This is a genomic window from Enterobacter sp. V87_3 (genome assembly GCF_029967835.1).
Classification (GTDB): domain Bacteria; phylum Pseudomonadota; class Gammaproteobacteria; order Enterobacterales; family Enterobacteriaceae; genus Enterobacter; species Enterobacter cancerogenus.
In genome coordinates this window covers 1-115,343 of sequence record NZ_JASCAM010000026.1, presented here as the reverse complement: position 1 = coordinate 115,343, position 115,343 = coordinate 1, and the positions used below count along the sequence as shown (strand labels likewise).

Annotated in this window: 103 protein-coding genes (1 of these 103 running past the window's edge); 64 read left to right on the top strand and 39 right to left on the bottom strand. The window is 57.0% G+C overall.

Features of this window, described 5'->3' with window-relative positions:
- Window positions 1–716: the 3' portion of a 3-phenylpropionate MFS transporter gene (locus tag QLG21_RS16065; RefSeq protein WP_137849510.1), read on the top strand. Its footprint begins 424 nt before the window's first position; the window shows 716 of its 1,140 coding nt (coding positions 425–1,140); its start codon lies beyond the left edge, outside the window; it ends in the stop codon at window positions 714–716.
- Here the strand turns inward: QLG21_RS16065 and csiE are convergent.
- Window positions 713–1,990, bottom strand: coding sequence for a stationary phase inducible protein CsiE (gene csiE, locus QLG21_RS16060; protein ID WP_282484783.1), 1,278 nt, complete (start codon window positions 1,988–1,990; stop codon window positions 713–715). The genes QLG21_RS16065 and csiE overlap by 4 nt on opposite strands.
- A gap of 125 nt (window positions 1,991–2,115) precedes the next feature.
- On the opposite strand from csiE, the gene QLG21_RS16055 reads away from it, so the two are divergent.
- Together QLG21_RS16055 and QLG21_RS16050 are read left to right on the top strand one after the other, a co-directional pair.
- Window positions 2,116–2,754, top strand: coding sequence for a DUF1007 family protein (locus tag QLG21_RS16055; RefSeq protein WP_042320432.1), 639 nt, complete (start codon window positions 2,116–2,118; stop codon window positions 2,752–2,754).
- Window positions 2,745–3,725 (top strand): nickel/cobalt transporter, encoded by a 981-nt coding sequence (locus QLG21_RS16050; RefSeq protein WP_282484782.1) that lies wholly within the window; start codon window positions 2,745–2,747, stop codon window positions 3,723–3,725. Before QLG21_RS16055 ends, QLG21_RS16050 begins: the two co-directional genes overlap by 10 nt.
- A gap of 48 nt (window positions 3,726–3,773) precedes the next feature.
- On the opposite strand, the gene suhB is transcribed toward QLG21_RS16050, so the two are convergent.
- Window positions 3,774–4,577: an inositol-1-monophosphatase gene (gene suhB / locus QLG21_RS16045; protein ID WP_058610314.1), complete on the bottom strand. Its 804-nt coding sequence runs from the start codon at window positions 4,575–4,577 to the stop codon at window positions 3,774–3,776.
- A 132-nt stretch (window positions 4,578–4,709) separates the two neighbouring features.
- Here suhB and trmJ point away from each other — a divergent pair, with 132 nt between their 5' ends.
- The 11 genes from trmJ to sseB all read left to right on the top strand — a co-directional run bounded on the left by trmJ (window position 4,710) and on the right by sseB (window position 13,660).
- Complete coding sequence (gene trmJ, locus QLG21_RS16040; protein WP_202562262.1) at window positions 4,710–5,435, top strand: tRNA (cytosine(32)/uridine(32)-2'-O)-methyltransferase TrmJ; 726 nt, start codon at window positions 4,710–4,712, stop codon at window positions 5,433–5,435.
- Between the two features lie 304 nt (window positions 5,436–5,739).
- The gene (gene iscR, locus QLG21_RS16035) at window positions 5,740–6,231 is read left to right on the top strand and encodes a Fe-S cluster assembly transcriptional regulator IscR (RefSeq protein WP_006176693.1); all 492 of its coding nucleotides are present in this window, start codon (window positions 5,740–5,742) and stop codon (window positions 6,229–6,231) included.
- Between the two features lie 116 nt (window positions 6,232–6,347).
- Entirely contained in the window at window positions 6,348–7,562 is a 1,215-nt protein-coding gene (iscS, locus tag QLG21_RS16030; protein WP_058610313.1) for a cysteine desulfurase, read from the top strand.
- 24 nt (window positions 7,563–7,586) lie between these two features.
- Window positions 7,587–7,973, top strand: a complete 387-nt coding sequence (iscU, locus tag QLG21_RS16025; RefSeq protein WP_003860661.1) for a Fe-S cluster assembly scaffold IscU — start codon at window positions 7,587–7,589, stop codon at window positions 7,971–7,973.
- A 13-nt stretch (window positions 7,974–7,986) separates the two neighbouring features.
- A complete protein-coding gene (gene iscA, locus QLG21_RS16020) occupies window positions 7,987–8,310 on the top strand; it encodes an iron-sulfur cluster assembly protein IscA (RefSeq protein ID WP_003860659.1) in 324 nt (107 codons plus the stop codon).
- A gap of 201 nt (window positions 8,311–8,511) precedes the next feature.
- Window positions 8,512–9,027, top strand: a complete 516-nt coding sequence (gene hscB, locus QLG21_RS16015; protein ID WP_006176689.1) for a co-chaperone HscB — start codon at window positions 8,512–8,514, stop codon at window positions 9,025–9,027.
- A 15-nt stretch (window positions 9,028–9,042) separates the two neighbouring features.
- Window positions 9,043–10,893 carry a Fe-S protein assembly chaperone HscA gene (gene hscA / locus QLG21_RS16010; protein ID WP_006176687.1) on the top strand — a complete coding sequence of 617 codons (1,851 nt, stop codon included), beginning with the start codon at window positions 9,043–9,045 and terminating at the stop codon, window positions 10,891–10,893.
- A gap of 1 nt (window position 10,894) precedes the next feature.
- Complete coding sequence (fdx, locus tag QLG21_RS16005; RefSeq protein WP_006176686.1) at window positions 10,895–11,230, top strand: ISC system 2Fe-2S type ferredoxin; 336 nt, start codon at window positions 10,895–10,897, stop codon at window positions 11,228–11,230.
- Window position 11,231: 1 nt separating this feature from the next.
- Complete coding sequence (gene iscX, locus QLG21_RS16000; RefSeq protein ID WP_006176685.1) at window positions 11,232–11,432, top strand: Fe-S cluster assembly protein IscX; 201 nt, start codon at window positions 11,232–11,234, stop codon at window positions 11,430–11,432.
- Between the two features lie 53 nt (window positions 11,433–11,485).
- Window positions 11,486–12,772, top strand: a complete 1,287-nt coding sequence (pepB, locus tag QLG21_RS15995; RefSeq protein ID WP_006176684.1) for an aminopeptidase PepB — start codon at window positions 11,486–11,488, stop codon at window positions 12,770–12,772.
- Between the two features lie 111 nt (window positions 12,773–12,883).
- Window positions 12,884–13,660: an enhanced serine sensitivity protein SseB gene (gene sseB, locus QLG21_RS15990; RefSeq protein ID WP_058610310.1), complete on the top strand. Its 777-nt coding sequence runs from the start codon at window positions 12,884–12,886 to the stop codon at window positions 13,658–13,660.
- 18 nt (window positions 13,661–13,678) lie between these two features.
- Here the strand turns inward: sseB and QLG21_RS15985 are convergent, their stop codons facing one another.
- The 4 genes from QLG21_RS15985 to QLG21_RS15970 all read right to left on the bottom strand — a co-directional run bounded on the left by QLG21_RS15985 (window position 13,679) and on the right by QLG21_RS15970 (window position 18,312).
- Entirely contained in the window at window positions 13,679–14,449 is a 771-nt protein-coding gene (locus QLG21_RS15985) for a MurR/RpiR family transcriptional regulator (RefSeq protein ID WP_137849506.1), read from the bottom strand.
- Window positions 14,449–15,297 (bottom strand): 3-mercaptopyruvate sulfurtransferase, encoded by an 849-nt coding sequence (gene sseA, locus QLG21_RS15980; RefSeq protein WP_282484781.1) that lies wholly within the window; start codon window positions 15,295–15,297, stop codon window positions 14,449–14,451. The genes QLG21_RS15985 and sseA overlap by 1 nt, the downstream gene beginning before the upstream one ends.
- 90 nt (window positions 15,298–15,387) lie before the next feature.
- Complete coding sequence (locus tag QLG21_RS15975; RefSeq protein WP_236346840.1) at window positions 15,388–16,755, bottom strand: 6-phospho-alpha-glucosidase; 1,368 nt, start codon at window positions 16,753–16,755, stop codon at window positions 15,388–15,390.
- A gap of 12 nt (window positions 16,756–16,767) precedes the next feature.
- The gene (locus QLG21_RS15970; RefSeq protein ID WP_137849503.1) at window positions 16,768–18,312 is read right to left on the bottom strand and encodes a PTS transporter subunit EIIC; all 1,545 of its coding nucleotides are present in this window, start codon (window positions 18,310–18,312) and stop codon (window positions 16,768–16,770) included.
- Window positions 18,313–18,598: 286 nt separating this feature from the next.
- Here QLG21_RS15970 and QLG21_RS15965 point away from each other — a divergent pair, with 286 nt between their 5' ends.
- From QLG21_RS15965 to QLG21_RS15885, 17 genes are all read left to right on the top strand, one after another.
- On the top strand, window positions 18,599–23,551 hold the full coding sequence (locus QLG21_RS15965) for an alpha-2-macroglobulin (protein WP_282484780.1): 4,953 nt from the start codon (window positions 18,599–18,601) through the stop codon (window positions 23,549–23,551).
- Between the two features lies 1 nt (window position 23,552).
- Window positions 23,553–25,880, top strand: a complete 2,328-nt coding sequence (pbpC, locus tag QLG21_RS15960) for a peptidoglycan glycosyltransferase PbpC (protein WP_282484779.1) — start codon at window positions 23,553–23,555, stop codon at window positions 25,878–25,880.
- A 155-nt stretch (window positions 25,881–26,035) separates the two neighbouring features.
- Window positions 26,036–28,414 (top strand): DMSO/selenate family reductase complex A subunit, encoded by a 2,379-nt coding sequence (locus QLG21_RS15955; RefSeq protein WP_348994645.1) that lies wholly within the window; start codon window positions 26,036–26,038, stop codon window positions 28,412–28,414.
- Window positions 28,411–29,040 (top strand): DMSO/selenate family reductase complex B subunit, encoded by a 630-nt coding sequence (locus QLG21_RS15950; RefSeq protein WP_006176673.1) that lies wholly within the window; start codon window positions 28,411–28,413, stop codon window positions 29,038–29,040. Before QLG21_RS15955 ends, QLG21_RS15950 begins: the two co-directional genes overlap by 4 nt.
- Window positions 29,033–29,836 (top strand): DmsC/YnfH family molybdoenzyme membrane anchor subunit, encoded by an 804-nt coding sequence (locus QLG21_RS15945; RefSeq protein WP_282484777.1) that lies wholly within the window; start codon window positions 29,033–29,035, stop codon window positions 29,834–29,836. The genes QLG21_RS15950 and QLG21_RS15945 overlap by 8 nt, the downstream gene beginning before the upstream one ends.
- Complete coding sequence (locus QLG21_RS15940) at window positions 29,833–30,708, top strand: 4Fe-4S dicluster domain-containing protein (protein WP_282484795.1); 876 nt, start codon at window positions 29,833–29,835, stop codon at window positions 30,706–30,708. The genes QLG21_RS15945 and QLG21_RS15940 overlap by 4 nt, the downstream gene beginning before the upstream one ends.
- A gap of 122 nt (window positions 30,709–30,830) precedes the next feature.
- Entirely contained in the window at window positions 30,831–31,262 is a 432-nt protein-coding gene (gene ndk, locus QLG21_RS15935) for a nucleoside-diphosphate kinase (protein ID WP_006176670.1), read from the top strand.
- 147 nt (window positions 31,263–31,409) lie between these two features.
- The gene (locus QLG21_RS15930; RefSeq protein ID WP_006176669.1) at window positions 31,410–32,576 is read left to right on the top strand and encodes a bifunctional tRNA (adenosine(37)-C2)-methyltransferase TrmG/ribosomal RNA large subunit methyltransferase RlmN; all 1,167 of its coding nucleotides are present in this window, start codon (window positions 31,410–31,412) and stop codon (window positions 32,574–32,576) included.
- Window positions 32,577–32,868: 292 nt separating this feature from the next.
- Window positions 32,869–33,882, top strand: coding sequence for a cytoskeleton protein RodZ (gene rodZ, locus QLG21_RS15925; protein ID WP_088207950.1), 1,014 nt, complete (start codon window positions 32,869–32,871; stop codon window positions 33,880–33,882).
- 26 nt (window positions 33,883–33,908) lie between these two features.
- Window positions 33,909–35,027 carry a flavodoxin-dependent (E)-4-hydroxy-3-methylbut-2-enyl-diphosphate synthase gene (gene ispG / locus QLG21_RS15920; protein WP_058610300.1) on the top strand — a complete coding sequence of 373 codons (1,119 nt, stop codon included), beginning with the start codon at window positions 33,909–33,911 and terminating at the stop codon, window positions 35,025–35,027.
- Between the two features lie 81 nt (window positions 35,028–35,108).
- Window positions 35,109–36,383 carry a histidine--tRNA ligase gene (gene hisS, locus QLG21_RS15915; protein ID WP_042320417.1) on the top strand — a complete coding sequence of 425 codons (1,275 nt, stop codon included), beginning with the start codon at window positions 35,109–35,111 and terminating at the stop codon, window positions 36,381–36,383.
- Between the two features lie 13 nt (window positions 36,384–36,396).
- Window positions 36,397–37,017 (top strand): YfgM family protein, encoded by a 621-nt coding sequence (locus tag QLG21_RS15910; protein ID WP_006176665.1) that lies wholly within the window; start codon window positions 36,397–36,399, stop codon window positions 37,015–37,017.
- 10 nt (window positions 37,018–37,027) lie between these two features.
- Window positions 37,028–38,206: an outer membrane protein assembly factor BamB gene (gene bamB / locus QLG21_RS15905; RefSeq protein WP_137849496.1), complete on the top strand. Its 1,179-nt coding sequence runs from the start codon at window positions 37,028–37,030 to the stop codon at window positions 38,204–38,206.
- 112 nt (window positions 38,207–38,318) lie between these two features.
- On the top strand, window positions 38,319–39,794 hold the full coding sequence (der, locus tag QLG21_RS15900; RefSeq protein ID WP_137849495.1) for a ribosome biogenesis GTPase Der: 1,476 nt from the start codon (window positions 38,319–38,321) through the stop codon (window positions 39,792–39,794).
- Between the two features lie 298 nt (window positions 39,795–40,092).
- Window positions 40,093–41,634: a peptide MFS transporter gene (locus tag QLG21_RS15895; RefSeq protein ID WP_137849494.1), complete on the top strand. Its 1,542-nt coding sequence runs from the start codon at window positions 40,093–40,095 to the stop codon at window positions 41,632–41,634.
- 63 nt (window positions 41,635–41,697) lie between these two features.
- Entirely contained in the window at window positions 41,698–42,732 is a 1,035-nt protein-coding gene (locus QLG21_RS15890) for a Gfo/Idh/MocA family oxidoreductase (protein WP_137849493.1), read from the top strand.
- 49 nt (window positions 42,733–42,781) lie between these two features.
- On the top strand, window positions 42,782–43,003 hold the full coding sequence (locus QLG21_RS15885; RefSeq protein ID WP_006176660.1) for a zinc ribbon domain-containing protein: 222 nt from the start codon (window positions 42,782–42,784) through the stop codon (window positions 43,001–43,003).
- On the opposite strand, the gene QLG21_RS15880 is transcribed toward QLG21_RS15885, so the two are convergent.
- The 3 genes from QLG21_RS15880 to xseA are packed head-to-tail and all read right to left on the bottom strand — an operon-like array spanning window position 43,000 to window position 45,802.
- Complete coding sequence (locus QLG21_RS15880; protein WP_058610295.1) at window positions 43,000–43,350, bottom strand: protealysin inhibitor emfourin; 351 nt, start codon at window positions 43,348–43,350, stop codon at window positions 43,000–43,002. The genes QLG21_RS15885 and QLG21_RS15880 overlap by 4 nt on opposite strands.
- Window positions 43,351–44,370 (bottom strand): M4 family metallopeptidase, encoded by a 1,020-nt coding sequence (locus QLG21_RS15875; protein ID WP_137849492.1) that lies wholly within the window; start codon window positions 44,368–44,370, stop codon window positions 43,351–43,353.
- Window positions 44,371–44,428: 58 nt separating this feature from the next.
- Window positions 44,429–45,802: an exodeoxyribonuclease VII large subunit gene (xseA, locus tag QLG21_RS15870; RefSeq protein WP_102890386.1), complete on the bottom strand. Its 1,374-nt coding sequence runs from the start codon at window positions 45,800–45,802 to the stop codon at window positions 44,429–44,431.
- A gap of 159 nt (window positions 45,803–45,961) precedes the next feature.
- On the opposite strand from xseA, the gene guaB reads away from it, so the two are divergent.
- Window positions 45,962–47,428 carry an IMP dehydrogenase gene (guaB, locus tag QLG21_RS15865; protein WP_006176656.1) on the top strand — a complete coding sequence of 489 codons (1,467 nt, stop codon included), beginning with the start codon at window positions 45,962–45,964 and terminating at the stop codon, window positions 47,426–47,428.
- A gap of 63 nt (window positions 47,429–47,491) precedes the next feature.
- Window positions 47,492–49,069 carry a glutamine-hydrolyzing GMP synthase gene (gene guaA / locus QLG21_RS15860; protein WP_282484776.1) on the top strand — a complete coding sequence of 526 codons (1,578 nt, stop codon included), beginning with the start codon at window positions 47,492–47,494 and terminating at the stop codon, window positions 49,067–49,069.
- A gap of 65 nt (window positions 49,070–49,134) precedes the next feature.
- Here guaA and QLG21_RS15855 read toward each other — a convergent pair whose 3' ends face one another.
- From QLG21_RS15855 to QLG21_RS15845, 3 genes are all read right to left on the bottom strand, one after another.
- Window positions 49,135–49,872, bottom strand: coding sequence for an alpha/beta hydrolase (locus tag QLG21_RS15855; RefSeq protein WP_137849490.1), 738 nt, complete (start codon window positions 49,870–49,872; stop codon window positions 49,135–49,137).
- Window positions 49,873–49,883: 11 nt separating this feature from the next.
- The gene (locus QLG21_RS15850) at window positions 49,884–50,348 is read right to left on the bottom strand and encodes a DUF6130 family protein (protein WP_137849489.1); all 465 of its coding nucleotides are present in this window, start codon (window positions 50,346–50,348) and stop codon (window positions 49,884–49,886) included.
- Between the two features lie 146 nt (window positions 50,349–50,494).
- The gene (locus QLG21_RS15845) at window positions 50,495–50,683 is read right to left on the bottom strand and encodes a YfgG family protein (protein ID WP_137849488.1); all 189 of its coding nucleotides are present in this window, start codon (window positions 50,681–50,683) and stop codon (window positions 50,495–50,497) included.
- A 326-nt stretch (window positions 50,684–51,009) separates the two neighbouring features.
- Between QLG21_RS15845 and QLG21_RS15840 the strand changes: the two genes are divergently transcribed.
- A complete protein-coding gene (locus QLG21_RS15840; protein WP_282484775.1) occupies window positions 51,010–53,253 on the top strand; it encodes an EAL domain-containing protein in 2,244 nt (747 codons plus the stop codon).
- 4 nt (window positions 53,254–53,257) lie between these two features.
- Here QLG21_RS15840 and ppx read toward each other — a convergent pair whose 3' ends face one another.
- From ppx to purM, 4 genes are all read right to left on the bottom strand, one after another.
- Window positions 53,258–54,796, bottom strand: a complete 1,539-nt coding sequence (gene ppx, locus QLG21_RS15835) for an exopolyphosphatase (protein ID WP_088207956.1) — start codon at window positions 54,794–54,796, stop codon at window positions 53,258–53,260.
- A 3-nt stretch (window positions 54,797–54,799) separates the two neighbouring features.
- Window positions 54,800–56,860: a polyphosphate kinase 1 gene (gene ppk1 / locus QLG21_RS15830; RefSeq protein ID WP_102890388.1), complete on the bottom strand. Its 2,061-nt coding sequence runs from the start codon at window positions 56,858–56,860 to the stop codon at window positions 54,800–54,802.
- A 204-nt stretch (window positions 56,861–57,064) separates the two neighbouring features.
- Window positions 57,065–57,706: a phosphoribosylglycinamide formyltransferase gene (gene purN / locus QLG21_RS15825; RefSeq protein ID WP_006176647.1), complete on the bottom strand. Its 642-nt coding sequence runs from the start codon at window positions 57,704–57,706 to the stop codon at window positions 57,065–57,067.
- Window positions 57,703–58,740 carry a phosphoribosylformylglycinamidine cyclo-ligase gene (purM, locus tag QLG21_RS15820; RefSeq protein ID WP_006176646.1) on the bottom strand — a complete coding sequence of 346 codons (1,038 nt, stop codon included), beginning with the start codon at window positions 58,738–58,740 and terminating at the stop codon, window positions 57,703–57,705. The genes purN and purM overlap by 4 nt, the downstream gene beginning before the upstream one ends.
- A gap of 266 nt (window positions 58,741–59,006) precedes the next feature.
- Between purM and QLG21_RS15815 the strand changes: the two genes are divergently transcribed.
- The 4 genes from QLG21_RS15815 (at window position 59,007) to QLG21_RS15800 (ending at window position 63,452) form a co-directional block, all read left to right on the top strand.
- Window positions 59,007–60,437: a 6-phospho-beta-glucosidase gene (locus tag QLG21_RS15815; RefSeq protein WP_042320399.1), complete on the top strand. Its 1,431-nt coding sequence runs from the start codon at window positions 59,007–59,009 to the stop codon at window positions 60,435–60,437.
- Window positions 60,438–60,654: 217 nt separating this feature from the next.
- A complete protein-coding gene (upp, locus tag QLG21_RS15810; RefSeq protein WP_006176643.1) occupies window positions 60,655–61,281 on the top strand; it encodes a uracil phosphoribosyltransferase in 627 nt (208 codons plus the stop codon).
- An 84-nt stretch (window positions 61,282–61,365) separates the two neighbouring features.
- On the top strand, window positions 61,366–62,655 hold the full coding sequence (gene uraA / locus QLG21_RS15805; protein ID WP_282484774.1) for a uracil permease: 1,290 nt from the start codon (window positions 61,366–61,368) through the stop codon (window positions 62,653–62,655).
- A gap of 95 nt (window positions 62,656–62,750) precedes the next feature.
- Window positions 62,751–63,452, top strand: coding sequence for a DnaA inactivator Hda (locus QLG21_RS15800; RefSeq protein ID WP_212743972.1), 702 nt, complete (start codon window positions 62,751–62,753; stop codon window positions 63,450–63,452).
- A gap of 37 nt (window positions 63,453–63,489) precedes the next feature.
- Here the strand turns inward: QLG21_RS15800 and QLG21_RS15795 are convergent, their stop codons facing one another.
- Genes QLG21_RS15795 through celB form a run of 3 tightly spaced genes read right to left on the bottom strand, consistent with a single transcriptional unit; the run spans window position 63,490 to window position 67,190 of the window.
- Window positions 63,490–64,911, bottom strand: coding sequence for a leucyl aminopeptidase family protein (locus QLG21_RS15795; RefSeq protein WP_282484773.1), 1,422 nt, complete (start codon window positions 64,909–64,911; stop codon window positions 63,490–63,492).
- A gap of 2 nt (window positions 64,912–64,913) precedes the next feature.
- A complete protein-coding gene (locus QLG21_RS15790; RefSeq protein ID WP_282484772.1) occupies window positions 64,914–65,867 on the bottom strand; it encodes a N(4)-(beta-N-acetylglucosaminyl)-L-asparaginase in 954 nt (317 codons plus the stop codon).
- 3 nt (window positions 65,868–65,870) lie between these two features.
- Window positions 65,871–67,190 carry a PTS cellobiose transporter subunit IIC gene (gene celB, locus QLG21_RS15785; RefSeq protein ID WP_137272254.1) on the bottom strand — a complete coding sequence of 440 codons (1,320 nt, stop codon included), beginning with the start codon at window positions 67,188–67,190 and terminating at the stop codon, window positions 65,871–65,873.
- 147 nt (window positions 67,191–67,337) lie between these two features.
- Between celB and QLG21_RS15780 the strand changes: the two genes are divergently transcribed.
- Window positions 67,338–68,156, top strand: a complete 819-nt coding sequence (locus QLG21_RS15780; protein ID WP_282484771.1) for an XRE family transcriptional regulator — start codon at window positions 67,338–67,340, stop codon at window positions 68,154–68,156.
- On the opposite strand, the gene arsC is transcribed toward QLG21_RS15780, so the two are convergent.
- Together arsC and bepA are read right to left on the bottom strand one after the other, a co-directional pair.
- The gene (gene arsC, locus QLG21_RS15775; RefSeq protein WP_042320392.1) at window positions 68,153–68,509 is read right to left on the bottom strand and encodes an arsenate reductase (glutaredoxin); all 357 of its coding nucleotides are present in this window, start codon (window positions 68,507–68,509) and stop codon (window positions 68,153–68,155) included. The genes QLG21_RS15780 and arsC overlap by 4 nt on opposite strands.
- A gap of 18 nt (window positions 68,510–68,527) precedes the next feature.
- A complete protein-coding gene (bepA, locus tag QLG21_RS15770; RefSeq protein ID WP_282484770.1) occupies window positions 68,528–69,991 on the bottom strand; it encodes a beta-barrel assembly-enhancing protease in 1,464 nt (487 codons plus the stop codon).
- A 220-nt stretch (window positions 69,992–70,211) separates the two neighbouring features.
- Between bepA and QLG21_RS15765 the strand changes: the two genes are divergently transcribed.
- On the top strand, window positions 70,212–71,276 hold the full coding sequence (locus tag QLG21_RS15765) for an AI-2E family transporter (protein WP_006176634.1): 1,065 nt from the start codon (window positions 70,212–70,214) through the stop codon (window positions 71,274–71,276).
- A gap of 84 nt (window positions 71,277–71,360) precedes the next feature.
- On the opposite strand, the gene bcp is transcribed toward QLG21_RS15765, so the two are convergent.
- Both bcp and QLG21_RS15755 read right to left on the bottom strand, forming a co-directional pair.
- A complete protein-coding gene (gene bcp / locus QLG21_RS15760) occupies window positions 71,361–71,831 on the bottom strand; it encodes a thioredoxin-dependent thiol peroxidase (protein ID WP_101737180.1) in 471 nt (156 codons plus the stop codon).
- Entirely contained in the window at window positions 71,831–72,400 is a 570-nt protein-coding gene (locus QLG21_RS15755; protein ID WP_042320389.1) for a glycine cleavage system transcriptional repressor, read from the bottom strand. The genes bcp and QLG21_RS15755 overlap by 1 nt, the downstream gene beginning before the upstream one ends.
- A 145-nt stretch (window positions 72,401–72,545) precedes the next feature.
- Here QLG21_RS15755 and dapA point away from each other — a divergent pair, with 145 nt between their 5' ends.
- The 6 genes from dapA to ypfH all read left to right on the top strand — a co-directional run bounded on the left by dapA (window position 72,546) and on the right by ypfH (window position 79,031).
- A complete protein-coding gene (gene dapA / locus QLG21_RS15750; protein WP_058610283.1) occupies window positions 72,546–73,424 on the top strand; it encodes a 4-hydroxy-tetrahydrodipicolinate synthase in 879 nt (292 codons plus the stop codon).
- A gap of 16 nt (window positions 73,425–73,440) precedes the next feature.
- Window positions 73,441–74,475: an outer membrane protein assembly factor BamC gene (gene bamC / locus QLG21_RS15745; RefSeq protein ID WP_137849480.1), complete on the top strand. Its 1,035-nt coding sequence runs from the start codon at window positions 73,441–73,443 to the stop codon at window positions 74,473–74,475.
- 109 nt (window positions 74,476–74,584) lie between these two features.
- Complete coding sequence (gene purC, locus QLG21_RS15740; RefSeq protein WP_042320387.1) at window positions 74,585–75,298, top strand: phosphoribosylaminoimidazolesuccinocarboxamide synthase; 714 nt, start codon at window positions 74,585–74,587, stop codon at window positions 75,296–75,298.
- A 121-nt stretch (window positions 75,299–75,419) separates the two neighbouring features.
- Window positions 75,420–76,289 (top strand): neutral zinc metallopeptidase, encoded by an 870-nt coding sequence (locus QLG21_RS15735; RefSeq protein WP_042320385.1) that lies wholly within the window; start codon window positions 75,420–75,422, stop codon window positions 76,287–76,289.
- A complete protein-coding gene (locus QLG21_RS15730; RefSeq protein WP_282484769.1) occupies window positions 76,289–78,262 on the top strand; it encodes a GNAT family N-acetyltransferase in 1,974 nt (657 codons plus the stop codon). The genes QLG21_RS15735 and QLG21_RS15730 overlap by 1 nt, the downstream gene beginning before the upstream one ends.
- Before the next feature lie 73 nt (window positions 78,263–78,335).
- A complete protein-coding gene (gene ypfH, locus QLG21_RS15725; RefSeq protein WP_282484768.1) occupies window positions 78,336–79,031 on the top strand; it encodes an esterase in 696 nt (231 codons plus the stop codon).
- 39 nt (window positions 79,032–79,070) lie between these two features.
- Here the strand turns inward: ypfH and QLG21_RS15720 are convergent, their stop codons facing one another.
- The 3 genes from QLG21_RS15720 to QLG21_RS15710 are packed head-to-tail and all read right to left on the bottom strand — an operon-like array spanning window position 79,071 to window position 80,781.
- Window positions 79,071–79,268: a YpfN family protein gene (locus QLG21_RS15720; RefSeq protein WP_000383991.1), complete on the bottom strand. Its 198-nt coding sequence runs from the start codon at window positions 79,266–79,268 to the stop codon at window positions 79,071–79,073.
- Window positions 79,269–79,293: 25 nt separating this feature from the next.
- Window positions 79,294–80,421, bottom strand: coding sequence for a succinyl-diaminopimelate desuccinylase (gene dapE, locus QLG21_RS15715; protein ID WP_042320379.1), 1,128 nt, complete (start codon window positions 80,419–80,421; stop codon window positions 79,294–79,296).
- Between the two features lie 3 nt (window positions 80,422–80,424).
- Window positions 80,425–80,781, bottom strand: coding sequence for an ArsC family reductase (locus QLG21_RS15710; RefSeq protein ID WP_058610280.1), 357 nt, complete (start codon window positions 80,779–80,781; stop codon window positions 80,425–80,427).
- A 387-nt stretch (window positions 80,782–81,168) separates the two neighbouring features.
- Between QLG21_RS15710 and ypfM the strand changes: the two genes are divergently transcribed.
- A complete protein-coding gene (ypfM, locus tag QLG21_RS15705) occupies window positions 81,169–81,228 on the top strand; it encodes a protein YpfM (RefSeq protein WP_100780840.1) in 60 nt (19 codons plus the stop codon).
- A gap of 119 nt (window positions 81,229–81,347) precedes the next feature.
- On the opposite strand, the gene acrD is transcribed toward ypfM, so the two are convergent.
- Both acrD and narQ read right to left on the bottom strand, forming a co-directional pair.
- Window positions 81,348–84,461 carry a multidrug efflux RND transporter permease AcrD gene (gene acrD, locus QLG21_RS15700; RefSeq protein ID WP_282484767.1) on the bottom strand — a complete coding sequence of 1,038 codons (3,114 nt, stop codon included), beginning with the start codon at window positions 84,459–84,461 and terminating at the stop codon, window positions 81,348–81,350.
- Between the two features lie 201 nt (window positions 84,462–84,662).
- Window positions 84,663–86,348 (bottom strand): nitrate/nitrite two-component system sensor histidine kinase NarQ, encoded by a 1,686-nt coding sequence (gene narQ, locus QLG21_RS15695; protein WP_282484766.1) that lies wholly within the window; start codon window positions 86,346–86,348, stop codon window positions 84,663–84,665.
- 280 nt (window positions 86,349–86,628) lie between these two features.
- On the opposite strand from narQ, the gene nudK reads away from it, so the two are divergent.
- Entirely contained in the window at window positions 86,629–87,225 is a 597-nt protein-coding gene (gene nudK, locus QLG21_RS15690) for a GDP-mannose pyrophosphatase NudK (RefSeq protein WP_282484765.1), read from the top strand.
- A 103-nt stretch (window positions 87,226–87,328) separates the two neighbouring features.
- Window positions 87,329–88,366, top strand: coding sequence for a DUF1176 domain-containing protein (locus tag QLG21_RS15685; RefSeq protein ID WP_282484764.1), 1,038 nt, complete (start codon window positions 87,329–87,331; stop codon window positions 88,364–88,366).
- 97 nt (window positions 88,367–88,463) lie between these two features.
- On the opposite strand, the gene tkt is transcribed toward QLG21_RS15685, so the two are convergent.
- Together tkt and tal are read right to left on the bottom strand one after the other, a co-directional pair.
- The gene (gene tkt / locus QLG21_RS15680) at window positions 88,464–90,452 is read right to left on the bottom strand and encodes a transketolase (RefSeq protein ID WP_058610275.1); all 1,989 of its coding nucleotides are present in this window, start codon (window positions 90,450–90,452) and stop codon (window positions 88,464–88,466) included.
- A gap of 19 nt (window positions 90,453–90,471) precedes the next feature.
- Window positions 90,472–91,422: a transaldolase gene (gene tal / locus QLG21_RS15675; RefSeq protein ID WP_006176617.1), complete on the bottom strand. Its 951-nt coding sequence runs from the start codon at window positions 91,420–91,422 to the stop codon at window positions 90,472–90,474.
- Between the two features lie 290 nt (window positions 91,423–91,712).
- On the opposite strand from tal, the gene maeB reads away from it, so the two are divergent.
- Window positions 91,713–93,992, top strand: coding sequence for an NADP-dependent oxaloacetate-decarboxylating malate dehydrogenase (maeB, locus tag QLG21_RS15670; protein WP_282484763.1), 2,280 nt, complete (start codon window positions 91,713–91,715; stop codon window positions 93,990–93,992).
- Between the two features lie 69 nt (window positions 93,993–94,061).
- On the opposite strand, the gene hemF is transcribed toward maeB, so the two are convergent.
- Together hemF and amiA are read right to left on the bottom strand one after the other, a co-directional pair.
- Window positions 94,062–94,961 (bottom strand): oxygen-dependent coproporphyrinogen oxidase, encoded by a 900-nt coding sequence (gene hemF / locus QLG21_RS15665; protein ID WP_006176615.1) that lies wholly within the window; start codon window positions 94,959–94,961, stop codon window positions 94,062–94,064.
- Complete coding sequence (gene amiA / locus QLG21_RS15660; RefSeq protein ID WP_137849471.1) at window positions 94,961–95,836, bottom strand: N-acetylmuramoyl-L-alanine amidase AmiA; 876 nt, start codon at window positions 95,834–95,836, stop codon at window positions 94,961–94,963. The genes hemF and amiA overlap by 1 nt, the downstream gene beginning before the upstream one ends.
- 212 nt (window positions 95,837–96,048) lie before the next feature.
- Between amiA and QLG21_RS15655 the strand changes: the two genes are divergently transcribed.
- The 10 genes from QLG21_RS15655 to pdxK all read left to right on the top strand — a co-directional run bounded on the left by QLG21_RS15655 (window position 96,049) and on the right by pdxK (window position 104,388).
- A complete protein-coding gene (locus QLG21_RS15655) occupies window positions 96,049–96,474 on the top strand; it encodes a GNAT family acetyltransferase (protein ID WP_006176613.1) in 426 nt (141 codons plus the stop codon).
- Window positions 96,461–96,910: a DUF2919 domain-containing protein gene (locus QLG21_RS15650; RefSeq protein WP_006176612.1), complete on the top strand. Its 450-nt coding sequence runs from the start codon at window positions 96,461–96,463 to the stop codon at window positions 96,908–96,910. Before QLG21_RS15655 ends, QLG21_RS15650 begins: the two co-directional genes overlap by 14 nt.
- 62 nt (window positions 96,911–96,972) lie before the next feature.
- Window positions 96,973–97,548 carry an RpoE-regulated lipoprotein gene (locus tag QLG21_RS15645; RefSeq protein WP_006176611.1) on the top strand — a complete coding sequence of 192 codons (576 nt, stop codon included), beginning with the start codon at window positions 96,973–96,975 and terminating at the stop codon, window positions 97,546–97,548.
- Window positions 97,549–97,640: 92 nt separating this feature from the next.
- Window positions 97,641–98,540 (top strand): Dyp-type peroxidase, encoded by a 900-nt coding sequence (locus QLG21_RS15640; protein ID WP_006176610.1) that lies wholly within the window; start codon window positions 97,641–97,643, stop codon window positions 98,538–98,540.
- 175 nt (window positions 98,541–98,715) lie between these two features.
- Window positions 98,716–99,729, top strand: coding sequence for a sulfate ABC transporter substrate-binding protein (locus tag QLG21_RS15635; RefSeq protein ID WP_137272264.1), 1,014 nt, complete (start codon window positions 98,716–98,718; stop codon window positions 99,727–99,729).
- Entirely contained in the window at window positions 99,729–100,562 is an 834-nt protein-coding gene (cysT, locus tag QLG21_RS15630) for a sulfate/thiosulfate ABC transporter permease CysT (RefSeq protein WP_006176608.1), read from the top strand. The genes QLG21_RS15635 and cysT overlap by 1 nt, the downstream gene beginning before the upstream one ends.
- A complete protein-coding gene (gene cysW / locus QLG21_RS15625) occupies window positions 100,562–101,437 on the top strand; it encodes a sulfate/thiosulfate ABC transporter permease CysW (protein WP_006176607.1) in 876 nt (291 codons plus the stop codon). Before cysT ends, cysW begins: the two co-directional genes overlap by 1 nt.
- Window positions 101,427–102,521 carry a sulfate/thiosulfate ABC transporter ATP-binding protein CysA gene (gene cysA / locus QLG21_RS15620; RefSeq protein WP_282484762.1) on the top strand — a complete coding sequence of 365 codons (1,095 nt, stop codon included), beginning with the start codon at window positions 101,427–101,429 and terminating at the stop codon, window positions 102,519–102,521. The genes cysW and cysA overlap by 11 nt, the downstream gene beginning before the upstream one ends.
- Window positions 102,522–102,634: 113 nt before the next feature.
- Window positions 102,635–103,546: a cysteine synthase CysM gene (gene cysM / locus QLG21_RS15615; RefSeq protein WP_282484761.1), complete on the top strand. Its 912-nt coding sequence runs from the start codon at window positions 102,635–102,637 to the stop codon at window positions 103,544–103,546.
- Window positions 103,547–103,551: 5 nt separating this feature from the next.
- Window positions 103,552–104,388 (top strand): pyridoxine/pyridoxal/pyridoxamine kinase, encoded by an 837-nt coding sequence (gene pdxK / locus QLG21_RS15610; protein WP_282484760.1) that lies wholly within the window; start codon window positions 103,552–103,554, stop codon window positions 104,386–104,388.
- A 44-nt stretch (window positions 104,389–104,432) separates the two neighbouring features.
- Here the strand turns inward: pdxK and crr are convergent, their stop codons facing one another.
- From crr to cysZ, 5 genes are all read right to left on the bottom strand, one after another.
- Entirely contained in the window at window positions 104,433–104,942 is a 510-nt protein-coding gene (crr, locus tag QLG21_RS15605; RefSeq protein WP_003861316.1) for a PTS glucose transporter subunit IIA, read from the bottom strand.
- A gap of 39 nt (window positions 104,943–104,981) precedes the next feature.
- On the bottom strand, window positions 104,982–106,709 hold the full coding sequence (ptsI, locus tag QLG21_RS15600; RefSeq protein WP_006176603.1) for a phosphoenolpyruvate-protein phosphotransferase PtsI: 1,728 nt from the start codon (window positions 106,707–106,709) through the stop codon (window positions 104,982–104,984).
- Between the two features lie 44 nt (window positions 106,710–106,753).
- Window positions 106,754–107,011, bottom strand: coding sequence for a phosphocarrier protein Hpr (gene ptsH / locus QLG21_RS15595; protein WP_000487600.1), 258 nt, complete (start codon window positions 107,009–107,011; stop codon window positions 106,754–106,756).
- A gap of 317 nt (window positions 107,012–107,328) precedes the next feature.
- A complete protein-coding gene (cysK, locus tag QLG21_RS15590; RefSeq protein ID WP_006176601.1) occupies window positions 107,329–108,300 on the bottom strand; it encodes a cysteine synthase A in 972 nt (323 codons plus the stop codon).
- Between the two features lie 163 nt (window positions 108,301–108,463).
- On the bottom strand, window positions 108,464–109,225 hold the full coding sequence (cysZ, locus tag QLG21_RS15585; RefSeq protein ID WP_042320621.1) for a sulfate transporter CysZ: 762 nt from the start codon (window positions 109,223–109,225) through the stop codon (window positions 108,464–108,466).
- Between the two features lie 230 nt (window positions 109,226–109,455).
- Here cysZ and zipA point away from each other — a divergent pair, with 230 nt between their 5' ends.
- From zipA to QLG21_RS15570, 3 genes are all read left to right on the top strand, one after another.
- Window positions 109,456–110,451, top strand: a complete 996-nt coding sequence (zipA, locus tag QLG21_RS15580; protein ID WP_282484759.1) for a cell division protein ZipA — start codon at window positions 109,456–109,458, stop codon at window positions 110,449–110,451.
- A 69-nt stretch (window positions 110,452–110,520) separates the two neighbouring features.
- Window positions 110,521–112,536: an NAD-dependent DNA ligase LigA gene (gene ligA / locus QLG21_RS15575; RefSeq protein WP_006176598.1), complete on the top strand. Its 2,016-nt coding sequence runs from the start codon at window positions 110,521–110,523 to the stop codon at window positions 112,534–112,536.
- A gap of 1 nt (window position 112,537) precedes the next feature.
- Window positions 112,538–112,753: a DUF3820 family protein gene (locus tag QLG21_RS15570; RefSeq protein WP_006176597.1), complete on the top strand. Its 216-nt coding sequence runs from the start codon at window positions 112,538–112,540 to the stop codon at window positions 112,751–112,753.
- Here the strand turns inward: QLG21_RS15570 and QLG21_RS15565 are convergent.
- Window positions 112,750–113,745, bottom strand: a complete 996-nt coding sequence (locus QLG21_RS15565) for a bile acid:sodium symporter family protein (RefSeq protein ID WP_058610269.1) — start codon at window positions 113,743–113,745, stop codon at window positions 112,750–112,752. The genes QLG21_RS15570 and QLG21_RS15565 overlap by 4 nt on opposite strands.
- Window positions 113,746–113,834: 89 nt before the next feature.
- On the opposite strand from QLG21_RS15565, the gene QLG21_RS15560 reads away from it, so the two are divergent.
- The gene (locus tag QLG21_RS15560) at window positions 113,835–114,776 is read left to right on the top strand and encodes a LysR family transcriptional regulator (RefSeq protein WP_137849462.1); all 942 of its coding nucleotides are present in this window, start codon (window positions 113,835–113,837) and stop codon (window positions 114,774–114,776) included.
- Here the strand turns inward: QLG21_RS15560 and QLG21_RS15555 are convergent.
- Complete coding sequence (locus QLG21_RS15555) at window positions 114,767–115,111, bottom strand: FlxA-like family protein (RefSeq protein ID WP_137849461.1); 345 nt, start codon at window positions 115,109–115,111, stop codon at window positions 114,767–114,769. The genes QLG21_RS15560 and QLG21_RS15555 overlap by 10 nt on opposite strands.
- Between the last annotated feature and the right edge of the window lie 232 nt (window positions 115,112–115,343).

Below are 115,343 nucleotides of genomic sequence, written 5' to 3'. Positions count from 1 at the left end.
TTGGCTCTGCGCTGGTGGGGAAGCTGGTCAGCCTCTACGATTATCACGCGATCCTGGCGCTGCTGAGCATCGGGATTGCCTCGATGCTGCTGGGGATGCTGCTCCGCCCGTCCGTGATGCCGCAGGGTGAAAGCCGTCACCAGGAGAGCGCAGGCTGGCCCGCATGGCGCAGCCTGGTGGCACAAAGCTGGCGTTTCCTGGCCTGCGTATGCCTGCTTCAGGGGGCACACGCGGCTTATTATGGTTTCAGTGCCATCTACTGGCAGGGGGCGGGATACTCTGCGTCTGCGGTGGGCTACCTGTGGTCGCTGGGGGTGGTCGCCGAGGTCATTATCTTTGCGCTGAGTAAAAAACTGTTCAGCCGCTTTGGCGCGCGTGATTTGCTGTTGCTCTCCGCCATTTGCGGTGTGGCGCGCTGGGGTATCATGGGCTGGACCACCGAACTGCCGTGGCTCATTGTCGCGCAAATCCTGCACTGCGGTACCTTTACCGTCTGTCATCTGGCGGCGATGCGCTATATCGCGGCGCGCGAGGGCGGAGACGTTATTCGCCTGCAGGCGGTCTACTCTGCAGTCGCGATGGGCGGCAGTATTGCGATCATGACCGTCTTTGCGGGCTTTCTGTATCAGCACCTTGGGCACGGCGTGTTCTGGGTGATGGCGCTGGTCGCGCTGCCTGCCATCATCGTGCGTCCTAAGGTAACCGCCCGGGCTTAATGTTCCAGCATGGCGCGGATATGTTCTTGCTGCTGCGCGTTCAGTGTCTCTACGGCATGGATCAGCGGCGGCGAGAACAGCGGCAGAGCGGTAGAATAGGGCGTGATAACCAGCGCCGCTTCGCGCGGTGCGCCCTCTTTCTGAAAGCTCTGTAGCGTCAGGTAACGGATATTGAGCGGCAGCAGCGTGAGCTCGCGCAACTGCTGTTCGATATGCGCCTCGCACGCTTTATCTTCACCCGTCAGTAACACCACCTGTTTTTCGTGCAGGTCGGTCTCCTGCATCAGCCAGGCACCAAAAATCACCGCCACCAGGCTCATCTCTTCATCCGAGAACCGCAGCCCAAACTCGGCTTCCAGCTCATACAGCGCCTCTTTGGTGGTGCGCAACAGGCGTGGATAAAGCCGATGGATCTCCTCCGGCAGGCTATTGTCGATGCCAATCTCAAACAGGGAGCGGTCCAGCGCCTGCGCGAGATGGACATACAGCTGGTCGGTCAGCCCCTGTTCATCGCTGAAGTTCATGCCGGTTTGCGCCCGGAAACGGGCGACCATCCGCACAATCGCCCGGCGTAAACGCTGATCCTGCTGGTGTTTATCGAGCGCCGGGTCGGGGGTGCGCAGCATCATAAACAGCAGCGCGAGAAACAGCTGCTCATCGCCATGGGTGCCCTGCGGGACGCGCCGTTTCCAGTGGCGGACAATCTCCTGCGCCGTAAAATACTCCCCTCTCGACTGCGTCCAGCTGCGCTGAACCGGCGAAAACTGCGGAGTGTTGCCCCGATGGTGTTGAATCAGACAGTATTGCAGGTAGAGCTGTAAAAACTGAACGTCGCGGCACTCAAACTGACGCTGCAGCTTACGTGAGCAAAAGTTAATCAACGCCCGCAGGTTCGCATCATCATAAAGCGGTCGCGCGATACCCTGCTGTTTAAGCGCGGTTTTTAACGCGGGGGTAAACTGGTGCGAGACAAAATGCGGGCAAAGCCGGAGCGAGCGGCGCAGCCAGTGCAGCAAACATAAGCGCTGGTTAAGGGCGGAGCCTTCAAGCCGGTAGCAGCCGTCGTGGTGCGTAACAATATCCAGCCGGTGATAGCGCTGGATTTCATCGCGCGTCTCGGCTATATCTTGCCGTGCGATGGCGTCGTCCACCCCATTGGCAGCAATGATGCTCTGTGCGGTGACGGCAGCATCGGGCAGGTAAAGCATCAAAAGCACCTGGCAGCGGCGCTGCGAACTGGAAAGCACAGATGGAATTTCAAGCGTCGTCATCATCTGTCGGGTATCCAGTGTGAATGTAAGATAAGAATAGCTAAAGGATGGGCGCTGAAAAGCGCGCCGGCGGGCCTTTCACTCAGGATTGCGGGCGAACATCACAGAATTTTTGACGTGAGGAGATGATGCAAATAGTTAAACACAGCGCAATGGCGCTATTTTTGGCGGTTTTCACTTTCGGCGCCAGCGCACATCCTCACAGTTTTATCAGCCTGAAGACCGGGCTGGTGACGGACGGCACTCAGCTTAGCGGGCTGAAAATGCGCTGGACGATGGATGAAATCACCTCGGCAGACCTGCTGTACGATGCGGGCAACGCAAAGCCCGGGGATGAGGTCTGGAAAAAGCTGGCGGCGGAAGTGATGGCCAACGTCCTCGGGCAACACTACTTCACCGAGTTCTGGCACAACGGGCAAAAGGTGACGTTTCTGAACCGCCCGACGGAGTACGGCCTGGCGCGCGAGGGCCATCAGGCGGTGCTGACCTTCGTGCTCCCGCTGGCTCACCCTCAGCCGCTGGCCGGGCAGAAATACACCTTCTCCACCTTTGACCCGACCTATTACGTCGACATGCATTACGCGCAGGACAGCGACGTTGAGCTGCCCGCCGCCCTGCAAAAAAACTGCACGGTTGCGGTTCACACGCCAACGCCCAGCGATGAGATGCTGAACTTTGCGGTATCGCTCGATAAAGCCGATGCGCCGCCAGAGGATATGGAATTGGGCAAACAGTTTGCACAGCAGGTAACGTTACAGTGTCAGTGATCGCTTCTCCCACCCGAAAACCGCGCCGCTGGCTGCACCTCTGGCCGCTGGCGCTCTTTTTGCTGCTGGCCGTGTGCGGCATGTTGTGGCTGTGGCAGGCGTGGCCGCAGGTGATGATTAAAAGCATCGTCTGGCAGCGGGAGGTCAATCAGCAGATGAGCGGGCTGCTCAAGGCGGTGGCGGAAAACCCCACCAAAGCGGGCGGCTCCCTGCTGGCGTTTAGCTTTATCTACGGCGTACTGCATGCGCTGGGGCCGGGGCACGGCAAAATCGTGATCGCCACCTGGCTTGCCACGCATCCTTCTAAGCTCAAGTCGAGCATCGGCCTGACGCTGGCATCGTCGCTGCTGCAGGGCGGCGTGGCAATAGCGCTGGTCGTGGTGGTGCTTGCACTGTTACAGCTTCCTGCTCGCCAGCTGCACATGAGCAGCTTCTGGCTGGAGAAGGGGAGTTATGCGCTGGTGGGCGTGCTGGGGATGATCCTCTGCTGGCGGGCGCTGAAAAAACTGCGCGCGCTGTTACGCAAACCGACCTTCAAAGCCTTTACGCCCCACCATGTCCACGACGCGCACTGCGGCTGCGGGCATCAGCATCTGCCGACGCAGGAACAGTTACAGAACGGCGACGACTGGCGCGCGCGGCTGATGATTATTCTGTCTATGGGGATGCGCCCGTGTTCGGGGGCGATCATGGTGCTGCTGTTCAGCAAGGTAATCGGCGTATTCGGCTGGGGAATTCTCTCGGCCCTGGCGATGGCGGCGGGTACGTCACTGACGATCTCGTCCCTGGCGCTGCTGGTGCACAGCTTCCGCCGTCTGGCGGTAAAACTGAGCGGCAACAACACGCCGGTACTGTGGCGACAGATAGGATGGACAACCCTGGCGCTGGCGGGCGGGGTCATCTTGCTGGTGGCTGCGGTAACGATGTGGGTGAGTGCGGTGCCGGTGGGCAGGGGATTGAGGCCGTTTTAGTCAGGCGCGGTTTGATACCCTCTCCCACAGGGAGAGGGTATTGACCGATTAACGCTTCAGCGCGTCGCTCAGCTCATCGCGCATGTTTGCCAGCATGGCTTTCACGACGCGTGGGTTGCCCGCTACGATGTTGCCGGTAGACATGTAGTTATGGCCGCCGGTGAAATCACAGACAATTGCGCCTGCTTCACGTGCGATCAGCTCGCCCGCAGCAAAGTCCCATGGCTTCAGTGACAGTTCGAAATAGCCGTCAACGCGGCCGGTTGCCACATAGGCCAGATCCAGCGCCGCTGAACCGGTGCGACGGAAGTCAGCACATTCAGTGAACAGTTTGCCCAGGATATTCATATAGGTTGTTGCGTGCTGTTTCGCCTTGAACGGGAAACCGGTCGCCAGAATAGTGCCGTCCAGATCGCGAGCGTTGCTGCAACGCAGACGATAGCCGTTCAGCTGCGCGCCCTGACCGCGGGTAGCGGTGAACAGTTCGTTACGCATTGGATCGTAAACAACGGCGACTTCGGTACGGCCTTTAATGCGTACCGCGATAGACACAGAGAAGTGTGGCAGACGTTTGATGAAGTTGGTGGTGCCATCCAGTGGATCGATAACCCATTGAACATCCTGATCGGTACCTTCATGTTCACCGCTTTCTTCGGTGATGATGGTGTGCTGTGGGTAAGATTTGCGGATCGTTTCGATAATAATCGCTTCTGCGGCTTTATCGACGTTAGTCACGAAATCATTGCTGCCTTTCTGGCTGGTTTCTACGGAGTCGGGTGTTTCGTAGTGTTTGGCAATTACATTACCCGCCTTGCGCGCTGCGCGCACGGCGATGGTCAGCATCGGATGCATCGGTCTCTCTCACTGGATGTTAAAGAACAGGAAAATCGGCGCAGAGTATAGCAGCGGGATCGGATTATGTCTCTCGATTATGCTAATATGCCGGAATATTCTTCAGACACTGAATTCAGACACCTAAAAATTATGCTGCAAAACATTCGAATCGTGCTGGTCGAAACATCGCACACCGGCAATATGGGCTCTGTTGCCCGCGCTATGAAAACCATGGGCTTAACGAACCTGTGGCTGGTTAACCCGCTGGTCAAACCTGACTCTCAGGCCATCGCCCTGGCGGCGGGTGCCAGCGACGTGATCGGCAACGCGCAGATCGTCGATACCCTGGACGAAGCGCTTGCCGGGTGTAGCCTGGTGGTTGGCACCAGCGCGCGCTCCCGTACGCTGCCGTGGCCGATGCTGGACCCGCGTGAGTGCGGCCTGAAAAGCGTTTCAGAAGCCGGGCAGGCGCCGGTGGCGCTGGTATTTGGCCGTGAGCGCGTCGGTTTGACCAACGATGAACTGCAAAAATGCCATTACCACGTGGCGATTGCGGCGAACCCGGAATACAGCTCGCTGAACCTGGCGATGGCGGTACAGGTTATCGCCTATGAAGTCCGTATGGCGTGGCTGGCGACCCAGGAGAAAGCACGTACAGAGCCTCAGGAAGAGAACGCCTATCCGCTGGTGGACGATCTGGAACGTTTCTATGGTCACCTCGAGCAAACCCTGCTCTCCACCGGGTTTATCCGTCAGGACCACCCGGGCCAGGTGATGAACAAACTGCGCCGTCTGTTTACCCGTGCGCGCCCGGAAAGCCAGGAGCTGAACATCCTGCGCGGCATTCTGGCGTCGATTGAGCAGAAGAATAAATAGTGGTCGTCTGTTCGCCGGGTGGCGCTGCGCTTACCCGGCCTACCACGCATTCTCCCTCTCCCCGTGGGAGAGGGCTGGGTGAGGGCATCAGGCTGTACCCTTGTGATACGACACGGTTTTGTAGGTCGGGTAAGCGCAGCGCCACCCGACAAAAAACGGCACAGAAGGTTAAATACCTGACTAAAACAGTCAAGTAAATAGTTGACCAATTTAGTCAGGAATGTCAGACTTGGCCCTGCTATGCAATACCCCCATTTTACAATAAAAAACCCCGGGCAGGGGCGAGTTTGAGGTTAAGTAAGACATGAGACTGACATCTAAAGGGCGTTATGCCGTGACCGCGATGCTGGACGTTGCGCTCAACTCCGAAGCGGGCCCGGTTCCGTTGGCTGATATTTCTGAACGACAAGGGATTTCCCTCTCTTATCTGGAACAGCTGTTCTCCAGACTGCGTAAGAATGGCCTGGTTTCCAGCGTACGCGGCCCGGGCGGCGGTTATCTGCTGGGTAAAGACGCGGGCAGTATTGCGGTTGGCGAAGTGATCAGCGCGGTTGATGAATCCGTTGATGCGACCCGTTGCCAGGGTAAAGGCGGCTGCCAGGGCGGCGATAAGTGCCTGACCCACGCGCTGTGGCGCGATCTGAGCGACCGTCTGACCGGCTTCCTGAACAACATCACCCTCGGTGAACTGGTCAATAACCAGGAAGTTCTGGACGTGTCAGGTCGTCAGCATAGCCATGAATCACAACGCAGCACCCGCGCGCAAGACGCAATCGACGTCAAACTGCGCGCGTAATAAAACGATAAAGATTTCAGAATCAGGCCGGGGCATCGCGCCCCGTGTACTCGGTCGTACATCCAGCCGGTTGCCTGATTCCTTGCATTGAAGCGATGTACGGAGTTTATAGAGCAATGAAATTACCGATTTATCTCGACTACTCCGCAACCACGCCGGTGGACCCGCGTGTTGCCGAGAAAATGATGCAGTGTCTGACCCTGGACGGAAACTTTGGTAACCCAGCGTCCCGTTCACACCGTTTTGGCTGGCATGCTGAAGAGGCGGTTGATATCGCCCGTAATCAGATTGCTGACCTGGTCGGTGCCGATCCGCGTGAAATTGTTTTCACCTCCGGTGCGACCGAATCCGACAACCTGGCGATCAAAGGTGCCGCTAACTTTTATCAGAAAAAAGGCAAGCACATTATCACCAGCAAAACCGAACACAAAGCCGTGCTGGACACCTGTCGCCAGCTCGAGCGTGAAGGGTTTGACGTCACCTATCTTGCGCCGCAGAGCAACGGCATCATCGACCTGAAAGAACTCGAAGCGGCAATGCGCGACGACACCATTCTGGTCTCCATCATGCACGTTAACAACGAAATCGGCGTCGTGCAGGATATCGCCACCATCGGCGAAATGTGCCGTGCGCGCGGTATTATCTATCACGTTGATGCGACCCAGAGCGTGGGCAAACTGCCTATCGACCTGAGCCAGCTGAAAGTTGACCTGATGTCCTTCTCCGGCCACAAAATCTACGGTCCGAAAGGTATCGGTGCACTGTACGTGCGTCGTAAGCCACGTATCCGCATCGAAGCACAGATGCACGGCGGCGGTCACGAGCGCGGCATGCGTTCCGGCACCCTGCCTGTCCACCAGATCGTGGGCATGGGCGAAGCATATCGCATCGCGAAAGAAGAGATGGAAAGTGAGATGGCGCGTCTGCGCACGCTGCGTAACCGTCTGTGGGACGGCGTGAAAGATATGGAAGAAGTGTATCTGAACGGCGATCTCGAGCAGGGCGCACCGAACATCCTCAACGTCAGCTTCAACTATGTTGAAGGTGAATCGCTGATCATGGCGCTGAAGGACCTGGCCGTCTCTTCCGGTTCTGCCTGTACGTCTGCAAGCCTCGAGCCATCCTACGTGCTGCGCGCGCTGGGCATGACTGACGAGCTGGCACACAGCTCTATCCGTTTCTCTTTAGGTCGTTTCACTACCGAAGAAGAGATTGACTACACCATCAAGCTGGTTCGCAACTCCATCGGCCGTCTGCGCGACCTTTCTCCACTGTGGGAAATGTTCAAGCAGGGCGTGGATCTGAACAGCATTGAATGGTCACATCACTAATCGGTACATAAGGAGAATTCAATCATGGCATACAGCGAAAAAGTTATTGATCATTACGAGAACCCGCGCAACGTTGGCTCCTTTGACAACAGCGACGAGTCTGTCGGTAGCGGCATGGTCGGTGCACCGGCGTGTGGCGACGTGATGAAGTTGCAGATTAAAGTCAACAATGAAGGTATCATTGAAGACGCGCGCTTCAAGACCTACGGCTGCGGTTCTGCTATCGCGTCCAGCTCCCTGGTGACCGAATGGGTGAAGGGCAAGTCTCTGGACGAAGCACAGGCAATCAAGAACACGGACATTGCTGAAGAACTCGAACTGCCACCGGTGAAAATTCACTGTTCTATTCTGGCAGAAGACGCGATCAAAGCCGCCATTGCGGATTACAAAAGCAAACGTGAAGCAAAATAATTGAGGTTTGAGTATGTCGATTACCCTTAGCGACAGCGCTGCCGCGCGAGTAAGCTCTTTTCTGGCGAACCGTGGTAAAGGCTTTGGCCTGCGACTGGGCGTACGTACCTCCGGCTGTTCTGGTATGGCTTACGTACTGGAGTTTGTTGATGAACCGGCGTCTGACGACACCGTGTTTGAAGACAAGGGCGTGAAGGTGGTGGTCGATGGCAAAAGCCTGCAGTTCCTCAACGGCACTCAGCTGGACTTTGTAAAAGAAGGCCTGAATGAAGGGTTCAAATTCACGAACCCGAACGTTAAAGACGAGTGTGGTTGCGGCGAAAGCTTCCACGTTTAACCGCGTTCCGCTGTTATACCGATTAATTCGTGTTGCAGAAAGGCGGCAAGCGAGAGAATCCCCGGGAGCTTACTTAAGTAAGTGACCGGGGTGAACGAGTGCAGACAACGCATCTGCAGCGCGAAGTAAGAAGGTATAACCCCACCGTGGCTCTACCGCTACGCGTGGGGTTTGTTCTAACTGGCTACCCATGAGATTGTTATGGATTACTTCACTCTCTTCGGATTACCCGCTCAATACCCGATCGATCTGCAGGCCCTGACGATCCGTTTCCAGGATTTGCAGCGTCAGTACCACCCGGACAAATTTGCCAGCGGTACGCAGGCAGAGCAGCTGGCGGCGGTGTCACACTCTGCAACCATCAACCAGGCCTGGCAGACGCTGCGCCATCCGCTGGCGCGGGCAGAGTATCTGCTGTCGCTTCACGGTTTTGATCTCGCAAGTGAACAGCACACGGTACGCGACACGGCGTTTCTGATGGAACAGCTGGAACTGCGCGAAGAGCTGGATGAGATTGAACAGGCGAAAGACGAAGCGCGCCTGGAACGTTTTATCAAGCGCGTGAAGGGCATGTTTGATACCCGCCATCAGCAAATGGTGGAGCAACTGAACAACGAGACGTGGGATGTGGCGGCAGATACTGTGCGTAAACTCCGTTTTCTCGATAAACTGCGAAGCAGCGCTGAACAACTCGAAGAAAAGCTGCTCGATTTTTAATTTTCGGAAGCAATTATGGCCTTATTACAAATCAGTGAGCCGGGCTTAAGTGCCGCACCGCACCAGCGTCGTCTGGCGGTGGGGATCGACCTTGGCACCACCAATTCCCTCGTGGCGACCGTGCGCAGCGGCCAGGCGGAGACGCTGGCTGACGAGCAGGGCCGCCATCTGCTGCCTTCCGTGGTCCACTACCAGCAGCAGGGCCACGCGGTGGGCTTTGATGCCCGCGCAAACGCCGCGCGCGACCCGGCCAACACGATCAGCTCCGTGAAGCGCATGATGGGCCGTTCGCTGGCCGATATCCAGACCCGCTACCCGCATCTGCCGTATCAGTTACAGGCCAGTGAAAATGGTCTGCCGATGATCGCCACGGCGGCCGGTCTGCTTAACCCGATTCGTGTTTCTGCGGATATCCTCAAAGCGCTGGCGGCCCGTGCCACGGCGACGCTCGGCGGCGATCTGGACGGCGTGGTCATTACCGTGCCGGCCTATTTTGATGATGCACAGCGTCAGGGCACCAAAGACGCCGCGCGTCTGGCGGGCCTGCACGTGCTGCGCCTGCTGAACGAACCGACGGCGGCGGCGATTGCCTACGGCCTCGACTCCGGTCAGGAAGGGGTCATTGCGGTTTACGATCTGGGCGGCGGCACCTTTGATATTTCGATCCTGCGCCTGAGCCGCGGGGTGTTTGAAGTGCTGGCGACCGGCGGCGACTCTGCGCTGGGCGGCGATGACTTTGACCATCTGCTGGCGGACTACATCCGCGAGCAGGCGGGGATTGCCGATCGTAGCGATGCGCGCGTACAGCGTGAACTGCTGGATGCAGCCATCGACGCCAAAATCGCCCTGAGCGATGCGCAGACTGTTACCGTGAACGTGGCGGGCTGGCAGGGTGACATCACCCGGGACCAGTTCAACGATCTGATTGCTCCGCTGGTTAAACGCACGCTGCTGGCCTGCCGCCGCGCCTTGAAAGATGCGGGCGTTGAGGCAGACGAGGTGCTGGAAGTGGTCATGGTCGGCGGCTCTACCCGCGTACCGCTGGTGCGCGAACGCGTAGGCGAATTCTTTGGCCGCACGCCGCTCACCTCCATCGACCCGGACAAAGTGGTTGCCGTGGGTGCCGCTATTCAGGCCGATATTCTGGTTGGCAACAAGCCGGACAGCGAAATGCTGCTGCTGGACGTCATCCCGCTGTCGCTGGGATTAGAAACCATGGGCGGTCTGGTGGAGAAAGTCATTCCACGCAACACCACCATTCCGGTGGCGCGCGCGCAGGAATTTACCACGTTCAAAGACGGCCAGACCGCGATGTCCATCCACGTGATGCAGGGCGAACGCGAGCTGGTGCAGGACTGCCGTTCACTGGCACGCTTTGCGCTGCGCGGCATTCCGGCGCTGCCTGCGGGCGGGGCGCACATTCGCGTCACCTTCCAGGTCGATGCTGACGGTTTGCTTAGCGTCACGGCGATGGAAAAATCGACCGGCGTGGAGTCGTCCATCCAGGTGAAGCCGTCCTACGGCCTGACCGACGGCGAAATCGCCACCATGATTCAGGATTCAATGAGCTACGCCGAGCAGGATGTGAAGGCGCGTATGCTGGCTGAACAGAAAGTTGAAGCCGCACGCGTGCTGGAAAGCCTGAACGGTGCACTCACTGCCGATGCCGCGCTGCTCAGCGCCGCTGAGCGTCAGGTGATTGACGAGGCGGCTGCGCACTTAAGCGCCGTCGCCGAAGGCAATGACGCTGACGCAATAGAAGAAGCCATTAAAAACGTTGATAAACAAACCCAGGACTTCGCCGCACGCCGCATGGACAAATCTGTCCGCGTCGCGCTGAAAGGCCAGTCCGTGGACGAGGTTTAATATGCCAAAGATTGTTATTTTGCCTCATGCGGACCTCTGTCCGGATGGTGCAGTTCTGGAAGCGAAGACCGGTGAAACCATTCTCGATGTTGCCCTGCGTGCAGGTATCGAAGTGGAACACGCCTGTGAAAAATCCTGTGCGTGTACAACCTGTCACTGCGTCGTGCGTGAAGGTTTCGACTCTCTTGCCGAGAGTACCGAAGATGAAGACGACATGCTGGATAAAGCATGGGGCCTTGAGCCGGACAGCCGTTTAAGCTGCCAGGCGCAGGTTACCGATGAAGATCTGGTCGTGGAATTCCCACGTTACACCATCAACCACGCACGCGAGCACTAATATGGGACTGAAGTGGACTGACAGCCGTGAAATCGGCGAAGCGCTCTACGACGCAAACCCGGATCTCGATCCGAAAACCGTCCGATTCACCGACATGCATCAGTGGATCTGCGAGTTAGAGGATTTTGACGACGATCCCAGCGCATCCAATGAAAAAATTCTGGAGGCGATTCTGTTAGTCTGGTTAGATGAAGCAGAGTAAATCACTTAACGGGCTGCCTTCAGGCGGCCCGTTTGCTAATAAGGATAAATAAAATGACCGAAGCGATGAAGATTACGCTCTCCACTCAGCCTGCCGACGCGCGCTGGGGCGAGAAAGCCGCCTGGAGCATCACTCACGACGGCATCACCCTGCACCTTACCGGCAAAGATGACACCGGGCTGATTCAGCGCGCCGCGCGCAAAATCGACGGTCTGGGCATTAAGCACGTGACCCTTGACGGTGAAGGCTGGGATACCGACCGCAGTTGGGCATTCTGGGCGGGATACAAAGGCCCGAAAGGCACCCGCAAAATCGAGTGGGCGAGCCTCGACGAAGCCGGACAGAAAGAGCTGGAAAACCGCCTGAAAATTATCGACTGGGTGCGTGACACCATCAACGCACCGGCGGAAGAGCTCGGCCCTGAGCAGCTGGCGCAGCGCGCGGTTGACCTGCTGTGCGGCGTGGCGGGCGACAACATGTCCTACCGCATCACCAAAGGCGAAGATCTGCGCGAGCAGAATTATATGGGCATCCACACCGTGGGCCGTGGCTCTGAGCGCCCGCCGGTGCTGCTGGCGCTGGACTTCAACCCAACCGGTGATAAAGAAGCCCCGGTCTTCGCCTGCCTGGTGGGTAAAGGTATCACCTTCGATACCGGCGGTTACAGCCTGAAGCAGAGCGCGTTTATGGACTCCATGAAGTCCGACATGGGCGGCGCGGCAACCATTACCGGCGCGCTGGCCTTCGCCATCACCCGTGGTCTGAACAAACGCGTGAAGCTGTACCTGTGCTGCGCGGACAACATGGTCAGCGGCAACGCCTTCAAGCTGGGCGATATCATTCGCTACCGTAATGGCAAAAACGTCGAAGTAATGAACACCGATGCGGAAGGCCGCCTGGTACTGGCCGATGGCCTGATCGACGCCTCTGCCCAGAAGCCGGAGCTGATCATCGATATGGCAACCCTGACCGGTGCGGCGAAAACCGCCCTGGGCAACGATTACCATGCGCTGTTCAGCTTTGATGACAAGCTGGCGGCCCGCGTACTGGCGAGTGCCGCCGAAGAAAACGAGCCGTTCTGGCGTCTGCCGCTGGCCGAGTTCCACCGCAGCCAGCTGCCGTCGAACTTTGCCGAGCTGAACAACACCGCCAGCGCGGCCTACCCGGCCGGAGCAAGCACCGCCGCAGGCTTCCTGTCTCACTTTGTTGAGAACTATCAGGAAGGCTGGCTGCACATCGACTGCTCGGCCACCTACCGTAAAGCGGCGGTTGAACAGTGGTCTGCGGGTGCGACCGGCCTGGGCGTGCGTACCATTGCGAACCTGCTGACGGCAGAGTAAGGCTCTTTGCCCTCACCCTAACCCTCTCCCACGGGGAGAGGGGATGGTTTGCTCCTTCTCCCTTGAGGGCGAGGGCCGGGGTGAGGGGGAAATTCGACATCTGGAATTGTTATGTCCGAAACCAAAAACGAATTAGAAACCCTGCTGGAACAGGCGGCGACCGAGCCAGCCCACCGTCCGGCATTTTTCCGCACGCTGCTGGAGTCCACCGTCTGGGTGCCGGGTACCGCGGCGGAGGGCGAGCAGGTCGTTGAAGACAGCGCGCTGGATCTGCTGCACTGGGAAAAAGACGACGGCACGTCAGTGATCCCGTTCTTCACCTCTCTTGAGGCCCTTCAGCAAGCAGTGGAAGACGAACAGGCGTTTGTGGTTATGCCCGTGCGCACCCTGTTTGAAATGACGCTGGGCGAAACACTGTTCCTCAACGCCAAACTGCCGACCGGCAAAGAGTTCACCCCGCGTGAAATCAGCCATTTGATTGGTGAGGAGGGCAACCCGCTCAGTACGCAAGAGGTGCTGGAAGGGGGCGAAACGCTGCTGCTTTCTGAAGTGGCCGAACCGCCCGCGCAGATGATCGATTCTCTGACCACGCTCTTCAAAACCATCAAGCCAGTGAAACGCGCGTTTCTCTGCTCCATCAAAGAGAGCGCCGATGAACAACCGGTGCTGCTGATTGGTATTGAGGCAGACGGCGACATTGACGAGATCATCCAGGCGGCGGGAAGTGTTGCTACCGACACGCTGCCGGGCGATGAGCCCATTGATATCTGTCAGGTGAAGAAAGGCGAGAAAGGCATTAGCCACTTTATTACCGAACACATCACGCCGTTCTATGAGCGTCGCTGGGGCGGGTTCCTGCGCGATCTCAAAACCAACCGCATTATCTGAATTCCTCGGGGTGAAGCCTCACCCCGTTGCTTCCAGCAGTAGTAAATCCATCAGCAGGACCAGATTCGACTCAAACGACGTCACCCCCGCGGCTTCGGCGGCGTAGTGCACCGCTTCGTCATATAACGCGAAATGTAAATCCGCCATGCCTGCCAGCGTGTTTGCCGAGGCGCGGGTAAAGGCCACCACCGTCATCCCGACGTTTTTTGCGATCCGCGCTTTGTCCAGCACCTGCTCGGTTTCACCGCTGCGGGAAACGGCAATAAAGACCTGATAGCGCGCGGCGTTGCTGAGAAAGATATTCCGGCTATCGCCCGGCCCGGAAATAAACGCCGTTTTGCCCAGCACCTGCAATTTTTTGGTGAGGTACTCGGCGAACAGATAAGAAAACCCGGCACCGTAGAGAAAAAAACTCTCCTTCTGGCGGAGCAGGTCGGCAAAACGCTGGCGTTTGTCCTGCGTCGCCCACTGAAAGGTCTGTTGATAGTTGGCAATAAACTGGTTAAACAGCGCGGGCAACTCTGCGTGCTGCTCAGCCTGCGCGGTAATGTGCGGGGTGTCTGAAAGGAGCTGCTTGCAGTGCCAGATAAACTCGCTAAAGCCGCTGAAACCCAGCTTCTGGCACAGCCGCATGATGGTGGCGGTAGAGGCAAACGTCGCCTGGGCCAGCTCGCGCACCGTGATGTTACCCACCAGCAGCGGATGTTCCGTAAGGTGGGCCAGCACGCGATATTCCGCGCGGGTCAGAGACGTTCCGCGCGTTAACAGCGTGGTCAGGCGGTTATCCATTACTGAGCGGGTTCTACGGGCAGATCGTCACGCGCGCCCCATTCGCTCCAGGCACCGTCATACAGCGTAACGTCGTTTGCGCCGAGGGTGGCAAGCGCCAGAATCACCACGCAGGCCGTCACGCCGGAACCGCAGCTGGCAATGATTGGTCGCTGTAAATCCACGCCCTGACGCTCGAAAATAGCGCGCAGCTCGTCGGTGGTTTTTAGCTCGCCCTCAAACACCAGATCGCCCCACGGCACGTTGATCGCGCCGGGAATATGGCCGCGCTTCAGCCCTGCACGCGGTTCATCGGCTTCGGCGTTGAAACGGGGAGCCGGGCGGGCATCGACAATTTGCGCTGTTTTTTCGTGGCTAATGACCAGCACGTCCGTCAGGCGTTTCACCGCGTTCGCATCAAACTGCGCGTCGAAATCGCCTTCCGGCAGGGTAACGTCACCCTGCTGCAGCGGCAGTTCATCGCGCTTCCAGCCTGCGAGGCCGCCCGCGAGAATAGAGACTTTCTCAACGCCGGCATTTTTCAGCATCCACCACGCGCGCGGTGCAGAGAAGAGGTTACCTTCGTCGTAAATCACCAGATGCTTGTCGCGGCTAACGCCCAGCTCGCGCATGGCTACGGAGAAGGCTTCCGGGCGCGGGAGCATGTGCGGCAGGGGAGAGGTGTGATCGGACAGCGCTTCGATATCAAAGAAAACCGCGCCCGGCAGATGTCCGGCGCGGTATTCCGCGGTCATATCGCGAAGATGCTCCTGCCCGGCAGGGGCCATTCGCGCGTCAATAATCTGAACTTCCGGGTCGTCGCTGTGCTCAATCAGCCAGTCGGCGGCGACAAAATATGAGGTGGACATGGGTTGCCTCCGTTCTTTTCCATAAAAGAAGATTGTCGGTGTTTTTTCTGACACCGACAAGCAAACCACATTCAACTCGCGAGCAAGCCCCTATTTTTTCACCGCTTCGCCGTCCTGCCAGGCTTTTTGCAGCGTCGGCCAGTAGTCACGGTTAGCCTCAATCATCTCATCAAGAATGGCTTTCGCGTGCTCCATCGTCGGTACGGTACGATTCAGGGTAAATGCCTGCAGCGCTTTCTCGTAGCTGCCTTCAAGGGTGGCCTCCACCAGGAGTTGTTCGCAGGCAAGCTGCTGTTGCAGCAGCGTCTGATGGAACAGCGGAACCTGGCCCACACGGACCGGCTCTGGCCCTTCAGAGGTGATATAGGCCGGGACTTCCACCACCGCATCGTACGGCAGGTTGGTAATCGCCCCGCGATTTTCCACCATCACCAGATGGCGCTGGCGCAGGTTGAATGCCAGCGAGCAGGCCACGTCGACAATAAATTCGCCGTGAACGCCGACGTGGAAAGCATCCGGGAGAATGCCAGTACGCTTGTACTCTTCGGCGGCGGCAAACAGCTTTTTCTCACGCCCGTTCATCACTTCGTTGGCGCGGGTATAATCCGGGTCCTGATGTTCCACAATCTGGTTCGGCATCAGGTAATACTGCAGATACGGGTTCGGCAGATACTCCGGGAAGTTATCCATAATCGGCTTGATGTTGCGCCAGGTCTTCACCCACGACGGATCCGAGTGCTGTGGATCGGTTTTGGCCGCATCCTCCGTCAGAAGGCCAAACTTCGCGATATGGCGACGCAGCTCCGGCAGTTTGTCCTCACCGTCGACCCGCACGCGGGTGAACCAGCCGAAGTGATTCAGGCCAAAGTAATCCACGTCGAGCCTGCGGCGATCCACACCGAGAATCGCCCCCATATTACGCATGGCGGCAACGGGCATATCGCAAATGTTCAATACCCGGGCGTTCGGGCGCAGGCGACGCACACCTTCGGCGACGATGGCTGCCGGGTTGGAGTAGTTGACGATCCAGGCTTTCTGATGCGCGTAGCGTTCGACCAGATCGACCAGCTCCACCATCGGCAGGATCGTACGCAGACCGTAGGCCAGCCCGCCCGGTCCGCAGGTCTCCTGCCCAACCACACCGTGTCGCAGGGGGATCTTTTCATCCTGCTCGCGCATCTTGTACTGGCCGACGCGCATCTGCGCGAACACGAAGTGCGCCCCGCTGAAGGCCACTTCCGGATCGGCGGTGACGGTAAATTTGATGCTCTGGCTGTGGTCACGGATAACCTTCTCGACGACCGGCGCAATGGTGTTCTGACGCGCGTCATCAATATCATAGAGGCGTATTTCGGCCAGCGGGAAATCCTGCAGGCGCACCATCAGGCTTTTCACAATACCCGGCGTGTAGGTACTACCGCCGCCGGCAATAGAGAGAATGAACGGGGGTGTAAACATGTTTTGCTCCTGTCAGAGAAACGTCTCAACGGCTTCTCGCATTTTTTTGACGTGTAGCCCGTAGACCACCTGGACGTTGTTACCTTGTTTGATAATGCCTTTCGCGCCGGTCGCTCTGAGTCGCGGCTCGTCGATAATGGCAACATCTTTTACCGTGACGCGCAGACGGGTGTAGCAGTTATCCACGACCTCAATATTTTCCCGACCGCCAAGGCCTGTGACGATGGACTCGCCCAGACCGTCGTTGTTGCCTTTTGCCTGGTACTCTTGCTTGCTGTAGAGACGCGTCTCCTGTTCGTCATCCTCCCGCCCTGGCGTTTTCATGTTGAAGCGCAGGATCAGGAAGCGGAACACCACGAAGTAGAGGGCGAACATAATCAGCCCGACCACGATGTACATCGGCCAGTTGGATTTCTCCGTCCCAAGCGGCAGGTTGTAGAGAATGAAATCGATAATGCCGTTGGCACCGATGGCGTGTACGCCAAACAGCGAAAAGAGCATCATGCCGATGCCGGTCAACACCGCGTGAACCACAAACAGCAGCGGCGCGACAAACAGGAAAGAAAACTCGATGGGTTCAGTCACGCCCACCAGCAGGGAGGTGAGCGCCGCCGGGATCAGAATGGCTTTTGCGATGGCCTTACGCTCGGGTCTGGCGGTCATGTACATCGCCAGTGCCGCCGCGGGCAGGCCGAACATTTTGCTGATGCCGCGCGCATCCCATACCACCGTGCTGCTCAGCTGTTTCACGTCCGGGCAGGCCATTTCAGCAAAATAGATATTACGGGCACCCTGATAGGTTGCCCCGCAGACCTCCTGCGTGCCGCCCAGTTCGGTGTACAGGAAAGGCGTATAGACCAGATGATGCAGCCCGGTCGGCACCAGGATACGTTCCAGAAAACCGTAGATCATCACGCCAAATGGACCCGAACCCTTGATTGCCAGCGCCAGCGCGCTGATGCCGTGCTGAGCGAAAGGCCACAGCTCGCTCATCACCACGCCCAGCAGCATGGAGACCGGGAGCATCACAATGGCGACAAAACAGTGGCCGGAGTAAATCGCCATCGCGCCGTTAAACTGAACGCCGGAGTATTTGTTGTACAGATACCCGGAGAGCGCCCCGGTCAGGATCCCGGCAAACACGCCCATCTCCAGCACCTGCACGCCCAGCACCATGCCTTGCCCGGCGGCTTTCATCTGGTCAGCCGGTGCCAGTTCCCCCTGTAACTGCAGGGTAACGTTCATGGCATTGATAAACACGACAAAGGTGACCAGCCCAATCAGCGCCGCGTAGCCCTTATCGCGCGAGGCCAGGCCAATCGGGATGCCGACCGCAAACACCAGCGCCAGGTTGACCAGCACCGACACGGCGGATTTGGCGATCAGCTGGCCGATACTCTGGATCAGCGGATGGCCGAGAAACGGCAGATACTCCGCCAGATTACCGTTACCGAGCACGTTACCCAGGGCGATAAACAGCCCGACGATCGGTAAGATAAGTACCGGGCCGTATAATGATTTTCCGAAATTTTGTAGGGCGTTCACGGCTCGTTTCATGGCTATCTCTCTTATTGAACCGCGCACTTGGCGTGCGTCTCAGGCTTAAAATTAGCAGGCGATCAGCGACTTAATCCAGCTATCTACTTGTTTTAAAAACAAATGACGTGAAAGGTTACATGTTACGTTTGAGCCTGTGATCGCGGTATCAGGCACCTCCTGCAGCGGGACAGAACTTTGCGAGGCGCTCTCCAGAATCTAAAAATGGACTTCTGGTATTAATGAAACTTGCGGATAATACTTACCCGGAAGACGACCAACAGGCCCGAAAGGCCAGGGACAAAGGATGAAACCGTTTCGCTTAGGCGCGCTCTCACTCGCGCTACTCACCGCGTTCGCGCTTGTCGGCTGTGATAACAGCGACGAAAAACCTCAGGCCGCAGCGCCTGCAGCGACAACGACAGCGGCCCAGAAGGCACCCGAAAAACCAAACGCTGAGACGCTGGCAAAGCTGGCGGCAGCGAGTCAGGGGAAACCGCTGACCCTGCTGGACGCCTCCGAAGTCCAGCTCGATGGCGCGGCCACGCTGGTGTTAACCTTCTCCGTTCCGCTCAATCCCGATCAGGATTTCGCTAAAACGGTGCACGTTGTCGACAAGAAAAGCGGCAAAGTGGATGGCGCATGGGAACTTGCGCCCAATCTGAAAGAGCTGCGCCTGCGCCACCTCGAGCCGAATCGTAATTTGGTCGTCACCATTGAACGCCCTCTGCAGGCGCTCAACAAAGCCACGTTTGGCACCGACTACGAAAAAGCGCTGACCACCCGCGACGTCGAGCCGACGGTCGGTTTTGCCAGCCGTGGCTCGCTGCTGCCGGGTAAAGTGGTCGAAGGGCTGCCGGTGATGGCGCTGAACGTGAACAACGTGGATGTGAATTTCTACCGCGTGAAGCCTGAATCACTGGCCTCGTTTGTCAGCCAGTGGGAATACCGTAATTCCCTCACCAACTGGGAATCTGACAATCTGCTGAAAATGGCGGACCTGGTGTATACCGGACGTTTCGACCTCAACCCGGCCCGTAACACCCGTGAAAAACTGCTGCTGCCGCTGCGCGATATCAAACCGCTACAGCAGTCAGGTGTCTACATCGCCGTGATGAACCAGGCGGGCCACTACAACTACAGCAATGCGGCCACGCTTTTCACCTTAAGCGATATTGGCCTGTCCGCTCACCGTTATCATAACCGTCTGGATATTTTCACCCAGAGCCTGGAAAACGGCGCCGCGCAATCTGGCGTGACCGTCACGCTGCTGAACGATAAAGGCCAAACTCTCGCCGAAGCGAACAGCGACGCCGACGGACATGCAAAGCTCGAAACCGACAAAGAGGCGGCGTTGATTCTGGCCAGCAAAGACGGTCAAACCACGCTGCTCGATCTTAAGCTGCCCGCGCTGGATCTGGCGGAGTTTGATATCGCAGGCGCGCCGGGCTACAGCAAGCAATTCTTTATGTTTGGCCCACGCGATCTCTATCGCCCTGGCGAAACGGTGATCCTGAACGGTCTGTTGCGCGACAGTGACGGGAAACCGCTGCCCGCACAGCCCGTTAAACTCGACGTCCTGCGCCCGGACGGGCAGGTAGCGCGTACCGTCGTCGTTCAACCGGAAAACGGCCTCTATCGCTTTAATTATCCGCTCGACAGCGGGGCGCAGACCGGGATGTGGCACATTCGTGCCAATACGGGCGACAATCAGCAACGCCTGTGGGATTTCCACGTCGAAGATTTTATGCCGGAGCGTATGGCGCTGAATCTGAACGGTCAGAAAACGCCGGTCTCCCCGCAGGAGGACGTGAACTTTGACGTGGTCGGCTACTATCTGTATGGCGCACCGGCCAACGGTAACTCCCTGCAAGGCCAACTCTTCCTGCGCCCGCTGCGTGATGCGGTCGCCGCGCTGCCAGGCTTCCAGTTTGGCGATATCACCGAAGAGAACCTGAGCCGCAGCCTGGATGAAGTGCAGCTCACGCTTGATGAACAAGGGCGCGGGCAGGTCACACTGGAGAGCCAGTGGAAAGAGGCCCATTCTCCGCTGCAGCTGATCCTGCAGGCCAGCCTCCTGGAATCGGGCGGTCGTCCGGTGACGCGTCGTGCCGAGCAGGCGATCTGGCCCGCAGCAGCGCTGCCGGGCATTCGTCCGCAGTTCGCCAGCAAAGCGGTATATGATTACCGTACCGACACCACCGTTAATCAGCCGATTGTCGACGAGAACGGCAACGCCGGCTTTGACATTGTTTATGCTGATGCCACCGGCGCGAAAAAGGCGGTTTCCGGGCTTCAGGTACGTCTGGTTCGCGAACGCCGGGATTACTTCTGGAACTGGTCAGAGAGTGACGGCTGGCAGTCTCAGTTTGATCAAAAAGATCTGATTGAGGGTGAGCAGGAGCTGACCCTTAAGGCTGATGAAACCGGCAAAGTCACCTTCCCGGTGGAGTGGGGTTCTTACCGTCTGGAAGTCAAAGCGCCTGACGATAAGGTCAGTAGCGTGCGCTTCTGGGCGGGTTACAGCTGGCAGGATAACAGCGACGGCACGGGTGCCGCACGCCCTGACCGCGTAACGCTGAAGCTTGATAAACCCGCCTATCAGCCGGGCGACACCATTAAGCTGCATATCGCTGCCCCAGCCGCAGGTAAAGGTTACGCCATGATCGAATCCAGCGAAGGTCCGCTGTGGTGGAAAGAGATCGACGTCCCGGCCAAGGGTCTGGATCTTAGCATTCCGGTCGATAAAGCCTGGAAACGTCACGATCTCTACCTCAGCACGCTGGTGGTGCGTCCCGGTGATAAATCCAAATCGGCCACGCCGAAACGTGCGGTAGGTTTGCTGCATCTGCCGATGGGCGACGAAAATCGCCGTCTGAACATCGCGCTGGATAATCCGCAAAAAATGCGTCCGAATCAGACGCTTTCCGTGAAGGTTAAAGCCAGCGTGAGAGAGGGCGCTGTACCGCAGAAAGTGAACGTGCTGGTGTCAGCCGTCGACAGCGGCGTGTTGAATATCACCGACTACGTCACGCCGGATCCGTGGGAAGCATTCTTTGGCCAGAAACGCTATGGCGCCGATATTTATGACATCTATGGTCAGGTGATTGAAGGGCAGGGCCGGATGGCCGCGTTGCGCTTTGGTGGCGATGGCGATGAGCTTAAGCGTGGCGGTAAGCCGCCGGTAAATCACGTCAACATTATTGCTCAGCAAACACAGCCGGTTGAACTGGATGCCAATGGCGAAGGTACCCTTACGCTGCCGATTGGTGATTTCAACGGGGAGCTGCGTCTGATGGCGCAGGCCTGGACGGAAGAAGACTTTGGCAGCAGCGAAAGCAAAGTGATTGTGGCCGCACCTGTTATTACCGAACTTAATACGCCACGCTTCCTTGCCAGCGGCGACACCTCGCGGTTGACGCTCGACCTGACTAACCTCACCGACCAGCCGCAAACGCTGAATGTTGCCCTGACGGCTAACGGAAAAATCGCCCTGGAAGGCGCGCAGCCGCAGCCGGTAGAGCTTCCTCCGGGAGCACGCTCTACGATGTTTATCCCGGTACGCGCGCTGGATGGCTACGGTGAGGGGAAAGTAGTTGCTCAGGTGACGGGGCTCCAGCTTCCGGGCGAGACGTTTGCGCCGCAGCAGAAGAGCTGGAAAATCGGCGTACGCCCTGCATTCCCTGCTCAGACGGTGAATACCGGCGCTATGCTCAACCCGGGCGAGTCATGGACCGCGCCAGCACAGCACATTGATGGTTTTTCTCCGGCGACGCGGCAAGGACAACTGCTGCTGAGCGGTAAGCCGCCGTTGAACCTGGCGCGCTATATCCGTGAGCTACAGGCCTATCCGTACGGCTGCCTCGAGCAGACCACCAGCGGCCTGTTCCCGTCGCTCTATACCAATGCAGCGCAGTTAACGGCGCTCGGCATTAAAGGAGATACAGACGACAAACGTCGCGCGGCGATTGATGTTGGCATCTCCCGTCTGCTGCAGATGCAGCGTGACGATGGCGGGTTTGCGCTGTGGGATAAAAACGGTCCGGAAGAGTACTGGCTGACGGCCTATGTCACGGACTTCCTCGTTCGCGCAGGTGAGCAGGGCTACAGCGTGCCTGCCGATGCGGTCAACAATGCCAACAACCGACTGCTGCGCTATCTGCAGGACCCGGGCATGATGTCCATTCGCTACAGCGACGACACGCAGGGGAGCAAGTTTGCGGTGCAGGCCTATGCTTCGCTGGTTCTGGCCCGTCAGCAAAAAGCACCGCTGGGGGCGCTGCGTGAAATCTGGGATCGCCATTCACAGGCGGCTTCCGGACTACCGCTTATGCAACTCGGAATGGCGCTGAAATTGATGGGTGACGCCCCGCGCAGCCAGCAGGCGCTGGATCTGGCACTTAAGACGCCGCGTAATGACAGAAAAACCTGGATGGCGGATTACGGAAGCCAACTGCGTGACAATGCGTTAATGCTCTCCCTTCTCGAAGAGTACAAGCTGTTGCCGGATGCGCAGAATACGCTTCTGAATACCTTGTCTGAGCAGGCCTTCAGCCAGCGCTGGCTCTCAACGCAGGAGAGCAATGCGCTGTTCCTGGCAGGGCGTTCGCTGCAAACCCTGAGCGGGACATGGCAGGCGAAAACCTCTCTGTCTGATGCTGCCTCAGGCGCAGACAAAGCGCAGGTACAAAACCTCAACGGTGACCAGCTTGGTTCGCTGCAGGTGACCAATACCGGCACGACGCCTTTGTGGATACGTCTCGACAGCACGGGGTATCCGGAATACATGCCGCAGCCTTCCTCAAACGTTCTGCAGATTGAGCGCCATATTCTGGCGACCGATGGCAGCACTAAATCGCTATCATCCCTGAAGAGCGGTGAGCTGGTGCTGGTGTGGCTGGAAGTGAAAGCCAGCCAGAACGTCCCGGATGCCCTGGTGGTGGATCTGCTGCCTGCGGGGTTAGAGCTGGAAAACCAGAACCTGGCAAGCAGCAGCGCCAGCCTGCAGGACAGCGGCAGTGAAGTTCAGAACCTGCTTAACCAAATGCAGCAGGCAGATATCCAGCATATGGAATTCCGCGACGATCGCTTTGTCGCAGCGGTACCGGTCAACGAAGGCCAGCCGGTGACGCTGGTTTATCTGGCGCGCGCGGTCACGCCGGGAGTCTATAAAGTGCCGGTCCCGATGGTGGAATCGATGTACGTTCCTCAGTGGCGGGCAACGGGGTCGGCCAGTGGCCCACTGATTGTTGTTCCGTAAGATGCTGATGGCACGTCTGATACGCTCCCGCTGGCTGTGGCTGGCGGGAGCGCTTCTTATTTTATGGGGGCTGATTATCGCCGCTGACCGCCTGTGGCCGTTGCCCTTGAAGGAGGTCAACCCTGCACGGGTGGTGGTGGATGAAAAAGGCACGCCGCTGTGGCGTTTTGCCGACAGCGACGGTATCTGGCGTTATCCGGTTACGCTTGAAGACGTTTCTCCTCTGTACCTCGACGCCCTGATCCAGTATGAAGACCGCTGGTTCTGGGATCATCCCGGCGTGAATCCGTTCTCCGTGCTGCGCGCGGCCTGGCAGGATCTGAGCTCCGGTAAGGTCATTTCTGGCGGCAGCACGCTCACCATGCAGGTGGCTCGTCTTTTAGATCCGCATCCGCGCACTTTTGGCGGCAAAATTCGTCAGCTCTGGCGCGCCATGCAGCTGGAGTGGCACCTCTCCAAGCGCGATATTCTCACGCTCTATCTCAATCGCGCCCCGTTTGGCGGCACGCTGCAGGGGATCGGCGCGGCAAGCTGGACGTATCTTGGTAAACCGCCTTCTCACCTGAGCTACTCCGAAGCGGCGCTGCTTGCGGTGTTACCCCAGGCCCCCAGTCGCTTACGACCTGACCGCTGGCCGGAACGCGCGGAAGCGGCCCGCAATAAGGTTCTTGATCGAATGCTGACGCAGGGCGTCTGGTCAGCAAAACAGGTGAGGGAGTCACGCGAGGAGCCGGTCTGGCTGGCACCACGTCAGATGCCGCAGCTGGCACCGCTTTTCTCCCGTATGATGCTGACGAAAAGCCGTGAGACGAAAATTGTCACCACCCTGAATGCGTCGTTACAACGGCAGCTTGAGGAGCTGGCGCTGAACTGGAAATCCCGCCTGCCCGCACGCAGTTCCCTGGCGATGATCGTGGTCGATCACACCAACATGAAGGTTCGCGGCTGGGTCGGTTCGGTGGATATCAATGATGACAGTCGCTTCAGCCATGTGGATATGGTTAACGCCGTACGATCGCCGGGATCGGTTTTAAAGCCCTTTATCTATGGTATGGCGATGGATGAAGGCTTGATTCATCCCGCCTCTCTGCTTCAGGACGTGCCGCGAAAAACGGGTGATTATCGGCCCGGTAATTTCGACAGCGGCTTTCATGGCCCGGTCAGCATGAGCGAGGCGCTGGTGCGTTCGCTCAACCTGCCCGCCGTACAGGTTCTTGAAGCCTACGGGCCAAAACGCTTCGCCGGCATGCTGAGCAACGCGGGGCTTCCGCTGATCCTGCCTGCCGGGGCGCAGCCGAATTTGTCGCTCATTCTGGGCGGGGCGGGGGCGCGTTTGTCCGACATTGCCGCCGCCTACAGCGCCTTCGCTCGTCAGGGAAAGGCGGGGAGGCTTCGTTTGCAGCCGCAAGATCCACTCACCGAGCGGCCTTTGCTGTCGCAAGGTTCAGCGTGGGTCATTCGACGGATCCTGGCTAATGAAGCGCAGCCTCTGCCGGACGGTGCGCTTCCTCAGGTGGCACCGCTGGCATGGAAAACCGGAACCAGCTATGGCTACCGTGATGCCTGGGCCATCGGAATTAACGCCCGCTACGTGATCGGCATCTGGACCGGTCGCCCGGATGGCACGCCGGTGGCCGGGCAGTTTGGCTTTGCCAGCGCCGTCCCGCTGTTAAACCAGGTCAACAATCTGCTTCAGTCTCATTCCACGATCGATGAGGCCCGTCTGCCGCGCGATCCGCGTCCCGCCAGCGTAGGGCGCGGCACCATCTGCTGGCCAGGGGGGCAATCGCTGCCGGAAGGCAGCGAAAACTGTCGACGCCGCCTTTCAACCTGGCTGCTGGAGGGCAGCGAGCCGCCAACCCTGCTGCTGCCTGAGCAGGAAGGCATTCGCGGGATCCGTTTCCCTGTCTGGGTGGATAGCGCCGGAAAACGCGTGGCACAAGACTGCCCGGAGGCGACAGAGAAAGTACTGGATATATGGCCGCTGCCGCTCGACCCCTGGCTGCCGCCGTCAGAAAGGCGGGCTGCCCGCATCCCGGCTGCGTCTAAAACCTGTCCGCCGTTTGATAACCACAATGTTGCACCGCTTATGCTGTCAGGCGTGCGGGAAGGGGCGGTAATTAAGCGACTGCCGGGGCAAGAAAACATGACGCTTGCTGTGACGACCAGCGGCGGGGAAGGTCAGCGCTGGTGGTTTTTAAACGGTGAGCCTCTGGACGGGCGGAATAATTATCAATCTTTATTATTAAATAAACCTGGTGAATATCAACTGGTCGTAATGGATGAGTCCGGGCAGGTCGTTGCGGTTAATTTTTCATTAAATCGTTAGGGATTTATTAAATTTGTTAAGTGATTAACTCTTTTAAAAAATAACGATTCTTATTATCGAAATTTAGTGGTAACCCGAAAGAGTTACCTTGATAATTATCAAATGTGACGGCCTTCAAAACCGCGAGAATGCGCTTTTATTTGAAGGACCGAGCAATGAAAAAAATAGCCAGCCAGGGAGACGGTGTCATTCCTGCCCTGTCTCGACGCCATTTTATCCAGGCCAGTTCGGCGCTGGTTGCCCTGCCGTTTGTCTCAACGTCAGTCAGGGCTGATGCGGCTACCCCTTCTGTGGTGGAAAATACGCCTTCAGAAAAGGTTGTCCAGACATGCAGTACGTTTGACTGCGGCGGAAAATGTGATATTCGTGCGCACGTTAGCGATGGGGTAGTGACGCGTATTTCTACCCGTCCGGATAATGAACTCGATCCTCAGATGCCCGTTATGCGTGCCTGCGTTCGCGGTCGCTCCTATCGTAAATTCGTTTATCATCCTGACCGTCTTAAATATCCAATGAAACGCGTTGGCAAACGCGGAGAAGGAAAATTTGAGCGTATTTCATGGGATGAAGCGACAACGCTGATTGCCAATAATTTAAAAACGATCACCGAAAAATATGGCGTCGCGTCACGCTATGTTCATGTGGGTACGGCGGTTTCCGGCGGAACGTTCTCCGGCGATAAAATGGTACGTCGCCTGCTTAATTTAACCGGCGGCTACCTTGAAAGCTATCACTCGGTCAGCATGGGTAACACGGCGGCGGCCACCCCTTACACCTATGGCACCGCGGCCAGCGGCAGCTCGCTCGACACGCTTATGGATACCAAACTGGTGATCCTGTGGGGACATAACCCAACGGAAACCATTTTTGGCCATACTAACTACTTCTTCCAGAAGATGAAGCAAAACGGTACCCGCTTTATCGTCGTCGACCCGCGTTATTCTGATACGGTTTCTTCGCTGGCAGACCAGTGGATACCGCTGCTGCCGACCACCGATAACGCCCTGATGGACGCCATGATGTACGTCATCTTGACGGAAAATCTGCACGATCGCGATTTTATCACCCGCCATACCATTGGCTTTGATGAAGCATCAATGCCGGAAGGCGTGCCGGCAAATGAGTCGCTGGTTGCCTACCTTACCGGTGCAAAAGATGGCGTTGCGAAAACGCCGGAATGGGCAGAAAAAATTACCCATGTTCCCGCACAGACGATCCGCCAGCTGGCGCGTGACTATGCCAATACCAAACCCGCAGCCCTGATCCAGGGGTGGGGCCCGCAGCGTCATAACTGCGGCGAGCGTACTGCGCGCGGTTCGACGCTGCTCGCGACGCTGACCGGTAACGTTGGCGTGAAAGGCGGCTGGGCGGCAGGCTACGGCGGCTGCGGCAATCGTAAATTTGCCGCCGGGCCAGAAATGCCGGATAACCCGGTGAAGGCCAAAATCTCAGTGATGAACTGGGTGCAGGCCGCAGACGACGCCACAAAGGTGACGCCTGAAGATGGCCTGAAAGATGCCGACAAACTCGACAGCAATATCCGTATTCTGTTTTCGCTGGCCGGGAACTATCTTGCCAACCAGAACCCGGATCTTCATCAGGCGACCCGCGTGCTGGAAGATGAGTCCAAAATTCAGTTCATCGTGGCAAGCGATCTGTACATGACGCCGAGCGCCCGGTATGCGGATCTGCTGCTGCCGGAAACCAGCTTTATGGAACGCTGGAACATCGGCGAAACCTGGGGTACGGCAAGCTACCTGATCCTGTCAGAAAAACTGATCGAGCCGGAATTTGAACGCCGTTCAGACTATGACTGGCTGCGTGAGGTTGCGGCGAAGCTGGGTATTGAGCACGAATTCAGCCAGGGTCGCGACGAAAAGGCCTGGATTGAACACATCTGGGAACAGACGCGCCTGGCGATGCCGGATGAAAACCTGCCTGATTTCGCGACGCTGCAAAAAACGCGTCAGCACCTGTTTAAAAGCGCGCCGTTTGTCGCCTTTGAAGACAACATTCGCGATCCGGAAAATCATCCATTCCCGACCCCGTCCGGGAAAATTGAGATCTTCTCAAAGCGCCTGTACGACATGAATCATCCGGAAATCCCGGCGCTGTCGCACTACGTGCCTGCGCATGAAGGCCCGGAAGACGCACTGGCGAAAAGCTTCCCGCTGCAGTTGATTACCTGGAAAGGTAAAAACCGCGCCAACTCTACCCAGTACGCTAACCCGTGGCTGATTGAAGTGCAGCAGCAGAAACTGTGGATCAACCCGCAGGATGCGCAGCGTCGCGGCATTTCGCAGGGCGATACGGTACGCATTCATAACCAGCGTGGGATCTGCGAAGTTCCGGCGGAGGTTACGCCACGCATTATCCCTGGCGTAGTGGCCATGCAGGCCGGTGCCTGGTGGCAGCCGGACGAGCAGGGCGTCGATAAAGGCGGCTGCGCCAACGTACTGAGTTCTGCACGTATTACTGCGCTCGCGAAAGGGAATTCACATCAAACCATGCTGGTGGAGGTAGCAAAAGCATGAGTAAGTTTAAACACTATGCGCCGGTGAGCGATAAACAGCTGGGTTTCTTTATTGATTCTTCCCGCTGCTCGGGCTGTAAGGCTTGTCAGGTAGCGTGTAAAGATAAAAACAACCTTGAGGTTGGGCGTCGTTTTCGCCGGGTGTATGAAGTGAACGGCGGGAACTTTATTCCTACCGGACAGGGTGGCGTGAGCAACAACGTCTTTGCCTATACGCTCTCGATCTCCTGCAACCACTGTGCAGACCCAATCTGCACCAAAAACTGTCCGACGACCGCCATGCACAAGCGTCCGGGTGACGGCATTGTGCGCGTCGATACGGATAAGTGCGTAGGTTGCGGCTACTGTGCGTGGTCCTGCCCTTACGGCGCGCCGCAGCTTAACGAACAGACCGGGCAGATGTCGAAATGCGATTTCTGTGTGGATCTGCAGGCGAAAGGCGAGCAGCCGGTCTGCGTAGCAACCTGTCCGCTGGAAGCGATCAAGTTTGGTCCGATTGACGAACTGCGCGCCAAATATGGCTCAGTATGTGACGTCAAAGGGCTGCCTGATTCATCCATCACCCATCCTAATCTGGTAGTGAAAGCGCACCAGGGCGCAGAGAAAGAGGGTAAACGTCATGCATGAGTTACCGCTGCTGATTTTTACGCTGTTCCTGCAAGGTTCAGTAGGCGTCACGCTGTGGCTGGGTCTGGGACGCCAGCAGGTTATGGGCGCGCGCGCCTGTGACCGTAGCGTAGCCATCGCCGCTGCCGGTGCGTTCGTGCTGGCGAGCCTGGGTCTGCTGGCCTCAGCGCTCCACATGGGCTATCCGCTGAATGCGCTGAACGCGCTGCGCCACGTAGCCAGCTCCTGGCTTAGCCGTGAGATTGTCTTTGCCAGCCTGTATCTGGCGGCACTCGGTTTTGCGGTGCTGCTGATGTTCTTCAGTAAGCCTGGCGGTAAAGCACTGCTGGCGCTGGCGGGCCTCATTGGGCTGGTGGACGTGTTCTGTATGGCACAGATTTATATCCACGCCTCGGTGGTGACCTGGCAGCATATCAATACGCTGTTCTTGTTTATGGGCTCAGTCGGGATTGTCGGTTCGGCCTGTGTAGCGCTGGGGGCACAAACCCGAAATGCGCTGCGTACGGCGGCAATCGTCGTGACCCTGCTGGTGCTGGCTCGCCTGATCATGCAACCCGTGTGGCTGTCGGACATCATGGCGGTAGATAACACCGTGGTGACCTTCCCGCATACGCCGCTGCAGATGTTTGAGCAACTGCGCAATGTCTATCTGCTGGGCTGGTGCGTATCGGTTGCGGGGATGCTTTGCTTTGCGACAGGCGGCCTCAAACAGACGCGAAGCCTCCTGCTGGCGGGAAGCGCGCTGCTGATCCTGGGTGAGATTGTGCTGCGTTTCGTCTTCTTTAGTATTGGCTGATGAAGATTACGTTTGCCCCGGCGATGGACGTGACGCAAGCCTGCGTCCGTCGCCGATTTCGGCACGCATCCTGCCACGCCTGCGCGGACGTCTGTCCGGCGCAGGCGTTTTCCGTGACGGACGGGCAGTTTACCATCGACCCTACACGCTGCATTGAATGCGGGGATTGCCTCTTCGTTTGCCCCACAGACGCCATCTCCGGTGTCGTTCCTCAGCGGCGTTTCATTTATAGCGATACGCTTACCGGCCCGTTCGCCGTTCACCCCCCGACGGTCAATGAGCTGTTGCTCTGGCACGCTCAGTACGGCATACGCTTTATCAGTATTGATGCCGAATCTTCTTCCGCCTGGATGGTGGCGCTTGCCCGCCTGAACCTGGCGCTTCGACGCCTGGGTGAGCCAGCCTGGTCCTTCAAAGCGGTTCCAGCGAGCGACATTAGCCTGTCGCGACGCGCGCTGATCCACGCTCCCCGAGAAGACGTGAAGGCCTGTACCGTGCAGCCGGGCAAACGTCAGCAGCGGCAGGCATTCCCCCGTTTCAGCGAATTCGACGTGATTCCCGACACGGAAAAATGCATTCTGTGCGGTGCCTGCTGGCGAAGCTGTCCCGAAAAAGCCATACGGTTCGAGGATAATGCGCTGGTGATGGAGAACGCGCGCTGTACCGGATGCGGCGGGTGTGAAGCGGTTTGTCCTTCTCATGCCATAAAGGTGATGCCCGCAGAAGGGGAGGCGCAGCAGCATACGTGGGAGGCGCAGGCCGCTATCTGTACGTCATGCAGTCGGCCGTTCTGGCGATTTAACGCCGATGAAAAGCAGTGCTATCTCTGTGCGGGGCAGACGCAGAGCATGAGAAACTTGACCTGTTGCTAATCTTCGTCTCATTTTAAAAAAATGTTACCTGAATCCATAGGCAATCGCGCTATTGCTCTTTATAATCCGCGCCACACCATACTCAGGTATGCAAAACAACAGAACATTTGACAGAGGTTATCATGGCTATTGAACGTACTTTTTCCATCATCAAGCCAAACGCGGTGGCAAAAAACGTTATTGGCAGCATCTTCTCTCGCTTTGAATCAGCAGGGTTTAAGATCGTTGGCACCAAAATGCTGCACCTGACCGTTGAACAGGCTCGCGGTTTCTACGCTGAGCACGAAGGTCGTCCATTCTTCGATGGCCTGGTCGAGTTCATGACCTCCGGCCCGATCGTGGTTTCCGTGCTGGAAGGTGAAAACGCCGTACAGCGTCACCGCGACCTGCTGGGTGCGACCAACCCGGAAAACGCGCTGGCAGGCACCCTGCGTGCAGATTACGCGGACAGCTTCACCGAAAACGGCACCCACGGTTCCGACTCCGTTGAATCTGCTGCGCGCGAAATCGCGTTCTTCTTCGCAGAAGGCGAAGTGTGCGCTCGCACTCGCTAATAATTTCGTAAATGCCGCGTGCAAACGTGGCATCCCTGCGCCAGACTTTGTACAATGCAACGCCCCGGATGAGCACACTGCCTGCCGGGGCGTTTCTTTTCAACCCTCCATGGGCCATAACGTGTAACAACGAGGCCGGATAAAATTATGTCTGAATTAGTGAACACCTCCGAAGTCGCCATTCCTGCGGTTCCAAATAAAAATGGAAAAATCAACCTGTTGGACCTGAACCGTCAGCAGATGCGCGAGTTCTTTAAAGAGATGGGCGAGAAACCGTTTCGTGCCGACCAGGTCATGAAATGGATGTACCACTATTGCAGCGACAATTTTGATGACATGACTGACATCAATAAAGTCCTGCGCAATAAGCTCAAAGAAGTGGCCGAAATCCGTGCGCCTGAAGTGGTTGAAGAGCAACGCTCTTCAGACGGCACGATCAAATGGGCGATTGCCGTAGGCGATCAGCGCGTTGAAACGGTCTATATCCCGGAAGACGATCGCGCCACGCTGTGCGTCTCCTCACAGGTTGGCTGTGCGCTGGAGTGTAAATTCTGCTCTACGGCTCAGCAGGGCTTTAACCGTAACCTGCGCGTATCTGAAATTATCGGTCAGGTATGGCGTGCGGCGAAAATCGTTGGTGCGGCAAAAGTGACCGGTACCCGTCCTATCACCAACGTGGTGATGATGGGGATGGGCGAGCCGCTGCTGAACCTGACCAACGTGGTTCCGGCGATGGAAATCATGCTCGACGATTTCGGTTTTGGCCTCTCCAAGCGTCGCGTTACGCTCTCCACCTCTGGTGTGGTGCCTGCCCTGGATAAACTGGGCGACATGATTGACGTTGCGCTGGCGATCTCGCTGCATGCCCCGAACGATGCGATTCGTGACGAAATTGTACCTATCAACAAAAAGTATAATATCGAGACCTTCCTGGCCGGCGTGCGTCGTTACCTGGAGAAATCCAATGCCAACCAGGGCCGCGTGACCATTGAGTACGTGATGCTGGATCATGTGAATGACGGCACCGAGCATGCACACGAACTGGCTGAGCTGCTTAAAGATACGCCGTGCAAGATCAACCTGATCCCGTGGAACCCGTTCCCGGGCGCGCCGTATGGCCGTAGCTCCAACAGCCGCATCGATCGCTTCTCGAAAGTGCTCATGGAGTACGGTTTTACCACTATCGTGCGTAAAACCCGTGGCGATGACATCGATGCCGCGTGCGGACAGCTGGCGGGTGACGTCATTGACCGTACCAAACGTACCCTGCGTAAACGCATGCAGGGCGAGACGATTGCGGTCAAAGCTGTTTGATTATTATGCTTTCACGGCGCACTATCTGCGCCGTGAGGCGTAATCTCATTGAATAATCAGTCAGATTCGTGACGTTTTATCAATAATTACGGTGCGTTTCATATGACTTTCGGGCAGTATGTAACGACGTAACAACAGTTTAGCTTCATGGGCAGGGCGGCACTGTCATCTCAAGGTTGACAGTCTTATACTGTCTGTTCAAGGTTAACTGACCAGAAGTTTCGCGGTGCGGGTAGCATTGTGACTCACCGGCACCTGAACCCTTTTTTTCACGTACCAGTAGTTGTAGCGAATGAATACTGAAGCCACTCACGACCAACATGAAGCACTCTCCACTGGCGTTCGTCTTCGCAACGCCCGTGAACAACTCGGACTTAGCCAACAGGCCGTTGCAGAACGCTTATGCCTGAAGGTTTCCACGGTTCGCGATATTGAAGAAGATAAGGCGCCTGCCGATCTGGCTTCAACATTTCTGCGTGGTTATATCCGCTCTTATGCAAAACTGGTGCATATCCCCGAAGAAGAATTACTGCCCATGATGGAGAAGCAGGCACCGGTTCGTGCAGCGAAAGTTGCGCCGATGCAGACTTTCTCTCTGGGTAAGCGTCGTAAGAAACGCGATGGCTGGCTGATGAGCTTCACCTGGCTGGTGCTGTTCGTGGTGGTCGGTCTGACGGGCGCATGGTGGTGGCAAAACCACAAAGCGCAGCAGGAAGAGATCACGACGATGGCCGATCAGTCTTCGGCCGAGCTTAATCAGTCCGGTAATGATAATGCGCAAAGCGTGCCGCTGAACACGGGCGCTGAAACTCCTTCAACCGATCCTCAGACCGCAGCGACAGACGCGCCAGCAACCGATTCTGCACAGACTCCGGCTGCCACGGCTAACACCGCTCCGGCAACTCAGGATCCGAATGCGGTTGTTGCGCCTTCGCAGGCCAATGTCGATACGGCAACGACTACCCCGGCCGCGACCCAGCCAACAGAAACAAACGCTGCACCGTTGCCAACGGACCAGGCGGGTGTCGCGACACCTGCGGCCGATCCTAATGCGCTGGTGATGAACTTTACGGCAGATTGCTGGTTAGAAGTCACTGACGCAACAGGAAAAAAACTGTTTAGCGGCCTGCAGCGTAAAGATGGCACGTTAAACCTAACCGGCCAGGCACCGTATAAACTTAAAATCGGCGCTCCGGCAGCGGTACAGATCCAGTATCAAGGAAAACCTGTTGATCTGAGCCGCTTTATCAGAACTAACCAGGTTGCACGTCTTACCGTTAATGCCGAACAATCAGCAGCACAGTAACAGACGGGCAACGCGGGAGATTTTTCATGCATAACCAGGCTCCAATTCAACGTAGAAAATCAAAACGGATTTACGTTGGGAATGTGCCAGTCGGCGACGGCGCACCTATTGCCGTCCAGTCGATGACCAACACGCGCACCACGGATGTGGACGCGACGGTCAATCAAATTAAAGCGTTAGAACGCGTAGGCGCGGACATTGTTCGCGTCTCCGTGCCAACGATGGATGCCGCCGAGGCGTTCAAACTGATCAAGCAGCAGGTCAGCGTTCCGCTGGTGGCAGACATCCACTTCGATTACCGCATTGCGCTCAAAGTCGCTGAGTATGGCGTAGATTGCCTGCGTATCAACCCGGGTAATATCGGTAGCGAAGAGCGTATTCGCATGGTTGTCGACTGCGCTCGCGATAAAAATATCCCTATCCGTATCGGCGTGAACGCCGGTTCTCTGGAAAAAGATCTCCAGGAAAAATACGGTGAACCTACGCCGCAGGCGCTGCTCGAATCAGCCATGCGCCACGTCGATCACCTGGATCGTCTTAACTTCGATCAGTTCAAAGTCAGCGTTAAAGCATCGGATGTGTTCCTCGCGGTAGAGTCATATCGCCTGCTGGCTAAACAGATCGATCAGCCTCTGCACCTTGGCATCACCGAAGCCGGCGGCCTGCGTAGCGGCTCCGTTAAATCGGCGATCGGCCTGGGGCTGCTGCTGTCAGAAGGGATCGGCGATACCCTGCGCGTCTCTCTGGCGGCCGATCCGGTGGAAGAGATCAAAGTCGGCTTCGATATTCTGAAATCACTGCGTATTCGCGCTCGTGGGATCAACTTTATCGCCTGCCCAACCTGTTCACGCCAGGAATTTGACGTGATCGGTACGGTGAATGCCCTTGAGCAGCGTCTGGAAGATATCATCACCCCGATGGACGTCTCTATTATCGGCTGCGTGGTGAACGGTCCGGGCGAAGCGCTGGTCTCCACGCTGGGCGTGACCGGCGGTAACAAGAAAAGTGGTCTCTATGAAGATGGCGTGCGTAAAGATCGTCTGGATAATAGCGACATGATCGATCAGCTTGAAGCCCGTATTCGTGCCAAAGCCACGATGCTGGACGAAGCGCAGCGCATCAGCGTTCAACAGGTCGAAAAATAACGTGTTGGGAAGCCGCTGGCTTCCCATGTATGATTGAACCCATTCTTTGGGTTCTTTTTTGTATATAGAAAGAGAATAAACGTGGCAAAAAACATTCAAGCCATCCGCGGCATGAACGATTATCTGCCTGGCGAAACCGCCATCTGGCAGCGCATTGAAGGCACACTCAAGCAGGTGCTCGGCAGCTACGGTTACAGCGAAATCCGTTTGCCGATTGTAGAGCAGACCCCGTTATTCAAACGCGCAATCGGTGAAGTGACCGATGTGGTTGAAAAAGAGATGTACACCTTTGAGGACCGCAACGGCGATAGCCTGACGCTGCGTCCAGAAGGGACGGCGGGCTGCGTACGCGCCGGCATCGAACATGGTCTCCTGTACAATCAGGAGCAGCGCCTGTGGTATATCGGCCCGATGTTCCGCCACGAACGTCCTCAGAAAGGTCGTTATCGCCAGTTTAATCAGCTGGGTGTGGAAGTCTTTGGCCTGCAGGGACCGGACATTGATGCTGAGCTTATCATGCTCACTGCCCGCTGGTGGCGCGCGCTGGGCATCGCTGAACACGTCTCTCTGGAACTGAACTCGATTGGTTCTCTTGAAGCGCGTGCGAACTACCGCGATGCGCTGGTGGCGTTCCTGGAACAGCACAAAGATAAGCTGGACGAAGATTGCCAGCGCCGTATGTACAGCAACCCGCTGCGCGTACTGGACTCCAAAAACCCGGATGTGCAGGCCTTGCTGAACGATGCGCCTGCGCTGGGTGATTATCTCGACGCAGAGTCTCGCGAGCACTTCGACGGGCTGTGTAAGCTGCTCGAAGCGGCAGGCATTGCTTATACCGTTAACCAGCGCCTGGTGCGCGGTCTGGACTACTATAACCGTACCGTATTTGAGTGGGTCACCACCAGCCTCGGTTCCCAGGGCACCGTGTGTGCTGGCGGTCGTTATGACGGCCTGGTTGAGCAGCTCGGTGGTCGTGCCGCCCCTGCCGTGGGCTTTGCAATGGGCCTTGAGCGACTTGTTTTGCTGGTTCAGGCAGTTAATCCGGAATTTAAAGCAGATTCCGTTGTCGATATATACCTGGTGGCTTCAGGTGCGGATACGCAGTCTGCGGCAATGCAGCTTGCCGAACGCGTGCGCGATGCGCTGCCGGACGTTAAGCTGATGACCAACCACGGCGGCGGCAACTTTAAAAAACAGTTTGCGCGTGCTGATAAGTGGGGCGCAAGTATCGCACTGGTGCTGGGTGAGTCCGAAGTGGCTAACGGCGACGTTGTGGTTAAAGACCTGCGCTCTGGTGAACAGACAACGGTAACGCAGGACGGCGTTGCGGCGCACTTGCGCACTTTATTGGGCTAAGGAGAAGGACTGCGTGGAAATTTACGAGAACGAAAACGACCAGGTCGATGCGGTTAAGCGCTTCTTTGCTGAAAACGGCAAAGCGCTGGTTGTTGGGGTGATTTTAGGTGTGGGTGCACTGATGGGCTGGCGTTACTGGAACAGCCATCAGGCCGATTCGGCTCGCGGTGCGTCCCTGGCTTATGAGAATACCGTCAGTGACATTCGTGCCGATCAGCCGCAAACGCTGGCGGCTGCTGAGAAGTTTGTCGCCGACAATAAAAACACCTACGGTGCGCTGGCCGCACTGGAAGTGGCGCAGCAGTACGTTGATAAAAACGAACTGGATAAAGCGGCTGCCCAGCTGTCGCAGAGTCTTGCGGCTGCCAGCGATGAAAACCTGAAAGCGGTCATTAACCTGCGTCTGGCACGTATCCAGGTTCAGCAGAAGAAAGCCGATGACGCGCTGAAAACCCTCGACACCATCAAAGGCGAAGGCTTTGCGGCCATCGTGGCTGACCTGCGCGGTGAAGCACTGCTGAGCAAAGGTGACAAAGAGGGCGCGCGTAAAGCGTGGCAAGCCGGCGTAGAGAGTAAAGCTTCACCTGCGCTGAGCGAAATGATGCAGATGAAAATAAATAATTTGTCCGTCTGAGAGGGACCCGATGCAATTGCGTAAATTACTTCTGCCAGGACTGCTTTCCGTTACGTTATTGAGTGGCTGTTCACTGTTCAGTGGCGAAGAAGATGTTGTCAAAATGTCCCCACTGCCGACGGTTGAAAACCAGTTTACCCCGTCTACCGCATGGAGCACCTCCGTCGGGAACGGAATTGGTGATTTCTATTCCAACCTGCATCCAGCCTTTGCTGACAGCGTTGTCTATGCGGCTGACCGCAAAGGCACCGTCAAAGCGCTTAACGCCGACGACGGAAAAGAGGTCTGGTCCGTTAATCTGGCGGAAAAAGACGGCTGGTTCTCGCGTAAACCTGCACTGCTCTCTGGCGGCCTGACCGTTGCCGGTGGTCATGTGTATGTCGGTAGCGAAAAAGCGCAGGTCTATGCGCTGAACGCCAGCGATGGCTCTATTGCATGGCAGACGACGGTTGCCGGTGAATCACTGTCTCGTCCGGTGGTTAGCGACGGCATGGTGTTGATTCATACCAGCAACGGCCAGCTGCAGGCGCTGAACGAAGCTGACGGTCTGGTGAAATGGACCGTTAACCTTGATATGCCTGCGCTCTCTCTGCGCGGTGAATCGGCTCCGGCCACCGCCTTTGGCGCTGCTATTGTTGGCGGTGACAACGGACGCGTGAGCGCGGTGCTGATGCAGGAAGGCCAGATGATTTGGCAGCAGCGTATCTCTCAGGCCACCGGTTCGACTGAAATTGACCGTCTGAGCGACGTTGATACGACTCCGGTCATCGTTGACGGCGTCGTTTACACGCTGGCGTACAACGGTAACCTGACCGCGCTTGATCTGCGCAGCGGCCAGATCATGTGGAAACGCGAACTGGGTTCCGTGAACGATTTCATCGTAGACGGCAACCGTATCTACATGGTTGACCAGAACGATCGTGTGCTGGCACTGAGCACCGAAGGCGGTGTGACCCTGTGGACGCAGAGCGATCTGTTGCACCGTCTGTTAACCGCACCGGCACTGTACAACGGTAGCCTGGTTGTGGGTGACAGTGAAGGTTACCTGCACTGGATTGACCCTGAAAACGGTCGCTTCACCGCACAGCAAAAAGTGGATAGCTCTGGCTTCCTGACTGAGCCGGTTGTCGCTGATGGTAAACTGCTGATTCAGGCAAAAGACGGCACGCTGTACGCGATCACGCGTTAATTACACAGCGGTTGTAGTATACTAAACGGCTCCTGTTAACTCAGGGGCCGTTTTGACATTTTTAAAAACGCCGCCGACGCGACGTTTAGTTGAATTTTATGAGGCTTCAAACATGGTACCTGTGGTCGCGCTTGTCGGGCGCCCTAACGTTGGAAAATCCACTCTTTTTAACCGTTTAACACGCACCCGTGATGCGCTGGTTGCGGATTTCCCGGGGCTGACGCGTGACCGTAAGTACGGTCGTGCAGAAGTGGAAGGACGCGAGTTCATCTGTATTGATACCGGTGGTATTGACGGGACAGAAGACGGCGTTGAAACGCGTATGGCTGAGCAGTCTCTGCTGGCGATTGAAGAGGCGGACGTCGTGCTCTTTATGGTGGATGCTCGTGCAGGGCTGATGCCTGCGGACTCCGCTATCGCGAAACATCTTCGCTCACGCGAAAAGCCTACCTTCCTGGTGGCAAACAAAACTGACGGTATTGATGCCGATCAGGCTGTTGCGGACTTCTGGTCTTTAGGTCTGGGGGATATCTACCCGATCGCGGCGTCTCATGGCCGTGGCGTGACCAGCCTCCTTGAAACCGTGCTGCTGCCGTGGGTTGATGAAGTGAACCCGCCGGAAGAAGTGGACGAAGACGCGGAGTACTGGGCGCAGTTCGAAGCCAATGAAGCGGGCGAGCAAGAAGAACCTGAAGACAACTTCAACCCGCAGGATCTGCCGATTAAGCTGGCAATCGTCGGGCGTCCTAACGTTGGTAAGTCGACACTTACTAACCGTATTTTGGGCGAAGAGCGCGTGGTCGTTTACGACATGCCTGGCACGACTCGTGACAGTATCTACATTCCGATGCAGCGTGACGAGCGTGAGTTCGTGCTCATCGACACCGCAGGCGTGCGTAAGCGCGGGAAAATCACCGATGTGGTGGAAAAATTCTCCGTTATCAAAACCCTGCAGGCCATTGAAGATGCCAACGTAGTGCTGTTGGTTATCGACGCGCGTGAAGGGATCTCCGATCAGGACCTCTCTCTGCTTGGCTTTATCCTCAATAGTGGGCGCTCACTGGTTATCGTCGTCAACAAGTGGGACGGCCTGAGCAATGAAGTGCGTGAGCAGGTGAAAGAGACCCTGGACTTCCGTCTGGGCTTCATCGATTTCGCTCGCGTACACTTTATCTCCGCGCTGCACGGCAGCGGCGTAGGTAACCTGTTCGAATCCGTTCGCGAGGCGTACGACAGTTCCACCCGTCGTCAGAGCACCGCCATGCTGACCCGTATCATGAATATGGCAGCAGAAGATCACCAGCCACCGCTGGTGCGCGGTCGTCGCGTGAAGCTGAAATATGCGCACGCCGGTGGTTATAACCCGCCTATCGTTGTGATCCACGGTAACCAGGTGAAAGACCTGCCGGATTCATACAAACGCTACCTGATGAACTACTTCCGTAAATCACTGGACGTGATGGGTACGCCTATCCGCATTCAGTTCAAGGAAGGGGAAAACCCGTTCGCGAACAAGCGTAACACCCTGACGCCAAACCAGATGCGTAAGCGTAAGCGTTTGATTAAACACATTAAGAAAAGCAAATAACACGCGTTTATCTCGCTAAAACCCGCGCCAGTCGCGGGTTTTTTATCTCTTTCTGCCTCCGTGGTATCCGGTGTGATGTCAATCACTATTCACTTTCAACCACGTATAAATCTAATAAAGTAGACAATCGTCGAATTTTCATCTTAAAGTCCAGGGTTCGGTACTAGACAAAACTAGCGCCTGGTTATCAAATGGTTAACCAACTTTTCGCCGCATGTAAAAAATCGGCCAGATACGTAACTGGCCGGCGTACCTGCTGGCGTTTACAAGCACGACGACATACCTTCTCGGGAGAATTATGCAATCCTCTGTTAATCAAAAAGAAAGCCGAACGTTCTTCGGCCATCCTTATCCGCTCGGTTCGCTGTTCTTCACCGAAATGTGGGAGCGTTTCTCGTTTTACGGCATACGCCCGCTGCTGATCCTCTTTATGGCCGCTACCGTGTACGACGGCGGGATGGGGCTGGCGCGTGAGAACGCCTCGGCGATTGTCGGCATCTTTGCCGGGACGATGTACCTCGCCGCGCTGCCGGGCGGCTGGCTGGCAGATAACTGGCTCGGCCAGCAGAGAGCCGTCTGGTATGGCTCGATCCTGATTGCGCTCGGCCACCTGTCCATTGCGCTTTCTGCTTTCATGGGCGACAACCTGTTCTTTATCGGCCTGATGTTTATCGTGCTCGGCTCCGGTCTGTTCAAGACCTGTATTTCAGTCATGGTCGGCACGCTGTATAAAAAGGGCGATGCGCGTCGTGACGGCGGTTTCTCACTGTTCTACATGGGCATCAACATGGGCTCGTTTATCGCGCCGCTGATCTCCGGCTGGCTGATCAAATCCCATGGCTGGCACTGGGGCTTTGGTATTGGCGGTATCGGGATGCTGGTCGCGCTGATCATCTTCCGCGTTTTTGCTGTTCCGGCAATGAAACGCTACGACAGCGAAGTTGGCCTTGACTCCACCTGGAACAACCCGGTCGTGAAACGAAACGGTGTCGGCGCGTGGCTGCTGGCGCTGGCCGTTGGCGTGGCGGTAATCGTCACCCTGATTGCTCAGGGCGTGATTGTGATTAACCCCGTCGCCGTGGCGAGCGTGCTGGTTTACGTGATTGCGGCGTCCGTTGCCCTCTACTTCATTTACCTGTTCATTTTTGCTGGTCTGAACCGCAAAGAGCGCGCCAGACTGTTGGTCTGCTTCATCCTGCTGGTCTCTGCCGCCTTCTTCTGGTCGGCGTTTGAGCAAAAGCCAACCTCGTTCAACCTGTTTGCCAACGACTACACTAACCGCATGATTGGCGATTTTGAAATCCCGGCGGTGTGGTTCCAGTCGATTAACGCGCTGTTTATCATCCTGCTGGCCCCCGTGTTCAGCTGGGCATGGCCGAAGCTGGCGAGTAAAAACATTCGCCCGAGCAGCATCACAAAGTTTGTGATTGGCATTCTGTGTGCTGCCGCAGGTTTTGGCCTGATGATGCTGGCGGCGCAGAACGTGCTGAGCAACGGTGGGGCAGGCGTTTCACCGTTCTGGCTGGTAGGTAGTATCCTGATGCTGACGCTCGGTGAGCTGTGCCTTAGTCCGATTGGTCTGGCGACCATGACGCTGCTGGCCCCGGAGAGAATGCGCGGTCAGATGATGGGCCTGTGGTTCTGCGCCAGCGCACTGGGTAACCTGGCGGCGGGCCTGATTGGCGGTCACGTGAAGGCCGACCAGCTGGATATGCTGCCGGATCTCTTCGCGCGCTGCTCCATCGCGCTGCTGATTTGTGCCGCGGTGCTGATCGTCCTCATTGTTCCGGTACGCCGTATGCTGGAAAATGCCCAGACGAAACCGGCCGCCAGCGCCTGATAACCCCTCGTTCTTGCCGGGGCAGGCGTTCTGCTCCGGCATGATATTTAACGAGGCGATACTATGCAGTTAGGGTTTGTTGGTCTTGGCGCAGTGGTTGAAACGGCCTATCTGCCGGCGCTGCGTAACCGTTTTGGCAGCTCGCTCCACCTCCTCGGGTTTGACCTTGACCCCACAAAGCAGCCGGAAGGCATCACTCGCTGCGCATCCCTCCCTGAGCTACTCGCTCAGTCTCTTGATACGCTGTTCATCACCACCGCATCCCTGCATCACCTCGAGGTGCTGGAACAGGCTCTCGCCTCGCCGATAACGTGTATTGTGGTCGAAAAACCGATCGTTGCGACGCTTTCCCAGATGGCCAGACTGAAAGCACTGCTGGCTCAGCCAGGCGCAGCGGACCGCGTGCTGGCGCTCGATCACTGGATGGCGCGCCTCGGCGCGGTGCGGTTCGCGCTGGTCAGTCATTTTTCTGAGATTGTCAGCATGGAAGGGTTTCTCCAGGAGCCAAGCGGGTTCAACGCCGCCGGAGAACCGGTAGCGCTCAATTTTGCCACCGGCGAGCCGGATAAGCGTACGCTTCGTCACCCGGACGGCGTCATTCTGGATATTGGGACCCATGTTCTGGCGATGCTGCGTGAAACGGTGCGCTATCTCGGTGGGCAGGGTGACATGGCTCTACAGGTGATGACCGCCCGCGATCGGCTGGGCCGCGACATTACCCAGGGCGACCTGATCACGGCTGAGGGTGAAGCGCATCTACAGGGGAGAATAAGCGGTGTGCCGGTGAACATCTGGCTTAATAAATACGCGGGCCCGGCGGGCGGCCAAAAAGGGTTGCGGCTTTATCTGCGTGACGGGCGCATTATCAGCCACGACCGACGCGGTGCAGAGGACGTCGTGGAGCTGATTGACGGGGATGATATTCAGCGCTGGACCCTGCCCGGCGCGATTTACGAACACTGCCTTGCGGAGCGCGTTCTGGGCGCGCAAAGCCTGTTCAGGTGCGATCCGCAGGAGGTTAGCCGCACGACGCAGCGCAGGCTCGATGAGGTTGAGCTGCTGCTGAACCTGCAACAACGGCTGCGTGGAGCGCATTAAGCGCCCCGTGATACTATCGACGTAATACTGAACTGCTTTAGGAGTCATCATGACGATAACCTGCCCGGATTGCCATGCAGAGCTGGAGCCTCAGCACGGCGCGGCCCACTGCGCGCGCTGCAATAAAGACGTCGCGCTGGAAGCGCGTTGCCCCGAGTGCCACAAGCCGCTCGAGGTATTAAAAGCCTGCGGTGCGGTGGATTATTTCTGCCAGAACGGCCACGGGCTGATCTCTAAAAAACGCGTGGAGTTTGTTCGGGCCGAAGGTTAATCGCACACGCAGCCTTCGCCTTTTCGCCACAGCTCAACCAGCGACTCGGGCGCTTCCTGTTCGGGCACCAGCACAATGATGTCGGCGTAGTGCGCCTGATTTTGTCCGGTCCAGATAATCTGGATGCGGAAATAGCGCTGGTCACCGCTGCCGGGTGAAGAGGCTTGCCCGGGCGGCTGACCGCGCGGGAAAGCCTGCTCCAGGATGCTCACCAGGCGCTGGCGCTGGGCCTCGTTAAGCGACGAAAGCGCGATGGTGCGCTGGCCGCTCAGCTTAGGGATAAACGCGACGCCGCCTTCCCGGGCCAGCTCAACCACGGCGTCATCCGTCAGTTCCGGAACCTGCATTTACAGTACTCCCACCTGTTCCCAGGCTTGTTTAATGGCCACCCCAACGTCGCTTCCCGAACGCTTCTCTCCGTGGGCGATGGTCAGCTGCGCGAAGGCCGCAAAATCGGCATCCTGCGTCAGACTGCGATCGCACACGGTGTCGTACCAGGCGTAGCCGGCTTTTTCCCAGGCATAGCCGCCCAGGGCCGTGGCGGCCAGATAAAAGGCGCGGTTAGGTATACCGGAGTTAAGATGCACGCCGCCGTTATCCTCGCGCGTTTTGATAAAATCTTTCATATGACCGGGCTGCGGATCTTTACCGAGCAGGGGATCGTTATAGGCCGTGCCGGGTTCCGCCATAGAGCGCAATCCTTTACCGTTAATGCCATCAGCCAGCAGACCTTCGCCAATCAACCAGTCCGCCTGGTCGGCGGTTTGCTTAAGGTGATATTGCTTCACCAGCGAGCCGAACACGTCGGACAGCGACTCGTTCAGCGCCCCCGACTGTTCAAAGTAGATTAATCCGGCTTCGGTCTCGGTCACGCCGTGGCTCAGTTCATGCGCCACCACGTCGATGGAAATGGTGAAACGGTTAAAGATCTCCCCGTCGCCATCGCCAAAGACCATCTGCTGACCGTTCCAGAAGGCGTTTTGATATTCCCGGCCATAGTGCACGGTGCCGGTCAGGACCAGCCCTTTATTATCAAGCGAGTCACGCTGATATTCTTTCCAGAAGAAGTCATGGGTAATACCTAAATAATCATAGGCTTCATCCACTGCAACATCACCGTTGGACGGCTGGCCTTCGTAACGCACCTGAGTACCCGGCAGCTCCTGAGTCTGTTTCGCGTCATAGATATCACGCTCAAGCTGACCGGTCTTATTGACGTGCGGCGCGGCGGGTTTGCCAGGCATATGCGCCATCAGCGTTTGCACATGGGTTAACGTCTGGCGGGCGCAGCGCTGCTGTGGCTCCGAACCGCTTTCGATAATGCGGCGAAGAATATACGGGGGGATGACGCTGTGAAGATGGGGCATGCTGCTCTCCTTAGTAAAAAAGGGAATAGCAGCAGTATAGTTTGTAACCGGCGAAGATTTATCCGGTTTTACGCTGACGCGTTTTTTTTACCGGCTTGATCGCCTTCACTTCGCTCTCGACCCAGCCGTCTGAAAGCCGCGTCGTGAGCACATCCCCGGCCTTAATCTGTTTCGTTTGTTTCAGCACTTTGCCATCTGTCGCCGTGGTGACGCTATAGCCACGCGCCAGCGTGGAAAGGGGGCTGACGGCTTCCAGATGGGTCACCGCGTTGCCAAAGCGTTCGCGGGTGGCGCTCAGGCGTGCACGGACATTCTCCGCGAGACGATATTCGAGCTGCTGAATGCGCGTTTGCGCACGGTAGATTTTCGGCTGCGGATTTTGCTGGCTCAGGCGCTGGGCCATGCGCTGCTGGCGCGAGGTCGCACGTTTGAGCTGGCCGTCCAGCGCAACGTTCATGCGCTGGCGCAGGCGTTCCAGCACGGTTTGCTGACGCGCCAGACGCAGCTGCGGGTGCTGCTGCTGCAGACGATGGTAAAGCTGGGTGAAGCGGCGGGTTCGGTTGGCGAGGAAGTAATCCATCGCCATCTCAAGACGCTGCTGGCCGTTCTGGAGCTGACGCAGCAGCTCCAGCTGGTTGCGGCTGACCACTTCCGCCGCCGCGGATGGCGTGGGGGCGCGGAGGTCCGCAACAAAATCTGCAATGGTGACATCGGTTTCGTGGCCGACGGCGCTCACAACGGGAATTACGCTTGCAAAGATTGCCCGCGCCACGCGCTCGTCGTTGAAGCTCCACAGATCTTCCAGCGAGCCGCCGCCGCGCCCGACGATCAGCACATCGCACTCCTGACGGGCGTTCGCCCGCTCAATGGCGCGCACAATTTGCCCGGGCGCATCGTCACCCTGAACGGCGGTCGGATAGATGATGACCGGCAGGGAAGGATCGCGACGCTTCAGGACATGCAAAATATCGTGCAGGGCCGCCCCGGTTTTCGAGGTGATCACCCCCACGCAGTGGGCGGGTGAGGGCAGGGCTTTTTTGAACTGCTGATCGAATAAACCTTCGGCGGAGAGCTTTGCTTTGAGCTGTTCATACTTCTGCTGCAGTAAACCTTCACCCGCAGGCTGCATGCTTTCGACGATGATTTGATAATCACCGCGCGGCTCATACAGGGTGATATTGGCGCGCACCAGAACCTGCTGGCCGTGCTGAGGACGGAACGTCACCCGGCGGTTGCTGTTGCGGAACATCGCGCAGCGTACCTGGGCGGTATCGTCTTTCAGCGTAAAGTACCAGTGGCCGGATGATGGCTGGGTGAAGTTAGAAATTTCACCGCTGATCCAGACCTGCCCCATTTCCTGCTCAAGCAGCAAACGCACCGTCTGATTAAGGCGGCTGACAGTAAAAATTGAGGGAGATTGAGAGGATAACATGTGAGCGGGATCAAATTCTAAATCAGCAAGTTATTCAGTCGATAGTAACCTGCTGAGAAGCGATCGCAAGCATTTTTTTCAAAAAAGTGTAGATGCAATCGGTTACGCTCTGTATAATGCCACGGCAATATTTAACCACCCAGGTCAGAGATATTGCCCATGCTACGTATCGCTAAAGAAGCACTGACGTTTGACGACGTCCTCCTCGTTCCCGCTCACTCCACCGTTCTGCCGAATACTGCCGATCTCAGCACGCAGTTAACGAAGACCATTCGCCTGAACATTCCTATGCTCTCTGCGGCAATGGACACCGTGACTGAAGCGCGCCTGGCGATCGCCCTGGCACAGGAAGGCGGCATTGGCTTTATTCATAAAAACATGTCTATTGAGCGTCAGGCTGAAGAAGTTCGCCGCGTGAAAAAACATGAATCCGGCATTGTGTCTGACCCACAGACCGTTCTGCCAACCACCACCCTGCATGAAGTGAAAGCCCTGACCGAGCGTAACGGCTTTGCTGGCTACCCGGTTGTGACGGAAGATTACGAGCTGGTGGGGATTATCACTGGTCGTGACGTGCGCTTTGTGACTGACCTGAACCAGCCTGTCAGCGTATACATGACGCCAAAAGAGCGTCTGGTTACCGTGCGTGAAGGTGAAACCCGCGACGTCGTGCTGGCAAAAATGCACGAAAAACGCGTTGAGAAAGCGCTGGTTGTTGACAGCAGCTTCCACCTGCGCGGCATGATCACCGTAAAAGATTTCCAGAAAGCAGAACGTAAGCCTAACGCCTGTAAAGACGAGCGTGGCCGTCTGCGCGTTGGCGCTGCGGTTGGCGCGGGTGCGGGCAACGAAGAGCGCGTCGATGCGCTGGTAGAAGCAGGCGTTGATGTGCTGTTGATTGACTCCTCTCACGGCCATTCCGAAGGCGTTTTGCAGCGTATTCGTGAAACCCGTGCGAAATATCCTGACCTGCAAATCATCGGCGGCAACGTCGCCACTGGCGCAGGCGCACGCGCGCTGGCTGAAGCCGGCTGCAGCGCGGTAAAAGTGGGTATCGGCCCTGGCTCTATCTGTACTACCCGTATCGTCACCGGCGTGGGCGTTCCGCAGATCACCGCCGTGTCTGACGCGGTTGAAGCGCTGGAAGGCACCGGTATCCCGGTTATCGCTGACGGCGGCATTCGTTTCTCAGGCGACATCGCTAAAGCTATCGCTGCGGGCGCGGCTGCCGTGATGGTCGGTTCTATGCTGGCCGGTACGGAAGAATCCCCGGGCGAAATCGAACTGTACCAGGGCCGTTCTTACAAATCCTACCGCGGGATGGGCTCCCTGGGCGCGATGTCCAAAGGTTCGTCTGACCGTTACTTCCAGACCGACAACGCGGCAGACAAACTGGTGCCGGAAGGTATCGAAGGTCGCGTAGCCTATAAAGGCCGTCTGAAAGAGATCATTCACCAGCAGATGGGCGGCCTGCGCTCCTGTATGGGCCTGACCGGCTGTGGTACCATCGACCTGCTGCGTACGAAGGCAGAATTCGTGCGTATCAGCGGTGCGGGTATCCAGGAAAGCCACGTTCACGACGTGACGATCACCAAAGAGTCCCCGAACTACCGCCTGGGCTCCTGATAAATTTCCACGCCCGGCTTTATGCCGGGCGATTTTGTTTCTCTTGCCTCGGAATTAGCGTCAATGACGGAAAACATTCATAAACATCGCATTCTCATCCTGGATTTTGGTTCTCAGTACACTCAGTTGGTGGCGCGTCGCGTACGTGAGCTGGGCGTTTACTGTGAACTGTGGGCGTGGGATGTCACGGAAGCACAGATTCGCGAGTTCAACCCAAGCGGCATCATCCTTTCCGGCGGCCCGGAAAGCACCACCGAAGAGAATAGCCCGCGCGCACCGCAGTACGTATTTGAAGCGGGCGTGCCGGTCTTCGGCGTCTGCTACGGCATGCAGACCATGGCGATGCAGCTCGGCGGCCAAGTAGAAGGCTCTAACGAACGTGAGTTCGGCTACGCGCAGGTTGAAGTCGTGACCGACAGTGCGCTGGTGCGCGGTATCGAAGACTCCCTGACCGCCGACGGCAAACCGCTGCTGGACGTGTGGATGAGCCACGGCGACAAAGTTACCGCCATCCCGTCTGACTTCGCGACCGTTGCCAGCACCGAAAGCTGCCCGTTCGCGATCATGGCGAACGAAGAAAAACGCTTCTACGGCGTGCAGTTCCACCCGGAAGTGACCCACACCCGTCAGGGGATGCGTATGCTGGAGCGCTTCGTGCGCGATATCTGCCAGTGTGAAGCCCTGTGGACCCCGGCAAAAATCATCGACGACGCCGTGGAGCGTATCCGCCAGCAGGTTGGTGATGACAAAGTGATCCTCGGTCTTTCCGGCGGCGTGGACTCCTCCGTTACCGCGATGCTGCTGCACCGCGCTATCGGCAAAAACCTGACCTGTGTGTTCGTGGACAACGGTCTGCTGCGCCTCAACGAATCTCAGCAGGTGCTGGATATGTTCGGCGACCACTTTGGTCTGAACATCGTTCACGTGGAAGGCGAGAAACGCTTCCTGGACGCGCTGGCGGGGGAGAACGACCCGGAAGCGAAACGTAAAATCATTGGTCGCGTGTTTGTCGAAGTGTTCGACGAAGAGGCGCTGAAGCTGGAAGACGTGAAATGGCTGGCGCAGGGCACCATCTACCCGGACGTGATCGAATCGGCAGCTTCTGCTACCGGTAAAGCGCACGTCATCAAATCTCACCACAACGTGGGCGGCCTGCCGAAAGAGATGAAGATGGGCCTGGTTGAACCGCTGCGCGAGCTGTTCAAAGACGAAGTGCGTAAGATCGGCCTGGAGCTGGGTCTGCCGTACGACATGCTTTACCGTCACCCGTTCCCGGGGCCAGGTCTCGGCGTGCGAGTGCTGGGCGAAGTGAAGAAAGAGTACTGCGACCTGCTGCGCCGTGCCGATGCGATCTTCATTGAAGAGCTGCACAAAGCCGACCTGTACAACAAAGTGAGCCAGGCATTTACCGTGTTCCTGCCGGTTCGCTCGGTCGGCGTAATGGGCGATGGCCGTAAATACGACTGGGTTGTCTCCCTGCGCGCGGTTGAAACCATCGACTTCATGACCGCACACTGGGCGCACCTGCCGTATGATTTCCTGGGTCGCGTCTCTAACCGCATCATCAACGAAGTGAACGGCATTTCCCGCGTGGTGTATGACATCAGCGGTAAGCCACCGGCGACGATTGAGTGGGAATAATCTCCCCGACAATCTAGACCCTTAGCCACTAAAGCCCGCCTCTCGCGGGCTTTTTTTTATCCCGCTTATTCACTCGCCCGTTCAATCACCCGGGCAATCGCATCCGGCTGGCTCACCATGGAGACATGGCTTGCCGCGACCTCCGTGGTGGTGGCATGAAGGTTTTTCGCCATGGCGCGTTCCAGATCGGGGTTTATCATCCGATCGTTTTTGCTCACCACAAACCAGCTCGGTTTATCATGCCAGGCGGCATGCGTGATTTTTTCGCCAAACGCATCGGCCCGAATCGGACCCTGCGTTGCAGCAATGCGTTCCTGCTCAGCCGTTTTGACATCAGGCGCGAAGTCTTCTTTGACCGCTTTGAGGGGGAGATACAAATACCCGTCAGCCGTTTTAGCAATGCCCGCACTCCCCGGCGGGGCAGGGTAGCTCCCCACCAGATCCGCCGTCGACTGACCGGAGTCCGGAGCAAACGCTGCCACGTATACCAGCGATGTCACCCGGGCATCGTTCCCCGCCTCGCTAATCACCGTGCCAGCCCACGAGTGGCCAACCAGCGTAACCTTACCGTGCGTCCGGGCGATGGCGCGCCGGGTCGCGGCAACGTCATCGTGTAGCGAGGTGAGCGGCAGTTGTACGGCAATGACCTCCCTGTGCTGTTCCTGTAGACGGCTAATCACCTTATTCCAGCTGCTGCCATCCGCAAATGCGCCATGCACCAGCACTACGCTTGAATGGTTCTCCGCTAACGCACTGGCAGAAAGAGCCAACAGGCCAGCCGTTAATACAGACAGTGCTTTCATCTTCAGGCTCCTTAAAAGTGATGAACCGGGGCGTGCGGCGGCACGGTGAATTCAACGGTTTTGTGAACGATGGGTTTGTGCGTAGGGTCGGCCAGAATAAGGGTGACCTTGTGCTTGCCAGCTGGCAGGCCCACGAGGATCACCGGCTCACCGCTGGCATCTGCCCAGTGCCAGGGGGCATCGTCGACGATGACGTGGATATGGCCGATACGTGGCGTGACGTTCAGCGCCTCCGGGCCAAAGACTGGCTCAATGCGCAGGTTTTCGGCGCGGTACTGAATAAACACGGCCCCTTTGCTCAGTGGCCCTGCGAGCGGCGGATCGACAATTAGCCTGGCGGGCGGCTGAGGTTTTTCAAGTGGCGCTACGGCTGCCGGGCCATTAACGTCGGCGGCGCTCAGGCCATCTAACGGAGCGGCTATGGCGCTACTGGCGGTGACCAGCGCAATGAAGGGGATTAAATAGCGACGAATCATCTCTGTCTCTCCTCATAATGACGACAGAGACAGAAGACCATTTTGATGTATCAGGTATATGTGCTGCAGGCGGATTTTTGTACCAGTTTGTCAGCATGGCAAGCCGGATACACTGCGATACAGTGTCTTACCTGTTAAGGCGGGCGTCAGCGTTCGGGCGTTTCGACGGTGAGGCTGGATTGCTGGGTCTGAATTTTGTCCTGATGGTGATACCAGGCGCCAATGGAGGAATAAACAAAGCGGCCAAAGAAAAACAGGAAACTGATAAGCAGTATGATGCGGGTCATGCGGGTGTTAAATCGGTGTCGTTTGTGCATACGCGGGGCCTGACTCACGTTGTTTTTCCTGGGTTTACCCGTTTGGGCGATACGGCTATTAAGGCACAGCGGGAAGCAAGGGTCAATTCCGGAATGTGTAAAAAATAGTCAGTTCAGCATTATTTGTTGCTAATCAACTCATTACCCCGGTAAGCAAGCATAAAAATCGTAAGAAACCTTTCTACAAATAATTTTATTTGATTTACATCAACGGTTTCCTGCCGCTGATCACTAAAATCCTTCCTCCATTGTGATGCACAGGTTTTCACAGTGTGACTGACACGTCAGGTTGGATGCCTGTCTTTATTTACCCTCAGGAGAACACAGGGTTTAACCGGGCATCTATGAAAATTATCTCCTTTCTGAAGCACAATAAAGACCGCTGGTGGGCGCTTCCCCTCGTTTTGCCTCCCGTTTTGCTGCCGCTGCTCAGCATGTTTAACACTTATACGCAGCTGAACGAAAGCGTTGTTGTGCTTTACTATTTTCCCCTCTCGTTCTTTCTGGCGATGATGGTGATTTTTGACCTGGCCGCGCTGCCGGGCATCGTTCTGTCCCTGTTTTATCGCTACTATCCCGCCGTCAGCCTGTTTGAAACCTGGGCGAGCGTGCTCCATTTTTTAGTCCCGGTCGTGCTGAGCTGGGGGGGATACCGCGTGTTTGCGCCGAAACGCAACCGGGTTTCCTATGGCAACGTGTATCTGATGGCCCAGCGCCTGTTCTGGCAGGTGTTCTGCCCCTCCACGCTGTTTCTGCTGTTCTTCCAGTTTGCGGTCTATCTCGGGGTGTATGAAAGCCGCCAGAGCATGGCGGGTCTTAACCCGTTGAATATTCGCACGTTGATCAACTATCAGGCGCTTCTGGTGAGTGGGCTGACTGCGGTTCCGTTCAGCTTTTTGCTGATTCGTATCATACGCAATCCGCACTACCTGAGAGGGTACATATCGCAAAGCCGCGCGCAAATTGACGGTAAAGTGACGGTGGCTGAGTTTGTGCTGTGGGCTGCGCTGCTGGGCGGATTACTTTCGCTGCTGTTGATGCCCATGAATGAGAACAGCACCATTTTCAGCACCAACTACACGCTGTCGCTGCTGATGCCGGTGATGCTCTGGGGCGCAATGCGCTTTGGCTATAAGCTGATGTCGGTGATTTGGACCCCGGTCCTGCTGGTGTCGATCCACTATTTCTATCGCTATATCCCTGTAAACCAAGGATATGACATCCAGCTGGCTATTACCTCGTCCAGCTATCTGGTCTCCTCTTTTGTGGTGATTTACATGTCCATGCTGGCCACCCGCCAGCGGGCCATCAATATTCGTTCCCGCAGGCTGGCGCTTCTCGACCCGGTGGTTAACATGCCAAACCTGCGGGCGCTGTCCCGCGCGCTGAGTAAATCGCCCTGGTCCGCGCTCTGTTTATTGCGCATTCCTGAACTGGAGGTACTCGGGCATAACTACGGGGTGCTGCTGCGGATCCAGTACAAACAGCAGCTGGCCGCGTGGATTAACCACGCTCTGCTGCCGGGGGAGTGTGTCTATACGCTGACCGGCTACGATCTGGCGATTCGTATGGGCACCGAATCTCACCAGGAACGCATCGTCGCGCTGGATGAGCGTATCAAACTGTTCCGCTTTATCTGGGATGGTATGCCACTCCAGCCGCAGGTGGGCATAAGCTACTGCTACGTGCGTTCTCCGGTTAATCATCTTTATCTGCTGCTGGGGGAGCTCAGCATCATCGCCAATCTGTCGCTTTCAAGCCATCATCCTGAAAGCCTTCAGCAGCGCGGGGCTATGCACCTGCAGCGTAACCTGAAAGAGAAGGTCGCGATGATGAATCTGCTTCAGCGGGCGCTGGAAGAGGATAAGTTCACCCTGATGGTGCAGCGGGTCAGGGGCTTACGCGGGGATCACTATGATGAAGTGTTGCTGCGGATGTTGGACGAGCAGGGCGAGCTGATCTCTCCCGATCGCTTCCTGCCGGTTGCCCAGGAGTTTGGTCTGTCGTCTCGCGTGGACTTATGGGTGCTGGAGCGGACGCTGCAATTTTTAGCGGATCATCGCGACAGGCTTCCTGCCCAGCGTTTTGCGATCAATCTTGCGCCGTCTACCGCGTGCCGCACGCAGTTCCCTCAGGAAGTGAAGCAGCTTCTGACGAAGTATGGCGTGGAGGCCTGGCAGCTGATCGTCGAGATCACCGAGTGCGGATGTTTCGGAAACGGATCAGAGCAGGCCACGCAGACGCTCAGCCAGCTGCAGGCCATGGGAGTGCGCATTGCGATCGATGATTTCGGCACCGGATATGCCAGCTATGCCCGCCTGAAAAGCGTGGATGCTGATATCCTCAAAATCGACGGCAGTTTTATTCGCAATATCGTCAGCAACAGTCTGGATTATCAGATTGTGGCCTCGATTTGCCATCTGGCGCGCATGAAGAAAATGCTGGTAGTGGCGGAGTACGTCGAGACAGAAGAGATACGTAGCGCGGTTCACGCGCTAGGTATCGATTATGTGCAGGGTTACCTGATTGGTAAGCCGGTTGAGATGGCGTCTTTACTGGACGCTGAGGCGCTGCCCGCAACCGCGTAGGCCGCTATGCTGCGGCCTCGGCGCTCTCTTCTTCAATCTTCAACAGCCAGCCGGTGACCGCTTCCCAGTATTGCTGCTCTTTTTCCAGATCCAGCAGTACCAGCGCGTTCTGGCTAAACCAGCCGTGCGGGAAGCTCAGCGTCCAGTGATGATCGTCCGTTTTCAGCTTTAACGTCGGCGGGGTCGTGGTGGCCTGACGCTGGTTGTTAAGCAACACGCCAAGTCGCAGGAGCTGAATAAGCGGCAGAAACTGCTTTTTCTTGAACAACGTAAAGCGCGGCAGATCGTCGAGTTTGATCGCTTTGCGGTGATAGCGCACCAGCGTCGCCATCATGCTCTGCTGCTCCTGGTTAAAGCCCGGCAAATCGCTGTTTTGCAGAATGTACGCCGAATGACGGTGCATGCCGCTGTGGTTAATGTTCAGCCCCACCTCATGCAGCATGGCAGCCCATTTCAGCAGCGCTTCCAGCTGCGGATGTGCCAGCTTAGGATTCTGCTCGTGCCACTGCTCGTACATCTGAACCGTGGTTTCCAGCACGCGCTTTGCCTGCTCACGGTCGATGTTGTACTGGTTCGCCAGGCTTTGCGCGGTACGGCTACGAATATCCTGATGACGGAAGCGGCCTTCCATTTCATACAGCACGCCCTCACGCAGCGCGCCGTCCGAGAGACGCAGCTCTTTGATCGCCAGCGCATCAAACACGCCGCACAGAATGGCGAGGCCGGGCACGAACACGGCTTGACGATCGTCGGACAGACCCGGCAGGCTTAAGGCGTCAAAGCTTTTATATTTGAGCACCTCTTCGGTCAGCATCACCAGACGTTCAGGGGTGATAAAACCGTCTTTTTCGCCCAGCGCCAGCAGCACCTCATGTGCGGCCTTGATCGAACCCGAGGCGCCCAGCGCCACGTTCCAGCCCTGAATACGGTACTGCCAGGCCAGATTTTCCAGTTTTTGTACCGCAGCCATGCGCGCGCGCTGGAAATTCTCGCGGGTGATGGTTCCGCCCGGGAAGTACATCTGCGCGAAGCTGACGCAGCCCATGCGGCGGCTCTCCACCAGACGCGGCTCGAAGTCTTCACCAATCACCAGTTCCGTGGAACCCCCGCCGATATCAATCACCAGCTTGCGGCCTTTTTCCGGCTGCGTGTGCTCCACGCCCATGAAAATCAGGCGCGCTTCCTCGTTACCGGAGATGATCTCAATCGGATAGGGGATGACCTTTTCCGCACGTTTAAGAAACTCCGGCGCATTCAGCGCCTGGCGTAGGGTATGTGTGCCCACGATGCAGACGCTGGAGGGCGAGAAGCCCTGCAGACGTTCGGCAAACAGCGACAGGCAGTTTAAGCCACGCTCCATGGCCTCTTCGCTCAGCATGCTGTTCGCATCCAGACCGTCGGCCAGGTGCACGCGCTGCTTCAGACGGCCAATGATCTGCATCGCGCCATCCACCTCACGGGCGATGACCATGTGGAAACTGTTAGAACCAAGATCGACCGCAGCGAACTCCTGCGGGCGTGGTGTCTTATCATTTATCGGCATAGGTTAATCGGGTTGCTCGAGTGATTTGATATAGTCGTAAATCGCCAGTTGGGACCGCACTTTACGGCGGTTGCCGCGCGGAACATAGCGGTTACTCAGTTCTTTATCGATATAGCGTGCTTTCACCGTATCGCTAAACAAAATCTCGATGATGTCGAGGATCTGCTGCTTCAGACGTGGGTCAAGCAGCGGGGCCGCAACTTCAATTCGATAATCAATATTGCGCGTCATCCAGTCCGCAGAGGAGAGATACACCTGCTTATCGCCTGCGTTATCGAAAATATAGACCCGATCGTGTTCCAGATAGCGGTCAACGATGCTGATGACGCGAATATTATCGCTGATACCTTCCAGCTCCGGGATCAGAGAACACATGCCGCGGATCAGCAGGTTCACCGGCACGCCTGAACCGGAGGCGGCGTAAAGACGATCCACCAGGCCTTTATCGACCAGGTTGTTGAGCTTCAGCGTAATGCCGGACGACAGCCCTTTCTGCGCGTTGGCGATCTCTTTATCGATCATATCGTACAGCAGGCGGCGCGAGTTCTGCGGTGAAACCAGCAGATAGTCGAAGTTCACCGGACGGTACGGGTTCTCAATAAAGTTGAACACCCGGCGCACCTCGTTGGTGATGCGCGCATCGGCGGTCAGCAGCGAGTAGTCGGTATAAATTCGCGCGGTTTTCTCGTTAAAGTTTCCGGTACCGATGTGAGCATAACGCACCACGTCGTCTCCCTCTTTACGGGAGATAAGGAACAGCTTGGCGTGAATTTTCAGTCCCGGCGCGGAGAAAATTACGTGCACGCCCGCTTCGGTCAGGCGGCGCGCCCAGTGGATATTTGCTTCTTCGTCGAAACGCGCCTGCAGTTCCACCACCACGGTCACTTTCTTGCCGTTGTGCGCGGCGTGGATCATCGCGTCGATGATGCGGGAATCTTTCGCCACGCGGTAGATGTTGATTTTGATCGCCAGCACGTTCGGGTCGAACGACGCCTGACGCAGCAGCTCCAGCACATGCTCGAAGGTGTGGTACGGATAGTACAGCAGCACGTCGCGCTCGCGAATGGCGTCAAACCCGTTGCGGAACTTATCGAACCAGATGTGGCGCAGGCGGGGCAGCGGTTTATTCACCAGATTGGCCTTGCCGACGTTCGGGAAGCCAATAAAGTCTTTAAAGTTGTGATAACGCCCGCCGGGGATAATGGAGTCGTAGCGGGAGATGGTCAGCTTATCGCGCAGCATTTCGACCATCGCGTCCGGCATATCGCGCTGATAGACAAAGCGCACCGGCTCGGCCGTCAGACGCTGCTTCAGGCTTGAAGACATCAGCTCCATCAGGCTGGCTTCCATCTCGTGCACCAGGTCATATTCGGCGTCACGGGTCATCTTCATCGAGTAGGCGTTTAACGCATCGTAATCGAAGAAGCCTTTGAAGATATCATCCAGACAGTAGCGCAGGATGTTGTCCAGCAGGATCATTGGCTTGCGGCGGCGCGGGGTTTCCGGCGGCAGGTTGACAAAGCGCGGCACTTTGTCGGACGGAATTTCCAGCAGCGCGTAGCTGATGTTGTCGCCACGAATGATCTCCACCGCCAGATAGGTGTAATCGTCTTTCAGGAACTGCACCAGATCCGTTTCGCGGTTGATCAGGATCGGGGTGATGTGCTGGCGTAGATAATGTTTGAAATAGTGACGAAGCCAGCTCTGCTGGTTGACGGAAAGCTGGCGTTCGTTGATCAGGAAAATTTGATTGCGGGCCATTTCCAGCAGCAGCTCGTTGTAAAGGCCATCAAATTCCTGATCGGCTTTCATCACGCGAGACTGTATTTTGCCAAGCAGATGGCGCGAGTGCGAGTTTAAACCCTGTTCTTCACTGATGATGATGCGGCGTTTAAGCTCGGCAAAGCGGACTTTATAAAATTCATCCAGGTTATTGGAATAAATACCCAGGAAACGCATACGCTCAATCAGTGGGTTACTTTTATCCGCCGCTTCCTGAAGCACGCGCTCGTTGAAGGCTAACCAACTCAGCTCTTTCTCAATGTATAACTTTTCCTGACCCATTACAGCTCACACTCCAGTTCATTCACAGGACGTGGTAAATCCGTCTCGTCCTTATTATGGCGAGCATTTCCACGATATGTCCAACAGTGCCAGAAAAGTATGACAGTTATTTTTTTTGTTGGGGATTTTAGAGGGTTGGAGAAGGGAGTATCGGGTAATGCACTCTGTAGGTCGGGTAAGCGTAGCGCCACCCGACATAACAAACTACTCTTCTGCCGCATAGCCCTGCGGGGGCAACTTCACGCCGTCCAGCCAGGCGGCGCCGTCGCGCATCACCAGACGCCCGTCGACAAACCAGCTTACCACCAGCGGGTAGATGGCGTGCTCCTGCGTCTGCACGCGTTCGGTCACATCATCTTCGTTATCGCCCTCAAAGACCGGGACCTTCGCCTGCAGGATCACCGGGCCGCCGTCCAGCTCGTCGGTGACGAAGTGCACGGACGTGCCATGCTCCTCATCGCCGTTCTCCAGCACCTGACGGTGGGTGTGTAAACCGGGATATTTCGGCAGCAGGGAAGGGTGAATATTGAGCAGACGCCCGGCGTAGTGCGAAACAAACGCCGGGCTCAGAATGCGCATGTAACCAGCCAGCACCACGACATCTGGCGCGTAGGCGTCAATTTCCTGCACCAGTTCGCGGTCGAAGGCTTCCCGCCCGGAAAACTGGCTGGCTTCCAGCGCATGCGCGGGAATATTCGCTTCCCGCGCCCGCTCAAGGCCGAATGCGTCGGCCTTGTTGCTGAATACTGCCCGAATGGTGCCATTGATTTTCTTCTGTTTGCAGGCATCAATTATCGCCTGCAAATTGCTTCCGTTACCGGAAATGAGCACCACAATGTTTTTCATTCAATGACCACACGCTGTTCGGAATCGGATGCTTTGATAATACCGATTTTCCACGCGTTTTCACCTTTCTCATTCAGCAGCTTAACCGCGTTATCCGCTTCGCTTGCAGGCAGGGCGATAACCATCCCCACGCCACAGTTAAAGGTGCGGTACATTTCATGAGAACTGACGTTGCCTGCGGTCTGTAGCCAGTTAAACACGGACGGCCACTGCCAGGAGGATTCGTCGATCACCGCCTGGGTATTATCCGGCAATACGCGCGGAATGTTTTCCCAGAAACCGCCGCCGGTCAGGTGGGCGATGGCGTGAACGTCTACGTTCTCAATAAGTTCCAGCACGTTTTTCACGTAGATGCGGGTCGGAGCCAGCAGGTGATCGGCCAGCGGTTTGCCGTCAACCTCGGTGGTCAGCGGGTCACAACCGCTCACTTCGAGGATTTTACGCACCAGGGAGTAGCCGTTAGAGTGCGGGCCGCTGGAGGCCAGCGCTACCAGCACATCGCCGTCAGCCACTTTGCTGCCGTCGATAATTTCTGATTTTTCTACCACGCCGACGCAGAAGCCTGCGACGTCATAATCTTCGCCGTGATACATCCCTGGCATTTCGGCGGTTTCGCCACCCACCAGCGCGCAGCCTGACTGCAGGCAGCCTTCGGCAATCCCGTTAATTACGCTGGCTGCGGTGTCCACGTCCAGCTTGCCGGTGGCATAGTAGTCGAGGAAGAACAGCGGCTCTGCGCCCTGTACCACCAGGTCGTTAACGCACATCGCCACCAGATCGATACCGATCGTGTCGTGACGCTTAAGATCCATCGCCAGGCGCAGTTTTGTGCCCACGCCATCCGTACCCGAGACCAGAACAGGTTCACGATATTTTTGCGGCAGCGCGCACAGTGCGCCGAATCCACCCAGTCCACCCATCACTTCAGGGCGGCGGGTTTTTTTCACCACACCTTTGATTCGGTCAACCAGCGCATTACCTGCGTCAATATCAACACCGGCATCTTTGTAGCTGAGAGAAGTTTTGTTGGTCACGGCTCAAGTCCCCACGCGATTGCATAGCTAGTAAGAAAAATCGGCGCAATTCTAACAGTCCAGGCAAACGTTTGCGAGCCTATTCTCGGCGCGAGGATCTTTTTTTCCCTGCGGCCCGCCAGCAGCGTCAAACTTGACTCTGTTCACGAAAATGAAACCGGTTTCGGTTAACTGCTTGCAACCCGTTACCCCTTTGCACATCATCAGAGTGAAACCGGTTTCTGTAATTGTTTTTGCAGAAGATAACGCAGAATGAGGGAAAGAGAATGCCAGGATTTAAAGAAGGTTTTCTGTGGGGTGGTGCCGTGGCGGCACACCAGCTTGAGGGCGGCTGGAAAGAGGGCGGTAAAGGGGTCAGCGTCGCTGACGTCATGACCGCAGGCGCGCACGGTGTCCCGCGTGAAATCACCAACGGCGTCCTGCAGGGGAAGAACTACCCTAACCATGAAGCCATCGATTTCTACCATCGCTATAAAGAAGACATCAAACTCTTTGCCGAGATGGGATTTAAATGCTTCCGTACCTCTATCGCCTGGACGCGCATCTTCCCGAAAGGGGACGAGCTGGAGCCAAACGAGGCGGGCCTGAAATTCTACGACGACCTGTTCGACGAGTGCCTGAAGTACGGTATCGAACCGGTTATCACCCTTTCTCACTTCGAGATGCCTTTCCACCTGGTCACCGAATACGGCGGCTGGCGCAACCGTAAGCTGATCGACTTCTTTGTCCGCTTCGCGAAGGTCGTTTTCGAGCGTTATCAGCATAAAGTGAAGTACTGGATGACCTTTAACGAGATCAACAACCAGGCAAACTTCCACGAGGATTTTGCGCCGTTTACCAACTCCGGGCTGAAGTATGAGCCGGGCGAAGACCGCGAGCCGGTCATGTTCCAGGCCGCCCACTACGAGCTGGTGGCGAGTGCCCTGGCGGTGAAAGCCGGGCGCGAGATTAACCCGTCGCTGCACATTGGCTGCATGATTGCGATGTGCCCGATCTATCCGCTGACCTGCGCGCCGGACGACATGATGATGGCGATGAACGCCATGCATCGTCGTTACTGGTTCACCGATGTGCATGTGCGCGGCGCGTATCCGCAGCACCTGCTCAACTATTTTGCACGTCGTGGCTTCGCGCTGGATATCACTGAGGAAGACAACATCGCACTCAAACAGGGCTGCGTGGATTACATCGGTTTCAGCTATTACATGTCCTTCGCGACCAAGGCGACGGCAGACAACCCACAGCTGGATTACGACGAGAGCAAAAGCCTGGTCTCCAACCCGTACGTGCAGAAATCCGATTGGGGCTGGCAGATTGACCCGGTGGGCCTGCGCTACTCCCTGAACTGGTTCTGGGATCACTATCAGCTGCCGTTGTTTATTGTTGAGAACGGCTTTGGCGCAATCGACGTGCAGGAGAGCGACGGCACGGTAAACGACCAGTACCGCATCGATTATCTGGCCGCGCACATCAGCGAGATGAAAAAAGCGGTGGTGGAAGATGGCGTTGATCTGATGGGCTATACCCCGTGGGGCTGTATCGACCTGGTTTCTGCCGGTACCGGCGAGATGAAAAAACGCTACGGCTTTATCTTTGTTGATAAAGATAATGAAGGGAACGGCACGCTGAACCGCAGTAAGAAAAAATCGTTCGACTGGTATAAGCAGGTGATTGCCAGCAACGGCGATAACCTGTAACAGCCGGGTGGCGCTAACGCTTACCCGACCTACACTACACGTAGGCCCGCGTAAGCGTAGCGCCACCGGGCAGCACCTCGCACTAGAGCCGGAGCTTGCCTCCGGCTTTTTTGTTTTTGATTGATATATGTCAAGCAAGATGGGTATGGCACAATCCGAAAAAAGCGGTATAATCCCGCGATTTTTTTTGCGGATGCCGCCTCAGAGGAGAAAGAGAATGAAGATTGTGGAAGTGAAACACCCGCTCGTTAAACACAAGTTGGGCCTGATGCGTGAGCATGACATCAGCACGAAGCGTTTTCGCGAACTGGCTTCTGAAGTGGGCAGCCTGCTGACCTACGAAGCGACCTCTGACCTGGAAACGGAAAAAGTGACCATCGAAGGCTGGAACGGTCCGGTACAGGTTGAGCAAATCAAAGGCAAAAAAATTACCGTTGTGCCGATCCTGCGTGCCGGTCTGGGCATGATGGAAGGCGTGCTGGAGCACGTCCCAAGCGCGCGTATCAGCGTAGTGGGTGTCTACCGCGATGAAGAGACGCTGGAGCCGGTTCCGTACTTCCAGAAGCTTGTCTCTAACATTGACGAGCGTATGGCGCTGGTGGTTGACCCTATGCTGGCGACCGGCGGTTCCATGATCGCCACCATCGACCTGCTGAAAAAAGCAGGCTGCAGCAGCATTAAGGTGCTGGTACTGGTTGCCGCGCCGGAAGGTATCGCGGCGCTGGAAAAAGCCCACCCGGACGTTGAGCTGTACACCGCCTCAATCGACCAGGGGCTTAACGAGCACGGGTACATCATCCCGGGGCTTGGCGATGCCGGCGACAAAATCTTTGGTACCAAATAATCGAATAACGATAAAAAAGCCGACTTTGATAGTCGGCTTTTTTTTGAATAAAAACACCCACAACACTGTTCAGAGGAAAACACTATGACGCGCCGTACTATCGGGGTGAGTGAAAGACCGCCGCTTTTACAGACTATCCCGCTTAGTTTGCAGCATCTGTTCGCCATGTTTGGCGCAACCGTGCTGGTGCCTATGATTTTTCATATTAACCCGGCCACCGTGCTGCTTTTCAACGGCGTGGGAACGCTGCTGTATCTCTTCATCTGTAAGGGGAAGATCCCGGCGTATCTGGGGTCGAGCTTTGCCTTTATCTCCCCGGTGCTGCTGCTGTTGCCGTTGGGCTATGAGGTGGCGCTCGGCGGTTTTATCATGTGTGGCGTGCTGTTCTGTCTGGTCTCTTTCATCGTCAAGAAAGCCGGTACGGGCTGGCTGGATGTGATGTTCCCGCCTGCGGCGATGGGCGCAATCGTTGCCGTCATCGGCCTTGAGCTGGCGCGAGTGGCGGCAAACATGGCGGGGCTGCTGCCTGCCGACGGCCAGTCACCGAACTCGAAAGCCATTATCATCTCGCTGGTGACGCTGGGCGTTACGGTGTTTGGCTCCGTGTTGTTCCGCGGTTTTCTGGCGATTATCCCGATCCTGATTGGCGTGCTGGCAGGCTACGCGCTCTCCTTCGCCATGGGTATCGTCAATACCGACCTGATTGCTAACGCGCACTGGTTCGCACTGCCTACCTTCTATACCCCACGCTTCGAATGGTTTGCGATTTTGACGATTCTGCCAGCCGCGCTGGTGGTTATCGCGGAACACGTAGGTCACCTGGTGGTCACGGCGAACATCGTGAAGCGCGACCTGATCCGCGACCCGGGTCTGCACCGGTCGATGTTTGCCAACGGTCTTTCGACCATTATCTCCGGTTTCTTCGGCTCAACGCCGAACACCACCTACGGCGAGAATATCGGCGTAATGGCCATCACGCGCGTCTACAGTACGTGGGTTATTGGCGGTGCCGCAATCATTGCGATTCTGCTCTCCTGCGTGGGCAAACTGGCGGCGTCGATTCAGGCCATCCCGGAGCCGGTGATGGGCGGCGTTTCTCTGCTGCTGTACGGGGTGATCGGTGCGTCCGGTATTCGCGTGCTGATTGAATCCAAAGTGGACTACAACAAAGCGCAAAACCTGATCCTCACCTCCGTGATCCTGATTATTGGCGTGAGCGGCGCGACGGTACACATTGGTGCGGCAGAGCTTAAAGGCATGGCGCTGGCGACCATCGTCGGGATTGCCCTGAGCCTGATCTTCAAGCTGATCTCCATCCTGCGCCCGGAAGAAGAAATCCTGGATGCGGATGAGGGCGAGAAAACGTCTCATTGATCGTTAAACCGGGTGGGCGATCCGCCCGGTTCTCTCCTTGCGGGTTACGTGATAAACTCGTTGCCGATTTTATGTGATATCTGGTTGAGGTATTTCTGAACGGACCGGCACAGCTCTCTCTGCCACTCTATCTCCCTGACGACGAAACTTTCGCGAGTTTCTGGCCGGGTGATAACCCCTCTTTACTGGCTGCACTGCAAAACGTGCTGCGTCAGGATCACAGCGGATACATCTATATCTGGTCACGCGAAGGTGCGGGGCGCAGCCATCTGTTGCACGCCGCCTGTGCGGAGCTTTCTGCGCGAGGTGATGCAGTAGGCTATGTGCCGCTGGATAAACGCACCTGGTTTGTGCCTGAAGTGCTGGAGGGAATGGAACATCTCTCGTTAGTCTGCATCGATAATATCGAGTGCGTGGCGGGGGATGAGCCGTGGGAAATGGCGATCTTCAATCTTTATAACCGCATACTCGAGTCGGGCAAAACCCGGCTGCTGATCACCGGCGACAGGCCGCCGCGCCAGCTTAACCTGGGGCTGCCGGATCTGGCATCCCGCCTGGACTGGGGGCAAATCTACAAGCTGCAGCCGCTGTCTGATGAAGATAAACTTCAGGCGCTACAGCTCCGTTCACGGCTGCGCGGCTTTGAGCTGCCGGAAGACGTCGGTCGCTTCCTCCTGAAGCGACTCGATCGTGAGATGCGCACTCTTTTCGATACCCTGGATCAGCTTGATCGCGCCTCTATTACCGCCCAGCGTAAGCTGACCATTCCGTTTGTGAAAGATATTCTCAAGCTTTGAGTTTTTTGCCGGCCCGGTAAGCGCAGCGCCACCGGGTTTAAAGATCCCCCATCAGGTGCTCTACCAGCAGCGGAATCGGTCTTCCCGACGCCACGCTCCGTCCACCCTCACGCCATAACGCCGTTCCGCTGATATCCAGATGCGCCCACGGAATGGTCGGCGGACAGAAGTGGTGCAGCAGCCAGGCCGCCGAGGCGCTGATCGCCGCGTTGTTGGTCGGCGTATTGCAGAGATCGGCTATCGCGCTGTCGGTCTGCTTTTTCAGCCTCGCGTCCAGCGGCAGCGACCAGACTTCGTCTGCGCACCGTTTTCCCGCCTGAGTCAGCGCTTCGCGCAGCAGTTCATCCTGGGTCATCAGCCCGCTCAGTTCATAGCCGAGCGCCTTCACCACCGCGCCCGTTAAGGTCGCCATATCGATGATGTAGCGCGCCTGCGGATGACGCTGGCTGGCCCAGGCAATGGCGTCCGCCAGTACCAGCCGGCCTTCGGCATCGGTGTTGTTGATTTCAACCGTCATGCCGTTACAGGCGCGAGCCACGCTGCCTGGCTGCATAGCGTTCGGCCCGATGGCGTTTTCTGCCAGCGCCAGCACGCCCATCATGCGTACGGGCAGCGCCAGTTCGGCGGCGGTGAGCATCAGGCCGAGCACGTTTGCCGCCCCGCACATGTCATACTTCATGGTGTACATGCCCGCGCCTTCCTTCAGCCACAGGCCACCCGTATCGAATGTAACGCCTTTGCCCACATAGCAGCGCACCGGGCCTTCCGACGCGCCCTCATAGTGGATGGCAAGCAGGCGCGGCGGGCAGGTCGCGCCTTTGCCGACGGCATGCAGCAGCCCCAGACCCTGCTCAACGATCGCGTTTTCATCAAGCACTTCACAGCGCAGCGCGGGGAAGGCGGCGCACAGCCGCTGCGCCTCTTCGACGACAAATTGCGGTGTACAACGATCGGCTGGCATATCCGCCAGCCGCCGGGCGGCGACCATACCGCGGGCAATCGCCTGCTGCTCGCGGAAAATCACCTCCAGCTTTTCCTGCTGTTGCGCCAGACACAGCGCGGTAATATGGCGAACCCGCACCGCCGTGTCGTCCGTTTTCTTCAGGTGCAGGTCGGCAAGCGTGTGCGCCTGGTTAAAGAGAAAACGCAGCACCTGGGCCAGGACAACCTCATCGATATCCGTGACGTCCAGCACCACATCGGCGCTCGCGGGCGAGGCCAGCAGCGGCCTGAGCGCGGTCAGCAAGCCTTCGGTCAGGCTGTCGTGCCAGAGCGCGTCCGGTAAAAGGGTGATGCGGGCAAACGGGGCGCAGCCAAATCGCGTATCCGCAACAGTCTTTTGCGCCTGCATATCGGCTATCAGCGCGGTATCCGGTAGCCACGTGCTGTCGCTTCGGGCAATCAGATGGCTGCGCGGTGTCGCGCTTTCAGGTGTGGTAATAAGATCCCAGGTAATCATCGTTAGTCCTCAATCGGCGCGCGAATGCGCTCGGCGTAGGCCTGCATCCACGCCTCGTCTACGGCCTGATAATGCGTTTTCTCGCGCAGGCGTTCGGTGCGAAATACGGTCAGCGGCTGATGGGCGGTGGCGACTACAAACGAGAAGGTTTTGATGTTGGTCGCCGCGCCGAATTCCCCTTTGTTGTTCATACACACCACCGAAAGATCTCCCACACGGCCAAAGCGCGACATCAGCTTGTCTTCCAGTTCAAACACCACCGAGTCTGCCGCCTGCTGCGGCGTCATGCCCTGCGCCATGCGGCGAACAATTTCGTAGCTGGTGCAGCCTTTCATCAGGTCTTCGCCCACGCCCGTGGCGGTGGCGGCACCGGTTTCGCTGTCGCAGTAAAAACCCGAGCCGATAATGGGGGAGTCGCCCAGGCGGCCGCGCTTTTTCATAAACAGGCCGCTGGTGGAGGTGGCCACGCTCATCGATCCCTGCTTATCGAGGCCGATAATCCCGACGGTGTCGTGCCCGTCGTACGGGCTGAGACCTTTATCCAGCGTTTCACGGCAGCGCTTGCGGTAATGCTGCATCGCGCGGTCCGTGAGCATGGTTTTGTTGCTAAAGCCCTGGCTCAGCGCCCACTCGCGCGCGCCCTGGCCGACCAGCATGCTGTTATAGCGCTGGCGGCTAAGCGCATGAGCCACGCGCACCGGGTTGGCAATATCCACCAGATTGCCCACGGCACCGAAAGCCAGCGTGTCGCCATCCATGTAGGCCGCGTCGAGTTCCACCTCGCCGTTTTCGGTTGGCAGGCCACCGTAACCCACGGATTTATAAAACGGGAAGTCCTCGACGGTGGCGACGGCATCGACCACCGCGTCGGCGACCGGTTTTCCCGCAGCCAGCGCGGACGCAGACTCCGTTACGCCCTCAAGCGCCATGCGCCAGGTTGCAATAATTCCCCACATGCTTTACTCCTGTTTTGCAAGGGTGGTGTCGGTTTGCGTAGCCGTGGTCAGTTCCGCTGCGCGGTACTGTTTATCCACGATTCGCATGAAAGGCAGGTACAGCATGGCACCAATCAGCAGGTTGATGAGCTGCATCACGCTGCCGCTCAGATGACCGGTAACGATAAAACCGCTGATGACCGGGGGCAGGGTCCAGGGGATAAACACCCCGGTGGTGACGGCCACCGCGCCTATTTTCATCGCGACATACTGCACGGTGACCAGCACCAGCGGCACCAGGTTGAACGGGATGAGCATGATCGGGTTCATGATCACCGGCAGGCCAAACAGGATCGGTTCGTTGATGTTGAACACCGAAGCCCCTGCGCCTAAGCGCGCTACTTCACGCATGTTTTTACTGCGGGCGAAAATCAGCATCGCAATCACCAGCGACAGCGTGGCACCCGCGCCGCCCATCCAGATCATGTCAAAAAACTGTTCGGTAATAATGTGCGGCGGCGTTGTCCCTGCCTGAATGGCGGCGATATTGTCGGTCTGGTTCTCCATCCATAGCGGGCGGATGATGCCGTTGATCATCGAACCGGAGTTAATCCCCACCGACCACAGGATCGTGATGCTGAATACCGTCATCAGCGCGCCGAAATAGGAGGTGCCGTAGTGGCGAACCGGCGTGGCAACCACCTCATAGATGAACTGGTGAATGGTGTTGTAGTGTGTGTTTTCGAAGATGATGCGGATAATCAGCACCAGGATCATCACCAGCAGGGCAGGGATCAGCGCGGCGAAAGACTCCTGCACCGCAGGCGGCACGCCGTCCGGCATTTTGATGACCAGCTTTTTGCGCTTCAGCCAGCAGAACAGCTCCGTCCACAGCAGCGAGCCAATCATCGCCACGAACAGCCCTTTACTGCCAATCCACTCCACCGGCATAACGGTGATCCCGCCGTTTTCCGCCACCTTGATAAACGGCGTGAGGATCAGAAATGCCACCAGCGCCAGGATCCCGCAGGAGATGCGATCTTCGCCGTAATGTTCCGCCAGGCGAAACGCCACAAGGAAGCTGATAAACAGCGACATGGTCGAAAACACCGCGTTAAACGGGATCTCGATAATGGCGCTCCAGCTTTCGCCGAAGGCCCGGGACATAAAGTGCTGATAGGCCTGATTCGGAAAGGATGAGATAACCAGCAGGATGGAGCCGACGATGATAAACGGCATAAACGAAACGTAGGCCCCGCGTATGGCACCGAGATGACGCTGCTGTGCCGTTTTGGCTGCCAGCGGCATCAGTTTTGCTTCAAGAAATCCCAGAACATTGTTCATTGTGAACTCCGTACAAGATTGAGTGGCGTTGTTTATGTTATGTCTGGTGATTATCAGTGAATCGCGGCGAGCGAAAGGTGAAATCGGTCACAAAGCATTCGCTGACGCACTATAAATCTCACAAGATTAGTTTCATGGAATGTTGCGATGGAAATTAAACTGCACGCCAATGCCACGACCACACCACGGGTTCGCCGCTACCTCCAGCAGTCGACGAAAAGCGACAGAGAGCTGGCGCAGGAGCTGGGAATTTCGGTTACCACCGTCAGGCGCTGGCGCAATCGCGAGCAGGTTGCCGATAACCATACAACGCCAAAAGTGGTACACAAAGCATTGAGACAGGAACAGGTTGCGCTGGTGAATGTGCTGCGCGATGCCACCAGTGCACCGCTCGATGAGCTACTGCTGCTGGTGAATGAGGGGCTGGGGATTGCGGTTTCGCGGGCGACGTTAAACCGCTACCTCGGGTCTGCCAGACAAAAGGGCGCGGCGCTGCAGGGCAAAAAGGCCCTGAAGGCAGGCATCTTGCCGGATAAGCTTATGCTTTATCATCAGCCGCTGTCGCTGCATATGGACGATGGCGGTGAGCAGCATCTGCTGTGGGCGCGCGAACCGGTGAGCGGCTGGTGCCATGCCCGGCTCTATGCGGGACTGTCGCCCCAACTGCTCGCTCACTGGACGCAGGCGCTGCTGGCAGCATGTCCGGCCGATATCCAATCTGTTGAGACTTTTGGTTTTGACGTATCGCTGCCCGGGCAGGAGGTTACCGTAAAAGCGCATGCGCAAACACGCAGTGCCGTTCAGGTTACGGTGCCGTTACGTGAGATTATTCCACGCGTGAGCGTCGAGCCAGCCGGAGAGTTACTCATTCAGCTGTGCGCGTTTTACAACCAGGGGAAAGCGCAGAAAAGGCTGGGGGACTGCACGCCGCAGGTGTTTCTTGAAGCGCTGCGGCGTAAGGATTAGAGGATCTCAAGCACCTGTTCCGGCGGGCGTCCGATACGCGCCTTGCCGTTTGCCACGACGATAGGGCGTTCGATCAGCTTCGGATTGTCCACCATCGCCTGGACAAGCTCATCTTCAGAGAGACGGGTGTTATCCAGACCGAGTGATTTATACAGATCGTCTTTCTGACGCATCAGTTCGCGCGCGCTGCCCATATCCAGCATGCGCAGCAGCTGGCGGATCGTCTGCGCGTCCGGCGGTGTATCCAGATACAATACGATCTCCGGGTCAACGCCGTTAGACTTCAGCAGGCTGAGAGTATCGCGGCTCTTGGAGCAGCGGGGATTGTGGTAGATTTTTACCGCGTCTGTCATAACGTGCATTCTCCTTTGTTACATCTTTTCGTACGGCTTGAAGCGCTGCTGCAATCCGCGCAGCTGATCGATACGCGCATCGTAGCGCGCCTGCTGCAGGCTGCCGAGCTTAACCTGCGAACTGGCGCTGCTGAGCATTGATATGGCCTGATCGAGACGGCCCACCAGCGCAAAGCCTTCGGCGCGTGCCGCCAGCTCCTGATCGCGGTTGCCGAGCTGCGCTTCCGCTTGCGCCAGCAGATCCCAGCCGTTTTGATCGTCTTTGTTATTAAAGGTGTAGCGGTTCAGGATCGCCGCCGCTTCGCGGGCCTGCCCACCCTGTAAGTAAGCGTTCGCCAGGTTAAGCTGCAGTACCGGGTTGGTCCCCACCTCTTTCGCCCCTTTCAGACGGTTAATGGCATCGGTCGCTTTTTTCTGCCCCAGATCGATATCGGTCGCAAGGTCGAGGTACCACGAGTTATTGGGGTCGGCGGCCAGCAGTGGCTGGAGGGCTTTACGCGCCTCATCGTATTTACTGGCTTCCATCGCCTGCAGCGCCTGACCGTACCGGGCCGCATTTTTCTCGCGCACGTTGCCTTTTGCCAGGGCATCCAGCAGGTCGCTGGTGAGCTGGTTACGCCCGGAGTTGTACATCCCCAGGGTTCTGACCTTCGCCATGTAGAAATCCTGCGAAGACTGCACAACCACCGGGCGCATCTGGTTGGCGCGGTTGCGCGCATCCGACAGGCGGCTTTCCGGCAGCGGGTGCGTCAGCAAAATTTCGGGTGGACGCGACGAGTAGCGCGCCTGGTCGAGCAGTTTCTCCAGGAAGCTCGGCATCGCCTGCGGGTCAAAGCCCGCGCGCTGCAGCACCTGAATACCGATGCGGTCCGCTTCCTGTTCGTTTTGCTGGGTAAAGCTGATCATGCCCTGACGCGTGCCCGCCAGGGTGCCGGTCAGGGCAGCCATCCCCGCTTGCGGGCTGGCCATCGCCAGCAGGATGGAGCCGAGCGCGCCCACCCAGGTGAGCGGGGCGTTGCGCTTCTGGTCTTCCATCGCGCGGGCCAGGTGGCGCTGGGTGACGTGCGAAATTTCGTGCGCCATGACCGAAGCCAGCTGGCTTTCGTTATCGGAGTAGCGGAATAACGCCGAATGCAGCACCACGTTGCCCCCGAAGAAGGCAAAGGCGTTGATTTCGTCGTTATTGATCAAATAGAAGTGGAAGGGAGTCTTCACCGAGTTGGCGTGCGCGACGAGGCGCATCCCCAGGCCATTAATATATTGCACCAGCAGCGGATCGTTGATCAACGGCGCGCTGCCACGCAGCTGGCGGACATAGTAATCACCCATTTGCATCTCCTGACCGATGGAGAGCGTGCTTCCTGCGGTGGTGCCCATATCCGGCAAGGTATCGGCCGAGTCAGCGAAAGCAGGCACTACCTGACCCACCGTCAGCGCGGCGATAAGTGTCGCAACCAGTGTTTTTCTCAACTGCCTGAACATAACCACTGTCCTGTATGTTGGATGTGCTAATTTGACCGATGAAGCGGTATATCGTTCATCTCCACTGCCATGCGAGTGTAGCCGTGTTAAGGCATGAAGAAAATCCCATTCCTCAGGCTTTTGCGAATGATTACAGTGATACAAAAAGGAAAGTCTTTTTTGTGACAGTTAGATACAATTCACCGTCTCAGTCCCGCCATCCGATTCAGGGAAGGGTTGTATGCTCGAAATGTTAATGCAGTGGTACCGGCGTCGGTTCAGTGACCCGGAGGCCATCGCTTTGCTGGTTATTCTGGTTGCGGGATTCGGCATCCTGTTCTTCTTTAGCGGCCTGCTGGCGCCTTTGCTGGTGGCGATAGTTCTGGCGTATCTGCTGGAGTGGCCGACGGCCCGTCTGGAAAATATCGGTTGTTCCCGCCGCTGGGCGACCAGCATCGTGCTGGTGCTGTTCGTTGGCATTCTGCTGTTAATGGCGTTTGTGGTGATGCCGGTTGCCTGGCAGCAGGGGATCTATCTTATCCGCGATATGCCCGGCATGCTCAACAAGCTCTCTGATTTTGCCGCTACGCTGCCGCGCCGCTATCCCGCGCTGATGGACGCCGGGATTATCGACGCGATGGCAGAAAACATGCGCGCCCGCATCATGACGATGGGCGATTCGGTAGTGAAATACTCTCTGGCTTCGCTGGTGGGGCTGCTGACGCTGGCGGTCTATCTGGTGCTGGTGCCGCTGATGGTCTTCTTCCTGGTGAAAGATAAAGAGCAGATGCTGAACGCCGTGCGCCGGGTTCTGCCGCGCAACCGCGGTCTGGCCGGGCAGGTCTGGGAGGAGATGAACCAGCAGATCACCAACTATATTCGCGGCAAAGTACTGGAGATGATTGTGGTCGGCGTCGCGACCTGGATTGGCTTCGTGATTTTTGGCCTCAATTATTCATTGCTGCTGGCGGTGCTGGTGGGCTTCTCGGTGCTCATTCCCTATATCGGTGCCTTTGTCGTGACAATCCCGGTGGTGGGCGTGGCGCTGTTCCAGTTTGGTCTGGGGACCGAGTTCTGGAGCTGTTTCGCGGTGTATCTGATTATTCAGGGGCTGGACGGCAACCTGCTGGTGCCGGTGCTGTTCTCTGAAGCGGTGAATCTGCACCCGCTGGTCATCATTCTTTCGGTGGTGATCTTCGGTGGGCTGTGGGGATTCTGGGGCGTGTTCTTTGCGATTCCGCTGGCGACGCTGATTAAAGCAGTGGTTCACGCATGGCCGGATGTACCGGCGGTGGAAGAGAAGTAGATTTTGCCGGGTGGCGGCTTCACCTTACCCGACCTGCACGCGAATGTAGGCCGGGTAGGCGCAGTGCCACCCGGCACAAAAGTATCACGCGCTCGCTTTCAGCCAGTTCAACACCACGTCATGGTGGTTGCTGGTTTTGAAATCATCGAACACATGCTCAACTTTCCCGTCAGCATCAATCAGGAAGCTGATGCGGTGAATACCGTCGTAGGTTTTGCCCATAAAAGACTTCTCGCCCCAGACGCCAAACTGTTCGCAGACCTGGTGGTCCTCGTCGGAAAGCAGCGTAAAGTTCAGCAGCTCTTTTTCCGCAAACCGTGACAGCTTTTCGGGCTTATCGGTGCTGATACCCAGCACTTCTACACCGGCTTTTTTCAGGTCATCCATGTTGTCGCGCAAACCACAGGCCTGTACGGTACAGCCCGGGGTCATGGCTTTCGGGTAGAAATAGACCAGAACACGCTGTCCCTGGAAGTCGGTTAAATTTACTTGCTCGCCGTCTTGATCCGGCAAGCTAAATTTCGGTGCGATATCACCGGCTTTCAGTGGGTTCATTACTCGACTCCGTCTTGTTCATGCTGAGAATAATTAACGACGCTTATACTGCCCTGCGCGCGTAATTCTGTACAGAGGGCTTTGAAGGCTTGCTCAATATTTGAGGCATCCTGCGAGGCAGGACTGTGCGCCGTGATTTGAATAAACAGTGTGGGGGTCTCGCTATTGTCTCCCGGCTGTATGCGGGAAACCAGCTCGGCAATATTCATCTGATGGCTGTCAAACAGCGCGGTGAAACGCTCAATCAAATGCGGAGAATCAGGAACTTCAACCTGTACCCAGACGGTGGAAGGCAGCGCCGGGCGTGGGCGCGCGGTGGTACGCTTCATGACGATCAGCAGATCCAGCTCCGCGCCTTTCAGGGGCAGGGTGGATTCAATAAGCGTAATGGCGTTCCATGTCCCGGACAGCAGCATAATAAACGTGAACTCTTCGCCAAGCATAGCCAGGCGGCTGTCTTCGATATTACAGCCGCAGCTGCTTACGTGGCGGGTGATGGTGTTCACAATACCCGGCCTGTCAGCACCCAGCGCAGTGATAACCAGGTAATGTTGTGATGAGGTTGTCAAACCTGTTCTTCCTTTGCTTGGTTAAGTCTTCCTAAGGAAAGCATAAAAAAAACATGCATACAACCGCCTGAGAGCCTCAGGTCGCTTGCTTTTATTACAGTTCCAAACGTAACATTGAGGCTCTTGTTCGCACAGAGGATGGCCCATGTTCACGGGAAGTATTGTCGCGCTTGTTACACCGATGGATGAAAAAGGTAATGTCTGCCGGTCAAGCATGAAGAAGCTGATTGATTACCATGTCGCCAACGGAACCTCGGCGATCGTTTCGGTAGGGACTACCGGTGAATCTGCCACGTTGAGCCACGAAGAGCACGGCGATGTGGTGATGCTGACCCTTGAGCTGGCTGACGGACGCATTCCCGTCATCGCGGGAACGGGTGCGAATGCCACCGCAGAAGCTATCAGCCTGACTCAACGTTTCAACGACAGCGGCATTGTCGGCTGTCTGACGGTTACCCCTTACTACAACCGTCCTACCCAGGAAGGTTTGTTCCAGCATTTCAAAGCCATCGCTGAACATACTGACTTGCCACAAATTCTGTATAATGTGCCGTCCCGCACCGGTTGCGATATGCTGCCGGAAACCGTTGGTCGCCTCTCGAAAGTAAAAAATATTATCGGGATTAAAGAGGCAACGGGGAACTTAAGCCGCGTTCATCAGATCAAAGAGCTGGTTTCAGACGACTTTATCCTGTTGAGTGGTGATGACGCGAGCGCGCTGGACTTTATGCAGCTCGGAGGCCATGGCGTGATTTCCGTAACGGCAAACGTTGCGGCGCGCGATATGGCGGAAATGTGCAAGCTGGCGGCGGCCGGTCATTTTGATGACGCTCGCGTGATTAATCAGCGTCTGATGCCGTTGCACAATAAATTATTTGTCGAACCCAATCCGATCCCAGTGAAATGGGCCTGTAAGGAGTTGGGACTTGTAGCAACCGACACGCTGCGTCTGCCAATGACACCGATTACCGACCACGGTCGCGATATCGTCGCTGGCGCGCTCAAGCATGCTGGTTTGCTGTAAAGTTTAGGGAGATTTGATGGCTTATTCAGTACAGAAGTCGCGCCTGGCGAAGGTTGCGAGTGTTTCGCTTGTGATGCTGCTCGCTGCCTGTAGTTCAGACTCGCGCTACAAGCGCCAGGTGAGCGGTGATGAATCCTATCTGGATGCGACACCGCTTGCTGAACTTCACGCACCTGCTGGCATGATCCTGCCGATTCAAAACGGTGATTACAATATTCCCGTGACCAACGGTAGCGGTCAGGTGGGTAAAGCGCTTGATATTCGTCCACCGGCACAGCCTCTGGCGCTGGTGAGCGGCGCGCGTACCCAGTTTACCGGTGATACCGCATCGCTGTTGGTTGAAAGCGGTCGTAACAGCACCCTGTGGCCGCAGGTGGTGAGCGTCATTCAGGCGAAGAATTACACCATCGACAAACGTGACGACGCCAGCCAGACGTTAACCACCGACTGGATTAACTGGAACCGTCTGGATGAAGATCAGCAGTACCGTGGTCGTTATCAAGTCTCCGTTAAGCCTCAGGGTTATCAGCAGGCGGTCACCGTTAAGCTGCTGAACCTGGAGCAGGCGGGTAAAGCGGTGGCCGATCCGGCTTCCATGCAGCGCTACAGCACCGAAATGCTGAACGTGATTGCCGCCGGGCTGGATAAAAACGCGACGGATGCGGCTAACGCAGCGCGGAGCAGTAACGGGATCACCTTCGACGTGCAGAGCGCCGCTGATGAGACCGGTCTGCCAATGCTGGTCGTTCGTGCGCCATTTAACCAGACCTGGCAGCGCCTGCCAGCGACGCTGGAAAAAATGGGCATGAAGGTTTCTGACAGCACGCGTTCAACGGGTAGCATGACGGCAACCTATAAGCCGCTGTCCGATAGCGCATGGCAGGAGCTGGGCGCACGCGATCCACAGCTGGCCTCCGGCGATTATAAAATTCAGGTCGGTGACCTCGATAACCGCAGTAGCCTGCAGTTTATCGATCCGAAAGGGCACACGCTGACCCAGTCGCAGAACGATGCGCTGGTCGCGGTCTTCCAGGCTGCATTCAGCAAATAAAAATGAGGGCTGGTTAATCCAGCCCTTTTTATTTTCGTGCTACGCAAACGTGTGCGTGGCATAATATTCCCAGTTTTGAACTCAAATTATCACACCAGGAGTAATGAAGATGCAGAAGCAAGCTGAGTTGTATCGTGGCAAAGCGAAGACCGTATACAGCACGGAAAACCCCGATCTGTTGGTGCTCGAGTTCCGCAATGATACGTCAGCAGGGGATGGCGCGCGCATTGAGCAGTTCGATCGTAAAGGCATGGTGAACAACAAGTTCAACCACTTCATTATGACCAAACTGGCCGAAGCGGGTATTCCGACCCAGATGGAAGCGTTGTTGTCCGATACGGAATGTCTGGTGAAGAAACTTGATATGGTCCCGGTGGAATGCGTAGTGCGTAACCGCGCCGCTGGCTCTCTGGTGAAGCGTCTTGGCATTGAAGAAGGTATCGAGCTGAATCCTCCGCTGTTCGATCTGTTCCTGAAAAACGACGCCATGCACGATCCGATGGTTAACGAATCCTACTGCGAAACCTTTGGCTGGGTCAGTAAAGAGAACCTGGCGCGCATGCAGGAGTTGACCTACAAAGCCAACGACGTGCTTAAAAAGCTGTTCGACGACGCGGGCCTGATCCTTGTTGATTTCAAGCTGGAGTTCGGTCTGTTCAAAGGCGAAGTGGTGCTGGGCGATGAGTTCTCCCCGGACGGCAGCCGCCTGTGGGACAAAGAGACGCTGGATAAAATGGATAAAGACCGTTTCCGTCAGAGCCTGGGCGGTCTGATTGAAGCCTACGAAGCGGTTGCTCACCGTTTAGGCGTTAAGCTCGACTGATCCTCTCTGTTGCCAAAGGATGTTTGCATCCTTTGGCGTCTTACCTTTGTTTCCTATGGTAATCTTGCCATTAACCGCCTACGATCATAGCTATGAATAATAGGATATTTTCGAGGTGTTTATGCGCTGGCAAGGGCGTCGTGAAAGTGACAATGTAGAAGACAGGCGCAGCAGTAGCGGCGGCGGCCCGTCTATGGGCGGTCCTGGCTTCCGGTTACCCAGTGGAAAGGGCGGGATTATTCTGCTGATCGTGGTGCTGGTTGCGGGCTATTACGGTGTCGATTTAACCGGGATGCTGACCGGAGAACCTCTTCAGCAGCAGCAACAATCGTCGCGCTCCATCAGCCCGAATGAAGATGAAGCGGCGAAATTTACCTCCGTGATCCTCGCCACGACCGAAGACACCTGGAGTCAGCAGTTCGAGAAGATGGGGAAAACCTATCAGCCGCCGAAACTGGTGATGTACCGCGGTGCGACGCGTACCGGCTGCGGTACCGGGCAGTCGGTGATGGGCCCGTTCTACTGTCCGGCTGACAGTACCGTCTATATCGATCTCTCTTTTTACGACGACATGAAACGCAAGCTCGGCGCTGACGGCGATTTTGCCCAGGGCTATGTAATTGCGCATGAAGTCGGACACCACGTACAGAAGCTGCTCGGTATCGAACCTAAAGTGCGCCAGATGCAGCAGAATGCCTCTCAGACGGAAGTGAATCACCTGTCGGTGCGCATGGAGCTGCAGGCGGACTGCTTTGCCGGCGTGTGGGGCAACAGCATGCAGAAGCAGGGCGTGCTTGAAGCGGGGGACCTGGAAGAGGCGCTGAACGCGGCAGAAGCCATTGGCGACGATCGTCTGCAACAGCAGAGCCAGGGCCGCGTGGTGCCGGACAGCTTTACGCACGGAACCTCTGAACAGCGCTACACCTGGTTCAAACGGGGTTTCGACAGTGGCGACCCGGCGCAGTGCGATACCTTCGGTAAAGCCATGTAATGCTGGCGTTTGAAAATCTGATAACCCTGCTCGGGCGCACAGGCCATCGTCGGCTGGTGGTGCTCAGCGGGGAGCCGCAGTGGGCGCTTGCGCAGGCAGTCGCCCTGCGCGATACCCTGCCCGGCGACTGGCCGTGGCTTGGTGAACATCCCTCAAAGGCCATGAGCGGGCTGCTGGGGCGCGAGTTTCTGCATGCCGTCTTTGATGCCCGCGTTGGGTTTGACGTCTCCGCTTTTGCCGCGCTTGCCGGAACGCTGCGTGCCGGAAGCCTGCTGGTGCTGCTGGTTCCGCCCCTGTCCCGGTGGGCTGATACGCCGGACGCGGATTCCGTACGCTGGAGTGACCGACCCGACCCGATCGCCACGCCGCACTTCGTTCACCATTTTTGCCGGATAATCGCCGCCGATCCCGACGCGATTATCTGGCAGCAAGAAAAGGCGTTATCCCTTCCATCCTTCCCTGACGTGCCTGACTGGCAGCCCGCCCGCGGCGAGCCGCAGCGCGAGCAGGCCGCTATTCTGGCGGCGCTGCTGGCGATGGAGCCTGGCGTTGCGGCCATCACCGCCCCGCGCGGGCGCGGGAAATCGGCCCTCGCGGGGATGTTGCTTACGCGTGTGGCGGGCTGCGCTATCGTCACCGCGCCGGCAAAAGGCGCGACCGACGTGATCGCGCGCTTCGCCGGAGAGCGCTTTCACTTCATGGCTCCGGACGCCATCCTGGCAAGCGACGTGCAGGCGGACTGGCTGATCGTTGACGAGGCGGCTGCCATCCCCGGCCCGCTGCTTGAACAGCTGGTCAACCGTTTCCCACGGGTTGTGCTAACCACGACGGTGCAGGGCTATGAAGGCACCGGCAGGGGCTTTTTGCTTAAATTCTGCGCACGGTTTAGCGCGTTGCAGCGTTACACGCTTTCCAGCCCGATCCGCTGGGCGGCCGGGTGTCCGCTTGAGCGGGTTGTTGATAGCGCCCTGCTGTTTGACGATGCGCTTATTGACCAGCGTCCCGCAGGCGACGTGACCTTAGGCTCGCTTGAACCGCAGGACTGGGAGCGTCATCCGGCGCGCGTGGCGGGCGTTTACGAGCTGCTGTGCGCCGCACACTACCGTACGTCGCCGCTCGATTTACGCCGAATGATGGATGCCCCCGGTCAGCATTTTGCCGTCGCGCAAGCGGGCAGGGCTATTGTCGGGGCGCTCTGGCTGGTGGAGGAGGGCGGGTTATCCCCTGAATTGAGCCGCGCGGTGTGGGCGGGATATCGCCGTCCACGCGGAAATCTTGTGGCCCAGTCTCTGGCGGCGCACGGCGGGTCACCGCTAGCCGCAACGCTTAGCGGGCGACGCGTGACCCGCATAGCCGTGCATCCCCATCGTCAGCGGGAGGGGATCGGCCAGGCGCTGATCCGCACTGCCGGCGGGCAGGATTACCTCTCCGTCAGTTTCGGCTATACCGACGAGCTGTGGCGCTTCTGGCAGCAGTGTGGCTTTGTGCTGGTGCGCATGGGCAGCCACCGGGAGGCCAGCAGCGGCTGCTACACGGCGATGGCGATGCGACCGCTAACTGATCCAGGGCACCGGCTGTGCGAGCAGGAACACCAACGACTGTGCCGCGATGCGCGCGTTCTTTCGGCGTGGAATGAAGAAAAGATCCCCGTGCCCGATCGCTGGGAGGCTACCCTTAACAGTGATGACTGGCTGGAGCTGGCAGGGTTTGCCTTTGCTCATCGCCCGTTTTCGACCTCGGTGGCGGCCTTAACGCGTCTGCTGCTCGCGGTGGATGCGCCGCTGGCGGCGCTGCGCGGAAAAATTGAGGCACGAAAAGAGGAGGCCGCGCTCAGTGCCGAACTCTCTCTTTCCGGGCGTAAAGCATTGCTGGCGCGCCTGCGTAGTGACGCCGCCCTGGCGCTGGAAACGCTCGATCGCGCGCGCTGTCAGCAACTGAGAGAGCGCGTTTTGCAATGGCAATTTTTTCAATGACTTCTTCAGTAAAGTGGCATAGTCATTACCCCCGAGAGGCGTAAAATCCTGCTTATCAATTAAGGAGCTCGCCATGAAACATGACCATTTTGTTGTTCAAAGCCCGGACAAACCGGCTAAACAGTTACTGCTGCTGTTTCATGGCGTTGGCGATAATGCCGTCAACATGGGGCAGATTGGCAGCTGGTTCGCACCGATATTCCCGGACGCGCTGATTATCAGCATTGGTGGCGTGGAGCCATGCGGCCCGGATGGCCGGCAGTGGTTCTCCGTGCAAGAAGTGACCGAAGAGAACCGTCAGGCGCGCATTGATGCCGTCATGCCTGCTTTTATCGAAATCGTGCGCTACTGGCAGCAGCAGAGCGGCGTGGGGGCTAACGCCACCGCGCTGATAGGCTTCTCACAGGGGTCGATTATGTCGCTTGAGAGCGTGAAGGCGCAGCCGGGTCTGGTTTCGCGCGTCATTGCTTTTAACGGACGCTTTGCGACCTTGCCGCAGCGGGCCACTACGCACACTACCATTCACCTGATCCACGGTGGTGAAGACCGGGTAATCGATCTGGCTCACGCGGTGGCTGCCCAGGAGGCGCTCATTCGTGAAGGCGGGGATGTCACGCTGGATATCGTCGAGGATCTGGGGCATGCGATTGACGATCGTAGCATGCAGTTTGCGCTCGACCATTTGCGTTACACCGTGCCGAAGCACTACTTCGATGAAGCGCTCAGCGGCGCTAAGCCGAATGATGATGATATTGTCGAGTTTATGTAATTGTTTCCCCTCTACCTTACAGGGTGAGGGGAATGACAATTACTTCTTCTGGTCTTTCTTCGGCCAGTCGTCTTCATCGTCCCACTTGTCGTTAAAGTCACGATGCGGCGGGAGATCCGGTTTGTTGGCGAGGAATTTTTTGTGATCAACGCGCTTCAGATCTTTAATTACGTTAAGCAGCACGCCCACTAAAAACACCAGCACCAGGATCCACCAGTACTTTGAAAGCCAATCCATTCGCTATTCCTTCTCAGAGCAACCGTCAGGCGACGAGCTGCTCCATAATACGTTGATACATACGGGCCAGCAGTTGTAAATCTGCCGCGTTGACGCACTCATTGATTTTATGAATGGTCGCGTTAACTGGACCCAGTTCGACTACCTGTGCCCCCATGCGGGCAATAAAGCGTCCGTCGGAGGTGCCGCCCGTTGTCAGCAGCTGTGGCTTAATTTCATTATAGTGCGCGATGGCATTCACCACCGCATCCACCAGTTTACCGCGCTGCGTCAGGAACGGCTGGCCGGACAGCCACCAGTCCACGGTATAGCGCAATTCATACTTCTCCAGCAGCGCCATCACGCGCGCTTTGATCATTTCGTCGGTCAGTTCAGTGCTGAAGCGGAAGTTGAACTGAACGAAACAATCGCCCGGGATGACGTTGTTACTGCCCGTCCCGGCCTTGATGTTTGCTATCTGCATACTGGTCGGTGGGAAGTATTCGTTGCCTTTGTCCCACTCAATACCCACCAGCTCATTGAGCATCGGGGCCGCACGGTGAACCGGGTTATCGGCGAGATGCGGATAGGCCACGTGTCCCTGCACGCCGTGGATCGTCAGGTTACAGGTCAGCGACCCGCGACGCCCGTTTTTTACCACATCGCCGACGACCTCGGTGCTGGACGGTTCGCCCACCAGGCAGTAGTCCAGACGTTCGTTGCGCGCCATCAGCGCCTCAACCACTTTAACCGTGCCATTGTGCGCGCTGGCTTCTTCATCGGAGGTGATCAGAAACGCGAGACGGTTTTTATGGTCTGGATGCTGCGCCACGAAGCGCTCGGCCGCCACGACCATGGCCGCCAACGAACCTTTCATGTCCGCCGCACCGCGGCCAAACAGCATGCCGTCGCGGATAGTCGGCTCGAACGGCGGGTTGATCCAGCGGTCTGCGTCGCCCGCAGGAACCACATCGGTATGCCCGGCAAACGCCAGCGTTTCGCCTTCGCCGCGCCATGCCCAGAAGTTCTGCGTGTCGCCGAAGTCCATCGTTTCAACGGTAAACCCGATGGCCCGGAGGCGTTCAATCATTAATGCCTGACAACCTGCATCGTCCGGGCTCAGGGAAGGACGGCGAATAAGCTGCTGAGTCAGCTCAATGACCGGGCATGACATAGACTACACCTCAACAAAAAAGTCTGAATATAAGGTTTCACTGAAACCCAGCAGCATAGGCTGACCTGGCTTGCAGAGCAATGGGCGTTTGATAATTGCTGGCATTTCAAGCATCAGCCTGGCCGCGCTGTCGGCGTCGGTGATGCTGGCTCGCAGCGATTCATCAAGTTTTCGCCAGGTGGTACCGCGGGTGTTCAGCAGCGCTTCCCACCCCAGCTCGTTGATGGCGGTATGCAGAAATTCTGCATCAAGGCCATCGGCGCGGTAGTCATGGAAGCGGTACTCAATGTTCCTGGCCTCCAGCCAGCGGCGGGCTTTTTTGATGGTGTCGCAGTTTTTAATGCCGTACATCACAACCATGTTGAATCCTTTTGCTCTAATGATGATGAAATGTTCAATTATTTCGAAGATATATCCTTAAGTGAAATATAGCACGCTCAGTAAATCGCTTAATTCATTATTCTTCATAATTCAACGTACATCTGTATGCTGAATATTATTTCATCATTTAAGCATAGTTGTCCATTAACTCTAAATAGTGAACAGCGTGAGTAAGTTAATAGAATCTCACCCGCTTACAGGGTTATTTCTAAATATTGCTGTACGTCACATAAAATTTACTCACCCCGGCGCATAGTTACCCTGAACACCGGGTAGGCGCGGTGTGCAATCGCAGCGATTGGCTAAATTATCTTCACAATGATGATGGTTTTCCGTAGAATACGCATAATAATAAGAGAGGTTGTTATGATTGAACGTGAACTGGGGAACTGGAAAGACTTTATCGAAGACATGCTTCGTAAATGATATTCAGTAAGAATTGCAAGAGCACTTAAATAAGTAAAATAACCATAGTGTGAATCTATCACACAGTAAAAAGGCGGCTAACTAAGCCGCCTTTTTTATACCCGTCACGCGTTGCCCGCTTATTCAGGGCGTTCCTTCAGCGGGAAACGGCGACGAACCAGCACAAAGAACAGCGGGACGAAATAGATAGCCAGGATCGTCGCCGAAATCATACCGCCCATGACGCCAGTCCCTACCGCGTGCTGGCTGCTGGAGCCAGCCCCTGAACTGGTCGCCATTGGCAGCACGCCAAAGACAAACGCCAGCGAGGTCATCAGGATCGGTCGCAGGCGCTGGCGGCAGGCGTGGAGCGTGGCGGCCATCAGGTCGTGCCCCTTAGCGTTCATCTCGTTGGCAAACTCGACGATCAGAATGGCGTTTTTCGCCGACAGGCCAATCACGGTGAGCAGCCCGACCTGGAAGTAAACGTCATTCTCCAGGCCGCGCATCCAGGTGGCGAGCAGGGCGCCAATCACCCCTAGCGGCACCACCAGCATGACCGAGAACGGCACCGACCAGCTTTCATACAGGGCGGCAAGACAGAGGAACACCACCAGCAGCGACAGCGCGTACAGGGCAGGCGCCTGCGCACCGGAGAGGCGCTCCTGGTAAGACATGGCCGTCCACTCAAGGCCAAAACCGGCCGGCAGTTGCTGCACCAGTTTTTCCATAATGTCCATCGCCGTACCGGTACTCACCCCCGGTGCCGCTTCGCCGACAATTTCCAGTGCCGAGTAGCCGTTGTAACGCTCCAGACGAGGCGAACCGGTTTCCCAGCGGGAGGTAGCAAACGCCGAGAACGGCACCATACCGCCCGCGTTACTTAGCACGTACCAGCGGTTGATATCATCCGGCAGCATGCGGTATTTGGCGGCTGACTGGACGTAGACCTTTTTCACACGGCCGCGATCCATAAAGTCGTTCACATAGCTCGAGCCCCAGGCGGTTTGCAGCGTATCGTTGATATCGTCAATAGAGACGCCAAGCGCCTGCGCTTTACGCTGATCGATATCCACCTGCAGCTGCGGGCTGTCATCCAGGCCATTGTGACGAACGCGCGTGAGCTGCGGATCTTTGCCAGCCAGATCCAGAAGCTTATCGCGGGCAGCCATGAGCGCGTCGTGCCCCGCGCCGGCGTGATCCTGCAGCTCCATATCAAACCCTGCCGAACTACCCATTCCGCTGATGGCGGGAGGGCTGCTGGCGAAGACGCGCGCCTCTTTGATGTGGCTAAACGCCTTCGTGGCTCGCTCAATAATGGCAAAGGAGGAGCCGGTTTTGCTGTCGCGCTGTTCCCAGTCTTTCAGACGTATGAACATACGCGCCACGTTCTGCCCGTTACCGCCTGGGCCGGAACCCACGGTGGAGAAGACGGAAACCACGTTATCCTTCTCCTGGGTGTGGAAATAATTCTCCACCTTCTGCACCACTTTCAGCGTCTGCTGCTGGGTTGAGCCGCTCGGGAGCTGGACCGAGGTGATAAACATCCCTCTGTCTTCCAGCGGCAGGAAGGAGGTGGGCAAACGCAGGAACAGGAAAACCATGCCGCCCAGCAGCAGGACATACACCACCATCCAGCGCACGCTGCGGTGGAGGACCTTCCCCACGCCCGCTTCGTAGCGCGCTGCGTTGCGGTTAAACATGCGGTTAAACCAGCCGAAAAAGCCTTTCTGGCCGTGTTGTTCACCTTTATGCAGCGGCTTAAGAAGGGTACAGCAGAGGGCAGGGGTGAGGATCATCGCCACCAGCACCGACAGCACCATGGCAGAGACGATGGTGATAGAGAACTGGCGGTAAATTGCGCCGGTAGTGCCGCCAAAGAAGGCCATCGGGATAAACACCGCCGACAGCACCATCGCGATGCCTACCAGCGCGCCCTGAATCTGCCCCATCGATTTGCGCGTTGCCTGGCGCGGCGAAAGTCCTTCTTCGCTCATGATGCGCTCAACGTTCTCCACCACCACAATAGCATCATCCACCAGCAGGCCGATGGCCAGCACCATGGCGAACATGGTCAGCGTGTTGATACTGTATCCGAAGGCGTAGAGCACCGCGAAGGTGCCGAGCAGGACCACCGGCACGGCAATGGTGGGGATAAGCGTGGCGCGGAAGTTCTGTAAGAACAGGTACATCACCAGGAACACCAGCGCGATGGCTTCGAGGAGGGTTTTCACCACGTCCTCAATGGACGCCTTCACAAATGAGGTGGTCTCGTAGGCGACCTTGTACTCCAGGCCGTGCGGGAAGAAGTGCGACAGTTCGTCCAGGCGGTTGAGTACGAGTTCAGCGGTCGCCATCTCGTTAGCGCCTGAAGCCAGTTTTACCCCCAGACCTGACGCCTGATTACCGTTAAAGCGGCTCAGGTAATCATATTTCTCCGCCCCCATTTCAACCGTGGCAACATCGCCCAGGCGCACTTCAGAACCGTCCTGATTGACCCGCAGGGTGATATTGCGGAACTGCTCCGGCGTTTGCAGCAGCGACTGCGAGTTAATGGTGGCATTCAGCGCCTGATTATCCACCGACGGCGTGCCGCCGAGCTGGCCCACCGCGATTTGCGCATTCTGGGATTCGATGGCGTCGGTGACATCTTTAGCGGTCATCTGGACGCTGGTTAACTTATTCGGGTCAAGCCAGATGCGCATCGAGTACTGCGAACCGTAGGCGTCGATATCCCCCACGCCGTTAATACGGCTCAGCGGATCCTGAATATTACTGGCGACGTAGTCGGAAATATCCTGCTTATCCATCGAGCCATCGGTGGAGACAAAGGCTATGGTCAAAATGTTGGTGTCACCGGTTTTACGCACGGTCACGCCCTGGTTCTGCACGGCCTGAGGCAGCTTGCGCAGGGCCGACTGGAGTTGGTTTTGCACCTGCTGCACCGCTTCGTCCGGGTCGGTACCCGCCGTAAAGCTGAGCGTCACGGTTGCCTGACCGGTGGCGCTACTCTGGGAAGACATATACATCAGGTTGTCGAGGCCGGTCATGTTCTGCTCGATAACCTGCGTCACGGTATTCTCAAGCGTCTGCGCCGAGGCACCGGGATAGTTAGCCGTGATGCGCACGTTAGGCGGCGCCAGTTCGGGATATTGCTCAACGGGAAGCGACGTAATCGCCAGGACACCTGTCAGACACAACAGGATGGCAAGTACCCAGGCAAAAATGGGGCGATCGATGAAAAAATTCGCCATGAAAAAGTGACCTCGTTTTGCTGCACGTCATTATTGTAAATTGCCCGCATCACTGTAGCGGCAAGAGCAGAGCCAAACGTGGAGAAATAAAGGAGATATTGTAAATTATCATGCGCGTTTACGCCGCGCCCCCACGCGGGCGCGACGGAAAGTATCATGCATCTTCAGGACGAGGCGTTGGCATAACGCATGACTTTACCGTTATTTACCCGCAGGTGTACTGAACCTTACGCTGACCTGCGTCCCGCCATTTGGCGGCTGAGAGAAGCTCAGCGTGCCCCCAAGCCGCCCTGCGCGTTCGCGCATGATATTCAGGCCGTAGTGCCCCGGTGGTTCGCTGGCCTCCCCAATACCGATGCCGTTGTCGCGGATCGTCACCGTGTGGGTGCCATCCGCAGCGGTAATACAGCTTACGGTGATCTCGCTCGCTTCGGCGTGCTTGATGGCATTCAGCACCGCCTCGCGCACAATTTGCAGCAGGTGAACCTGCTTCTGGGCATCCAGCGCCAGCGAAGAGAGGCGGCAGTCGAGCGTCAGCTTCGCCTGGGTCTGGCTTTGTAAGCCGTCGAGCGACTCCTGCAGCGCGGCGGGGAGGTTGGCATGGTTCAGCGTCAGGCGGAAGGTGGTGAGCAGCTCACGCAGCTGCTGCCAGGCGTTGTTGAGCTCGCGGGAAAAGTCGGCAATGATGGTCTGCGCGGGCGCGTTCTCCTCCGGGACAGTATGTTTGAGCAGCGTAAGCTGGATCCGCAGGTAAGAAAGCACCTGCGCCAGCGAGTCATGCAGTTCGCGGGCGATGGTCGCGCGCTCTTCCATCAGCAGCAGCTGCTGAAAGTGCTTTTGCCCCTGATTGAAGTAAAGCCCACGCCCCAGCATCGTTGCGACGCTTTTCATCAGGGGCAGGGACACGTTCGCGGTATCGCTCTGCCAGCGGAGTTCGCCATACAGCGTGTCCTGCATCAGCACCGGCAGGCTCTGCATCTGGACGGTGTCAGACTCGGTGCCCTCCGCCAGCCGCCAGTCGTCGCTGGTGCGAAGCTCCAGATAATTCATCTGCGTGTAGTCATGCACAATCTGCAAAATATGCCTGAAGCAGTGGCTGTCTATCTGCCCGGTGTTGAGCGCCTGAGAGCAGGTGAAGAGCATTTCCAGCTGCTGATGCGCTTCATTCAGGTGCCGGGTTTTTTCGGCGACGGAGTGCTCAAGCGAGCGATACAGCGTGTGCAGTTCGCCTGACATATGGTTGAAGGCGCGGGAGAGCTGGCCCAGTTCGTTGGGCAGATGGGTGTCGGGAGCCGGGGTATCAAACGCGCGTTGCTCGATGCGCTCGCTTGCCGCTACGAGGTTTTTGAGCGGCAGAACGACCTGACGCCGGATCCGCCGCAGGGTCGTCATCGCCAGCAGCAAAATGCCGAGGCCGCCTGCCAGTGACATCAGGATAACCAGCTGAATTTTATGCTCGGTATAGTGCTGAAGCGCCAGCACAAAGGCATCAATACGGCCCACAAAATCTTCAATGTGGCTCTGGTACCACGCGGTGTCCCCGCTGGCGATGCGTTTGTCCATCTCCTGCCAGGCGAGATGTAACTGCTGATAACGCTGCTTCACGTCGTCCGGCACGTACCAGCGGCTGAGTTTTTGCAGCGCGGGCGCGCTGAGGGTCTGTTGCCACACCGCCCGGTGTTCAGCCAGCGAAGGGCTGGTGCGCTGCATCTCGTAGCCCAGCCGGTAGCTCTGCATGCGTAGCGACCCGGCGATATTGATCGCCTCGGCGTCGCGCTGGCTGCTGGCAAGCGTCAGCAGCGCAATGGCGCTGGTGAGCACGGACAGCATAATAATCGAAAAGAAAGCCTGAGCCAGGCTTCGGGAGACGGGGCGTTTAACGGTCACAAAACGGCTTCCTGAAAAAATTAATCTGCCACAGGGTCACTGGACATAGCCCGGCTTCCGGAGATGTGAACCCTGTCCGCAAGCCCCGCTGTGGGTAAAACGATTTTTTATATAAAGAGTAGGGGTATTGTTTACACGAAATTAGCGGCTGCGTCTGCTCGCCGACGCGGTGATTTTGCAACGGCGCGGCGTAAAACGCTTAAAACACACGCGTGTCGACGGGCGACAAAGCGGATTTCGCGGCGTAGTATACCCACACTCATTTAGCCGTGGAGCCTGTATGACCCTGAAAATAGACGTTATCAAAGACAAAATCCTCTCTGAAAATTACTTTGTCCTGCGTAACATCACCTACGATTTAACGCGTAAAAACGGCGAGGTGATCCGCCATAAACGCGAGGTCTACGATCGTGGCAACGGCGCAACTATTCTGCTCTATAACCGCGAAAAACAGAGCGTGGTGCTGATCCGCCAGTTTCGCGTCGCGACGTGGGTGAACGGCAACCCGGACGGGCGGCTGATTGAAACCTGTGCAGGCCTGCTGGACGACGATGAGCCGGAAGTCTGTATTCGTAAAGAGGCAATTGAAGAGACAGGCTTCCAGGTGGGCGAGGTTAAAAAGGTCTTTGAGCTGTTTATGTCGCCGGGCGGCGTGACGGAGATCGTTCATTTCTTTATCGCCGAATACCACGACGCGCAGCGGGTCAACCCGGGCGGCGGCGTGGAAGATGAAGATATCGACGTGCTGGAGATCCCCTTTACAGAAGCCCTTAACATGGTGAAAAACGGTGAGGTCAGGGACGGTAAGGCGGTGATATTGTTACAATATTTACAAACATCCGGCCTCATGAATCCCTCTTTCGAACGTCAGGAGTGAGGCTTTCGGATAAATCTATCCGATAAATCTGATTGAGCAAGCCCGGTTGTGCCACGAAGATACCGCCCAGTTTTGCGTTTTCGTTTCCGGGGTTGTGCCATTCATGCGCCTTTTCTTTCTGTTCCTTCTTTGCGTATTGCCCGCGCCGCTGGTGTGGGCTGCGCCTGCTCAGCAGTCCTTCTCCGACTGGCAGGTCACCTGCAATAACCAGAATTTTTGCGTGGCGCGCAATACCGGCGAGCATCATGGACTGGTCATGACGCTGAGCCGCAGCGCCGGGGCCAAAACCGATGCCACGCTGCGCATCGATCTCGGCGGGTTTTCCTCGCCTTCGGTGAAAGAGCCAGACATCGCGCCGCGATTACTGCTCGACAACGCGCCGGTGAAGCTTGACCCGCAGCGCTGGCAGCTTACGCCCTGGCACCTGAAAACCGAAGATGCGGCGACCATCTCTGCCTTTTTAAAGCATATACAGGAAGGGCATACGCTGACGCTGCGCGGCGGCAGGCAGATTGCATCACTGGACGGCCTTAAAGCCGCGCTGCTGTTTATAGACGCTCAGCAAAAGCGTGTCGGCAGCGAAACCGCCTGGATTAAAAAAGGGGACGATCCGCCGCTGAGCGTTCCCCCTGCGCCAGCCCTCAAAAAGGTGGCGACAGTCAATCCGACGCCCACGCCGCTTACTCACGCTGAGCTAAACGATCTGCTGGACTATGGCACTTGGCGGATGAATAACAGCCAGTGCTCGCTGGATCCCAGCCGTCGCGAGGTCCGCGTCACGGCGTTAACGGATGACAAAGCGCTGCTGATCGTCAGCTGTGAGGCGGGGGCGTACAACACTGTCGATCTGGCATGGCTGGTGTCACGCAAAAAGCCGTTCGCGGCCCGTACCGTCAGGCTGCGGCTGCCGTTTACCCCGTCAAGCGAGAGCAGTGAGATGGAGCTGATGAATGCCAGCTTCGATGGGAAAAACCGGGAGTTGACGACCCTCGCGTTAGGACGCGGTATCGGGGATTGCGGCATCCAGACGCGCTGGCGTTTTGACGGCCAGCGCTTTCGCCTGGTGCGCTATGCGGAAGAGCCAAGCTGCGATGGCTGGAATGGGCCAGATGCCTGGCCCACGCTGTGGATCACGCGGTAGTTATTTGGCCGTATGGCGCTGTCGCTTACCCGGCCTGCAAAGCCACCACATCGTAGGCCGGGTAAGGCGTCGCCGCCACCCGGCAACGAAAACCGCACTACATCACGCTTAGCGCCTTCTCCACCACGTTCTCAACCGTAAAGCCAAAATACGGGAACAGCTTGTCGGCTGGGGCCGATTCGCCGTAGCCGCGCATCCCGACAATCGCGCCTTTCAGCCCGACATACTTGTACCAGTAGTCGGCGATCCCCGCTTCCACCGCCACGCGTGCCGCAACGTTTGAAGGCAGGACCGATTCACGGTAAGCCTCATCCTGTGCGTCAAAAATATCGGTAGAGGGCAGGGAGACCACGCGCACCGCGTGACCTTCGGCGGTCAGCTTCTCCGCTGCCTTAACGGTGATTTCAATCTCAGAACCGGTAGCAATCAAAATCACGTCCGGCTTGCCGCCGCTGTCTTTCAGAATGTAGCCGCCGCGGGCGATATTTTTCACCTGCTCCGGTGTACGCTCAATCTGCGCCAGATTCTGACGCGACAGGATCAGCGCCGTCGGCCCGTTGTGGCGTTCAACCGCCAGCTTCCAGCCGACCGCGGCCTCTACCTGATCGCACGGACGCCAGGTGCTGAAGTTCGGCGTCAGGCGCAGGCTCGCCAACTGCTCAACTGCCTGGTGCGTCGGCCCGTCTTCCCCCAGACCGATGGAGTCGTGGGTGTAGACCATGATCTGCCGCGCCTTCATCAGCGCCGCCATACGCGCCGCGTTGCGGGCATATTCAACAAACATCAGGAAGGTGGCGGTATAAGGCACAAAGCCGCCGTGATGGGCGATACCGTTGGCAATGGCCGTCATCCCGAATTCACGCACGCCGTAGTGAATGTAGTTCCCGGCCACGTCCTCCTTCAGGGATTTAGAGCCAGACCAGATGGTCAGGTTACTTGGTGCCAGGTCCGCCGAGCCGCCGAGCAGTTCCGGCAGGATCGGGCCAATGGCATTTAGAGTGTTTTGCGATGCCTTACGGGTGGCAATTTTGGCCGGATTGGACTGCAACTCTTCAATCAGCGCCTGGGTTTTCGCTTCCCAGTCCTCCGGCAGACCCCCGCTCATGCGTCGGGAAAACTCGGCGGCCAGCGCCGGATGCGCCTTTTTGTAGGCGGCGAACTTCTCGTTCCAGGCGTGCTGCGCGTGTTCACCCGCTTCACGCGCGTCCCAGGCTTTGTAGATCTCTTTTGGGATCTCGAACGCCGGGTATTTCCAGCCCAGTTTCTGACGGGTCAGCGCCACCTCTTCTTCGCCCAGCGCCGCGCCGTGCGACTCTTCCTTGCCCGCTTTGTTAGGCGAGCCGAAGCCGATGGTGGTCCGGCAGATAATCAGGGACGGTTTGTCCTTCACGCTCTGCGCTTCCTGAATCGCTTTTTTCACCGCCTCAGGGTCGTGACCGTCGATTTCGTGCACCACGTGCCAGTGGTAGGCCTCGAAGCGTTTGGCCGTGTCGTCGGTAAACCAGCCTTCGGTTTCCCCGTCAATCGAGATGCCGTTGTGATCGTAGAAGCCAATCAGCTTGCCCAGCCCCAGCGTGCCCGCCAGCGAGCAGACCTCGTGCGAGATCCCCTCCATCAGACAGCCGTCGCCCATAAACACATAGGTGTAGTGGTCAACGATGTCATGGCCCGGCTGGTTAAACTGCGCGCCCAGCGTGCGCTCGGCAATGGCCAGACCGACGGCGTTCGCCAGACCCTGACCGAGCGGCCCGGTGGTGGTCTCTACGCCCGGCGTGTAGCCAATCTCCGGGTGGCCCGGCGTTTTCGAATGCAGCTGGCGGAAGTTTTTGATCTCCTCAAGCGGCAGATCGTAGCCGGAGAGGTGCAGCAGGCTATAGAGCAGCATGGAGGCATGGCCGTTTGAGAGAATAAAACGGTCACGATCGTACCAGGTGGGATCGGTCGGGTTGTGCTTCAGGAAGTCGTTCCACAGCACTTCGGCAATATCTGCCATGCCCATCGGGGCGCCAGGGTGGCCGGAATTGGCTTTCTGCACGGCATCCATGCTGAGGGCGCGAATGGCATTAGCGAGCTCTTTACGGGACATAGTTCACTCCATGGCAAGGTTAAAGTTTGGCGGCAAGAAGATCTTCAAGTTTGCGCTGGTCGACGGCGAACAGGCGAATGCCTTCCGCCAGTTTATCGACGGCCATTGCGTCCTGGTTGTGCTCCCAGCGGAACTCCGCCTCCGTCATCGCTTTCGGTTTTGGCAGCACGGTTGAGGTCGGCACCAGTTTACGGATCACCGTCTCGTCGCTCTGCTGCAGCTTTTTCAGCAGGTCAGGGGAGATAGTCAGGCGGTCACAGCCTGCCAGGGCGAGGATCTGCTCGGTGCGGCGGAAGCTGGCCCCCATCACGATGGTCTCGTAGCGGTGCTGTTTGTAATAGTCATAGATATTGCGGACCGACTTCACGCCGGGGTCTTCTTCCACCACGTACGGGTCCATGGGCTGTTTTGCCTGATACCAGTCGTAGATACGCCCGACGAACGGCGAGACGAGGAACACGCCCGCCTCGGCGCAGGCCCGTGCCTGAGCAAAGGAGAACAGCAGCGTCAGGTTGCAGTGGATCCCCTCTTTTTCCAGCACCTCGGCGGCACGAATGCCTTCCCAGGTTGAAGCGAGCTTGATCAGAATGCGCGATTTATCAATTCCCTGCTCCTGATAAAGCTCTACCAGGCGGCGGGCTTTGTTGATGCTTTTTTCCTGGTCGAAGGAGAGGCGGGCGTCCACTTCGGTCGACACGCGTCCCGGTATGCTTTTCAGAATTTCCGCACCGATATTGACCGCCAGCTTGTCGCTGGCTTCGGCGACCTGCTGCTCCTGGGTTTTCCCGCGCTGTTTGCCATAGGCGATGGCGTCATCAATCAGATGACTGAAATGTTCAAGCCCTGCCGCTTTGAGCAGCAGCGAGGGGTTGGTGGTCGCATCTTCCGGCTGATAGCTGCGGATAGACTCGATATCGCCGCTGTCCGCGACTACGGTGGTGAATTGTTTGATGCCGTCTAGCTGGTTCATAAATAATTACTCCTTGGAAATAAAAGAGTTAGTCGAGTGTGTTTGTTCACACTTCTGCGAAAATCATGATCGACTTAACAAAAAAGCATAGCAGACGGGGGAGGCATTGCTTTCTGAGACGGGTAACATCACTGTTATAAATTGATAACAATTTTTGTTCTGCAATGGTGAGAGTTTGGCAGCCTTCAAAGTTTAGTCGGCCACCTGCGGCGATACTATGCGGCACTCCAGGGTGTGCATCAGGATCGTAAACATCACCCTTTTTGATCGATACGTGAAGGAATAACAAGATGGATGATCAGTTAAAACAAAGTGCTCTCGATTTTCATGAATTCCCGGTTCCGGGCAAAATCCAGGTTTCCCCTACCAAGCCGCTGGCGACCCAGCGCGATCTGGCGTTGGCCTACTCGCCGGGCGTTGCCGCGCCGTGTCTGGAAATTGAAAAAGACCCGCTGGCAGCCTACAAATACACCGCGCGCGGTAATCTGGTGGCGGTGATCTCCAACGGCACGGCGGTACTGGGATTAGGCAATATCGGTGCGCTGGCGGGTAAGCCGGTGATGGAAGGGAAGGGCGTACTGTTCAAGAAATTTGCCGGTATCGACGTGTTTGATATCGAAGTGGACGAGCTGAACCCGGACAAATTCATCAACGTGGTGGCAGCCCTGGAGCCCACATTCGGCGGCATCAACCTGGAAGATATCAAAGCGCCGGAATGTTTCTATATCGAGCAAAAGCTGCGCGAGCGCATGAACATTCCCGTGTTCCACGATGACCAGCACGGCACGGCGATTATCAGCACCGCGGCCATTCTGAACGGCCTGCGGGTGGTGGAAAAAAATCTGTCTGACGTGCGCATGGTGGTCTCGGGTGCGGGCGCGGCGGCGATTGCCTGTATGAACCTGCTGGTGGCGCTTGGGATGCAGAAGCACAACATTGTGGTCTGCGACTCCAAAGGCGTGATCTATAAAGACCGCGAGCCAAACATGGCGGAAACCAAAGCGGCGTACGCGGTGGACGATGACGGAAAACGGACCCTGGACGACGTGATCGAGGGCGCGGATATCTTCCTGGGCTGCTCCGGACCGAAAGTCCTGACCCAGGAGATGGTGCAGAAGATGGCGCGCGCGCCGATGATCCTGGCGCTGGCGAACCCGGAGCCGGAAATCCTGCCGCCGCTGGCGAAAGCGGTGCGTGAAGACGCCATTATCTGTACCGGTCGTTCGGACTACCCAAACCAGGTGAACAACGTGCTGTGCTTCCCGTTCATCTTCCGCGGCGCGCTGGACGTGGGTGCGACGGCAATCAACGAAGAGATGAAGCTGGCCGCTGTTCACGCCATCGCCGAGCTGGCCCACGCCGAGCAGAGCGAAGTGGTTGCCTCAGCCTATGGCGATCAGGATCTGAGCTTTGGCCCGGACTACATCATTCCTAAACCGTTCGACCCGCGTTTGATTGTCAAAATCGCGCCAGCGGTAGCCAAAGCGGCGATGGACTCCGGCGTGGCGACGCGTCCGATTCAGGATTTCGATGCCTACGTCGATAAGCTCACCGAGTTTGTTTACAAAACCAACCTGTTCATGAAGCCGATCTTCTCCCAGGCGCGCGCCGACGCGAAGCGCGTGGTGCTGGCGGAAGGGGAGGAGGCGCGCGTGCTGCACGCGACGCAGGAGCTGATCACCTTAGGGCTGGCGAAACCAATCCTGATTGGCCGTCCGAGCGTAATCGAGATGCGTATCCAGAAGCTGGGGCTACAGATTAAGCCGGGCGTGGACTTTGAGATCGTTAACAACGAATCCGATCCGCGTTTCAAAGAGTACTGGAACGAATACTACGCGATCATGAAACGTCGCGGGATCACCCAGGAGCAGGCGCAGAAAGCCGTGATCAGCAACACCACGGTGATCGGCGCGATCATGGTTCAGCGTGGTGAAGCAGATGCGCTGATCTGCGGCACTGTCGGTGATTACCATGAGCATTTCAGCGTGGTGCAGGAGATCTTCGGCTATCGCGACGGGGTGCATACCGCCGGGGCAATGAACGCGCTGCTGCTGCCTAGCGGGAACACCTTTATTGCGGATACCTACGTCAACGACGATCCGACGCCGGAGCAGCTGGCGGAAATCACCGTGATGGCGGCGGAAACCGTGCGCCGGTTTGGTATCGAGCCGAAAGTTGCGCTGCTCTCTCATTCAAACTTTGGTTCCTCGAAATCTGCGGCGGCCTGCAAAATGCGCGAGACGCTGGAGCGGGTGCGCGAGCGTGCGCCGGAGCTGATGATCGACGGTGAGATGCACGGCGATGCCGCGCTGGTGGAGAGCATTCGCAACGAACGGATGCCGGACAGCCCGCTGAAAGGCTCGGCTAACGTGCTGATCATGCCGAACGTCGAAGCGGCGCGGATCAGCTACAACCTGCTGCGCGTGTCCAGCTCTGAAGGGGTCACCGTAGGACCGGTGCTGATGGGCATCTCGAAGCCGGTGCATGTGTTAACACCGATTGCCTCTGTGCGGCGGATTGTGAACATGGTGGCGCTGGCGGTGGTTGAGGCGCAGACGCAGCCGCTGTAAGGGCGTGGTGTCGGGTGGCGCATTCGCTTACCCGACCTACGGATAATGCAGGCCGGGCAAGCGCCGGCATTAAACCCAGTCCCGAACCCGAATAAACGCTTTCAGGGCAGCCTCAGGGCTGCCTTCTTTCGGATCAAAGTTGTACTCCCAGCGCACCAGCGGCGGCATCGACATCAGGATCGACTCCGTGCGCCCGCCGGTTTGCAGGCCAAACAGCGTACCGCGATCCCACACCAGGTTGAACTCCACGTAGCGCCCGCGTCGATAGAGCTGGAACTCCCGTTCGCGCACGCCGTAATCGGTGTTTTTGCGCCGCTCGACGATGGGCAGGTAGGCGTCGGTAAAGCCCTGGCCTACCGCCTGCATAAAGCGAAACGCGGTGTCAAAATCCGGCGTGTTGAGATCGTCAAAGAACAGCCCGCCAATGCCGCGCTGCTCATCGCGGTGCTTGAGATAGAAATAGTCGTCGCACCACTTTTTGTAGGTCGGGTAAACGTCTTCGCCAAACGGCAGGCACAGGTCGCGCGCGGTGGTGTGCCAGTGCACGGCGTCCTCTTCAAAGCCGTAGTAGGGCGTAAGATCGAACCCGCCGCCAAACCACCAGACCGGATCGGCCCCCGGTTTTTCCGCAATGAAAAAACGCACGTTGGCGTGGCTGGTCGGCACAAAGGGATTATGCGGATGCACCACCAGCGATACGCCCATCGCCTCGAAGCTACGGCCCGCCAGCTCCGGGCGGTGCGCGGTTGCGGAGGCGGGCATGGCATCGCCATGAACGTGGGAAAAGTTTACGCCGGCCTGCTCAAAGACGCCGCCGTTACGCAGCACGCGGCTTCGGCCACCGCCGCCCGCGTCGCGCTGCCAGCTATCTTCCTGGAATTCACCGCCGTCTTCGGCGGCCAGTTTCTGGCAAATCTCATCCTGCAGCTGCATCAGGAAGGATTTCACCCGCTGTGCATTGGGTTTCATTAACGTTTCCTGGAGTGCGCTTTTTGATTATCAAACCAGTTGAAATAACTGATGATCCCGGAGGCAATGGCATTGGCGATCTTCTGGCGAAACGCCGTAGTACCGAGCAGTCGCTCCTCTTCCGGGTTGGTGATAAACGAGGTTTCAACCAGCACCGAGGGGATCGACGGCGATTTCAGCACCACAAACGCCGCCTGCTCGGTGCCTTTACTGTGCAACCGATGCACGGGCTTGATCTTTTTCAGGATATGCGAGCCGAGCGTCAGGCTGTTTTTAATGGTGTCCGTCTGAACCAGGTCAAACAGCACCTGCTGGAGCAGGTGATCTTTGTCGGTCGCTTTCTTCCCGGCCACTTCGTCCGCCCGGTTTTCACGGTCGGAGAGGTATTTAGCCATGGCGCTACTGGCCCCACGGTTAGAGAGGGCAAACACCGATGCGCCCGCCGCGGATGGATTAGTAAAGCCGTCGGCGTGAATCGACATAAACAGATCGGCGCCGTGCTGATGGGCGATTTCAACGCGGTCGTACAGGGGAATAAAGGTGTCGCCGGTGCGCGTCAGACGCGCGTCAATGCCGTTGTTGCGTAAAATCGATCGCACATTTTTTGCAATCGCCAGCACGACGTGTTTTTCTTTCGAACCGTTTCTTCCAATGGCGCCGGTATCAATGCCCCCATGACCCGGATCCAGCATAACCAGGCGTCGTGCGCCCGCTTTTTTAGCTTTTGGCTTGCTGTGCCCGTTATGGGTTTTTAGCGTGCTCTCGTCTTTTGCCTGAGCCTGCTTTGCGATGCCCGTTAACGTTAAGGCCGCCAGCCCCGCTTTGAGAACCTGACGACGCGATGTGAGTGCTTTTAATGGTTTGAATGTGCTCATGCGGCCTGAATAGTAAAAATTGGGGTCCTGGTGTTATATCGTATCGCGTTTGGCGTTACGACAGTCCTTATTGAGAATTGTTTTACTTTTCATTTCAATACGTGACAAAGTGACATTATGCCAAATTTTGGCGAGATTTTCCCCGCATATTGGCTAAACGGGGCGTTCGGGCGATAATTACTGTTTTTAAACCCAAAAAGGCGGTTAATACCATGGAGATACGCGTTTTTCGCCAGGAAGATTTCGAAGAGGTGATTACCCTTTGGGAGCGCTGCGATTTGCTGCGTCCGTGGAACGATCCGGAAATGGATATCGAACGTAAGGTCAATCACGACGTCAGTCTGTTCCTGATTGCGGAAGTGAATGGCGAGGTGGTCGGTACGGTGATGGGCGGTTACGACGGACATCGCGGCTCGGCCTATTATCTGGGCGTTCATCCGGAATACCGCGCGCGCGGCATAGCTAACGCGCTGCTTAATCGTCTGGAAAAGAAACTGATTGCTCGCGGCTGTCCGAAGATCCAGATCATGGTGCGGGAAGACAACGACGTGGTGCTGGGCATGTATGAGCGTCTGGGCTATGAGCATGCCGACGTGCTGAGTTTAGGTAAGCGTTTGATCGAAGATGAAGAGTATTGAGTTTCACCCTGCCGATTACGACACCCAGGGTCGTCTTCGTTTGCCCTTTCTGTTCTGGTGCGTGCTGCTGTTACAGGCACGCACCTGGGTACTGTTTGTGATGGCCGGCGCGTCGCGCGGGCAGGGCGACACGCTGCTGAATCTGTTCTACCCCGACCACGACGCGTTCTGGCTCGGACTGCTGCCCGGCGTGCCTGCGGTGCTGGCGTTTCTGTGCAGCGGACGGCGGCAGGTTATCCCGCGCGTCTGGAGCGCGCTGCGCGGGCTGTTGATCCTTGCGCAGGTGGTGCTGCTGGGCTGGCAGCCGTGGCTCTGGCTTAACGGCGAGCCGCTGTCGGGCATCGGGGTTGCGCTGGTGGTGGCGGACATCGTCGCGCTGCTGTGGCTGCTGACCAACCCGCGTCTGCGCGCCTGTTTTACCCCCGAGAAAGATTAAGCGGCACTTTTTGCCGATGCCGCACTCCAACAAGCGTTGATTGACTAAGAAAGGACGTTTTAATGAAATCGCTGCGTTTACTTTTATGCGCTCTGCCGCTGGCGTTAACCGGCTGCTCAACGCTCTCCTCCGTTAACTGGTCTGCAGCCTATCCGTGGAACTGGTTTGGCTCTTCAACGGAAGTCACCGAGCAGGGCGTGGGTAACATCACCGCCGCCACCGCGCTGAACCAGGACGCCATTCAGGACGCGCTGGGCAGTGACTACCGCCTGCGCAGCGGTATGAAAACCGAAAACGGCACCATCGTGCGTTATTTTGAAGCCCTGAAGGATGACAAACTGGCGCTGGTGATCAACGGCGATAACGGCACCGTTAATCGCGTGGCGGTGATGGATGAGGACATTCCTACGGCGAGCGGCGTGAAGGTCGGCACGCCGTTTGGCGATCTTTATCAAAAAGCCTTTGGTCACTGCGCCAGCGTGCCGTCGGACGACCGCGTCGCGGTAGAGTGTAAGGCGGAGGGCAGCCTGCACATCAGCTATCTCTTCACCGGCGAGTGGAGCGGCCCGGAAGGGTTAATGCCGTCTGACGACACGCTGAAAACCTGGAAAGTGAGCAAGATTATCTGGAAGCAGTAATTTGCGCCTGAACAAACCGCCTCGCTGAAATCCAGGTATAATAGCCGCCATCAATGCCACGCTACCGTGGCATCTTTTTTTCAGGAGGAACGATGTCTCAGGTTCAGAGTGGCATTTTGCCAGAACATTGCCGCGCGGCGATTTGGATTGAAGCCAACGTCAACGGGGACGTGGATGCCCTGCGTGCGGCCAGCAAAATTTTTATCGATAAACTGGCGACGTTTCAGGCGACATTCCCGGATGCCCACCTTGGCGCGGTTGTCGCGTTTGGCAATAACGTCTGGCGCCAGCTGAGCGGCGGCGAAGGAGCGCAAGAGCTGAAAGATTTCATCCCTTACGGCAAAGGCCTGGCCCCGGCAACCCAGTACGACGTGCTGATCCATATCCTTTCCCTGCGTCATGACCTGAACTTTTCCGTGGCCCAGGCGGCGCTGGAGGCCTTTGGCGACAGCATCAAGGTGCAGGAAGAGGTGCACGGTTTCCGCTGGGTGGAAGAGCGCGATTTGAGCGGCTTCGTTGACGGAACCGAAAACCCGGCGGGTGAAGAGACGCGTCGCGAAGTGGCGGTGATCAAAGACGGCGTGGACGCGGGCGGCAGCTACGTGTTCGTCCAGCGCTGGGAACATAACCTCAAGCAGCTTAACCGCATGAGCGTGCACGATCAGGAGATGATGATCGGCCGCACCAAGGACGCCAACGAAGAGATCGACGGCGACGTCCGTCCTGTGACCTCGCACCTGACTCGCGTAGACCTCAAGGAAGACGGCAAAGGGCTGAAGATTGTGCGCCAGAGCCTGCCGTACGGCACCGCCAGCGGCACGCACGGCCTTTACTTCTGCGCCTACTGCGCGCGCCTGTATAACATTGAACAGCAACTGCTGAGCATGTTCGGCGACACCGACGGCAAGCGCGACGCCATGCTGCGCTTCACCAAACCGGTGACCGGCGGCTACTACTTTGCGCCGTCCGTAGAGCGACTGCTCGCGCTGTAAACCGCTCCCCATACCCAGGCCGGGTAAGCGTTAGCGCCACCCGGCAATTTTCCCCGCAGCCTTATTCTCTTTTCTGCTTCTAAATCACCAAACGGTATATAAAACCGTTACTCCTTTCGTCCTCGTTATAAATATTATGACCATAAGATAGTCATCTCATTTATAAGGGTGCGTAATGGCCGCTTCTGTACTGAAAAAAGGTTCCCTGGCGCTGGCAGGTTTACTGCTGGTGGCACAGGCGCAGGCAACCGAGCTGCTGAACAGCTCGTATGATGTCTCCCGCGAGCTGTTTGCCGCCCTTAACCCGCCGTTTGAACAGCAGTGGGCTAAAGACAACAACGGCGACAAGCTGACCATTAAGCAGTCTCATGCCGGTTCGTCCAAGCAGGCGCTGGCGATCCTGCAGGGGCTGAAAGCGGACGTGGTGACGTATAACCAGGTAACGGATGTACAGATCCTGCACGACAAGGGCAAGCTGATCCCGGCGGACTGGCAGAGCCGCCTGCCGAACAACAGTTCGCCGTTCTACTCCACCATGGGCTTCCTGGTGCGCAAGGGCAACCCGAAAAATATCCACGACTGGAACGATCTCGTGCGTTCCGACGTGAAGCTTGTCTTCCCGAACCCAAAAACCTCCGGTAACGCGCGCTACACCTATCTGGCCGCGTGGGGCGCGGCGGACAAGGCGGACGGCAACGATAAAGCCAAAACCGAGCAGTTCATGACCCAGTTCCTGAAAAACGTCGAGGTGTTTGATACCGGCGGACGCGGAGCCACCACCACCTTCGCCGAGCGCGGCCTGGGTGACGTGCTGATCAGCTTCGAATCGGAAGTGAACAACATCCGCAAACAGTACGAGGCGCAGGGCTTCGAGGTGGTCATCCCGAAAACCAACATCCTGGCCGAGTTCCCGGTGGCGTGGGTGGATAAAAACGTGAAGGCCAACGGCACCGAGAAGGCGGCGAAGGCTTACCTGAACTATCTGTACAGCCCGCAGGCGCAGACCATCATTACTGATTATTACTACCGCGTGAATAACCCGGACGTGATGAACACGCTGAAGGATAAATTCCCGCAGACCGAGTTGTTCCGCGTGGAAGATCATTTTGGCGCGTGGCCTGAGGTGATGAAGACGCACTTTGTCAGTGGCGGAGAGTTAGACAAACTGCTGGCGGCGGGGCGTAAGTAATGTTTGCAGGATCAACAAGACGCGTGCTGCCGGGCTTTACCCTGAGCCTCGGGACCAGCCTGCTGTTCGTCTGCCTGATTTTGCTCTTGCCGCTCAGCGCGCTGGTCATGCAGCTCGCGCAGATGAGCTGGGCGCAGTACTGGGAGGTCATTACCAACCCGCAGGTGGTGGCGGCCTATAAGGTCACGCTGCTGTCGGCGTTTGTGGCCTCCATTTTTAACGGCGTGTTCGGCCTGCTGATGGCGTGGATCTTAACCCGCTACCGTTTTCCGGGCCGTACGCTGCTGGATGCGCTGATGGACCTGCCGTTTGCGCTGCCGACCGCGGTTGCAGGCTTAACGCTGGCGTCACTGTTCTCCGTCAACGGGTTTTACGGCGAGTGGCTGGCGAAGTTTGATATCAAAGTGACCTATACCTGGCTTGGTATCGCAGTGGCGATGGCTTTCACCAGCATCCCGTTCGTGGTGCGTACCGTTCAGCCGGTGCTGGAAGAGTTAGGCCCGGAGTATGAAGAGGCGGCAGAAACGCTGGGGGCCACGCGCTGGCAGAGCTTTCGCAAGGTGGTGCTGCCGGAGCTGTCTCCGGCGCTGCTGGCGGGCGTGGCGCTGTCGTTTACCCGCAGCCTCGGTGAGTTCGGCGCGGTGATTTTCATCGCCGGGAATATCGCATGGAAAACGGAAGTGACCTCGCTGATGATTTTTGTGCGTTTGCAGGAGTTTGATTATCCGGCGGCCAGTGCGATTGCCTCGGTGATCCTCGCCGCGTCGCTGCTGCTGCTGTTCTCGATTAACACTCTGCAAAGTCGCTTTGGTCGACGCGTGGTAGGTCACTGATGGCGGAAGTTACTCAATTGAAGCGCTATGACGCGCCCCGTATCAACTGGGGTAAATGGTTTCTGATTGGCACGGGCGTGCTGGTGTCGGCGTTTATTCTCGTCGTGCCGATGGTCTACATCTTTGTACAGGCGTTCAGCAAAGGGCTGATGCCTGCGCTGGAAAACCTGGCGAACCCGGATATGCTCCACGCCATCTGGCTGACCGTGCTGATTGCGCTGATCACCGTGCCGGTGAACCTGGTGTTCGGTACGCTGCTGGCCTGGCTGGTGACGCGCTTTAACTTCCCAGGCCGCCAGCTTTTACTGACCCTGCTGGATATCCCCTTTGCGGTTTCGCCGGTGGTGGCGGGCCTGGTTTACCTGCTGTTCTACGGCTCCAACGGCCCGCTGGGCGGCTGGCTGGACGAGCATAACCTGCAAATCATGTTTGCCTGGCCCGGCATGGTGCTGGTGACGGTTTTTGTCACCTGTCCGTTTGTGGTGCGTGAACTGGTTCCGGTGATGCTAAGCCAGGGCAGCCATGAAGACGAAGCGGCGGTGCTGCTGGGCGCCTCCGGCTGGCAGATGTTCCGTCGCGTCACGCTGCCGAATATCCGCTGGGCATTGCTCTATGGCGTGGTGCTGACCAACGCCCGCGCAATTGGCGAATTTGGTGCGGTGTCGGTGGTGTCCGGCTCGATCCGCGGCGAAACCCTGTCGCTGCCGTTACAGATTGAATTACTGGAACAGGACTACAACACCGTCGGTTCCTTTACTGCCGCAGCGTTGCTGACGCTGATGGCGATTTTGACCCTGTTTTTGAAGAGTGTGGTGCAGTGGCGTTTAGAGAATCAGGAAAAACGTCAGCATCAGGAGGGAAATCATGAGCATTGAGATTGCCAATATTAAGAAGTCTTTTGGTCGCACCCAGGTGCTGAATGATATCTCGCTGGATATCCCTTCCGGACAAATGGTCGCGCTGCTGGGGCCGTCTGGTTCCGGTAAAACCACGCTGCTGCGCATCATCGCCGGGCTTGAGCACCAGACCAGCGGACACATCCGCTTCCACGGTACCGACGTGAGCCGCCTGCATGCCCGCGACCGTAAGGTGGGCTTTGTGTTCCAGCACTACGCGCTGTTCCGCCACATGACCGTATTCGACAACATCGCCTTTGGCCTGACCGTGTTGCCCCGTCGCGAACGTCCCAATGCGACAGCCATCAAAGCGAAAGTGACCAAACTGCTGGAGATGGTGCAGCTCGCCCATCTGGCAGATCGTTTTCCCGCCCAGCTTTCCGGCGGTCAGAAACAGCGTGTCGCCCTGGCGCGGGCGCTGGCCGTTGAGCCGCAGATCCTGCTGCTGGACGAACCGTTCGGCGCGCTGGACGCGCAGGTGCGAAAAGAGCTACGCCGCTGGCTGCGTCAGCTGCACGAAGAGCTGAAGTTTACCAGCGTCTTCGTGACCCACGATCAGGAAGAGGCGATGGAAGTCGCGGACCGCGTGGTGGTGATGAGCCAGGGGAACATTGAGCAGGTTGACGAGCCGGAACAACTCTGGCGCGAGCCGTCCACCCGCTTCGTGCTCGAATTCATGGGGGAAGTGAACCGCCTGCAGGGCACCATTCGCGGCGGCCAGTTCCACGTCGGTGCGCACCGCTGGCCGCTGGGCTACACTTCCGCCCATCAGGGGCCGGTGGATCTGTTCCTGCGTCCGTGGGAAGTGGACGTCAGCCGTCGTACCAGCCTGGATTCACCGCTGCCGGTGCAGGTTCTTGAGGCTAGCCCTAAAGGGCACTACACCCAACTGGTGGTACAACCGCTGGGCTGGTACACCGAGCCGCTGACCGTGGTGATGCGTGATGACGTGCCGCCGCACCGGGGTGAACGCCTGTTTGTGGGCCTGCAGCATGCCCGTATTTATCATGGCAACGAGCGTATTGAGACGCGCGAGGATATTGCTCTGGCGGAGTCGGCCTGATAGGTTAGGATTACGTAGTTTTGCCGGGTGGCGCTGCGCTTACCCGGCCTACAATATGACGTCTGTAGGCCCGGATCGCTGCGCGCCACCGGGCTTTTTATTGGACAGCGATCATGAATACATTAGAACACACCATCGGCAATACCCCTCTGGTCAAACTACAGCGCCTGGGGCCTGGCAACGGCAGCGAAATCTGGGTCAAACTTGAAGGCAACAACCCCGCTGGATCGGTAAAAGATCGGGCGGCGCTGTCGATGATAGTCGAGGCCGAAAAACGCGGTGAAATTAAGCCCGGCGACGTATTGATTGAGGCAACCAGCGGCAACACGGGCATTGCGCTGGCGATGATAGCCGCGCTCAAAGGCTACCGGATGAAGCTTTTGATGCCGGACAACATGAGCCAGGAGCGCCGTGCGGCAATGCGTGCCTACGGTGCAGAGCTGATTCTGGTCACCAAAGAGCAGGGGATGGAAGGGGCGCGCGACCTGGCGTTAGAGATGGCCGGGCGCGGCGAAGGCAAGCTGCTCGACCAGTTCAACAATCCCGATAACCCGTACGCTCACTACACCACCACCGGGCCAGAAATCTGGCAGCAAACCGGGGGGCGCATCAGCCACTTTGTCTCCAGCATGGGCACAACCGGCACCATTACCGGCGTGTCGCGTTTTCTGCGTGAGCAGGAAAAAGCGGTCACCATCGTCGGCCTGCAGCCGGAAGAGGGAAGCAGCATCCCCGGCATTCGCCGCTGGCCCGCAGAGTACATGCCGGGCATTTTTAATGCGCAACTGGTGGACCTGGTGCTGGATATTCACCAGCGTGAGGCGGAGAATACCATGCGTGAGCTGGCCGTGCGTGAAGGTATCTTCTGCGGCGTCAGTTCGGGCGGCGCGGTAGCCGGTGCGATCCGGGTAGCGCAGGACAATCCGGGCGCGGTGGTGGTGGCGATAATCTGCGATCGCGGGGATCGTTATCTGTCTACCGGCGTCTTTGGTGAAGAGAGTTATTCGCAGGGGGCGGGGATTTAAGCGTCATGGAGATGATTTTATTCCGGGATAAAACCCGGGCGCAGCAAACCGACATTGTTGCCGTGCAGTCGCAGGTGGTTTACGGCAGCGTGGGTAACAGCATTGCGGTGCCGAATATCAGGACCCATCAACTGAACGTTACGGCGGTGCCAACGGTGCTGTTCAGCAACACACCCCATTACGATACGTTTTACGGCGGGGTAATCCCGGACGAGTGGTTTAGCGGCTATCTGAAGGCGCTGGAAGAGCGCGAGATTTTGCGCGAGCTGAAAGCCGTGACCACGGGCTATATGGGTAGCGCCAGCCAGATTGCGCTGCTGTCTCACTGGCTGAAAGCGATCAAAGTTCAGCATCCCGACCTGCTGGTGCTTGTTGACCCGGTTATCGGGGATATCGATAGCGGCATGTACGTGAAGCCCGATATCCCGGAAGCCTACCGCCAGCATCTGCTGCCGCTGGCGCAGGGGATTACGCCTAACGTCTTTGAACTCGAGGTGCTCAGCGGCAAACCGTGCCGCACGCCTGAAAGCGCCATCGCGGCGGCTCAGGGGTTGCTCTCAGACACGCTGAAATGGGTAGCCATCACCAGCGCGCCCGTTGCTGACGCCCCGGAAAACATCCATGTGGTGCTGGTCACCCAGGAAGGCGTTACCGTGAGCGCGCACCCACGCGTGAAGACGGACCTGAAAGGCACCGGCGATCTGTTCTGCTCTGAGCTGGTGAGCGGTATCGTTGAAGGAAAGAGCGTTGCAGAGGCGATTCGCAGGGCGGGGGACCGCGTCACCGAGGTGATGATGTTCACGCATGAAAAAGGCTATGACGAGCTTATTCTTCCTGCATAAACAAAAATGGCGCCCGAAGGCGCCATTTTTCTGTGCGGCAAGAATTACTTCTTGATGCGGATAACCGGGGTTTCACCCACGGTCACGCTGCCAGACAGTTTGATCAGTTCTTTGATTTCATCCATGTTGGAGATAACAACCGGCGTCAGGGTAGACTTGGCTTTTTCTTCCAGCAGTGGCAGATCGAATTCAATCACCGGGTCGCCAACTTTAACGCGCTGGCCTTCTTCTGCGATACGTTTGAAGCCTTCGCCTTTCAGTTCAACGGTGTCGATACCGAAGTGAACGAACAGTTCGATACCGCTATCAGATTCGATAGAGAACGCATGGTTGGTTTCAAAAATTTTACCGATGGTGCCGTCAACTGGAGCAACCATTTTGTTGCCAGTTGGTTTGATAGCAATGCCATCACCAACGATTTTCTCAGCAAACACTACATCCGGCACGTCTTCGATGTTGACGATCTCGCCGGAGAGCGGAGCAACAATCTCAATAGTTCCGGAGTCTTTCTTGTCATCAGAAACCAGAGATTTCAGTTTATCGAACAAACCCATGATCTTCTCCTAAGCAGTAATTGGGCCGCATCTCGTGGATTAGCAGATTGTTTTTTCTTCAATGAACTTGTTAACCAGCGTCATTAACTCGTCCGTTGTCGGTTGAGCAAGAGCCTGCTCTGCTAATACCTTCGCATCTTCGAAGTTCGTGTTACGGATAATCTTCTTAATGCGAGGGATGGAAATGGCGCTCATAGAGAATTCGTCCAGACCCATACCCAGCAACAGAAGTGTAGCACGTTCGTCGCCTGCAAGCTCACCGCACATGCCAGTCCATTTACCTTCTGCATGAGAAGCATCAATAACTTGCTTAATAAGCGTCAGTACGGACGGTGACATTGGCTGGTAGAGATGTGAAATCATATCATTACCACGGTCAACTGCCAGGGTGTACTGCGTTAAATCATTGGTACCGATACTAAAGAAATCAACTTCTTTGGCTAAATGACGCGCAATGGTCGCCGCCGCAGGTGTTTCCACCATTACGCCGATCTCAATTGACTCGTCAAAGGCTTTGCCTTCGTCGCGCAGCTCCTGTTTGTAGATTTCGATCTCTTTTTTCAGTGCACGCACTTCTTCAACAGAGATGATCATCGGGAACATAATGCGCAGCTTACCGAACGCAGAGGCACGCAGGATAGCGCGAACCTGGTCACGCAGGATCTCTTTACGATCCATGGCGATACGAACCGCACGCCAGCCCAGGAACGGGTTCTCTTCTTTCGGGAAGTTCATGTACGGCAACTCTTTGTCGCCACCGATGTCCATCGTACGTACGATAACCGCCTGAGAGCCACAGGCTTCAGCCACCGCTTTGTAAGCAGCGAACTGCTCTTCTTCGGTTGGCAGCGCGTCGCGGTCCATGAACAGGAATTCAGTACGATACAGACCGACACCTTCCGCGCCGTTGCGCTCAGCGCCGTCGACGTCGCGGACGGTACCGATGTTAGCGCAAACTTCAACCTGATGACCGTCCAGCGTAATGGCTGGCAGATCTTTCAGCTTAGCGAGTTCCGCTTTCTCGGTAGCAACCTGCTCCTGAACGGTGCGCAGCTGCTCGATCACGTCGTTAGTTGGGTTGACGTAAACCACATTGTTTACGGCATCCAGAATCAGATAGTCGTCGTTTTTCACCTGAGAGGTGACGCTACCGGTACCCACGATGGCAGGCAGTTCCAGAGAACGCGCCATGATAGAGGTGTGGGAGGTACGTCCACCCGCATCGGTGATGAAACCCAGCACCTTGTTCAGGTTCAGCTGTGCGGTTTCAGACGGGGTCAGATCGGCGGCAACCAGGATAACTTCGTCCTGAATCGCGCTCAGATCGATAATGGCCAGACCCAGGATGTTGCGCAGCAGGCGCTTACCGATGTCACGTACGTCCGCCGCACGCTCTTTCAGGTATTCATCATCCAGTTCTTCCAGGGCAGTTGCCTGACCTTCGATAACTTCATGCGCAGCTGCATCAGCCGTCATGCCTTTATCTTTAATCAGGGCTATGATTTCCTGCTCCAGCTCCTCATCTTCGAGCAGCATGATGTGCCCTTCGAAGATGGCTTCTTTTTCTTCACCGAAAGTTTCACCAGCTTTAGTTTTGATCGCTTCCAGTTGCGCAGATGCCTTGGCACGACCGCTCAGAAAACGTTCAACTTCCTGATCAACCTTGTCGGCAGAAATTTTTTTCCGGTCGATGACGATCTCGTCTTCTTTCAGCAGCAGTGCTTTGCCGAAAGCGATACCCGGGGATGCTAAAATGCCTGAAATCATAACCCTACCTTACTTGTGACTGATATATAAAAGAACCCGTAAACTTACTCGAGCTCAGCCATCAGTTTTACCAGATGCTCAACTGCTTTCTGCTCATCTTCGCCTTCTGCGGAGATGGTCACAACGGTACCCTGAGTCAGGCCCAGAGTTTGCAGTTTGAACAGGCTTTTTGCGCTGGCGCTTTTGCCGTTGGAAGTCACAGTGATTTCAGAAGTGAAGCCTTTCGCTTCTTTAACAAACTGAGCAGCAGGGCGGGTATGCAGACCGTTCGGAGCGGTAATGGTAACTTCTTGCTGGAACATTGTATTTCCCCAACTTATAGGTTTAGTGTTGTGGAACTAAAGTCTAGCCTGGCGACTTAACTTTAGCCTGTATTGTTAGCGCTGACGTTTCTACCGTCATTAAACATTATGCAGTGAAAGCAAGACTTGAACCAAATCATAAAATCGATTCAGCAAGGCGATTTCGTTGAATGATTAATTTCGCGCTTCAAAATAATTGCTGGTTTAAATACCAGACCAGACGGGGTGAATCAATGCCAGGAGGGGTAAAACTTTGAAGCAGACCACAAAAAAGCACCCGAAAAGGTGCTTTTTTACGCGTTTTTAACATGCTGGCATTACTGTTGCAGCTCTTTTTCAGTAAAGAGATCGGCGAACAGGGCAGTACTTAAGTAACGCTCACCCGAGGAGGGCAGGATAACCACAATATTCTTATTGGTAAAGGTTTCATCTTCCTGAAGCTTGAGCGCCGCCGCGACGGCCGCTCCTGAGGAGATACCGGCCAGAATGCCTTCTTCGTCCATCAGACGACGCGCGGTGGAGATCGCCTCTTCGTTAGTAATAGCGACAACCTTGTCGATCAGCTTCAGATCCAGGTTACCCGGAATGAAGCCTGCGCCAATGCCCTGGATTTTATGCGGGCCTGGTTTCAGCTCTTCACCCGCCAGCGCCTGAGCAATTACTGGAGAGTCGGTTGGCTCCACGGCCACGGTGATTAAATCTTTTTTGCCTTTGGTGCCTTTAATATAGCGCGATACGCCCGTCAGGGTGCCGCCGGTACCCACGCCGGAGATGAAAACATCAACCTGGCCGTCGGTATCTTCCCAGATTTCCGGGCCGGTGGTTTTCTCATGAATCTCCGGGTTTGCCGGGTTGCTGAACTGCTGCAGCAACAGGTATTTGGCCGGGTCGCTCGCCACAATCTCTTCGGCTTTCTGGATGGCCCCTTTCATGCCTTTCGCGCCTTCGGTCAGCACCAGGTTTGCACCCAGCGCTTTCAGCAGCTTGCGACGTTCAATACTCATGGTTTCAGGCATGGTCAGCGTCAGCTTATAGCCGCGCGCGGCTGCCACGTAAGCCAGAGCAATACCGGTGTTGCCGCTGGTAGGCTCAACCAGCTCAACGCCAGGCTTCAGCACGCCACGTTTTTCGGCATCCCAAATCATGTTTGCACCGATACGGCATTTCACGCTGAAGCTCGGGTTACGAGATTCGACCTTCGCCAGGATGCGTCCATTACCGATACGGTTCAGTCGAACCAGGGGCGTATGACCGATAGTCAGCGAGTTGTCTTCATAAATCTTACTCATGGCCTGTCCTTAACTGTATGAAATTGGGATACCGACCCAGCATACCTGTAGTACAGGTAGGGGGAAGTAAGGAATTCGCATATCTATATGCTGCAAGGAAATAATGGGGATCAGTATGGAATAAGGGAGAGCATAAGCTACTCCCTCTTTACACATTTTTGCATTATTTCCATAACGCGTGCTTAGCACGGTAGCAGTCCACCCACATTGCGGTGGCACCGCACACAGCGACCGGCATGATGAACAGATTCAGGAACGGGATCATGGTGAACAGGCTGGTCAGCGCGCCGAACTGCATGTTGGCCACCTTCTGCGTTCGCAGGGCGGTGCGCATCTCTTTGAACGGCACCTTATGGTTATCGAAGGGGTAGTCGCAGTACTGGATGGCGAGCATCCACGCGCTGAACAGGAACCACAGCACCGGGGCCACCGTCTGCCCGATGCCCGGCACGAAATAGAGAATGAGCAGCACAATCGCGCGCGGCAGGTACCATGCAAACTTTTGCCACTCGCGCTTCATGATGCGCGGCACATCTTTCATGATGCCCAGTACGCCCGTGTCCGGCGGTGTCGCACCGGTCAGTCGCGCTTCCAGCTGTTCCGCCAGCAGGCCGTTAAACGGCGCGGCGATCCAGTTGGCAATCGTTGAGAAGAAATAGCCAAACACCAGCAGCACGGACACAACCGCAACCGGCCACAGCAGGTAGTTCAGCCACTGTAGCCAATCCGGCACGTAGCTCATCAGCGAGGGGATCCAGCTTTCCAGCTTCGTGAACAGCCACCAGAACGCGCCGCCCATCAGCAGGATGTTGATCAGCAGTGGCAGAATAACAAAGCGGCGAATACCCGGCAGGGAGACCAGTTTCCAGCCCTGAGAGAAATACCACACGCCGCTGCGGGGCGTTGAAGACGATGTTGAAACCATAACCAGGCTGTACTCCTTTTTACACAACCAGTGAAATTGCCCGCCTATATTATCCAGTTGCGGGCCAATGACCAGTTCGGAAATGTTCGAAAAAACAGCAAAAAGCACGTTTTAGCGCATCTTTATGCTGTGAATGCTCTGCATACACTTGCACTTGACGTAAACGGCAAATACTCTTAGTGAGTAAATGTTTGCCGTGGTGGCAAGGTGTTAGAACAACAGAGAATATAATGATGCAGGATTTGCGTCTGATATTAATCATTGTTGGCGCGATCGCCATAATCGCTTTACTGGTCCATGGTTTCTGGACCAGCCGTAAAGAGCGCTCTTCTATGTTTCGCGATCGCCCACTGAAGCGCATGAAGTCCAGTCGTGAAGACGATGACGGTGAAGACGACATCGTAGGAAGCGACGACGACGGCGTGGGTGAAGTTCGTGTTCATCGGGTCAATACTGCGCCCGGCGTAGCGCATGGGGAGCATGACGCCCCTCGTCCTGCGCAGCACCAGTATCAACCGCCGTATGCCTCTGCCCAGCCGCGCCAGCCCGCGCAGCCGCCTGTTCAGGAGCCGGTGCGTCAACCGCAACAGCCTGTTCAGCAGCAGCCTGCCGCGCCACAACCGGTGCAGCAGCAACCTGTGCAGCAACCGGTACAACAACCGCAGCCGCAGCCGCAGCCGCAGCCGATGCAACAGCCGCAGCCGATGCAACAACCGCAGCCTGAACCCGTGCAGCCCGCTCCGGCGCCGCTCGTTGAGCCAGAGCCGGTTGTTGAGCCAGAGCCGGTCGTTGAAAAACCGCAGCGTAAGGAAACGGTCATCATCATGAACGTGGCTGCGCATCACGGTAGCCACCTCAACGGTGACGTGCTGCTTAACAGCATTCAACAGGCTGGCTTCAAGTTTGGCGATATGAACATCTTCCATCGCCACTTAAGCCCGGACGGTAGCGGCCCGGCGCTGTTTAGCCTCGCTAATATGGTGAATCCTGGCACTTTTGATCCGGAAATGACCGGGGATTTCGTGACGCCGGGGATCACCATCTTTATGCAGGTGCCGTCCTACGGTGACGAGCTGCAAAACTTTAAGCTGATGCTGCAGTCTGCCCAGCACATTGCCGACGAAGTCGGCGGTGTGGTGCTTGACGATCAGCGTCGGATGATGACGCCGCAAAAACTGCGCGAGTATCAGGACCGCATCCGCGACGTTAAGGAAGCGAACGCGTAATACACGCGCTCACTTCACCACCTCCTCAACCCCCGCATGTCGGGGGTTTTTTCTCATTGATGGTGCGATATGGACTCAATCGAACAACAACTCACTGAACTGCGAACCACGCTTCGCCATCATGAATATCTCTATCACGTTATGGACGCGCCGGAAGTGCCGGATGCGGAGTATGACCGCCTGATGCGTGAGCTGCGTGAATTAGAAGCGCAGCATCCCGAGCTTATTACCCCGGACTCCCCAACGCAGCGCGTCGGTGCAGAGCCGCTGGGTGCATTCAGTCAGGTGCGTCATGAAGTGCCTATGCTGTCGCTGGATAACGTCTTTGATGAAGAGAGTTTTCTGGCATTCAACAAGCGCGTGCAGGATCGGCTTAAAAGCAGCGATGCGCTGACCTGGTGCTGCGAGCTGAAGCTGGACGGCCTGGCCGTCAGCATTCTGTATGAAAACGGCGTACTGGTGCGCGCGGCGACCCGCGGCGACGGCACCACGGGTGAGGATATCACCACGAACGTTCGCACTATTCGCGCCATCCCGCTGAAGCTGCACGGCGATAACATTCCTGCGCGTCTTGAAGTGCGCGGGGAAGTGTTCCTGCCACAGGCGGGCTTTGAAAAGATTAACGAAGAGGCGCGTCGGACCGGCGGCAAAGTGTTTGCTAACCCGCGTAATGCGGCGGCGGGCTCCTTACGCCAGCTTGATCCGCGTATCACCGCGAAGCGACCGCTGACGTTCTTCTGCTACGGCGTGGGTATTCTGGAGGGCGGTGAACTGCCTGATACTCATCTGGGCCGTTTGCTGCAGTTTAAGGCCTGGGGGCTGCCGGTAAGCAACCGCGTGCAGCTCTGTGATTCCCCTGAGGCCGTGCTGGCGTTCTACCACAAGGTGGAAGAAGATCGTCCGACCCTGGGCTTTGACATCGACGGCGTGGTGATTAAGGTCAACTCGCTGGCGTTACAGGAGCAGTTAGGCTTTGTCGCACGCGCGCCGCGTTGGGCGGTGGCCTTTAAATTCCCGGCGCAGGAGCAGATGACCTTTGTTCGCGACGTGGAGTTTCAGGTCGGGCGCACCGGGGCGATCACGCCGGTGGCGCGTCTTGAGCCGGTGCAGGTGGCTGGCGTGCTCGTCAGCAATGCGACGCTGCACAATGCCGATGAAATTGCGCGCCTGGGGCTGCGCATTGGTGACAAGGTAGTGATTCGCCGTGCGGGGGATGTGATCCCGCAGGTGGTGAACGTCGTGGAGTCAGAACGCCCGGACGATACCCGTGCAATTGAGTTCCCGTCACATTGCCCGGTATGCGGTTCGGACGTTGAACGCGTTGAAGGTGAGGCCGTAACGCGCTGCACCGGTGGCTTGATCTGCGGGGCCCAGCGCAAAGAGTCGCTGAAGCACTTCGTTTCACGTCGCGCCATGGACGTCGACGGCATGGGCGACAAAATCATCGATCAACTGGTGGAAAAAGAGTACGTCCATACGCCAGCCGATCTGTTTAAGCTGACGGCGGGTAAACTGACCGGTCTTGATCGCATGGGGCCAAAGTCGGCGCAAAATGTGGTGAACGCCCTCGAAACCGCCAAAAAGACGACCTTTGCCCGTTTCCTTTATGCGTTGGGTATTCGTGAAGTGGGCGAAGCTACGGCCGCTGGTCTGGCCGCGTATTTTGGTACCCTGGAGGCGCTGGAGAAAGCCAGTATCGACGAACTGCAAAAAGTCCCGGACGTTGGAATTGTGGTCGCGACGCATGTCTTTAACTTCTTTGCTGAAGAGAGCAACCGCGAGGTTATCGGCAAGCTGCTGGCCGAGGGGATCAGCTGGCCTGCGCCGGTTGTGGTGAATGCCGAGGAAATAGACAGCCCGTTCGCCGGTAAAACGGTGGTCCTGACAGGGAGCCTGAGCCAGCTTTCACGTGATGATGCGAAAGCGCGTCTGGTGGCGTTGGGCGCAAAAGTGGCGGGCAGCGTATCGAAGAAAACCGACCTGGTGATCGCCGGAGAAGCCGCCGGTTCGAAGCTTGCTAAAGCGCAGGAACTGGGCATTGAGGTAATCGACGAGGCGGAAATGCTGCGCCTGCTGGGAGAATAACGTGGAGAAAGAGCAGCTTATCGATATCGCCAACACGGAGATGCCGTTCGGCAAGTATAAAGGCCGCAGGCTGATTGATTTGCCGGAAGAGTATTTGCTGTGGTTTGCCCGTAAGGACGAGTTTCCCGCCGGGCGACTGGGTGAACTTATGGCTATCACGTTACTGGTTAAAACCGAGGGGCTGACACAGCTGGTTCAGCCCCTGAAACGCCCTTAAGCTTTCGCGGCGCGGGTCTCTTCCTGCGCCTGCTTTTCTGCCTGACGCTTGTAGCGACGCGCCAGCACCGCGCAGACCATCAGCTGGATCTGATGGAAAATCATCAGTGGCAGCACCATCATCCCTATCATCGAAGTTGGAAAAAGAATGTTGGCCATCGGGATACCGTTCGCCAGGCTCTTTTTCGATCCGCAGAAGACAATGGTAATTTCATCGGCTTTGTTGAAGCCGCATTTGCGTGCCACAAACACGTTCACCGCAATGACTATCGCCAGAAGAACAATGCTTACCACCACGATGAAGAGCAGCGAGCCAGCACCGACTTTATGCCAGATGCCATTGACCACGGCTTCACTGAAGGCGGAGTAGACCACCAGCAGAATTGACGTCTGATCGGTTTTTGAAATCCACTTTTTGTGCTTCGTAACGAAGTTCGCCGTCCACGGACGGGAGAGATGCCCAAGCACAAACGGCAGGAGCAGCTGCAGACAGATCTTCCCGACCTGCTCCAGGTTACCTTCCGCGCCATGCATGTTCATCAGCAGCCCGACCAGCAGCGGCGAGACAAAAATGCCCAACAGGCTGGAGGCGGAAGCCGAACACACCGCCGCCGCAACGTTACCACCTGCCAGCGACGTAAACGCAATTGCGGACTGCACGGTAGCGGGCAAAATGCACAGATACAGGAAGCCGGTATAGAGCGCCGGGTCGACGTTAACCGGTGCCCACCAGGCAAAAAGGACGCCGAGAACGGGGAAGAGAATGAAGGTGCTGCACATCACCCACAGGTGCAATCGCCAGTGGCTGCCGCCTGCGATGATCGCTTCACGCGACAGTTTTGCACCGTGCATAAAGAACAGCAGGGCGATGGCCGCCGTGGTCAGCCCTTCAAAAAAGGGAACGAATCCGCCGCGTGCCGGAAAGAACGAGGCCAGCAGAACGGTGACGATGAGGGTAAGCGTAAAAGGATCAAGGATACGAAAGAGTTTCATAATGACTCCTGAATGCAGATATGGCTATTGTGCTTTTTTTCATTTGAGAAATAAAATTGATTTATTGCATCCATATATGAATAAAACAGATGAATTACTCACTCCGCCAGCTACGCATTTTTGTCACCGTTGCCCATGCCCGAAGTTTTAGCCGGGCAGGGGAGATGATTGGGTTGAGCCAGTCCGCCGTTAGCCACAGCGTTAAAGAGCTGGAAAACCAGACCGGCGTGAAGCTGCTCGACCGCACCACGCGCGAAGTCGTGCTTACCGAGGCCGGGCTACAGCTGGCGACGCGGCTGGAACGGCTACTGGATGAATTGAACAGCACATTGCGGGATGTGGGGCGGCTCGGACAGCAGCTTTCGGGTACCGTGCGGGTGGCGGCGAGCCAGACCATCTCTGCTCACCTCATTCCGCAATGTATTGCCGAGAGCAACCGCCGCTACCCGGACATAGATTTTGTTCTTCACGACCGTCCACAGCAGTGGGTGCTTGAGAGCATACGTCAGGGGGAGGTGGATTTCGGTATCGTTATCGATCCGGGGCAGGTGAGCGATCTGGAGACGGAGATTGTGCTTTCAGAGCCTTTCCTGCTGCTGTGCCGCGACGACGATCCGCTGGCTCTGCTGCCGCACGTTGACTGGATGGCGCTGCAGGGCGCGAACCTGGTTTTGCAGGATTACGCCTCGGGAAGCCGTCCGCTGATTGATGCTGCGCTTATTGCGCAGGGCGTGCAGGCGGAGATTGTGCAGGAGATTGGGCACCCTGCCACGCTGTTTCCGATGGTGGAGGCGGGAATTGGCATCAGCGTGCTACCGGCGCTGGCCTTGCCCCTGCCGCAGGGTAGCCGTCTGACGGTGAAGCGACTGGTTCCCTGTATTGAACGTCAACTGATGCTGGTGCGTCGTAAAAACCGCTCGTTGTCGGGCGCGGCACAGGCTGTCTGGGAAGGGGTGCGCATTCAGGCCCGGAAGCTAACCGAGGCTCGCACGCGCGACCCGCTGTTCCACGCGCCGGAACGTCAGATATAGATGTCAATCTGACGATCGTCTGAAGGAATATTTACCCCTTCAACGCGGGCCTGCTTCTGCTCATGTTTTTGCTGCGCCTCTTCGGCCTGCTGACGCTGAAGTTGCGCCAGCTGTGTCTGCAAAAGCTTAATCTGCGACTGAATGATATCCTGCTGTTTTTTCTTATCTTCTACACTGCCGCTGCCGTTAGGGATATCTTTTAACTGCTGCGTCAGTTTGACGATTTTTGCTGTGATACGGCTAATCTGAGCTGCGATATCGTTACTGCTTGAGTTGCCGCTTCCGCCGCTGCTGCTGGTTTGCAGAGAGGGAGTTGATGTCTGAATGGTTGTCATGCTTTTTCCTCGCGCCATAAAACAGAGATATCGGCAAAAAAAGGATTAGCTTGAGGGAAATTGCTATACGGCGTAGAGGGTTAGGGGAGCGCTGATTGCCTCACTGCGTTCGGCTTAACCTGCTGCAGGTTCGAATCATTAAAATCGCAGATAGCAAAAAGGCGCCTTTAGGGCGCCTTTTTACATTGGTGGGTCGTGCAGGATTCGAACCTGCGACCAATTGATTAAAAGT

Coding starts and splice junctions, on each gene's coding strand:
- ndk (WP_006176670.1), top strand. CDS start 30,831: ATGGCTATTGAACGTACTTTTTCCATCATCAAGCCAAACGCGGTGGCA.
- amiA (WP_137849471.1), bottom strand. CDS start 95,836: ATGAGCACATTCAAACCATTAAAAGCACTCACATCGCGTCGTCAGGTT.
- hemF (WP_006176615.1), bottom strand. CDS start 94,961: ATGAAACCCAATGCACAGCGGGTGAAATCCTTCCTGATGCAGCTGCAG.
- iscR (WP_006176693.1), top strand. CDS start 5,740: ATGAGACTGACATCTAAAGGGCGTTATGCCGTGACCGCGATGCTGGAC.
- dapA (WP_058610283.1), top strand. CDS start 72,546: ATGTTCACGGGAAGTATTGTCGCGCTTGTTACACCGATGGATGAAAAA.
- cysW (WP_006176607.1), top strand. CDS start 100,562: ATGGCGGAAGTTACTCAATTGAAGCGCTATGACGCGCCCCGTATCAAC.
- QLG21_RS15685 (WP_282484764.1), top strand. CDS start 87,329: ATGCGCCTTTTCTTTCTGTTCCTTCTTTGCGTATTGCCCGCGCCGCTG.
- QLG21_RS15720 (WP_000383991.1), bottom strand. CDS start 79,268: ATGGATTGGCTTTCAAAGTACTGGTGGATCCTGGTGCTGGTGTTTTTA.
- QLG21_RS15930 (WP_006176669.1), top strand. CDS start 31,410: ATGTCTGAATTAGTGAACACCTCCGAAGTCGCCATTCCTGCGGTTCCA.
- bepA (WP_282484770.1), bottom strand. CDS start 69,991: ATGTTCAGGCAGTTGAGAAAAACACTGGTTGCGACACTTATCGCCGCG.
- purN (WP_006176647.1), bottom strand. CDS start 57,706: ATGAAAAACATTGTGGTGCTCATTTCCGGTAACGGAAGCAATTTGCAG.
- cysA (WP_282484762.1), top strand. CDS start 101,427: ATGAGCATTGAGATTGCCAATATTAAGAAGTCTTTTGGTCGCACCCAG.
- QLG21_RS15635 (WP_137272264.1), top strand. CDS start 98,716: ATGGCCGCTTCTGTACTGAAAAAAGGTTCCCTGGCGCTGGCAGGTTTA.
- QLG21_RS15790 (WP_282484772.1), bottom strand. CDS start 65,867: ATGTGGGGAATTATTGCAACCTGGCGCATGGCGCTTGAGGGCGTAACG.
- csiE (WP_282484783.1), bottom strand. CDS start 1,990: ATGATGACGACGCTTGAAATTCCATCTGTGCTTTCCAGTTCGCAGCGC.
- QLG21_RS15780 (WP_282484771.1), top strand. CDS start 67,338: ATGGAAATTAAACTGCACGCCAATGCCACGACCACACCACGGGTTCGC.
- QLG21_RS15795 (WP_282484773.1), bottom strand. CDS start 64,911: ATGATTACCTGGGATCTTATTACCACACCTGAAAGCGCGACACCGCGC.
- QLG21_RS15945 (WP_282484777.1), top strand. CDS start 29,033: ATGCATGAGTTACCGCTGCTGATTTTTACGCTGTTCCTGCAAGGTTCA.
- QLG21_RS15730 (WP_282484769.1), top strand. CDS start 76,289: ATGCTGGCGTTTGAAAATCTGATAACCCTGCTCGGGCGCACAGGCCAT.
- suhB (WP_058610314.1), bottom strand. CDS start 4,577: ATGCATCCGATGCTGACCATCGCCGTGCGCGCAGCGCGCAAGGCGGGT.
- cysZ (WP_042320621.1), bottom strand. CDS start 109,225: ATGGTTTCAACATCGTCTTCAACGCCCCGCAGCGGCGTGTGGTATTTC.
- zipA (WP_282484759.1), top strand. CDS start 109,456: ATGATGCAGGATTTGCGTCTGATATTAATCATTGTTGGCGCGATCGCC.
- bcp (WP_101737180.1), bottom strand. CDS start 71,831: ATGAACCCACTGAAAGCCGGTGATATCGCACCGAAATTTAGCTTGCCG.
- tal (WP_006176617.1), bottom strand. CDS start 91,422: ATGAACCAGCTAGACGGCATCAAACAATTCACCACCGTAGTCGCGGAC.
- ptsI (WP_006176603.1), bottom strand. CDS start 106,709: ATGATTTCAGGCATTTTAGCATCCCCGGGTATCGCTTTCGGCAAAGCA.
- QLG21_RS15850 (WP_137849489.1), bottom strand. CDS start 50,348: ATGATTCGTCGCTATTTAATCCCCTTCATTGCGCTGGTCACCGCCAGT.
- bamC (WP_137849480.1), top strand. CDS start 73,441: ATGGCTTATTCAGTACAGAAGTCGCGCCTGGCGAAGGTTGCGAGTGTT.
- pepB (WP_006176684.1), top strand. CDS start 11,486: ATGACCGAAGCGATGAAGATTACGCTCTCCACTCAGCCTGCCGACGCG.
- acrD (WP_282484767.1), bottom strand. CDS start 84,461: ATGGCGAATTTTTTCATCGATCGCCCCATTTTTGCCTGGGTACTTGCC.
- QLG21_RS15815 (WP_042320399.1), top strand. CDS start 59,007: ATGCCAGGATTTAAAGAAGGTTTTCTGTGGGGTGGTGCCGTGGCGGCA.
- QLG21_RS15560 (WP_137849462.1), top strand. CDS start 113,835: ATGAATTACTCACTCCGCCAGCTACGCATTTTTGTCACCGTTGCCCAT.
- QLG21_RS15650 (WP_006176612.1), top strand. CDS start 96,461: ATGAAGAGTATTGAGTTTCACCCTGCCGATTACGACACCCAGGGTCGT.
- tkt (WP_058610275.1), bottom strand. CDS start 90,452: ATGTCCCGTAAAGAGCTCGCTAATGCCATTCGCGCCCTCAGCATGGAT.
- cysT (WP_006176608.1), top strand. CDS start 99,729: ATGTTTGCAGGATCAACAAGACGCGTGCTGCCGGGCTTTACCCTGAGC.
- arsC (WP_042320392.1), bottom strand. CDS start 68,509: ATGACAGACGCGGTAAAAATCTACCACAATCCCCGCTGCTCCAAGAGC.
- QLG21_RS15965 (WP_282484780.1), top strand. CDS start 18,599: ATGAAACCGTTTCGCTTAGGCGCGCTCTCACTCGCGCTACTCACCGCG.
- iscS (WP_058610313.1), top strand. CDS start 6,348: ATGAAATTACCGATTTATCTCGACTACTCCGCAACCACGCCGGTGGAC.
- upp (WP_006176643.1), top strand. CDS start 60,655: ATGAAGATTGTGGAAGTGAAACACCCGCTCGTTAAACACAAGTTGGGC.
- der (WP_137849495.1), top strand. CDS start 38,319: ATGGTACCTGTGGTCGCGCTTGTCGGGCGCCCTAACGTTGGAAAATCC.
- guaB (WP_006176656.1), top strand. CDS start 45,962: ATGCTACGTATCGCTAAAGAAGCACTGACGTTTGACGACGTCCTCCTC.
- QLG21_RS15955 (WP_348994645.1), top strand. CDS start 26,036: ATGAAAAAAATAGCCAGCCAGGGAGACGGTGTCATTCCTGCCCTGTCT.
- dapE (WP_042320379.1), bottom strand. CDS start 80,421: ATGTCATGCCCGGTCATTGAGCTGACTCAGCAGCTTATTCGCCGTCCT.
- QLG21_RS15975 (WP_236346840.1), bottom strand. CDS start 16,755: ATGTTTACACCCCCGTTCATTCTCTCTATTGCCGGCGGCGGTAGTACC.
- QLG21_RS15950 (WP_006176673.1), top strand. CDS start 28,411: ATGAGTAAGTTTAAACACTATGCGCCGGTGAGCGATAAACAGCTGGGT.
- rodZ (WP_088207950.1), top strand. CDS start 32,869: ATGAATACTGAAGCCACTCACGACCAACATGAAGCACTCTCCACTGGC.
- cysK (WP_006176601.1), bottom strand. CDS start 108,300: ATGAGTAAGATTTATGAAGACAACTCGCTGACTATCGGTCATACGCCC.
- QLG21_RS15970 (WP_137849503.1), bottom strand. CDS start 18,312: ATGAAACGAGCCGTGAACGCCCTACAAAATTTCGGAAAATCATTATAC.
- sseB (WP_058610310.1), top strand. CDS start 12,884: ATGTCCGAAACCAAAAACGAATTAGAAACCCTGCTGGAACAGGCGGCG.
- hscB (WP_006176689.1), top strand. CDS start 8,512: ATGGATTACTTCACTCTCTTCGGATTACCCGCTCAATACCCGATCGAT.
- trmJ (WP_202562262.1), top strand. CDS start 4,710: ATGCTGCAAAACATTCGAATCGTGCTGGTCGAAACATCGCACACCGGC.
- QLG21_RS15710 (WP_058610280.1), bottom strand. CDS start 80,781: ATGGTTGTGATGTACGGCATTAAAAACTGCGACACCATCAAAAAAGCC.
- QLG21_RS15735 (WP_042320385.1), top strand. CDS start 75,420: ATGCGCTGGCAAGGGCGTCGTGAAAGTGACAATGTAGAAGACAGGCGC.
- xseA (WP_102890386.1), bottom strand. CDS start 45,802: ATGTTATCCTCTCAATCTCCCTCAATTTTTACTGTCAGCCGCCTTAAT.
- pbpC (WP_282484779.1), top strand. CDS start 23,553: ATGCTGATGGCACGTCTGATACGCTCCCGCTGGCTGTGGCTGGCGGGA.
- QLG21_RS15645 (WP_006176611.1), top strand. CDS start 96,973: ATGAAATCGCTGCGTTTACTTTTATGCGCTCTGCCGCTGGCGTTAACC.
- iscU (WP_003860661.1), top strand. CDS start 7,587: ATGGCATACAGCGAAAAAGTTATTGATCATTACGAGAACCCGCGCAAC.
- ligA (WP_006176598.1), top strand. CDS start 110,521: ATGGACTCAATCGAACAACAACTCACTGAACTGCGAACCACGCTTCGC.
- QLG21_RS15555 (WP_137849461.1), bottom strand. CDS start 115,111: ATGACAACCATTCAGACATCAACTCCCTCTCTGCAAACCAGCAGCAGC.
- iscA (WP_003860659.1), top strand. CDS start 7,987: ATGTCGATTACCCTTAGCGACAGCGCTGCCGCGCGAGTAAGCTCTTTT.
- QLG21_RS16055 (WP_042320432.1), top strand. CDS start 2,116: ATGCAAATAGTTAAACACAGCGCAATGGCGCTATTTTTGGCGGTTTTC.
- purC (WP_042320387.1), top strand. CDS start 74,585: ATGCAGAAGCAAGCTGAGTTGTATCGTGGCAAAGCGAAGACCGTATAC.
- QLG21_RS15875 (WP_137849492.1), bottom strand. CDS start 44,370: ATGCCCCATCTTCACAGCGTCATCCCCCCGTATATTCTTCGCCGCATT.
- celB (WP_137272254.1), bottom strand. CDS start 67,190: ATGAACAATGTTCTGGGATTTCTTGAAGCAAAACTGATGCCGCTGGCA.
- nudK (WP_282484765.1), top strand. CDS start 86,629: ATGACCCTGAAAATAGACGTTATCAAAGACAAAATCCTCTCTGAAAAT.
- QLG21_RS15855 (WP_137849490.1), bottom strand. CDS start 49,872: ATGAAAGCACTGTCTGTATTAACGGCTGGCCTGTTGGCTCTTTCTGCC.
- uraA (WP_282484774.1), top strand. CDS start 61,366: ATGACGCGCCGTACTATCGGGGTGAGTGAAAGACCGCCGCTTTTACAG.
- fdx (WP_006176686.1), top strand. CDS start 10,895: ATGCCAAAGATTGTTATTTTGCCTCATGCGGACCTCTGTCCGGATGGT.
- iscX (WP_006176685.1), top strand. CDS start 11,232: ATGGGACTGAAGTGGACTGACAGCCGTGAAATCGGCGAAGCGCTCTAC.
- QLG21_RS15885 (WP_006176660.1), top strand. CDS start 42,782: ATGACGATAACCTGCCCGGATTGCCATGCAGAGCTGGAGCCTCAGCAC.
- ppx (WP_088207956.1), bottom strand. CDS start 54,796: ATGCCGATAAATGATAAGACACCACGCCCGCAGGAGTTCGCTGCGGTC.
- QLG21_RS15895 (WP_137849494.1), top strand. CDS start 40,093: ATGCAATCCTCTGTTAATCAAAAAGAAAGCCGAACGTTCTTCGGCCAT.
- ypfH (WP_282484768.1), top strand. CDS start 78,336: ATGAAACATGACCATTTTGTTGTTCAAAGCCCGGACAAACCGGCTAAA.
- pdxK (WP_282484760.1), top strand. CDS start 103,552: ATGGAGATGATTTTATTCCGGGATAAAACCCGGGCGCAGCAAACCGAC.
- sseA (WP_282484781.1), bottom strand. CDS start 15,297: ATGTCCACCTCATATTTTGTCGCCGCCGACTGGCTGATTGAGCACAGC.
- QLG21_RS15765 (WP_006176634.1), top strand. CDS start 70,212: ATGCTCGAAATGTTAATGCAGTGGTACCGGCGTCGGTTCAGTGACCCG.
- QLG21_RS15565 (WP_058610269.1), bottom strand. CDS start 113,745: ATGAAACTCTTTCGTATCCTTGATCCTTTTACGCTTACCCTCATCGTC.
- QLG21_RS15840 (WP_282484775.1), top strand. CDS start 51,010: ATGAAAATTATCTCCTTTCTGAAGCACAATAAAGACCGCTGGTGGGCG.
- guaA (WP_282484776.1), top strand. CDS start 47,492: ATGACGGAAAACATTCATAAACATCGCATTCTCATCCTGGATTTTGGT.
- ppk1 (WP_102890388.1), bottom strand. CDS start 56,860: ATGGGTCAGGAAAAGTTATACATTGAGAAAGAGCTGAGTTGGTTAGCC.
- QLG21_RS15655 (WP_006176613.1), top strand. CDS start 96,049: ATGGAGATACGCGTTTTTCGCCAGGAAGATTTCGAAGAGGTGATTACC.
- ptsH (WP_000487600.1), bottom strand. CDS start 107,011: ATGTTCCAGCAAGAAGTTACCATTACCGCTCCGAACGGTCTGCATACC.
- maeB (WP_282484763.1), top strand. CDS start 91,713: ATGGATGATCAGTTAAAACAAAGTGCTCTCGATTTTCATGAATTCCCG.
- bamB (WP_137849496.1), top strand. CDS start 37,028: ATGCAATTGCGTAAATTACTTCTGCCAGGACTGCTTTCCGTTACGTTA.
- crr (WP_003861316.1), bottom strand. CDS start 104,942: ATGGGTTTGTTCGATAAACTGAAATCTCTGGTTTCTGATGACAAGAAA.
- QLG21_RS15890 (WP_137849493.1), top strand. CDS start 41,698: ATGCAGTTAGGGTTTGTTGGTCTTGGCGCAGTGGTTGAAACGGCCTAT.
- QLG21_RS15640 (WP_006176610.1), top strand. CDS start 97,641: ATGTCTCAGGTTCAGAGTGGCATTTTGCCAGAACATTGCCGCGCGGCG.
- ispG (WP_058610300.1), top strand. CDS start 33,909: ATGCATAACCAGGCTCCAATTCAACGTAGAAAATCAAAACGGATTTAC.
- QLG21_RS15985 (WP_137849506.1), bottom strand. CDS start 14,449: ATGGATAACCGCCTGACCACGCTGTTAACGCGCGGAACGTCTCTGACC.
- cysM (WP_282484761.1), top strand. CDS start 102,635: ATGAATACATTAGAACACACCATCGGCAATACCCCTCTGGTCAAACTA.
- hscA (WP_006176687.1), top strand. CDS start 9,043: ATGGCCTTATTACAAATCAGTGAGCCGGGCTTAAGTGCCGCACCGCAC.
- QLG21_RS15880 (WP_058610295.1), bottom strand. CDS start 43,350: ATGCAGGTTCCGGAACTGACGGATGACGCCGTGGTTGAGCTGGCCCGG.